The sequence below is a fragment of the bacterium genome (assembly GCA_037128595.1).
Taxonomy (GTDB): Bacteria; Verrucomicrobiota; Kiritimatiellia; order CAIKKV01; family CAITUY01; genus JAABPW01.
In genome coordinates, this window is record JBAXWB010000011.1 from 1 (window position 1) to 115,343 (window position 115,343).

The 115,343-nt window shown below is 57.2% G+C and carries 99 protein-coding genes, 1 tRNA gene and 2 pseudogenes (1 of these 102 running past the window's edge); 32 read left to right on the forward strand and 70 right to left on the reverse strand.

Annotated features, from left to right (window positions below):
- The 5 genes from WCS52_08365 to WCS52_08385 form a co-directional block, all read right to left on the reverse strand.
- Complete coding sequence (locus WCS52_08365) at positions 1–1,080, reverse strand: leucine-rich repeat domain-containing protein (protein MEI6167195.1); 1,080 nt, start codon at positions 1,078–1,080, stop codon at positions 1–3.
- Positions 1,081–1,398: 318 nt separating this feature from the next.
- On the reverse strand, positions 1,399–2,391 hold the full coding sequence (locus tag WCS52_08370; GenBank protein ID MEI6167196.1) for a Gfo/Idh/MocA family oxidoreductase: 993 nt from the start codon (positions 2,389–2,391) through the stop codon (positions 1,399–1,401).
- 29 nt (positions 2,392–2,420) lie between these two features.
- Positions 2,421–4,142 carry an arginine--tRNA ligase gene (gene argS / locus WCS52_08375; GenBank protein MEI6167197.1) on the reverse strand — a complete coding sequence of 574 codons (1,722 nt, stop codon included), beginning with the start codon at positions 4,140–4,142 and terminating at the stop codon, positions 2,421–2,423.
- Positions 4,143–4,150: 8 nt separating this feature from the next.
- Positions 4,151–5,473: a phosphomannomutase/phosphoglucomutase gene (locus WCS52_08380; protein MEI6167198.1), complete on the reverse strand. Its 1,323-nt coding sequence runs from the start codon at positions 5,471–5,473 to the stop codon at positions 4,151–4,153.
- Positions 5,474–5,558: 85 nt separating this feature from the next.
- Positions 5,559–6,005 carry a hypothetical protein gene (locus WCS52_08385; protein ID MEI6167199.1) on the reverse strand — a complete coding sequence of 149 codons (447 nt, stop codon included), beginning with the start codon at positions 6,003–6,005 and terminating at the stop codon, positions 5,559–5,561.
- 183 nt (positions 6,006–6,188) lie between these two features.
- Between WCS52_08385 and WCS52_08390 the strand changes: the two genes are divergently transcribed.
- The 6 genes from WCS52_08390 to WCS52_08415 all read left to right on the forward strand — a co-directional run bounded on the left by WCS52_08390 (position 6,189) and on the right by WCS52_08415 (position 12,479).
- Positions 6,189–7,346, forward strand: a complete 1,158-nt coding sequence (locus WCS52_08390) for a DUF1343 domain-containing protein (GenBank protein MEI6167200.1) — start codon at positions 6,189–6,191, stop codon at positions 7,344–7,346.
- Positions 7,347–7,395: 49 nt separating this feature from the next.
- Positions 7,396–9,276 (forward strand): sugar phosphate nucleotidyltransferase, encoded by a 1,881-nt coding sequence (locus WCS52_08395; protein ID MEI6167201.1) that lies wholly within the window; start codon positions 7,396–7,398, stop codon positions 9,274–9,276.
- A gap of 395 nt (positions 9,277–9,671) precedes the next feature.
- Entirely contained in the window at positions 9,672–9,959 is a 288-nt protein-coding gene (locus tag WCS52_08400; GenBank protein ID MEI6167202.1) for a type II toxin-antitoxin system RelE/ParE family toxin, read from the forward strand.
- 3 nt (positions 9,960–9,962) lie between these two features.
- On the forward strand, positions 9,963–10,259 hold the full coding sequence (locus WCS52_08405; protein ID MEI6167203.1) for a HigA family addiction module antitoxin: 297 nt from the start codon (positions 9,963–9,965) through the stop codon (positions 10,257–10,259).
- A gap of 162 nt (positions 10,260–10,421) precedes the next feature.
- The gene (locus WCS52_08410; protein ID MEI6167204.1) at positions 10,422–11,474 is read left to right on the forward strand and encodes a Gfo/Idh/MocA family oxidoreductase; all 1,053 of its coding nucleotides are present in this window, start codon (positions 10,422–10,424) and stop codon (positions 11,472–11,474) included.
- A gap of 69 nt (positions 11,475–11,543) precedes the next feature.
- Entirely contained in the window at positions 11,544–12,479 is a 936-nt protein-coding gene (locus WCS52_08415) for a PEGA domain-containing protein (protein MEI6167205.1), read from the forward strand.
- Between the two features lie 23 nt (positions 12,480–12,502).
- On the opposite strand, the gene WCS52_08420 is transcribed toward WCS52_08415, so the two are convergent.
- The 3 genes from WCS52_08420 to WCS52_08430 form a co-directional block, all read right to left on the reverse strand.
- The gene (locus WCS52_08420) at positions 12,503–13,321 is read right to left on the reverse strand and encodes a patatin-like phospholipase family protein (GenBank protein ID MEI6167206.1); all 819 of its coding nucleotides are present in this window, start codon (positions 13,319–13,321) and stop codon (positions 12,503–12,505) included.
- Positions 13,318–15,201, reverse strand: a complete 1,884-nt coding sequence (gene nadE, locus WCS52_08425) for an NAD(+) synthase (protein MEI6167207.1) — start codon at positions 15,199–15,201, stop codon at positions 13,318–13,320. Before nadE ends, WCS52_08420 begins: the two co-directional genes overlap by 4 nt.
- A 146-nt stretch (positions 15,202–15,347) precedes the next feature.
- Positions 15,348–16,916 (reverse strand): nitrite/sulfite reductase, encoded by a 1,569-nt coding sequence (locus WCS52_08430; GenBank protein MEI6167208.1) that lies wholly within the window; start codon positions 16,914–16,916, stop codon positions 15,348–15,350.
- Positions 16,917–17,355: 439 nt separating this feature from the next.
- Here WCS52_08430 and WCS52_08435 point away from each other — a divergent pair, with 439 nt between their 5' ends.
- The 3 genes from WCS52_08435 to WCS52_08445 all read left to right on the forward strand — a co-directional run bounded on the left by WCS52_08435 (position 17,356) and on the right by WCS52_08445 (position 20,959).
- Positions 17,356–18,147, forward strand: a complete 792-nt coding sequence (locus WCS52_08435) for a DUF3108 domain-containing protein (protein MEI6167209.1) — start codon at positions 17,356–17,358, stop codon at positions 18,145–18,147.
- Positions 18,148–18,230: 83 nt separating this feature from the next.
- On the forward strand, positions 18,231–19,664 hold the full coding sequence (locus WCS52_08440; GenBank protein MEI6167210.1) for a nitronate monooxygenase: 1,434 nt from the start codon (positions 18,231–18,233) through the stop codon (positions 19,662–19,664).
- Between the two features lie 11 nt (positions 19,665–19,675).
- Positions 19,676–20,959: a MiaB/RimO family radical SAM methylthiotransferase gene (locus tag WCS52_08445; protein ID MEI6167211.1), complete on the forward strand. Its 1,284-nt coding sequence runs from the start codon at positions 19,676–19,678 to the stop codon at positions 20,957–20,959.
- On the opposite strand, the gene infA is transcribed toward WCS52_08445, so the two are convergent.
- Entirely contained in the window at positions 20,937–21,167 is a 231-nt protein-coding gene (gene infA, locus WCS52_08450; protein MEI6167212.1) for a translation initiation factor IF-1, read from the reverse strand. The two genes, WCS52_08445 and infA, sit on opposite strands and share 23 nt — an antisense overlap.
- Before the next feature lie 168 nt (positions 21,168–21,335).
- Here infA and smc point away from each other — a divergent pair, with 168 nt between their 5' ends.
- From smc to WCS52_08480, 6 genes are all read left to right on the forward strand, one after another.
- Complete coding sequence (gene smc / locus WCS52_08455) at positions 21,336–24,950, forward strand: chromosome segregation protein SMC (GenBank protein ID MEI6167213.1); 3,615 nt, start codon at positions 21,336–21,338, stop codon at positions 24,948–24,950.
- Between the two features lie 12 nt (positions 24,951–24,962).
- Positions 24,963–25,787, forward strand: a complete 825-nt coding sequence (locus WCS52_08460) for an inositol monophosphatase family protein (GenBank protein ID MEI6167214.1) — start codon at positions 24,963–24,965, stop codon at positions 25,785–25,787.
- A 42-nt stretch (positions 25,788–25,829) separates the two neighbouring features.
- Positions 25,830–27,338 carry a trypsin-like peptidase domain-containing protein gene (locus WCS52_08465; GenBank protein MEI6167215.1) on the forward strand — a complete coding sequence of 503 codons (1,509 nt, stop codon included), beginning with the start codon at positions 25,830–25,832 and terminating at the stop codon, positions 27,336–27,338.
- Complete coding sequence (locus WCS52_08470; protein ID MEI6167216.1) at positions 27,338–28,858, forward strand: hypothetical protein; 1,521 nt, start codon at positions 27,338–27,340, stop codon at positions 28,856–28,858. The genes WCS52_08465 and WCS52_08470 overlap by 1 nt, the downstream gene beginning before the upstream one ends.
- Before the next feature lie 97 nt (positions 28,859–28,955).
- A complete protein-coding gene (gpmI, locus tag WCS52_08475; GenBank protein MEI6167217.1) occupies positions 28,956–30,608 on the forward strand; it encodes a 2,3-bisphosphoglycerate-independent phosphoglycerate mutase in 1,653 nt (550 codons plus the stop codon).
- A gap of 88 nt (positions 30,609–30,696) precedes the next feature.
- On the forward strand, positions 30,697–31,098 hold the full coding sequence (locus WCS52_08480; GenBank protein MEI6167218.1) for a YkgJ family cysteine cluster protein: 402 nt from the start codon (positions 30,697–30,699) through the stop codon (positions 31,096–31,098).
- On the opposite strand, the gene WCS52_08485 is transcribed toward WCS52_08480, so the two are convergent.
- The 21 genes from WCS52_08485 to WCS52_08585 all read right to left on the reverse strand — a co-directional run bounded on the left by WCS52_08485 (position 31,037) and on the right by WCS52_08585 (position 50,587).
- Positions 31,037–31,330, reverse strand: coding sequence for a GIY-YIG nuclease family protein (locus WCS52_08485; GenBank protein MEI6167219.1), 294 nt, complete (start codon positions 31,328–31,330; stop codon positions 31,037–31,039). The genes WCS52_08480 and WCS52_08485 overlap by 62 nt on opposite strands.
- A 16-nt stretch (positions 31,331–31,346) precedes the next feature.
- Positions 31,347–32,567, reverse strand: a complete 1,221-nt coding sequence (locus WCS52_08490; GenBank protein ID MEI6167220.1) for a type II secretion system F family protein — start codon at positions 32,565–32,567, stop codon at positions 31,347–31,349.
- Positions 32,568–34,148, reverse strand: coding sequence for an ATPase, T2SS/T4P/T4SS family (locus WCS52_08495; GenBank protein ID MEI6167221.1), 1,581 nt, complete (start codon positions 34,146–34,148; stop codon positions 32,568–32,570).
- On the reverse strand, positions 34,145–36,076 hold the full coding sequence (gene gspD, locus WCS52_08500; protein MEI6167222.1) for a type II secretion system secretin GspD: 1,932 nt from the start codon (positions 36,074–36,076) through the stop codon (positions 34,145–34,147). Before gspD ends, WCS52_08495 begins: the two co-directional genes overlap by 4 nt.
- Before the next feature lie 26 nt (positions 36,077–36,102).
- Positions 36,103–36,879 carry an acyl-ACP--UDP-N-acetylglucosamine O-acyltransferase gene (gene lpxA / locus WCS52_08505; protein ID MEI6167223.1) on the reverse strand — a complete coding sequence of 259 codons (777 nt, stop codon included), beginning with the start codon at positions 36,877–36,879 and terminating at the stop codon, positions 36,103–36,105.
- On the reverse strand, positions 36,876–37,322 hold the full coding sequence (gene fabZ, locus WCS52_08510; protein ID MEI6167224.1) for a 3-hydroxyacyl-ACP dehydratase FabZ: 447 nt from the start codon (positions 37,320–37,322) through the stop codon (positions 36,876–36,878). The genes lpxA and fabZ overlap by 4 nt, the downstream gene beginning before the upstream one ends.
- 18 nt (positions 37,323–37,340) lie before the next feature.
- Positions 37,341–38,504 carry a methionine adenosyltransferase gene (gene metK / locus WCS52_08515; GenBank protein ID MEI6167225.1) on the reverse strand — a complete coding sequence of 388 codons (1,164 nt, stop codon included), beginning with the start codon at positions 38,502–38,504 and terminating at the stop codon, positions 37,341–37,343.
- 66 nt (positions 38,505–38,570) lie between these two features.
- Positions 38,571–40,355 carry a phosphoenolpyruvate--protein phosphotransferase gene (gene ptsP, locus WCS52_08520; GenBank protein MEI6167226.1) on the reverse strand — a complete coding sequence of 595 codons (1,785 nt, stop codon included), beginning with the start codon at positions 40,353–40,355 and terminating at the stop codon, positions 38,571–38,573.
- Between the two features lie 5 nt (positions 40,356–40,360).
- The gene (locus WCS52_08525) at positions 40,361–40,666 is read right to left on the reverse strand and encodes an HPr family phosphocarrier protein (protein MEI6167227.1); all 306 of its coding nucleotides are present in this window, start codon (positions 40,664–40,666) and stop codon (positions 40,361–40,363) included.
- Complete coding sequence (gene hprK, locus WCS52_08530) at positions 40,659–41,633, reverse strand: HPr(Ser) kinase/phosphatase (GenBank protein MEI6167228.1); 975 nt, start codon at positions 41,631–41,633, stop codon at positions 40,659–40,661. The genes WCS52_08525 and hprK overlap by 8 nt, the downstream gene beginning before the upstream one ends.
- A complete protein-coding gene (gene raiA, locus WCS52_08535) occupies positions 41,630–41,968 on the reverse strand; it encodes a ribosome-associated translation inhibitor RaiA (GenBank protein MEI6167229.1) in 339 nt (112 codons plus the stop codon). The genes hprK and raiA overlap by 4 nt, the downstream gene beginning before the upstream one ends.
- A gap of 19 nt (positions 41,969–41,987) precedes the next feature.
- Complete coding sequence (gene lptB / locus WCS52_08540) at positions 41,988–42,713, reverse strand: LPS export ABC transporter ATP-binding protein (GenBank protein ID MEI6167230.1); 726 nt, start codon at positions 42,711–42,713, stop codon at positions 41,988–41,990.
- 7 nt (positions 42,714–42,720) lie between these two features.
- Entirely contained in the window at positions 42,721–43,317 is a 597-nt protein-coding gene (locus WCS52_08545) for an LptA/OstA family protein (GenBank protein ID MEI6167231.1), read from the reverse strand.
- A 1-nt stretch (position 43,318) separates the two neighbouring features.
- A complete protein-coding gene (gene lptC, locus WCS52_08550) occupies positions 43,319–43,807 on the reverse strand; it encodes an LPS export ABC transporter periplasmic protein LptC (GenBank protein ID MEI6167232.1) in 489 nt (162 codons plus the stop codon).
- Positions 43,785–44,609: a 3-deoxy-8-phosphooctulonate synthase gene (kdsA, locus tag WCS52_08555; GenBank protein ID MEI6167233.1), complete on the reverse strand. Its 825-nt coding sequence runs from the start codon at positions 44,607–44,609 to the stop codon at positions 43,785–43,787. The genes lptC and kdsA overlap by 23 nt, the downstream gene beginning before the upstream one ends.
- Before the next feature lie 16 nt (positions 44,610–44,625).
- A complete protein-coding gene (gene kdsB, locus WCS52_08560; GenBank protein MEI6167234.1) occupies positions 44,626–45,387 on the reverse strand; it encodes a 3-deoxy-manno-octulosonate cytidylyltransferase in 762 nt (253 codons plus the stop codon).
- Positions 45,377–46,387 carry a PfkB family carbohydrate kinase gene (locus WCS52_08565; GenBank protein MEI6167235.1) on the reverse strand — a complete coding sequence of 337 codons (1,011 nt, stop codon included), beginning with the start codon at positions 46,385–46,387 and terminating at the stop codon, positions 45,377–45,379. The genes kdsB and WCS52_08565 overlap by 11 nt, the downstream gene beginning before the upstream one ends.
- Complete coding sequence (locus tag WCS52_08570) at positions 46,384–47,181, reverse strand: hypothetical protein (protein MEI6167236.1); 798 nt, start codon at positions 47,179–47,181, stop codon at positions 46,384–46,386. The genes WCS52_08565 and WCS52_08570 overlap by 4 nt, the downstream gene beginning before the upstream one ends.
- The gene (locus tag WCS52_08575) at positions 47,162–47,878 is read right to left on the reverse strand and encodes a YggS family pyridoxal phosphate-dependent enzyme (GenBank protein MEI6167237.1); all 717 of its coding nucleotides are present in this window, start codon (positions 47,876–47,878) and stop codon (positions 47,162–47,164) included. The genes WCS52_08570 and WCS52_08575 overlap by 20 nt, the downstream gene beginning before the upstream one ends.
- 111 nt (positions 47,879–47,989) lie before the next feature.
- Positions 47,990–49,945, reverse strand: a complete 1,956-nt coding sequence (locus WCS52_08580; protein MEI6167238.1) for a glycoside hydrolase family 15 protein — start codon at positions 49,943–49,945, stop codon at positions 47,990–47,992.
- 9 nt (positions 49,946–49,954) lie between these two features.
- Positions 49,955–50,587, reverse strand: a complete 633-nt coding sequence (locus tag WCS52_08585; protein MEI6167239.1) for an NAD(P)H-dependent oxidoreductase — start codon at positions 50,585–50,587, stop codon at positions 49,955–49,957.
- 137 nt (positions 50,588–50,724) lie between these two features.
- Here WCS52_08585 and rpoN point away from each other — a divergent pair, with 137 nt between their 5' ends.
- Complete coding sequence (gene rpoN / locus WCS52_08590; GenBank protein ID MEI6167240.1) at positions 50,725–52,158, forward strand: RNA polymerase factor sigma-54; 1,434 nt, start codon at positions 50,725–50,727, stop codon at positions 52,156–52,158.
- A gap of 3 nt (positions 52,159–52,161) precedes the next feature.
- On the forward strand, positions 52,162–53,388 hold the full coding sequence (locus WCS52_08595) for a hypothetical protein (protein MEI6167241.1): 1,227 nt from the start codon (positions 52,162–52,164) through the stop codon (positions 53,386–53,388).
- A gap of 9 nt (positions 53,389–53,397) precedes the next feature.
- Here the strand turns inward: WCS52_08595 and trpD are convergent, their stop codons facing one another.
- The 18 genes from trpD to WCS52_08685 form a co-directional block, all read right to left on the reverse strand.
- A complete protein-coding gene (gene trpD, locus WCS52_08600) occupies positions 53,398–54,408 on the reverse strand; it encodes an anthranilate phosphoribosyltransferase (GenBank protein MEI6167242.1) in 1,011 nt (336 codons plus the stop codon).
- Positions 54,405–54,992 carry an aminodeoxychorismate/anthranilate synthase component II gene (locus WCS52_08605; GenBank protein ID MEI6167243.1) on the reverse strand — a complete coding sequence of 196 codons (588 nt, stop codon included), beginning with the start codon at positions 54,990–54,992 and terminating at the stop codon, positions 54,405–54,407. The genes trpD and WCS52_08605 overlap by 4 nt, the downstream gene beginning before the upstream one ends.
- Positions 54,989–56,443 (reverse strand): anthranilate synthase component I family protein, encoded by a 1,455-nt coding sequence (locus WCS52_08610; protein ID MEI6167244.1) that lies wholly within the window; start codon positions 56,441–56,443, stop codon positions 54,989–54,991. The genes WCS52_08605 and WCS52_08610 overlap by 4 nt, the downstream gene beginning before the upstream one ends.
- Before the next feature lie 132 nt (positions 56,444–56,575).
- Complete coding sequence (locus tag WCS52_08615; GenBank protein MEI6167245.1) at positions 56,576–56,995, reverse strand: hypothetical protein; 420 nt, start codon at positions 56,993–56,995, stop codon at positions 56,576–56,578.
- A 175-nt stretch (positions 56,996–57,170) separates the two neighbouring features.
- Positions 57,171–57,590, reverse strand: a complete 420-nt coding sequence (locus tag WCS52_08620; GenBank protein MEI6167246.1) for a hypothetical protein — start codon at positions 57,588–57,590, stop codon at positions 57,171–57,173.
- Between the two features lie 388 nt (positions 57,591–57,978).
- Entirely contained in the window at positions 57,979–59,628 is a 1,650-nt protein-coding gene (pgm, locus tag WCS52_08625; GenBank protein ID MEI6167247.1) for a phosphoglucomutase (alpha-D-glucose-1,6-bisphosphate-dependent), read from the reverse strand.
- Positions 59,629–59,662: 34 nt separating this feature from the next.
- Positions 59,663–60,499: a TatD family hydrolase gene (locus WCS52_08630; GenBank protein ID MEI6167248.1), complete on the reverse strand. Its 837-nt coding sequence runs from the start codon at positions 60,497–60,499 to the stop codon at positions 59,663–59,665.
- Positions 60,500–60,507: 8 nt separating this feature from the next.
- Positions 60,508–61,548 carry an ABC transporter permease subunit gene (locus WCS52_08635; GenBank protein ID MEI6167249.1) on the reverse strand — a complete coding sequence of 347 codons (1,041 nt, stop codon included), beginning with the start codon at positions 61,546–61,548 and terminating at the stop codon, positions 60,508–60,510.
- Between the two features lie 157 nt (positions 61,549–61,705).
- Positions 61,706–63,160 (reverse strand): decarboxylating NADP(+)-dependent phosphogluconate dehydrogenase, encoded by a 1,455-nt coding sequence (gnd, locus tag WCS52_08640; GenBank protein ID MEI6167250.1) that lies wholly within the window; start codon positions 63,158–63,160, stop codon positions 61,706–61,708.
- A gap of 22 nt (positions 63,161–63,182) precedes the next feature.
- Entirely contained in the window at positions 63,183–64,040 is an 858-nt protein-coding gene (locus WCS52_08645; protein ID MEI6167251.1) for an SDR family oxidoreductase, read from the reverse strand.
- 7 nt (positions 64,041–64,047) lie between these two features.
- A complete protein-coding gene (locus WCS52_08650; GenBank protein ID MEI6167252.1) occupies positions 64,048–65,334 on the reverse strand; it encodes a lactate racemase domain-containing protein in 1,287 nt (428 codons plus the stop codon).
- A gap of 51 nt (positions 65,335–65,385) precedes the next feature.
- A complete protein-coding gene (locus WCS52_08655; GenBank protein ID MEI6167253.1) occupies positions 65,386–66,303 on the reverse strand; it encodes an SDR family oxidoreductase in 918 nt (305 codons plus the stop codon).
- A gap of 52 nt (positions 66,304–66,355) precedes the next feature.
- Positions 66,356–67,435 carry a sugar kinase gene (locus tag WCS52_08660; protein ID MEI6167254.1) on the reverse strand — a complete coding sequence of 360 codons (1,080 nt, stop codon included), beginning with the start codon at positions 67,433–67,435 and terminating at the stop codon, positions 66,356–66,358.
- Positions 67,436–67,454: 19 nt separating this feature from the next.
- Complete coding sequence (locus WCS52_08665; protein MEI6167255.1) at positions 67,455–68,714, reverse strand: tagaturonate epimerase family protein; 1,260 nt, start codon at positions 68,712–68,714, stop codon at positions 67,455–67,457.
- Between the two features lie 88 nt (positions 68,715–68,802).
- Entirely contained in the window at positions 68,803–69,732 is a 930-nt protein-coding gene (locus WCS52_08670) for an N-acetylglucosamine-6-phosphate deacetylase (GenBank protein MEI6167256.1), read from the reverse strand.
- Entirely contained in the window at positions 69,729–71,105 is a 1,377-nt protein-coding gene (locus tag WCS52_08675; GenBank protein ID MEI6167257.1) for an aspartate aminotransferase family protein, read from the reverse strand. Before WCS52_08675 ends, WCS52_08670 begins: the two co-directional genes overlap by 4 nt.
- A 2-nt stretch (positions 71,106–71,107) precedes the next feature.
- Complete coding sequence (locus WCS52_08680) at positions 71,108–72,379, reverse strand: Gfo/Idh/MocA family oxidoreductase (GenBank protein ID MEI6167258.1); 1,272 nt, start codon at positions 72,377–72,379, stop codon at positions 71,108–71,110.
- A gap of 100 nt (positions 72,380–72,479) precedes the next feature.
- On the reverse strand, positions 72,480–73,358 hold the full coding sequence (locus WCS52_08685; GenBank protein ID MEI6167259.1) for an aldose 1-epimerase family protein: 879 nt from the start codon (positions 73,356–73,358) through the stop codon (positions 72,480–72,482).
- Positions 73,359–73,857: 499 nt separating this feature from the next.
- Between WCS52_08685 and WCS52_08690 the strand changes: the two genes are divergently transcribed.
- Positions 73,858–74,799 carry a 4Fe-4S double cluster binding domain-containing protein gene (locus WCS52_08690; protein ID MEI6167260.1) on the forward strand — a complete coding sequence of 314 codons (942 nt, stop codon included), beginning with the start codon at positions 73,858–73,860 and terminating at the stop codon, positions 74,797–74,799.
- Here WCS52_08690 and folD read toward each other — a convergent pair.
- The 3 genes from folD to WCS52_08705 are packed head-to-tail and all read right to left on the reverse strand — an operon-like array spanning position 74,773 to position 78,482.
- Positions 74,773–75,657 carry a bifunctional methylenetetrahydrofolate dehydrogenase/methenyltetrahydrofolate cyclohydrolase FolD gene (gene folD, locus WCS52_08695; GenBank protein MEI6167261.1) on the reverse strand — a complete coding sequence of 295 codons (885 nt, stop codon included), beginning with the start codon at positions 75,655–75,657 and terminating at the stop codon, positions 74,773–74,775. The two genes, WCS52_08690 and folD, sit on opposite strands and share 27 nt — an antisense overlap.
- 13 nt (positions 75,658–75,670) lie before the next feature.
- Entirely contained in the window at positions 75,671–77,443 is a 1,773-nt protein-coding gene (locus WCS52_08700; protein MEI6167262.1) for a formate--tetrahydrofolate ligase, read from the reverse strand.
- Between the two features lie 19 nt (positions 77,444–77,462).
- Positions 77,463–78,482 carry a dihydropteroate synthase gene (locus WCS52_08705; protein ID MEI6167263.1) on the reverse strand — a complete coding sequence of 340 codons (1,020 nt, stop codon included), beginning with the start codon at positions 78,480–78,482 and terminating at the stop codon, positions 77,463–77,465.
- Positions 78,483–78,581: 99 nt separating this feature from the next.
- On the opposite strand from WCS52_08705, the gene WCS52_08710 reads away from it, so the two are divergent.
- Positions 78,582–79,916 carry a helix-turn-helix domain-containing protein gene (locus WCS52_08710; GenBank protein ID MEI6167264.1) on the forward strand — a complete coding sequence of 445 codons (1,335 nt, stop codon included), beginning with the start codon at positions 78,582–78,584 and terminating at the stop codon, positions 79,914–79,916.
- A gap of 62 nt (positions 79,917–79,978) precedes the next feature.
- Here WCS52_08710 and WCS52_08715 read toward each other — a convergent pair whose 3' ends face one another.
- Complete coding sequence (locus WCS52_08715; protein ID MEI6167265.1) at positions 79,979–80,575, reverse strand: bifunctional nuclease family protein; 597 nt, start codon at positions 80,573–80,575, stop codon at positions 79,979–79,981.
- Between the two features lie 96 nt (positions 80,576–80,671).
- On the opposite strand from WCS52_08715, the gene WCS52_08720 reads away from it, so the two are divergent.
- From WCS52_08720 to WCS52_08745, 6 genes are all read left to right on the forward strand, one after another.
- The gene (locus tag WCS52_08720) at positions 80,672–81,190 is read left to right on the forward strand and encodes an N-acetyltransferase family protein (protein MEI6167266.1); all 519 of its coding nucleotides are present in this window, start codon (positions 80,672–80,674) and stop codon (positions 81,188–81,190) included.
- Between the two features lie 51 nt (positions 81,191–81,241).
- Positions 81,242–81,799, forward strand: coding sequence for a sigma-70 family RNA polymerase sigma factor (locus WCS52_08725; GenBank protein ID MEI6167267.1), 558 nt, complete (start codon positions 81,242–81,244; stop codon positions 81,797–81,799).
- On the forward strand, positions 81,796–83,601 hold the full coding sequence (locus WCS52_08730; protein MEI6167268.1) for a prenyltransferase/squalene oxidase repeat-containing protein: 1,806 nt from the start codon (positions 81,796–81,798) through the stop codon (positions 83,599–83,601). Before WCS52_08725 ends, WCS52_08730 begins: the two co-directional genes overlap by 4 nt.
- Before the next feature lie 69 nt (positions 83,602–83,670).
- Positions 83,671–85,248, forward strand: coding sequence for an ABC transporter permease subunit (locus tag WCS52_08735; protein MEI6167269.1), 1,578 nt, complete (start codon positions 83,671–83,673; stop codon positions 85,246–85,248).
- Positions 85,248–86,240 (forward strand): ABC transporter ATP-binding protein, encoded by a 993-nt coding sequence (locus WCS52_08740; GenBank protein MEI6167270.1) that lies wholly within the window; start codon positions 85,248–85,250, stop codon positions 86,238–86,240. Before WCS52_08735 ends, WCS52_08740 begins: the two co-directional genes overlap by 1 nt.
- Positions 86,241–86,243: 3 nt before the next feature.
- A complete protein-coding gene (locus tag WCS52_08745) occupies positions 86,244–87,221 on the forward strand; it encodes an oligopeptide/dipeptide ABC transporter ATP-binding protein (GenBank protein MEI6167271.1) in 978 nt (325 codons plus the stop codon).
- On the opposite strand, the gene WCS52_08750 is transcribed toward WCS52_08745, so the two are convergent.
- The 3 genes from WCS52_08750 to WCS52_08760 form a co-directional block, all read right to left on the reverse strand.
- A complete protein-coding gene (locus WCS52_08750) occupies positions 87,211–88,050 on the reverse strand; it encodes a pirin family protein (protein ID MEI6167272.1) in 840 nt (279 codons plus the stop codon). The genes WCS52_08745 and WCS52_08750 overlap by 11 nt on opposite strands.
- Positions 88,051–88,089: 39 nt before the next feature.
- Positions 88,090–88,587, reverse strand: coding sequence for a cupin domain-containing protein (locus WCS52_08755; GenBank protein ID MEI6167273.1), 498 nt, complete (start codon positions 88,585–88,587; stop codon positions 88,090–88,092).
- A gap of 366 nt (positions 88,588–88,953) precedes the next feature.
- Positions 88,954–91,971 carry a hypothetical protein gene (locus WCS52_08760; protein ID MEI6167274.1) on the reverse strand — a complete coding sequence of 1,006 codons (3,018 nt, stop codon included), beginning with the start codon at positions 91,969–91,971 and terminating at the stop codon, positions 88,954–88,956.
- Between the two features lie 268 nt (positions 91,972–92,239).
- On the opposite strand from WCS52_08760, the gene WCS52_08765 reads away from it, so the two are divergent.
- Positions 92,240–93,307, forward strand: a complete 1,068-nt coding sequence (locus WCS52_08765) for a uroporphyrinogen decarboxylase family protein (protein ID MEI6167275.1) — start codon at positions 92,240–92,242, stop codon at positions 93,305–93,307.
- A 298-nt stretch (positions 93,308–93,605) separates the two neighbouring features.
- On the forward strand, positions 93,606–94,418 hold the full coding sequence (locus WCS52_08770; protein ID MEI6167276.1) for a DNA/RNA non-specific endonuclease: 813 nt from the start codon (positions 93,606–93,608) through the stop codon (positions 94,416–94,418).
- Positions 94,419–94,420: 2 nt separating this feature from the next.
- On the opposite strand, the pseudogene WCS52_08775 reads toward WCS52_08770, so the two are convergent.
- The 6 genes and pseudogenes from WCS52_08775 to WCS52_08800 form a co-directional block, all read right to left on the reverse strand.
- Positions 94,421–94,710 (reverse strand): annotated as a pseudogene (locus WCS52_08775) (cation diffusion facilitator family transporter).
- A gap of 203 nt (positions 94,711–94,913) precedes the next feature.
- Complete coding sequence (locus tag WCS52_08780) at positions 94,914–95,765, reverse strand: hypothetical protein (protein ID MEI6167277.1); 852 nt, start codon at positions 95,763–95,765, stop codon at positions 94,914–94,916.
- Between the two features lie 30 nt (positions 95,766–95,795).
- Positions 95,796–96,818 carry a hypothetical protein gene (locus tag WCS52_08785; GenBank protein ID MEI6167278.1) on the reverse strand — a complete coding sequence of 341 codons (1,023 nt, stop codon included), beginning with the start codon at positions 96,816–96,818 and terminating at the stop codon, positions 95,796–95,798.
- Positions 96,772–97,968, reverse strand: a complete 1,197-nt coding sequence (locus tag WCS52_08790; GenBank protein MEI6167279.1) for a glycosyltransferase family 4 protein — start codon at positions 97,966–97,968, stop codon at positions 96,772–96,774. The genes WCS52_08785 and WCS52_08790 overlap by 47 nt, the downstream gene beginning before the upstream one ends.
- Positions 97,969–98,010: 42 nt before the next feature.
- Positions 98,011–98,802, reverse strand: coding sequence for a galactosyltransferase-related protein (locus WCS52_08795; protein MEI6167280.1), 792 nt, complete (start codon positions 98,800–98,802; stop codon positions 98,011–98,013).
- Between the two features lie 64 nt (positions 98,803–98,866).
- Positions 98,867–100,441 carry a hypothetical protein gene (locus WCS52_08800; GenBank protein MEI6167281.1) on the reverse strand — a complete coding sequence of 525 codons (1,575 nt, stop codon included), beginning with the start codon at positions 100,439–100,441 and terminating at the stop codon, positions 98,867–98,869.
- Positions 100,442–100,644: 203 nt separating this feature from the next.
- Between WCS52_08800 and WCS52_08805 the strand changes: the two genes are divergently transcribed.
- Positions 100,645–101,652 carry a glycosyltransferase gene (locus WCS52_08805; GenBank protein ID MEI6167282.1) on the forward strand — a complete coding sequence of 336 codons (1,008 nt, stop codon included), beginning with the start codon at positions 100,645–100,647 and terminating at the stop codon, positions 101,650–101,652.
- A complete protein-coding gene (locus tag WCS52_08810) occupies positions 101,636–102,349 on the forward strand; it encodes a hypothetical protein (GenBank protein MEI6167283.1) in 714 nt (237 codons plus the stop codon). The genes WCS52_08805 and WCS52_08810 overlap by 17 nt, the downstream gene beginning before the upstream one ends.
- A gap of 12 nt (positions 102,350–102,361) precedes the next feature.
- Here WCS52_08810 and tnpB read toward each other — a convergent pair whose 3' ends face one another.
- From tnpB to WCS52_08835, 5 genes and pseudogenes are all read right to left on the reverse strand, one after another.
- A complete protein-coding gene (tnpB, locus tag WCS52_08815) occupies positions 102,362–102,526 on the reverse strand; it encodes an IS66 family insertion sequence element accessory protein TnpB (protein ID MEI6167284.1) in 165 nt (54 codons plus the stop codon).
- Positions 102,527–103,212: 686 nt separating this feature from the next.
- Positions 103,213–104,331 carry an aldose epimerase family protein gene (locus WCS52_08820; GenBank protein MEI6167285.1) on the reverse strand — a complete coding sequence of 373 codons (1,119 nt, stop codon included), beginning with the start codon at positions 104,329–104,331 and terminating at the stop codon, positions 103,213–103,215.
- Between the two features lie 14 nt (positions 104,332–104,345).
- Positions 104,346–104,561 carry a hypothetical protein gene (locus tag WCS52_08825; GenBank protein MEI6167286.1) on the reverse strand — a complete coding sequence of 72 codons (216 nt, stop codon included), beginning with the start codon at positions 104,559–104,561 and terminating at the stop codon, positions 104,346–104,348.
- 19 nt (positions 104,562–104,580) lie between these two features.
- Positions 104,581–106,515: a sodium:solute symporter family protein gene (locus WCS52_08830; GenBank protein ID MEI6167287.1), complete on the reverse strand. Its 1,935-nt coding sequence runs from the start codon at positions 106,513–106,515 to the stop codon at positions 104,581–104,583.
- Positions 106,503–107,078 (reverse strand): annotated as a pseudogene (locus WCS52_08835) (MFS transporter). The gene WCS52_08830 and the pseudogene WCS52_08835 overlap by 13 nt, the downstream one beginning before the upstream one ends.
- A gap of 613 nt (positions 107,079–107,691) precedes the next feature.
- On the opposite strand from WCS52_08835, the gene WCS52_08840 reads away from it, so the two are divergent.
- Positions 107,692–108,750, forward strand: a complete 1,059-nt coding sequence (locus WCS52_08840; protein ID MEI6167288.1) for a LamG-like jellyroll fold domain-containing protein — start codon at positions 107,692–107,694, stop codon at positions 108,748–108,750.
- Positions 108,751–109,277: 527 nt separating this feature from the next.
- On the opposite strand, the gene WCS52_08845 is transcribed toward WCS52_08840, so the two are convergent.
- From WCS52_08845 to WCS52_08855, 3 genes are all read right to left on the reverse strand, one after another.
- A tRNA-Ala gene (locus tag WCS52_08845) sits at positions 109,278–109,354 on the reverse strand.
- A 71-nt stretch (positions 109,355–109,425) separates the two neighbouring features.
- The gene (locus WCS52_08850; protein ID MEI6167289.1) at positions 109,426–110,745 is read right to left on the reverse strand and encodes a Mur ligase domain-containing protein; all 1,320 of its coding nucleotides are present in this window, start codon (positions 110,743–110,745) and stop codon (positions 109,426–109,428) included.
- Position 110,746: 1 nt separating this feature from the next.
- Positions 110,747–111,670: a hypothetical protein gene (locus WCS52_08855; protein ID MEI6167290.1), complete on the reverse strand. Its 924-nt coding sequence runs from the start codon at positions 111,668–111,670 to the stop codon at positions 110,747–110,749.
- A 100-nt stretch (positions 111,671–111,770) separates the two neighbouring features.
- Between WCS52_08855 and WCS52_08860 the strand changes: the two genes are divergently transcribed.
- Positions 111,771–113,702 (forward strand): hypothetical protein, encoded by a 1,932-nt coding sequence (locus WCS52_08860; GenBank protein MEI6167291.1) that lies wholly within the window; start codon positions 111,771–111,773, stop codon positions 113,700–113,702.
- Positions 113,703–113,712: 10 nt separating this feature from the next.
- Positions 113,713–114,477: a lytic transglycosylase domain-containing protein gene (locus WCS52_08865; GenBank protein MEI6167292.1), complete on the forward strand. Its 765-nt coding sequence runs from the start codon at positions 113,713–113,715 to the stop codon at positions 114,475–114,477.
- On the opposite strand, the gene WCS52_08870 is transcribed toward WCS52_08865, so the two are convergent.
- Positions 114,458–115,343 carry the 3' portion of an ATP-dependent helicase gene (locus WCS52_08870; GenBank protein MEI6167293.1) on the reverse strand. 1,157 nt of this gene lie beyond the right edge of the window, so the window shows 886 of its 2,043 coding nt (coding positions 1,158–2,043); its start codon lies beyond the right edge, outside the window; the stop codon is at positions 114,458–114,460. The two genes, WCS52_08865 and WCS52_08870, sit on opposite strands and share 20 nt — an antisense overlap.

Genomic DNA, 115,343 nt, shown 5'->3' on the forward strand with positions numbered 1-115,343 from the left:
TTACCGCGTGACCTTTTTATACAACTGGTGTTGCATTAGCTGGTTGCGCGCGGGGTCATAAAAGGCATAATTAGCAATATTTGTGACGCCGTCGGGAATCGCGTAGTCACTTACATTCCCCTTAGCAGGACACTGAATCAACAAAGTCATTCCCTTATCAAACAAAATTCCATTCGTACTACTGTAGTAATGATTTTGCGGGTCAACCGATATGACCGCCAAGCTGTCGCACCTTTTAAAAGCACAATATCCAATATTTGTTACGCCCGATGGGATCGTAATGAAGATTAGGCTACTGCATTGATAAAACGCGGTGTCCCCAATGCTGTAAACATTTGTGCCGATCGAGATATTTGTCAGGCCACAGTAGTAAAAGGCATTAGCACCAATTGTGGTAGCGTTAGTGCCAATTATGACATTGGAAAGATTTTGGCAACTATAGAATGCTCCATCTTCAATTCTGGTTACACTGTTGGGGACCACATAGGTACCTCCTTTTCCGCCTGGATACTGAATGAGAGTAGTTTTGTTAGAATTAAACAAAACACCATTCGTGCTGCTATAACGGCTATTGACTGCATTGACCGTTATTGTGACAAGCTGCCCGCAATCTGCAAAAGCATATGGCCCAATATAATTAACATTGCTAGATATTTGGACAGAAGGACCAATGCCGTAGCAACTTTTAAAGGATCGATCCCCAATATTTGTGACACTATTTGGGATCTGCACTTGAGCTAAGCCGGGACAGTAATAGAACGCATCATTTCCGATCGTTGAAACGTTGCTACCAAATGTAACGTTTGTCAAATTGTAACAGGTAGAGAATGCACTATTACCAATTCTGACAACACTACTCGGGATCGTCACACTTGTAAGTGAGGTCTTGTATTGAAATGATGAATCCCCGATGCAAGAAACCGTCAATCCGTTGATCTTATTCGTGATAGTCACGGCAGTATTTGTACCAATGTACCCCGTGATCGTGATTGATCCATTATTGGTTATGTAAGTGTAGTCCGGGGTTATTGCCGATGATGTAACTGCACACAAGACCAGTACACACAACATCCAATTCATCCGGGCTCCTTTAAAGAATATTGATAACTTTTTCTGAGTCACGATGACAAAAAGGTATCGCTAAATCAAGTCGAAGAAGTCAAGCCATATAACGCGAAATTCAGGACATGTGAAAATCTAGGGCTGCAGCGCCACTCCCGGAACCGCTACCGGTGGTCGACGTCGTGCCTCCAGTCTCCGAGGTGGCAGAGCCTGTGTTTGAAAATCCGGTGCCACCGCCGGAAATACCCGTGCCCATTTACGCGCCAGCCAACTCGAATATAAACCAATAAACTGCGTATTGTGCACAATGTTCGGGATGGCAGTTTGAAGCCGGTCTTACAATTTAACCGCTTTGCCACTTTCGGCGGATTGGTTGGCCGCCACCGTGACCGCCAATGTCTTGAGGCCATCCTCATAGGATGACTTGATCCCGGACCGGTCGCCGGTCTTGACAGCATCAATAAATGCCCGGCTTTCCAGGGCGAGCGCTTTCTCACCTGAGGCGATCTCGATTTTCTTGTTTTCAGGCAGTTCTATGGTCACGTTGCACTCTGCCCCGGAGAACCGGGCACAAAGATCCACCCCGTAGGCGGTCAGGCCAACGCCGCCCCCGACATTGGGGATAACCGAGCAATAGATATTCCCGACCGCGCCGTTCTTAAAAACCAGCTGCACCATCATCGAATCGTCGATGGTGAAATAGGCGGGCCGCGCCGCCTTAACCCCCCGTTGCGCCACCGCATAAACACTCTGCACATCACCAAACAGATAGCGGGCCAGGTCCACCGCATGCGTGGCCTGCTCCAGGAACTGGCCACCGGATAAATGCTTCCTCACCCACCAACCGTCCGAACCGTCCCACATACCCAGCAGCCAGCCGCCTTGCAACAGCACCGGTTTCTGCACCTGGAACAGCTCCCGGACCGTATTGACCGAGGCACGATAGCGACTCATATATCCGACCGAGGTGAGGAGGTTCTTTTTCTCCACCCTTTTGGCGATCTTTTCGGCAAACCGGAGATCCAGGGCGACAGGCTTCTCCACAAAAAACGGAATATTATGTTTCAGCGCCGCGAGTTCTGCCGGGCCATGGGCGAAAGGCGGCAACAGGATGAATAGGGCATCGGGCCGCGCCTCCTTAATCATCGACTCGGCATCGGCATAGACTTTACCCTGCCCGCCGCAAAGATCCCGCAGCCCCGCCGCCGCTTTTTCGGACGGGTTGCACCAACCCGTAAATTCAACATCCGGGAAGTCCTTCAACCCTTGTTCAAGATGCGCTTTCGCGATTTTTCCCGCCCCGATAAATCCAAGTTTTACTTTCCCCATGATTCCCCCTCTCCTTGGCGGAAAGCCGCTTAAATCCGGTCGGGCGTCTCGATCCCAAGTAACTTCAAGCCCTGGCGCAGCAGCTTCGCCACGACTGAACACAGGCGCACCCGGCTCTCGCGCACCCCTTCCGGGGCCTTGAGGAACGGTACATTCTGGTAGAAGGTGCTATAGGCGGAGGCTAATTCATAGAGATAGTCGGCCAGAATGCTGGGCTTATAGCTGTCGGCCGCCCGCACCACGGCTTCGGGAAATCTCAGGATCATGATCGCCAGGACCCGCTCAATGGGTTCCCCCAGGAGAATCGGGAATTTCGTCAGATCATGGCCCGGATACAGATCACGATATTTGTCCTGAACACTGGCAATCCGCGCATAGGCATACTGGAGGTAGGGCGCGGAATTTCCATCCAAAGCCAACGCCTTCTCCCAGGTGAAGGTGACCAGACTCTGGGGATTCTGACTCAGGTCCGTATACTTGACCGCCCCGATCCCGGCAGCACGCGCAATGTTCGCCTGACGATCCTCCGGCATCTCGGGACTGGACTCCTTGACGACAGCCAGCGCACGGGCCTCCGCCTCGTCCAGATACTTCTCCAGCTTGATGACATTCCCCTGGCGGGTGGAGAAGGTCCCTTCGGGCAACCGCATCAGCCCGAACCAGACATGTTCCAGATGGGTCTTGCAGCCCAACTTGCGCGCCACCGCAAACACCTGCCGGAAGTGGTTCTGCTGACGCTCGTCCGTCACATAAATAATCTTATCGGGATGAAACTCTTCAATCCGGCTCTGGATGGTGGCCAGATCGGTCGTGGCATAATTAAATCCGCCATCGGTTTTTTTCACGATGCAGGGCGGTAATTTCTCATCATCCAGGAAGGCCACCAGGGCCCCGTCACTCTCGCGGGCCAAGCCCTGGTCCAACAAGGCCTGAACCACACCCGGCAGGCGGTCATTGTAATAGCTCTCGCCCCGCATGAGATCAAATTCGACATCCAGTCGCTTATAGATGTGGGCAAATTCCTTGAGGCTCAATTCCACGAATTGCTGCCAGAGCCGGCGGTTTTCAGGATCTCCCGCCTGAAGCTTGACCAGTTCCTGGCGGGCCTGGGCCATCCACGTCTCATCCTGCTTGGACTGCTCGTAACTCTTGACATAAACCCGTTCAAGCTCCTCGATAGGGGCCGCTTCAAGCGCGACAGGATCAGCGAAATGGCGATAGCCCATGATCATGATCCCGAACTGCGTCCCCCAATCCCCCAGATGATTATCCGAAATCACCTTATAGCCGAGAAACCGGTGCAGGCGATCCAGGGCATTTCCAATCACCGTGGAGCGGATGTGCCCGATATGCATCGGCTTCGCCACATTGGGGCTGGAGTAATCCAGAATCACCGTTTTACCCGAACCCAATTGCGGGGTCCCCAAGAGCGGATCGTTCCCGGCCACATCCACCTTGCGGGCCAGCCAATCCTGATTCAGCGTGATATTGATAAAGCCAGGCCCGGCGATCTCGAGTTTCGCCACGGCCTCGATCGGGGGAGCCAGTTTGACCACAGCATCGGCAATCTGGCGTGGATTCTTTTTCAGACGTTTGGCAAAACCCATCGAATGGTTGCACTGATAGTCGCCAAATTCAGCACTGGTCGTGGCGACCACCCCGATGGCCTCCCATCCCTCAGTAATTTCCGGCAGGGCCCGTTGAAAGGCGTCCCGCATCCAGTCCGAAAGCAATTGTTCAATCGTTGTCATAAGTCAATTCAAGCCCCACGGATCAATTTCAGGAGTTCGTCCCGGCGCACTTCCATCATGGCCTTCGTTTTGGACTCCAGATTCAACCGGACCAGCGGCTCGGTGTTGGAGCAACGCACATTGAACCACCAGTCCGCATACTCAACCGTAATGCCATCCAGCTCAAGAAGCTTGCCATCGGGGTACCTCTTGCGGATCGCGTCCAGCACCGCCTGGGCACTATGCACTTCCGAATTGATCTCACCACTGGCGAAGTAACGTTGGATCGGCTTGATCAGCTCCGACAGGGGCTTCCCGGTCTTGGTGATGACATTGGCGATATAAAGCACCGCCATGGCGGAACTTTCCGTCGTATAATTATCCCGGAAATAATAGTGACCGGACAACTCCCCGGCAAAGATCGCCTTGTTATCGCGCATCTGCTGCTTGATAAAGGCGTGCCCCACCCGGCTCATCATGGGCGTCCCCCCGCTGGCTTCGATGGTTTCCTTGACGGCCCAGCTGCTGCGCAGGTCATAGAAGATCACGCCTTTTTCCTTTTCCAGCACGCTGGTGGCGATCAGGGCCGTAATGATGTCCATGGGCACAATATCGCCCTTCTCATCAACAAATCCGGCGCGATCGGCGTCTCCGTCAAAGGCGACCCCGAAATCAAATTTTCCGTGCCGCACCGTTTCCTGAAGCACTTCCATCGTTTCCGTATTCAGGGGATTGGCCTCATGATTCGGGAAGGTCCCATCCAGGGTATCGAAAATCCGTTTGATCCCGACGATCCCTTCCAGACATCGGGCCTCCAGGATGCCCATGGAGTTGGCGAAGTCGACCGCGATCGTCACCGGACGCCGGAGGTCAGCGACCTTTTGAACATGCTTAATATAGGCTGGGACAATGTCATGCGAGGTGACCACACCGGGACGTGCGGCGGGTGCCGCAAAGCCCTTGCTGAGCACCAGTTGCTCAACCTCCTTGATGCCCGTGGCCCCGCTGATGGGAATCCCCTGTTCCCGGCACAGCTTGAATCCGTTCCATTCCCCGGGATTATGCGAGGCCGTGATCATGATGCTGGCATCAGCCCCGAGCGAGCCATTGGCGTAATACGACATCGGGGTCGAACACATGCCGATGTTAATCACATCCGCCCCCTGCATCGTGATGCCCTCGCAGAGCGCCTTGAAAAGCGGAATGGAATGCGGGCGCATGTCATACCCGATCACCACTTTTTTGCATTTCAGAAAGGTGACAAAGGCGCGCCCGATGTCCTTGGCCAGAGCCTCGGTCAATTGCGAACCATAGATGCCCCGGATATCATATGCCTTGAAAATGCCCGCCATATCCACCTCGCCTTACCTGCTTGCGTTTAAAATGAAAACGGGACGCTGTAAAGCGTCCCGTGTCTTAACCTTTACCAACCAATGCTCACGCGGCCTTTTTGGTCGTCGTCTTCTTGGCGGGGGCCTTCTTGGCCGGAACCGTGGATTTCTTGACGGCAGACGTGCTGCCCGCTTTGACGGCCGGCTTGACAGGGGCTTTGGCCGCATCGGCCTTGACTTGCGCCTGCTTGGCGGCGTCATCCGCTTTCTTGCGCATTTCTTCCTGCAAGCGAAGCTGGTGCTGACGGGTCCATTCCATAGCGGTCTGGCGAAGTTTTTCAACCTCATCCATTTTGCGCAGGGTGTCCTGCTTCAGCTGCTCGGACTCCTGGCGCATCTGGGCCATATCCGTCTTGAGAGTGTCGACTTCCTTGCGGCGGCTCGAGGCCATGACCGAGGCGATGATAGCCCAAATGGTAACAAATACGACCAACAGTGACAAAAGCATTACAGTGGTGTTTTTCGGCTCACGCAGTGATTCATTTTCCATCATACTTACTCCTCGTTTATTTACTTCCCCGTTATTCACGGATGTGGTTTCGCAAAAAAATCAGAAGCGAATATGCAGGATTACCCCGCGGAAAACAAGTAGTTTTTTAAAAAGGGAGGGAATTCAAACTTTGAATTAATTTTCACTCTATGCCAGATTGCCGACATGACCGTTACGGATACCTCTTTGAAATTGGGAATCGATGTACTTCTTGATCAGCATCAGGAGTGGCTGACAGGAAAACGCGTGGGTCTGGTGAGTCATACCGCCGCCATCGACCACGCGGGCACCACCTCGGCAGAAAAACTGCGCGGGAGCCCGGGGGTAAACCTGTCCGCCTTGTTTGGCCCTGAGCACGGCTTCAGGGGCCTCGCGGCTGCGGGGGATCACACGGAGGATGAGTCGCATTCCGAATGGCAGATCCCCATCTATTCGTTATACGGCAGCACCCGGAAACCGACGAGAGAGATGCTTGAGGGACTGGATATGCTGGTGGTGGAGTTCCAGGATCTAGGTGCCCGGCCCTACACCTACGTATCCACCTTGGCTCTGGTGTTGGAGGCTGCCAGTGAAGCCCATATCCCCGTGATCATCGCCGACCGCCCCGTCCCGCTCCCGCTCAGTGTAGATGGGCCTGTCACTGAAAGCCGATTCAGGAGTTTTGTCGCCGCACTCCCCCTGCCTATGCAGTACGGTATGACGCCCGCCGAGACCGCCTTATGGATCCAGCATCAGTCGAGCCCGGATCTGGACCTGATGATTGCCCCCATGCAGGGCTATGCCTGCGAAGGCGAGCGGCGCCCCTCTTGGCCCCCTTGGGCCCCCCCCTCCCCGCGCATCCAGTCATGGGAATCCGCCTGCCTGTTCACCTGCACCGTCTTCGGGGAGGCCCTGCCCGCATTGGACTATGGGTCAGGCACCGCACAGGCCTTTCAACTCATTGGTGCCCCCTGGCTGGACCGGAAACGGCTCCTCGCGCAACTTGAGGGAAGCGGCCTTCCGGGTATCCAGTTTGAGCCTGCGGATTATCAAGCCCAGTCCGGCCTTTATCAGGGGACGAAGATCGCCGGCTTGAAGCTGGTGATTACCGATCACGCCGCCTTCCGCCCGCTGGCCACTGGCGTCACGCTCCTGGACGCCATCATCAGGCTCTATGGTGCGGAACCTCTGTGGACCGCTCCCGGCACCAGGCCGGAATGGTTCGATAGCCTGTTTGGCACGGATCAGGTCCGACTGGCCCTGCAGGCCGGTATTTCCGCCACAGACATCATTGCCCAATGGCAACCCGCTCTCGCCGAATACAAACACACACGCGCGCCCCGGCTCCTGTATGGGGCGCGATAATAGGAATTATTCTGTAAATCCTGCCTATCCATGTTAAAACCCTGAAAAAATGAAAACACCTCAGAAAGCCATCATTCTCGCGGCCGGATTCGGCTCACGGCTCCTCCCCCTCACCCTGCTCAAGCCCAAGCCGTTATTTCCCTTGTGGGGAAAGCCCATACTGGGACACACCCTGGAATTATTGCACCGCTGGGGCGTGCGCGACGTGCTGGTCAATGCCCATCATCATGCCGATCAAATCCTGGCTTACCTCCAAACCAACCCGGTACCCGGCCTCAAATACCAGCTCTCGTATGAACCCGACATTCTGGGTACCGGCGGGGTCCTGGCAAAGGCGCGCTGGTTTCTGGATGACCAGCCGTTCTGGATGATCAATGCCGATGTCATGGCCGAGCTGGACGGACGTCCCTTGATCACGGCCTTTCAGAAACAGTCCGCGATTGCCTCCCTGTGGCTCCACCCTGAACGGGGGCCCCGGACGGTTGAGCACCGGAACGGCCTGATCAGTGTCTTTAAAAGCCCGCTCGCCAGAACCGAGGGCACCGCCACCTTCTGCGGCTTGCAACTCCTCTCGCCCCGCATCCTGAAATTTCTCCCCGAATCTGGGTTTGCCAGTATTGTCGACGCCTATGAAAACGCCCTGATTGCCGGCGAACCGATCGCCGGAGTGGTTGTCCCCCACGCCTACTGGGCCGACATCGGCTCCCCGGAGGCCTATCTGACCACCCATCGTGAAATGCTGGAGTTGCCACGTTGGAAGAAATGCCGGTCACCAGACGGCCGGATTGTGGCCGCCGGGACGGGCACCCGCATTCACCCAAAGGCAAACGTCGACCGGTCCGTTCTCTGGGATCACGTCACCCTCCTCCCTGGCGCCTGCGTTAAGGACGCCATTGTCACAGATGGCGTGACCCTGAACCGCCCGGCCTCCTATATGGCCCTCCCTGCCGCGGATTTACCCGATCCCGTCATCCGCCGGACCCTCACACAACTCAACTGGGACCCCGGACAGACCACCGTTCTCCCGCTCCCGCCACGGGGCTCCGCGCGCACCTTTACCCGGCTGATCTCAGGAACACCCGGCACCACCCAAAGCGCCATTCTGGTGCGCTACAGTCTTGAGCGTCCTGAAAACGGCTTATATACCCATCACGCCCAATTTCTGGCAAAACACGGCGTCAGCGTTCCTGCGGTGCTGATCGATTGGCCGGATCAAAAAATCTGTGTTCTGGAAGATGTTGGCGAAAACAGCCTGGACCAACTCATGCCCGGCCTGACGAGAGCGAAATGCCTCACCCTCTATAAGCAGACGTTGGACACCGTGGCCCGCCTGCATGATCAGGCCACACGCGCCGCCGTGCGTCATCCCATCACCTTATCCCCCCCCTTCACCCGGCATCTCTATGAATGGGAACAGGCCTTGTTCTGTGACCAATTCCTGCGGCGCCATCTACCGGTGAGCGAGGCCCAATGCCAGGAAATCCGCCGGGAGCTATCGAGTCTGATCCCCGCCCAGGTGCGGGCCCCGCGCGTCATTGTGCATCGCGACTTGCAGTCCAGCAACGTCCTGCTCAACAAGGGTAAGATTTTCCTGATCGATTTCCAGGGAATGCGCCTTGGGACGGCCGCCTACGACCTGGCCTCGCTCCTGTGCGATCCGTACGTCAATCTTCCCGACGAGGTCCGGGATGAACTTCTCGACTATTATCTGGGCCTGATCCCCAATGGAAAATCGGTGCAGGCTCTTTTCTGGATTGCCGCCGTGGAGCGCTTATCCCAGGCATTGGGCGCCTTCGGCCGGCTGGGGGCCGCCCCCGCCACCTCGTATTTCCTCAAACATATCCCCTCCGGAATCAACCAGCTCACAAACGCCCTGCGCCATGTCCCGGGCCTCCCCACCCTTAAAGCGTGTCTGCACGCCACAGGCTGATGTTGACAGGCGGGATCAGCATGGGCTATTTCGGCAGTCCAACCGGGCGGGCTTTCCAGATGGTTTACAGGGAGGGGAATTATAGCGGAGCAAAGGTGGCAGCCGACGTCCCCGGCGGCTGATTGACGGCCAGGACGCAGAATCGTTCGTCGGGACGTCGAACGCCACCTTGCTGAAGTCGAAATGGGGTGTAATTGGGGAAAATTATCGTTGGGTATCTCTTTCCCTCGCCGGGATCCTGCTGGTTCAGGCTGGCGAGAATGCCAGGGTCTTTTGTTTTGGCTTTCCGGGCACTGGTTTCGACAGAGCGAAACCCTCCATTCGGCTTCTTTACCTATTTTCCCGTCCCCAGGATTCATCTTGACGCATAACGTTATGCGTTATACCCTTGACGCATGCTAGAAAGTTTCGCGTGTAGGGAAACAGAGTCGATCTTCCATCGCGAGTATTCGCGAAGGTTGCCTACAGATATTCAAAAGACAGCCTTGCGGAAATTGCGGATGCTGAACCGCAGTATAAATATTGAAGATCTCCGTGTTCCACCGGGAAACCGACTGGAAGCCCTCTCCGGAAACCGTAAGGGACAACATAGCATAAGGATTAATGATCAATGGCGGATCTGTTTCGTCTGGCGCAATGGCAACGCATATGACGTTGAGGTCGTAGACTATCACAAGGGGTAAGACATGAAAAAAATTCCGACAATACATCCGGGCGAAATTCTGCAAGAGGAGTTCCTTAAGCCTTTGAACATCAGTCAAAATCGACTTGGCGCCGAACTCGGGGTTTCCCCCCGCCGGATCAATGAAATCGTTCACGGCAAGCGCTCTATTACGGCCGATACCGCTCTGCGGTTGTCCAGGTTCTTTGGTAACTCTGCCAGCTTCTGGCTGGGCCTCCAGATGGACTATGACCTCGATATTGCCGGCGATGCGCTCGCCTCACGGATTACCAGAGAAGTCCATCAACTGGCCGTTGCCTGAATGAATTGGGCCTTCGTGATCTTCGTGTGGTTCTGTTCAAAACTCTTTTCCGTTGCCCGGACGCCCCGAATGCCTTCACTCTTGCCATTGCGATCCTGTTTTGACATTATTTTTTCGCAATTTTTTTCTTCCACGTTTGTGATATCGACCTAAAGGAATTTTATGAGCAGTCATACGACAGGAGTAGTCATCGTTGGTTTCGGGGGCATGGGGACACAGCATTCGGAAATGATGGCCAGCGTCACCGGCCTCACCTTGCTGGGCACCTTTGATATCAAGGCCGAGCGACAGGCGGCCGCCGTTAAAAAAGGATTGAAGGCGTATCCCAGCCTGGCGGCCGTTCTGGCTGACCCGGCGGTGACCATTGTGTTGATCGCCACACCCAATCATGTGCATAAGGACATTGCGATTCAAGCGATGCGCGCGGGCAAGCATGTGATCTGCGAAAAGCCGGTCTGTCTCAACAGCCTCGAACTGGCTGAAATCCTGGCCGTGGCCGCCGAAACCGGCAAGGTCTTCCAAGTTCATCAGAACCGCCGGTGGGACGAGGATTTCCTGGTCGTTAAAAAAATCTATGATGAAAAGCTCATTGGCGAGGTCTTCCACATCGAAACCCGGGTGCAGGGTTCACGCGGCATACCGGGCGATTGGCGCCGGCTGGCCACACAGGGCGGCGGAATGATGCTCGACTGGGGCGTACACCTGCTCGACCGGATCTGCCTCATGATCCATGGCCGGATCACCCAGGTGTTCTGCAAGCTGAACTTTCCGACAGGCGAGGAGGTCGACGAAGGCTTTCATGTGTTTTTGACCTTTGAACACGGCAAAACCGTGATGGTGGAAGTCGGCACCCGCAATTTCCTGAGCCTGCCCCTCTGGTACGTCAGCGGGACCACCGGCACAGCGGTCATTGAGGATTGGTCACTCAAAGGCAAAATCATGAAACTCCAGAGTTTCGAGGACATGGACGCCAAGCCGATTGTGGCCGGTGCCGGATTGACGAAAACCATGGCGCCCCGGTTTGATACCACGACCACCGAAGAGCCTTTGCCCCGCGTCAAAGCGGATGTCCGTGATTTCTACCGCAATGTCATGGCGGTCATTGAGGGACGGGCCCAACCCGCGGTCAAGAATGCCGAAGTCATGCGGGTGATGAAGCTGATGGAGGCGTGCATGCTATCCAATAAATCTGGACAAGTGGTTCAATTTGAATAGCATGATGACGTGCTCTAGGTTGCATTAATGATTACATGTCAGTCAGCTTAATTGCAGGAGAACTACATCATGAAAACGCACCTGTTCATTCCAGCCCTGTTGGCCTTGTTCACGCTTACCAGTTCCGCCGCGCCCCTTCGGATCGCACTCTTGGAATTCAATGACGAAACGGGGGCGCGCCCCGAGTCCTCGATGATCGGGCCGATCAACACCGCCGCCCTGGCGGCGAAGGGAATCGACCTGACTGCCAGGCAGCTGATGGAGCAGAAGGGCTTCATTTTAATCGACCGCCGGGATTTCATTGAGAAGCTCCAGAAATCGACCCCGCGTGAATTGCTGGAAGGGCAACCTCGCCCGGCCTACATCCAGGCGGCGCAATTGCTGGGCGCGTCTTCCATGTTGCGCGGAAGCCTTTCAAGTTTCTCGACCCGCAAGGAACTGTACAACATGGAGGGCTCGAAAATCGAGCTCACCAAACTCTCCCTGCGCATCACGCTGCGGGCGTTGGACGTGGTGGACGGCGCGGTCATCAGCATTGCCGAGGGGGTTGCCGACCAATCATTCCGGCAAACCGCGTCCCAACAGACCCAACTGGGGGAAGAGGATCTGCTGAAGTTGATGGAAGTCGCCATTAACCAGGCCGTGCCCAAATTGACGGCCGCCTTAATCAAACACGGGGAAACGGAAGCCCGTCCGAAAACGCGGCTCACCATCGATAGCACTGACAACCCGGCCCTGGTTGAAGTGGATGGCATTTTAGTGGGCGTCACCCCCCTGACCGGACTCGAGGTCTATCAGGGAGACCATACGCTCACCGTCAGTCGCCCGGGTTACACCACGATGTCAAAACGCATTCTCATGAACAATAAACTCCAGATCAATGTCCCCATGCTCCGGACTGACATCACCGTGGAAGAGCGGGTGAAAATTTTGGACAAAGCCCAGCTCAAGGTGTATCTCACCGATGGCAAGCCCGACATTCTGGTTCAGGAAATAAAGGATTAATCCCTGCCGCCGGGCAACGGGGGTTACCTCAGTTGCTCAAGGGCGTGTTTCAACTTAAGGCAGGCGGGTTTGGCCTGCTCATAGATTTTCTCCGCCTTATAGAACTCCAGGATATCGATATCAATGAGTTCCGGCGTGATGTAGAGATCCGGTTGGACCTGCCTCAACTTCTCGGTGATGATCGATTTCTGCATGATGTCAAAGGTGCCAAGTACCACCCGGAACAAGCTGGGCATGTGGCGCCGGGGCGAATGCTGCTCACCCATCACATTGATAGCGACCACCAGGTCGCAGTCATCAAGCAGATCAAAAGGAACCGGATTGACGCTCCCCCCATCAATCAAAATCCGGCCATCGCGCCGAACGGGCGTAAAGACCCCGGGGATCGCCATGCTGGCCTTGACGGCATCCAGCAGTTCCCCGGATTTGATCACCACCTGCTCACTTGAATAAAAATCGGTTGCGACCACGTTGAGGGGAATGCGCAAGTCTTCGAACCGACTGACACGCATCGCCTCATAGAGGAAATCAATAAACTTGTCCCCTTTCAAAAGCCCCCCATGCCCGAATTCCACATCGAGAAACTGAAGCCATTTAAAGGAACCTTTTCGCTGCAAGACCTTGCGGAAGGATTCATCCGGGGATTTCAGCATACTATGCACCCCAGCGCGGATTTCAGCGCCGGAGATCCCCGAGGCATACAGGGCCCCCATCACGGCCCCGATGCTGGTTCCCGCAATGCGATGGGGCCGGATTCCCAGCTCGTCGAACACTTCCAACATGGGAATATGCGCCAACCCGCGCGCACCGCCCCCACCCAATGCCAAGCCGATTTTTTTCATAGGGCCAGCAGTTCCTGTTTCAGCGTTTCATAGCGGCGGGTCAGGCGGGTGCCCATCTGGGATTCACGGTGATCAAACCCGAAGGCACGGCGTTTGACCGCCAGAACGGGGGGGGCTTGAATACGTTTGGCAACCCCCAGCCCCTGATACTGGGTCCACCATCGCTCCAGGTCGGCGATAAATGCGGTGGCGGAGGGAAACAGGTCGCTCACTTTGCCGGGATAGGCAATACACGCTTCCAGGGTTCCTGCCTTGTACCATTCCAGGATCTCCTCAGGCGTCACGCGGTTCCACTCTTCCACCCACGCCCGGAACAGGCGGTCATGGTAAGGGTAGATCAGGGGATCCCCCTTCCCTTCGTCCACCGCCTGCGCGGGACTCAACTCGGCGGAAGGCATGACCGTAAAGGCCCCCTCAGGGATCACGGGGCGTCCATAGACTTCCGCATTCAGATAGCGACCGAGGGCATAGACCTCCCCTTTCCAGAGGTCGGCAATGTTGGCGAGATACCCGCCCAGATCGCCATAGAGCGTGGTATAGCCCACCGTCATCTCCGACTTGTTGGCATTGCAGGTAAACACCCCGCCGAACGCCGCCGCCACGGCGGCCAGAATCCGGCCGGACCGGTCGCGCGCCTGGACATTCTCCATCAGGAAATCAGTCACAGCCCATGCGCGGCGCCCCTCCGGCCATTGCACCTCGATCTCAGTCAACTGGGCCCGGGTAAGGCGGACACTTTCCTCAATGGGAATTTCCACATAGCCACACCCGAGATTCCCGGCCAGTTCGCGCGCCAGGGAAATGGTGGTGGGGGAATTGAACCGGCTGGGCATATTGACGAGCAACAGTCGCTCGGGCGGCAGAATGCGACCATACAGGGCGGCCACCACAGCGGAGTCGATCCCGCCCGAGGCGCCCACCACCACCCGCTCCACCCCGCAGGTCTTCATGAACCGCTCGGTCCCGTACCGGATGGCCTCATACAGCATGGCCACATCATCCTCACGGGGCACGATCGGAGTGCCAAAGGCCTGCTGCCCGCCCGTGGGAAGCGCGAAATCCATGACGCCCGCGGCAAAAGGGGCCAGCGGTTCAACACTGTTCCCCTGACCATCATAGATGCAGGAAGCCCCGTCAAACGTGAACACCGTCTTCCCGTTGTTCTGCAGTCCGGTAGTATTGACGTAGATCAGGGGCCGCTCCATCCTGGCCGCAGCAGCCGCAAAAACCCGGTTGCGTTTGTTATTCTTATTGAAGGTAAACGGCGAACAACTCGCGTTCACCACAAAATCCACGCCGTGCTCCGCCAGCAATCCCAAAGGGGATACCGCATAATCACTATCCCAGGCATCCTCACAAAGCACCGCGCCCATCCGGCCACACGCGGTGTTCACCGGGGCAATCAAGGCACTGAGCGGCTTTCCCAACTCACACGCCAGCTTCCGGGTATCATGGAAATAACGACTATCGTCGAACTCCCGGTAATTGGGCATCAGGGTTTTGATGACAAAAGGGTAAGGTCCATCCACCGGACCGATAAAGCGTCCCGACTCAGCAACAAACAACGCATTATACTTACGGGTCCGGCCGTCCTCATTCTTCAGGTGCCAGTCGAGTCCGACATTGCCGAACACCACCGTCAGTCCCGCGGAGGCCGCCGCCCGGATTTCATCGCCACAGGCCTCGCATTCCCGCAGGAACGCCGCCCGCTCCCATTCATCCCCAAGCAGATAACCGGGAATGGCCATTTCAGGAAAAACAAGAAGCTGACGACCGGCCTGCTTGGCCGCGGCAATCTCAGCCAGCATCGTGACCGTATTCTCCCGGGGCCGTCCGGGGAGAACTTCCATCTGGACCAATCTGACTTGGATGTTACGCATAGAGACCATCAATATCAAAATGACTCACCACTAGCCTGCCGCTGAATTATCTACAGCAACTCGCCACTCATGTCACGCCAGTTAAACGGTCAGACTCGAATGGCGCTAACTTAAAAGCCTTTTCTGACTCATAATCTTAATCGTACTCATAATCCTTTTAAGCCGATCGCCTGAGCCACAACTGCAGGAAAATGATCAAGCGAGATGGCCGGCGTCGCGGGGTCACAGGAAGAAAGCCGCAGGTCATCCGGGGCAAGGGAGCATCCGGTAAAAGGCATGACGACGTCTTCCACCTTGTCTCCAACCCGCTGTTTCGCCCCCTGAAATCCAAACCTGGCGGCCGGATGACCCGAGCACGAATTCAGGCAACCGGAAATCCGGATATCATCGGTGATCCTGCGCAGCCACGTCATCTTCTCCGGTGTATCCGCAGGCAGAAGCCGATCCAGATGTTCAGCCAGGGTGTCGGCCAGCGCAGGAGCCGGCAGAACCCCGATTTTACATACCGCGGAACCGACACAAGTGGCGATGTGCCCTTTGAATGAGCGCAGCGTCAAATCCACTCCCGGGAAATCACTGATGAGCCGGCGGTATAAATCCGGTAAGGCGGCGGCGCACACCGGCCCGATCAGCAGGTCCTGACTCGGCATCAGGCGCAGGAATCTGCCGCCGGAGTCCTCCGCCAGTTTAGCCAGACCCCGGCAGTGTTCCGGCGTCAGATTTCCATAAGGGACATAAAGCCGGACCGTAGACTGCCCGGGCCCGAAGCGGGTCAGTCCTACGGCATGATGCGTCCAGACCTCATAGCCGGCGTCCTGGACCTTTTGAACGGAAGCGGCCACCGGCCTGCCAGCCAATGCGGAATAGTCGGGAGCCGGCAATAACACGGGAGGGGCCCAGACCGTTTGCTCAAAATAGAAATGGAACAGGCGGGCGAACGTCTCGGCTCCCCTGCGTTTTAAGATAAAACGGATCCGGGCCTGATTCCGGTTCGTGCGATCACCGTGGTCGCTGAAGAAATGAAGCATTGCCAGGGTACACCGGATAAACTGGTCGTGTGGCAGAAAATCGAACAGTTTGATGCCCACGTCGCTTTCCCGCCCCATGCCCCCACCCCCATAGACCGCAAACCCGCGACGCCCGCCTGAGGTAACCGCCAGAAACCCCAGATCCTGAGCCGCGGCAGTGAAGGCCTCGGTCGGTTTGGTAAACATTCCGATTTTGAATTTTCGCGGGAGCAGAAAGGCCTCCGGCCGGGCGGCCAGGGCCAGATGAATGGCCTTGGCATAAGGCAGGACATCGAACCCCTCGTCGGGTGCCAGTCCGCTGTCCGCCGAAATGAGAATGTTCCGATAGGTATTACCGCCCCCACCCTTGAAAGGGAGTCCCAGTTCGTGGCATGCCCGAAGGGTGCTGATGATGTTCCCCACGGACACATCGTGGAGTTGGATGGCCTGTCGACTGGATAGGTGCGCCCGCGGGATCTGGTTACGCTCCATTACCCCGGCCAGTCCGGCCAGGGTGGCGGACTCAAGATGGCCGCCGGTCAATCTTACGCGCAGCATGAACAGGCCGTTTCGTTGTTCGTAGATCCCGGAAGGAGCCAGAACCGGTTTCAACTGATTACCAGTCAGAGCACCCGCCTGATAGGTAGCGATGGCCAGAGCGAGCCCGCCATAAGGATCCTCTTGTCCGTCACACGGAAATGTCTTCATGGGAATGGATTATGATAGGTATTCAGGGAAAAGCACATCAAATCTCGCCTTAACCGATGAGGCTCTATTTGATCAAGGCAGACGCATCTAACTATTCAGCAGAATCAAGATAATCAGACGGAATTTGCGGAATGGTTGAAATGGTCAAACAACCCTTTGCGGGTACATCCCTATGTTTTGGCTCCCGCTGTGGGGCGGATGTCCCCATCCGCCTTGTTGCTCGTTGGGCTCACAGACAGGCGGATGAGGACATCCGCCCCACAACTCAGTGAGGCACGCACCCCCTGCTTCAGTCTTCAAAACAATTTTGTTTGTTTTGTTCATTCCATCAAATTCCCATTACCCCCCATATTGTGATTCTAGATGCGGCCACCTTGGCTGTTTGATTGACATCGATGACCGTTCAGGCTTTTATCCACACATGCGGCAGAACGTTTTCATGGTTATGCTTATCCTGCTTCTGGGGCGAACGGCCTGGAGTGATACGAATACCAATTATCTGGCAGGCTTCAGCTGGCCGATTGGTGAAAAAATCACCTATCAACTCTACTGGGGGATCATCCCGGTCGGCACCGCCATCACCTGGACCGAATGGGCCGAATTTGAAGGACGTCGTTTGCTGGCGATCCGGATGCGCACGATCTCCAACAAGGTCGTCGAAAAATTATACCCTGTGGACGACACCATCGAAAGTCTCATTGATCCGGAGACCTTTCTTCCCGTGCGATTTTCCAAGAACATGAGCGAAGGAACTCATAAATACATCGAAACAACCGATTTTGACCGGAGCAATAAAGTGGCGCACTGGGAGTCGCAACTGACCGGAAAAAAGAAGGAATACCCCATTGAGGCTGAAACACGAGATATCCCCTCTTTAATGTATTACTTGAGAAACCAGACCTTTAATGTCGGGACCCAGCAGCATTTCCGGGTTCAGGCGGACGAAAAAGTCTACGACCTGTGGCTCAACGTCCAAAAGAAAGAAAAGATCGACACCCCGAACTATGGCAAAGTGGCCAGCATCAAGGTGGAACCGGAAGCCGCCTTTAATGGACTCTTTGTCCGCAAGGGGAAACTCTGGATCTGGATATCCGATGACCCGCGCGCCGTGGGTACCCGGATCGAGGCAAGCATCCCGGTCGCCAATGTGCGGGCGGTGGTCATGCAGGTGGAAGGTCCGGGTACTGATTTCTGGGTAAAACCCAAGGGAACCGACAAAAAAGACCCTTAAAAACAAGGGGCCGGACAGAATTATTACGTTCTTTGCTAAACGTAGTGGATTTCACCCGAAAAAAAGTTTACTCTTAGGTCGTTATGAATATTGCGATTCCAAAAATCATTCAAGGCGGGATGGGTACCGGTGTTTCAAACTGGCGTTTGGCGCAGACGGTCTCCAAACTCGGACAACTCGGCGTCGTTTCCGGCACCGGGCTTGATCACGTGATGGTCCGCCGCCTTCAGGATGGTGACCCGGAAGGACATATTCGTCGTGCCTTGAGCCATTTTCCTTTCCAGAAGATGGTCCAGACCATCCTGAATAATTATTTTATTCCCAACGGGAAGGCCCCCGACGCGCCCTATCGCAATTTCGGTCCGCACGCCGTGTCAGGCAAACGGGAACCCCAGGAGCTCTGTATCGCCGCCAATTTCGTGGAAGTCTTCCTCGCCCGCGAGGGACACACCAATCCTGTCGGCATCAATTATCTGGAGAAAATCCAGTTGCCACATCTCCCCTCGATTTACGGGGCCATGCTGGCCGGTGTCAGTGTTGTCATTATGGGCGCCGGCATCCCCATCGAAATTCCAGGCATTCTGGACGTTCTCGTCAACCACGAAGCCGTCTCCTACCCGATCCATGTAACGACGCAGAAGGCCGGCGGCGAAATGATCCGGCTCGAGTTTAACCCGCACGATTTCCAGGAAGATACCACCACCCCGTTGGCCGCCCTGCATCGCCCGGCCTTTCTGCCCATCGTGTCCTCCGATACTCTGGCCACCATGCTGATTCGGCGTTCCACCGGGAGCATCCAGGGCTTTATCATTGAGGGGCCCCTGGCTGGCGGTCACAATGCCCCTCCCCGCGGCAAACTCCAGTTATCCGCGCTTGGCGAACCGATCTATGGCCCGCGTGATACCGTTGATCTGGCGGCCTTCCGTGAGATGAAATTGCCCTTCTGGCTGGCCGGCAACTACGGGTCCGCCGCTAAACTCGCCGCCGCCCTGGCAGAAGGCGCCTCCGGGGTTCAAGTGGGAACCGCCTTTGCCTTGTGTGTTGAATCCGGAGTGACCCCGGAATTACGGCGGGCCCTGGTTCAAAAGGCACTGGATGGCAAGGCGAAAATTTTCACGGATCCCCTGGCTTCACCGACCGGGTTCCCCTTCAAAGTCGCCTGTCTGGAAGGAACGCTTTCAGAGCCTGAAATATACAATCAGCGAAAACGGGTCTGCGACCTGGGCTTCCTGCGCGAAGTGTATCGCAAGGATGACGGCACCATCGGCTATCGTTGCCCGGCGGAACCCGTCGCGTCCTATGTGGCCAAAGGCGGCAAAGTCGAGGATACGGTCAACCGGAAATGCCTCTGCAATGGACTGGTCTCGGACATCGGGTTCCCGCAGCATTTCAGGGGCGGCGGCCACGAATGGCCGATCCTCACCCTGGGCGATGACTACGTCAACATTAGCCAATTCTGCAAGCCCGGTAGCCTCGATTTCACCGCCGCTGATGTCATTAGAACCATCCTCGGGTAACCCCCCTCCGGATGAACCCGACCGTCTCATTCAAAACCATTGGGTGCCGGCTGAATCAGGCGGAAACCGCCGCCATGACGGCCAGCTTTACCCGGGCGGGCTACCAGCCTACCCCTTTTGGCACCCCGTGTGATGTCACCATCATTCACGGCTGCGCGATCACCGGAAAAGCCGAACACAGCTCCCTTTACGCGGCCCGGCAGGCCAAACGTACCAACCCCGGAACGCTGGTGATTCTCGCCGGATGCCCCGCCGAAACCCTGGGCCCAACCTTGGAGCATCATCCCAGCGTGGACCTGACGGTCGGCCAAACTGAGAAATTCTCTATTCCGGAGAGGCTCCACCGCCTCCAGCCGGAACGATTTCCCCGCCCCCCGGCGACATGCCCCGACCCGCCTGTCCCTCACTTCGAAACCCAGCGCGCGCTCATCAAGGTACAGGATGGCTGCGACTTCCATTGCGCCTATTGCATTGTTCCCACCGCACGGGGTAACCCTGTGAGCCGCCCGTTAGCGGAAATCAGGGATGAAGTTCATCGCGTCGTCGAGGCCGGGTTCACCGAAATCATCCTGACGGGCGCCAATCTGGGCCGCTATCAGGATGGGCCCCATCCCTTGGTCGACCTGATCCGCACGCTCGAAGCGCTTCCCGCCCTCAAGCGAATCCGGCTCAGTTCCGTCGAAATCACCACCACAGAAGCGTCCATCATTGATCACATGGCGGCCTCTTCCAAACTCTGTCACTTCCTGCACATCCCGCTCCAAAGCGGAGACGATCGCACCCTGGCCGCCATGGGGCGCCGGTATGATGCGACGGCCTTTCGCAAAACCATTGACTACGCCGTCAGCCGGATTCCCGACCTGGGCCTGGGCACGGATATCATTGTGGGGTTCCCGGGCGAAAATGACGGCGCGTTTGACAACACCGTTAAACTGGTGCGCGACCTGCCGTTCAGTAATCTCCATATTTTCCCGTATAGCCGGCGCTCAGGGACCCGAGCCGATACCATGACGGACCAGATCCCCGATGCCAAAAAGAAGGAGCGCCTGCAGGCCTTAACCGTCATCGGCGAGACCAAGCGCCAGCTCTACGCCGAAAGCTTTATCGGCAAGCAGGTCAGCGTCTTGATCGAACGGGTCGACAAGGAAGGAAACGGCCATGGCTGGACGGGGCAATATGTTCAAGCCAGAATCACGGGCGCAGGCTTTGAGCCTCGCCAGATCGTCACCGCCTGCGTTACCCGGGCCGAAGCCGGGGCAATCGAGGCCCACATCAGGTCTTGTGACGGTAGGTAATGCGACCTTTGGTCAGGTCGTAGGGGGAAATTTCCACGGTAACCTTGTCGCCGGAAGTGATACGGATGAAATGCTTGCGCATTTTCCCGGAGATATGAGCGAGGATTTCGTGCCCGTTCTCCAATTTCACCCGATACATGGTCGCGGGCAAAACCTTGGTCACGACTCCATCAACGCGGATCATATCATCTTTTGCTTCTTCGGCCATAGTCTCTCCTGAATATCCCAACCAATTAATTCGGTCGAATAGATACCATGCCCTCCCCCTTATTGTCAATATTGAGGAAAATATCTGATTGAATCCAACCCCTCTTGATGGTACTTTCTGCCGCTCATTTCCGGAGCCAGTAACGGGCTCTCAGCCAGGAGTATTCTCGTGTATTTGAAATCCATTCATATGGTCGGGTTCAAGAGTTTCGCGAATCCCACAACCTTAAATTTTGAACCGGGTATGACCGCGATTGTCGGTCCCAATGGCTGCGGCAAAAGCAATGTGTCGGACGCCGTGCGCTGGGTACTGGGTGAGACGAGCGCCAAGGCCCTCCGCGGATCCAAGATGGAAGATGTCATTTTTAACGGAACCGATACCCGCAAACCCGTGGGCATGGCCGAAGTCAGCATCACCTTTACAGATTGCGAACAAACTCTCGGCACCGACTACCATGAAGTCACGGTCACCCGCCGGGTCTTCCGCTCAGGCGAAGGCCAGTATTTCATGAATAAAACCGCCTGCCGACTCAAGGACATCCAGCGGTTGTTCATGGATACCGGGATCGGCACCTCCTCCTACTCGTTGATGGAACAGGGCCGCATCGACCAGGTCTTGAGCTCCCGTCCCGAGGATCGCCGTGAAATTTTCGAGGAAGCCAGCGGAATCACCCGCTTCAAGGCGGACAAAAAGGAAGCCCTGCGGAAACTGGAACAAACCGAGGCCAACCTGCTGCGTCTGGATGACGTGGTCCGCGAAGTGAAGCGGCAGATCGGATCGCTTCAACGCCAGGCCGGCAAAGCCCGCCGCTATAAGGAACTGCGCGATCAGCTCCGGATGTTCGATGTCTACTGGACGGCACGGAAACTGGAGAAAATGGATGGCGACCTTCAGATGCTCGACACCACCATCACCGAATTGGGTCAGAAAATCCAGGAATTGCACGAGACCCTGCAGCAGGGCGAAGCACGAGGCACCGAGTGGCGGGACGCCATCATGGAAATCGAGCAGCTGATTGGCGAGACCACCGAGGAACGCGCCACGGCCCAGACCCGGCTTGAACACAATAATGACCTGATCCGGATCAATCGTGACCGTATTGAGGAGCTCCGCAACCTGGCGGAACGCGACCGGCGCGACAGCGTGCTCGCCGCCTCCCAGGCCGAACAGCAACGGCTGACCCTGACCGCTCTCAAGGAAAACCTGCTGACCACCATTCAGGAACGGAACGACTCCGAGATCGAATGGAACAAGAAGAACGCGGATCTGGCCAGTCATGAAGTTCAGGTCGAAGCCGCCCGCAAGGAAATCCAGACGTTACGCGCCAGCGCCATGGCACTGGACCATACCCTCTCGCAACTCCAGAACCAGTTGACCCAGCTCGAAGCCAAGCAGCAGGCGACCATTGTCCAACGCGAGCGCATGGCCGCGGAACATGCCCAGATCGAACGGGGTGCCGCCGAAACGGAATCCCAGCTCGGCCAGATCGCGGAGCACCTTGGCTCCCTGCAGCAGGAACTTGAAACACGGGAAGGCCGCCTCGAATCGCTTCAATCGCTCCGGCACGAAAAAACCACGGAAATCGAGGCCTTACGCAAGGAATGCAGCGAGATTCAGGGGCAATTGGCCGTTAAGAAAGCCCAGATCGAGATTCTGGAGGCGGACGAACAGTCGGCCAAGGATTTCCCCGAGGGCGCCCGCCTTGTCATGGACGCCACCAATCCCCTCGGCGTCAACGCCAAGGCGGTGCTGGGTGCACTGGCCAGCCACATTCAAACGGAACCCGAATACCGGACGGCCCTGGAGTCTGTCCTGCGGGCCTGGCTGGATGCCGTGGTCATTGCCGATGCCCCGGATGCCCTAGCGATCCTCAAGGAATTGCAAACGCGCAAGGCCGGGGCGATCCGCCTGCTGGCGGCCAACGCCGCCGCCGCCACTCCCGCCGTGATTCCCGCCCCACCGGGAGCGCGCCGGTTATTTGACGTCATTACCTGTACCCCGTTCGCCAAACCGGCGGTGGCCCGCTTTCTCGCCAATATCTTTGTAGTGGACTCAACCGAAGCCATTCCCTCTGAAATTCCAGAAGGCAGCGCGGTCGTCACCCTCGGCGGAGTCGTCGCCCGGGCAGATGGCGCGTTCGAATACTGGGCCACCGATGCGCGCGCCAGCAACCCCCTGACCCGGCGCCACCAATTAACCGACCTGCATCAGGGGTTGGAAGGCCTTGATGAAGGCCTCGCCCGGCGCAGCCACGCGGTGGCCTCGCTGGCCGCCGAACTGACCGATCTGAACCGCAATATTGAGGAAGCCACCCAGCAGCTCACCGCCCAACGTCGTGCCGTGGCCCTGAAGGAAGGTGAATTCCAGATTGTCTCCAATGACGCCCGCCAATCGAAGCAAAAGCTGGAAGTCATGGCCTTTGAACTGGATAAACTCCGCCAGCAGTCCGGAAATGACACCGAGCGCCAGGGACTCAGCGGCCAGATCGCGGAAGGCCGCGCCAAACAGGCTGACATGCTCCGGCGTCTGGAGGAACTCACTCATTTGCTCCAGGACCTCGAGGGCCAGCGCAGTGCCTTGCAGGCGGCGGCCACCGAAGCCCGCCTCCGGTTCTCCGAAGCCCGCCAGAAAGCCGAGCACATGGACTCACAGCTGGAGCCCATCCAACACCGGCTAGCCGAACTGGATTCCGTTATCAAGTCGCGCTCCGAGGGGCTCGTCCAGTACGAAAAGACCATTGAACAGCTCACCCATGCGACCGCCGAGGCGGAAAGCCAGCTCTCCACCCTGCAGGCCAACGCCTCCGCCCTGGCAGAGAAACTGGAATTGATCAAGCGCCAGCGCACCGACAAGGTCAAGGAACTCTCCGTTCTGGAAGCCGAACTCATGGCCAAGCGGGAGCTCATGGACAAAATCCGGGATCAACGCTCCAAGCTGGAGGTCAATAACGCCGAGCACAAGATGCGCCGGCAGAACCTGATCGATCGCGTCACCTCGGAGTGGACGCTGACCCTGGAAGATGTGATGCGTGCGCCCGAACCCCGACCGGAGGGAGAAGACGCCCCACCGGTCACGGAAACACCGGCTTACGAGCAGGTCATCGCGGAGGTCCGCACCAAAATCGAGGCGATGGGCCCCGTCAATCTGGTGGCCATCGAGGAGTATCAGGAACATGAGGAACGCTATGCCTTCCTGACTGGCCAGCAACAGGATTTGATCAACGCCAAGGACCAGCTTATGGAAATGATCAAAAAGATCAATCTGACCACCTCCGAACTGTTCGCCACCACCTTCGCGAAAATCAACGAGAACTTCCAGGTCATGTACGAACGTCTATTCAATGGCGGTTCGGCCAAGCTGGTCATGGTCACGGAGGACGATGTCCTGGAGAGCGGAATTGACATCATCGCCCGCCCGCCCGGGAAGCGCCTCCAAAGCGTATCCCTCCTGTCGGGTGGCGAGCGCACCATGACCGCCGTGGCCCTGCTGTTCTCTATTTACCTGATCAAGCCGAGCCCGTTCTGCCTGCTGGACGAACTGGATGCCGCGCTGGATGAATCCAACATCGGCCGATTCGTGACCGTGCTGGGCGACTTCCTCAAGATGTCGCAGTTCATCGTGATCACGCACAACCGGCGTACCATTGCGGCGGCCAGTGTGATTTACGGGGTCACCATGCAGGAGTCCGGAATTTCCCGCACCGTTTCCATGAAGTTTGCTGAATACGAACAGAGCAAGGACATGCAGCCCAATTCCAAGCGCATCATCATTCCGGTCAAGTAAGCCGTTCAGATTATGAATACTCCGCACGAAATCGACCCGGCCCGACTCCTTGAAATCGTTGTTCTGGCTGTACGGACCGCAGGCGATCATGCCAACGCCAACCGGCATCGCAGGATGGACACAATGATGGTGGCGGCCCATGACGTGAAGCTACAGCTCGACCTGGAATGTCAGAACATCATCTGGAGCCTCGTCCGCAAACATTTCCCGCAGCATGCCATCCTGGCGGAAGAAAGCGCCGATAAAGGACAACCGGCGGATGACCCCCACCAGTCTCCCTATACCTGGATCATTGACCCGATCGACGGAACGGTGAATTTTTCACACGGCCTGCCCTGGTGGTGCTGTTCGGTGGCCGTAACCTATCAGGGCCAGACCGTGGCGGCGGCCGTCTATTCCCCCGCCACCCATGAGCTGTTCACGGCCGCCCGTGGCGGGACCGCCTGCTGCAACGGTCTTCCCCTCGCCGTCGCCGGGACCAAGGCACTCCGGGACTCCATGGTGCTGACCGGCCTGGATCAGAAGTCCACGGAACTCCCTCAGCGCTTGTCGCGTTTTCAGGCCATTTCAGACGCGGTTCAAAAAACACGCGTCATCGGGGCCGCCGCATTGGATATGTGCCGCGTGGCCGCCGGCCAGGCGGATGGCTATTTTGAAGCGGGCATCTACACCTGGGATGTGGCCGCGGCCGGCCTGATCGTTGAACTCGCAGGCGGGCGCGTTGAAATTCTGGACAACCCCTCCCCCCATCGCCTCGTCTATATGGCCACCAATGGCCACATCCACGACGAATTAAAAGCCCTGATTAACGGACTGGATTGCAAACGGAAAACCTGAAGTCCGGCCACCGGAGTCAGGAGACAGGATTCAGGAAACACCATGAGTTTTAGAACACCTTTGATTCATCACACGATCCGGGCCCTGGTGCTGAGCATCATGCTGGGGCTCCCTTTGACCAGCCTGGCAGGGATTGACCGTCAGCGCCAGTCCGTCGCCAAGATCTACGTCACTGTGCAGCAGGAGGATTTCCGCCAGCCCTGGCAGTCCAGCCCGCCGATGAGCGGCAATGGCTCGGGCTTCATTATCAAGGGAAAGCGCCTGATGACCAACGCCCACGTCGTCTCTGATGCCCGCTTCATTGAAGTCCAGCGCGAAGGCGACACCCGTAAATTTCCGGCGCACGTCCGGTTCATTGCCCACGACTGCGACATTGCCGTACTGGAAGTCAATGATGAAGCGTTCTTCGAAGGAACCAAACCCCTGACGTTCGGCACCACCCTCCCCAGCCTGAATGACGCCGTGATCGTGCTGGGCTACCCCATGGGGGGCGGCCGCCTGTCTCTCACCAAAGGCGTGGTTTCCCGCATTGACTACAACCTCTATGCGCACAGTTCCATCGACTCCCACCTGGTGATGCAGGTGGATGCGGCGATCAATCCCGGCAATAGCGGCGGACCGGTGCTCTTCGACAACAAAGTCATCGGGATCGCGTTCCAGGGCATCGAGGCCTCGCAAAACATCGGCTATACCATCCCGCTCCCGGTCATCGAGCACTTCCTCAAGGATATTGACGACGGGACCTACGATGGTTACCCGGAACTGGGCGTGGACCATCTCCGCACCGAAAACCCGGCCTTACGCGTGAACCTCGGGCTCCCTAACGGGAGCAGCGGGGTGGTCGTCGCCAATGTGGACCCTTATGGGGCGGCGGCGGGACTGCTTAAGCCCCGCGATGTACTGCTGGCCATTGACGGCCACCCCATTGCCAATGATGGTTCCGTCCGTCTGGATAACAACACGGTGGAATACACGGAGTTCGTGGAGCGCAAGCAATGCACCGAGAGCATCAATTTCACCATCTGGCGCGAGGATCAAACGCTCGCGATCGTGGTCCCCTTGAGGCGCAAGCCGGACCCGTTCATCTTCCGCCAAACCTATGACCAGAAGCCGGAGTACTTTATTGCCGGGGGCCTGATTTTCTCCCCCCTCAGCCGTGGCTATCTGGCCACACTGGGCACCGAACTCAATACCCCGCCGGCCCAGCACCTGCTTTACACCGCCCGCTACGCCAAACTCGACAACCTGATCAAGGATCGCAGTCAGTTCGTCCTGCTCACCGGACGCCTGCCCCACCCCGTCAACACCTATTGCACCAGTCACTTCAACCAGATTCTGGCCTCCGTCAATGGCCAGCTGATCCGTTCGATCGGTGACCTGCCTGAAGCCCTGAAAAAACCGGTTCAAGGCTTCCATGTCTTCCGCTTTGAAGGCCAGGATGACCCCCTGATCATGGATGCAGGGCAGGCCGCCAAAGCTGACTCTGAGATACTGACCCATTATAGCATCCCCTCCCTCTCCCGTATTCTCCCAGCCCAGGAGGCCAAATAATGAACTGCTCCACACGTTCTGCCCGATTCGCGACGGTGATGCTGCTGGCCGCGACCAGTCTGGGCGCCCTGATCAGTCAGGCAACCCTCGCTGACACCAATATCCTGTCCGGCTGCGTGGCCGAAGTGCTTGTGACCGCCCAGAAGTTCGACTCCCACTTCCCCTGGAAAAAAGGGCGGCCGGAATCACGCGCCGGGTACGGAATCGTCATGGAGAACGGCCGCTTGATCACCACGGAGGATCTCGTCCGGAATGCCATGCTCATTGAAATTCAGCACCCCGGTGGCGCCACCAAAACAACGGCACGGGTGATCGAGGCGGATCCCCGGATCAATGCGGCCCTGCTGGAGGCCGATACCGGTGGATATACCGCCGCACAATGGGGTGCGCCGGTCGGGACGGGGGCCAAAGTCCAGATTATCCAATTTGACGAGGCCGGTCAGTTGCAAAGCGGTGATGGCCGGATCACCGGCATCAAGGTATCCTCCCTCCCCAATGCCCCTCTCAGCATCCTGGCCTTTCAGGCCCTGACAGATCTCAAATTGGAACGGGTTGGCTCACCCGCCTTCCATGAGGGAAAACTGGCAGGCCTAATTATGGAATATGATGATGCCACGCAAACGAGTCTGGTCCTGCCGACGGCTATCCTCAAACGCTTTATCGAGGATATCAATGCCGCGCCCTACCGCGGCATTGCGGTGGCCGGAATGACCTGGGCACCCCTGATCGCTCCCGCCAACCGGAAATTTTACGGCCTGGCCGATGATGACCAGGGCATCTTGGTTCTGCGAACCATCCCCGGCAGCGGCGCCTCTGCGGTCCTGCAGTCTGGCGATGTCATTTTGAAGTGGGACGGGTATGCCATTGATTCCCAAGGATATTATACTGATCCGGACTTCGGGCGACTGGTTCTAATCCACCAGATTTCAGGCCGGCGCCATCCCGGTGATGTCATCACCATTACCCGCTGGCGCAATCAGAAAAGCGAAGACGTGCCTCTCAAACTGGATGCCTACAGCGATTCCCGCTCCCTGGTACCACTGAACATTGAGGGGAACCAGGCGGAATACCTGGTGGAGGGAGGCTTTATCTTCCGCGAATTATCCGCTGATTATCTGCTCGCCAACGGGGCCCAGTGGATGGTCCGCTCCAATCCACGCCTGGTTGACCTCTACCTGACGCGCGCCCAAGCCCCCGCCAAACCCGGCGAGCGGGTGATCATCCTCACCGGGGTCCTGCCGGACCCTATCAACGTGGGATATCAGGAAATTCGGGATGAATGGGTCACGCAACTCAACGGTAAACCTGTATCAAACATGCGGGAGGTCTTTGCGATTCGCGATCAGGATGGCGGCCTCACCCGCATCCGCCTGAAAACACTAGGCCTGGATCTCGTGATGGATAAGGCGCTGCTCCCGGATGCCAATCGCCGGATCGCCATGCTCTACGGCATTCCGAAACGGGAACACCGGAAGCCACTTCCCGCCCTGGGCCCACTCCGCAGCGGCACCGGAAAATAAGAAGGAACGATCAATTCCCGATGACCCGGAAGACAACCCTCTTTACCGTCCCTCTCCAATCAGGTATAGTTAAAGCCATTTTTAACGGAGGAATATAATTATGCAGGCATTGAAGAAATTAGCTTTCCCGGGACCCAAAGGCCCGGTGGTTCTGGTGATCATGGATGGCGTGGGCATCGGAAAATACGAAGAGGGCGATGCCGTCCGTTCCGCCCTGACCCCGAATCTCGACTGGCTGAAGGCGAATGCCCTCTCCAGCCAGCTCAAAGCGCACGGCATTGCCGTCGGCCTTCCCAGTGATGAGGATATGGGAAACAGCGAAGTGGGCCATAATGCCATCGGTTGTGGCCGCGTGTTTGCCCAGGGGGCCAGCTTGGTCAGCGACGCCATCAGCTCCGGCGCCATGTTCCGCGGCGAAGTCTGGAAAGCCCAGATTGCCAATTGCCTCAAATACAACACTCCGCTCCATTTTATCGGCCTGTTTTCCGATGGCAATGTCCATAGCCATGTGGATCATCTCAAGGCCATGCTCACCCGGGCCAAGGCCGAAGGCGTGAAGTGCGCCCGGATTCATATCCTGTTGGATGGCCGGGATGTCGGCGAGACGTCCGCCCTGGATTATGTCGACCCCTTTGAACAATTCCTGGCAGGTCTCAATGCGGAGGGGACCGTGGACTACCGGATTGCTTCCGGTGGCGGACGGATGAACATCACGATGGATCGGTATAACGCCAACTGGGATATGGTTAAGCGCGGCTGGGATACCCATGTGCGCGGTCTGGGGGCCCAGTTCCCCTCGGCACGCACCGCCATCGAATCCCTGCGCCAAGCGACCCCGGGCGTCATTGATCAGGATCTCCCGGCCTTCGTCATCGCGGACAAGGGGCACCCGATCGGCACGATTACCGACCACCACAGTGTGATCTTCTTCAACTTCCGCGGTGACCGGTCCATCGAAATCACCCGGGCATTCGAAGATGACGGCGTGACCGAGTTCGATCGGACCCCGCGTCCGAAGGTGCTGTTCGCCGGCATGATGCAATATGACGGGGATTTGAAGCTCCCGAAACACTATCTGGTTGAACCCCCGGCCATTGCCGAGACCATGGGCGAATATCTGGCCAAGGCCGGCATTAAGCAAATGGCCATCAGCGAAACGCAGAAATATGGACATGTCACCTATTTCTTCAATGGCAACCGCTCCGGGAAGTTTGATGCCACCCTGGAAGATTATTACGAAATCACGTCCGATATCCTCCCCTTTGAACAACGTCCCTGGATGAAGGCGGCGGAGATCACGGATGCCGTCCTGAAGGCCATTGCGGGAAACACGCACCGCTTCATCCGCCTGAACTTCCCCAATGGTGACATGGTCGGCCACACCGGGGTCTATCAGGCCACCCAGATCGCCGTGGAAACAGTGGATTTGTGCATTGGCCGCATGCTCCCCGCCATTCAGGCGGCGGGCGGAATCCTGGTAATTTCAGCGGACCATGGAAATGCCGATGACATGTATGAGCATGACAAGAAATCAGGCAAAACGAAAACGGAGAACGGCAAGATCAAAGTCAAGACCGCCCACTCACTGAATCCGGTCCCGGTGATCGTGTATGACCCGACCCACTGCGGAAAACTGAAACTCAGCACCCATCAGGGGCTCGGCATCAGCAGTCTGGCCGCCACCTGTCTCAACCTGCTCGGATTCGAGGCCCCGGCCAATTATGATCCCAGTGTGATTGAAGTCGGGTGAGGCTGGGGATCTCACGCGGAGGCGCGAAGAGCGCAAAAAACAAAAACATTTCCTTTCGTGCCTTCGCGGCTTCGCGTGAAAATCTGATATGACTGACCTTTTTCAATGTCTCCGCTGTGGCAATTGCTGTCGGCATGAGGGAGAAGTGCGCCTTGACGACGGTGAGGCGGAGACCATTGCCGCGGGATTGGGATTGGATATTGCCATCTTCACCGCTCAATTCACCCGGCTCAGGGATGACCGGCGCGGGTTATCCCTGAAGGATCAGCCGGACGGCGCCTGTATTTTTCTGGAAGGCACCCCACCCGCCTGCCACATTCAAGCGGATAAGCCCCGCCAATGCCGCGACTTCCCCATGCACTGGAAGTATAGGGATTTGGAGGCGATCTGCCCCGCCGCCCGCGGATGTGAAATTACGGGGAAACGCCTCACACCCCCGTCTTGGCAGTCCGCGCAAACGCCCGTTTCTCACGGGGCGTCAGCTGTTTGATCTGATACTCCGCCTGGGAGGCCACCGAGCGGCTGGCAAATTCAACCACCGCCAGGAGTTTCCGGGGAGGGTGGGAACGGGTATAACGGGCCCCCGTCCCCTTCTGGTGTGCCTCATAACGGGCGTCCACATCCACTGCAATGCCGGTGTAAATACTCCGGTCCACACATTCAATCAGGTAGAGAAACCAGGGCTTTCGCCCCTTCACCCCCACTTTTTTATCAACCTTCATTCTGACTCCTTCACCCTCACCCCAATGTCTGATTCAGGGAGATAATCGGGAGAAGAACCGACAAGGTGACCAGCAGGACAAAAATACCGATAGCGAGGATCAATATGGGCTCCAGCCAGCTCAAGGTCCGGCTGACATAGCGATTCCATTGATGCTGATAGGCATTGCCGGCCGTATCCAACAACCGCTCCAGGGCACCACTGGCCTCACCTGCTTGAATCCAGGCTGGCAGGGAGCGGGCCAGCGGCGGGATACGCCGCATGGCGTCAGCCAGACTGCTTCCATGCCGGATGGATTCCGCTTCCGCCTCCATCAAATGCGCCACCCAGACACTGCCGGTCGAACGGCCTGCCAACGCCATGGCATCCACCAACCCCACCCCGCCCTGGAGCAGAATGGATAATGTTCTGGCGCACCGGAGATTGACCGCAATGGTGTAGCCTCGGCCCACCAAGGGTACTTGAAATAGCCATTGATCCAACCGGTAACGCAACGCAGGCTCCGTGGCCATGCGCTGCATCAGATAGGACCGGCCAAACAAGCCGGCCAGCAGGGCGACCGGCAAACCGAACAGCAGTCCCCGTCCGAGCGCCATCATGAACCGGGTCAACAGGGGGAGTTGTAGCTTGTCGGACTGCTCAGAGATCACCGAAGCGGCGGCCGGCACAACAAACCCCAGTAACACCACGGCGACGATAATGGCAAAGGCCAGGATGATGGCCGGGTAAATCATCGCCGAGACAATTTTTTCGCGCAAGTGCTCCTGCTCTTCAAGGAATAACGCCAACCGCTCGAGCATGGCCTCTAAATTTCCCGACTTTTCGCCCACCTCGAGAATGGCTTTTTCGTATGGCTTGATATAGGGCGCCATTGTCATGAGAGCCCCCGCCAGGGAGGCCCCTTCGCGAATCCGATCGCGCACACCGGCCAGAAGCGAGGGCGACACACCCAATTCCGGGGACTCCATCAGGATTTCCATGGCGGCCACCAACGGGAGACCGGCCCCCAGTAGCACCCCCAGCTCGCGATAGAAGGCCACACGGCTTTCGGCCTTGAACGAAATACCGCGCCGGGCAGAAAGCCGGGAGCCGGCCACCGATTCGGAGGGGGAGACCTGCTGGGGAAGAACCCCGCGGGACATCAGCTTTTCGCGCGCCTCCTTGAGGTCCTGCGCCTCAATCAGGCCGCGTCTCACCGCGCCGGCACTATCAAAGCCTTTATAAGCAAAGGTGCGCATTTACGCTCCTGAAATTCCCAGGGCATACAAAATTTCGGCCAGACTGGTCCGGCCGGCCAGGACCTTGTCCAGTCCATCATCGAGCATGGTCAACCGGGTCTCACACCCGGGCAGATCGCGCATCTGGCGGGCGGCCGAGGCCCCGCTACGGATCAGGGCTTCAATTTCGCTATTCATCACCAGCATCTCAAAAATTCCGATTCGACCCCGATAGCCACCCAGACATTGGGGACATCCGGCCGGGGCATAGAGGGTGGCTCCCTGTAACCGCTCGCCTGCCGCCCCCAGGAGTGACAGCTCGCGAGGCGAGACCGTGACCGGCTTGCGGCAATGGGGACATAACTGCCGTACCAACCGTTGGGCCAATACACCGCGCAAGGCAGCGGCCAGCAAATACGGTTCTACCGACATATCCATCATGCGGATCACGGCGCTGGCCGCATCATTGGTGTGCAACGTGGTAAACACAAGATGTCCGGTCAAAGATGCCCGAACGGCAATTTCGGCCGTTTCGCTATCCCGGGTTTCCCCGACCAGCACCACATCGGGATCCTGCCGCAGGATATGTCGTAAACTACGGGCGAAGGTCAGTCCGATTTTGGGTTTCACCTGCATCTGCCCGATATCCTGCAATTGGTATTCAATGGGATCCTCAATAGTCATCACATTGCGGCCCCGGGTATCGAGTTTCTGGATGGCGGCATACAGGGTGGTCGTTTTACCGCTTCCCGTGGGACCACACACAATGATCAAGCCGTTCGCCTCATGAAGCAGGGCGTCAAACGAATGGATCATCCCTTCAGGCATTCCCAGATCACCCAGTGTCATGACGGAAGAATCCCGGTTCAATAAACGCAAGACGACCCGTTCGCCTTCGGCCACCGGCACCGTGGAAACGCGGATATCGATTTCACGTTCCCCTACCCGCACGCGTGCCATGCCATCCTGAGGCAGCCGTTTCTCTGAAATATCCAAATGAGCCATCACCTTGATGCGGGACACCAACGTCCGCTCCAGGTGCTTGGGAGGGCTGGCCTGCTCATAGAGCACGCCATCCACCCGGTACCGGACCCGCAGACGCGAATGGAACGGTTCAAAATGGATGTCCGAAGCACGGGCCTTGACTGCTTCCAGCAGGATCACGTTGACCAATTGGGTGACAGGGGCTTCTTCCGCCGTTTTCAGGAGATCATCCGAACGCGCCTCCCCCGCCTTTTCCCCGCCATCCACCGGCTGGTCCATGTCGCGCAAAAAGTCTTCAGTCGATTCCTTTCGACTGACGTAACACCGCTCGATGGCCTTGAGGATCACTTCGGCGGGCGCGACGACGGGTCGTAATTCATTCCCTACCAACAGGGCAATATCCTGATGCTTCCCCACCTCGGCGGGATCCGTGACCAGCAGGCACAATTCGCCATCCAGACGCACCGGGAGCAACCCATGCGTACGCGCCCATTCCACAGGAATGCCTCGCACGAGGACGGGGTCAAGCGACTCGTCACCAATCTCGGAAATGAAAACGAGACCGAATTCAAGGGCCCGTGCCCTCAACGCCTCGATGTTGTCTCTAGAATCGCTCATTGCGGACTAATGGCCGACGCTTCCGAATTGGTGATATTCAAACCGGTTTTCTGACTCCAGCGGTCAGTGGCCGCTTTGGCTGTCACTTCCGTTGACATCACATGCGGCGTCACAAAGATGATCAGATTTGTCCGTTGTTTGGCTTCCACCGTGCGGCGGAACAAAAACCCGATAAGCGGAATGGACCCCAACACCGGAATTTTACGGATGACATTCGACCGGTCTTCCCGGATCAGGCCGCTGATGACAATCGTGCGGCCATCCGGAACGGTCACCGTCGTTGACACTTCGCGCCTGGCAATCGTCGGGGCAAACTGAGTATCTGATGGCCCCGAATCAATGATGGCCTCTATACTGGGATTCAAGGTCATGCAGACCTCATTGGAGGGATTGATCCGCGGCGTCAGCTTGAGTTTGATGCCGACATCCAACCGGTCAATATTCTGAATGACATCACGTGACGTTCCGGAGCCGCCCTGGATGGTAGACTTGAGAATCGGGATGTTATTCACCACACTGACGCTGGCCTCCTTGTTATTCTGCGCCACCAGCGGGACACTCGAGAGGATTTTGACCTTCCCATTGGACTGCAAGGCATTGATGTTAATCATCCCCGGGAAGCTGGATACCATGTTGCCGCTACTGTCCAAGCGGGTCCCGCGCACCACCCCCATCATGATGCCCTTGGGAAAGATCCCATTCTGGACCACGTCGTTAATACTCTTCGAATTGTCACTCAACCGGGTACTCCCCTGAATCACGGAATCCCCCACCTTGGACGGCGCGTTCAGCGCTGTCAATTCAACGCCCACATCCAGCGAATCATCGGCGCTGACCTCGGCAATCACGACTTCAATCAGGACCTGATCCTGGAGCTGATCCAACTCGGACACGAGTGACTTCAACAACTCGAAATCCATCGGGGACGCATCCACCAACAAGGCGTTATTTGCCGTACTGGCCTCGACCGACAGTTTTTTCCGTTCACCGGCTTTGGGCGGGTCTTTGCCCATCGACCGCTCCAGCAAGGCATTCAGGCTTTTGGCCGCCTCATCGGCACTGATATATTTCAGAAAGATGGCATGCAAATTACCGCGCCCCGTCGCAGTCTCCACATCCACGAGCGCCAGCAGTTTTTTAACCTCGGCAATTTCAGAAGCCGGCCCGATCAGGATCAGACTATTGGACTGCGGCGTGGAGACCATGACCAGTTCATTCCCGCGCGGGGCAGCCACGCCATCCCGGATCATCGGGCGCGGCCCAATGGCTTGATTGTATTGCCGGACAAATTCCGCCGCATCCGCATTCTTGAGGAACACCACCTCACTCGTCGTTCCAACACCCGCCTTGTCAATCTCGGCAATGATTTGTTCAAAACGCCGCACGTTATTCGCCGTATCGGTCAGGATAATGTGATTCGAGGACTCCAGAATGGCCGCCGTAGCGCCCTTTTCCCGCCCCGTCAGGGTATCAAGAATCTTCCTCAGATCCGCCACATTCGTATGCTTGAGGCGAATCACACGGGTAATGACCCCGTTCCCCTCGATGCGGCCATCCTCCCCGATCACCGGAGCTGAGACAAGGGTCCGGGTCGGCATCACCACAATGCGGTTCAAATTGGGTTCCTCAATGACCGCACAGCCAACCGATTCCAGGATGCGCGTAAACAAGGGATAGGCCTCAGCCACGGGCACGCGGGGTGCCACCACGGTGATCTGGCCCTTCACGGCCTCATCCACAATGAACCGGCGCCCGGTCAGCTCCCCGATGATCTTCACAAAGGAGCGGATATCCACCTGACTGAAGGAGAAATTAACCGACGACTGCGGAGTGGTGATGGCTACCGGGCGTTCCTCGGCAGCAGGAAGGAAACTCCCTGACAGTGTCAGGGAGAGTCCCAGGCAAATCATTGGCAGTGATCGGTGCATAGTCCTCCCTGCCCCGGGACAGACGGTCACTTAAGGATGCCCCGCTCCGAGGTCTCAATAAACTTGATCAGATGCTCAATCTCAGGAACCTTCGGCAATTCAGCATGAATCCGCTCCATCGCCTGCCGGGTGGACAACCCCTCCCGATAGAGAAGCTTGAAAGCTTTCTTGACGAGCGCCACGGTCTCGACCGAAACGTTCAGTCGCTGTAACTTCACTGAATTGATGCCATGCACTCCGGACGGATTGCCGTCCACGAGCATGTAGGGAGGAACATCCTGGGTGATTTTCGCCAGACCGCCAATCATCGCACAGGTGCCAATGCGGGTGAATTGGTGGATCCCGGACATGCCGCCAATCACGACATCATCCTCCACCAAAACGTCGCCCGACAGCGAGGCGTTATTCGCCATGATCACGCGATTGCCGACCTTGCACCCATGCGCCACATGGCAATACGCCATAATGAGGGAGCCGGAACCGACCTTGGTGACTTCACCATCCATCGTGCCGGAATTGATGGTCACATACTCACGAACCGTCGTCCGATCCCCGATCTCGACGTAGGTCTTGTTCCCGACCTTGTACTTCAGGTCCTGGGTCTGACTGCCGATACTGGCAAATGGAAAGACAATGCATTCAGCGCCCATGCTGGTATGTCCATCAAGAAAGACCTGTGGCATCACCTTGGTCCGGTCCCCGAGTTTCACATTCGGGCCGATGATGCTATACGGGCCAATCTCAACGTCCACCCCGAGCAAAGCCCCTTCATGCACGATGGCTGAAGGATGAATCTTGGTCATGCCGGCACCTTCTGATCCGCCAGCATACACATCAATTCGGCTTCCGAGGCGAGTTCCCCGTCAACCAGAATCCGTCCAGCGAACCGGGCGATCTTGGTCTTATGCGTGATGATATCAATCTCAATGCGCAACTGGTCACCGGGCTTCACCACACGCCGGAACTTGGCTTTGTCAATGGACATAAAGAACGGAACCCGGTCGCCCGCCTTGGCCATCCGGTTGATCAGGATCCCACCCGTCTGCGCCATGGCCTCAATCTGCAAGACCCCTGGCATCACCGGCACGCCGGGAAAATGGCCCTGGAAATAGGGCTCATTCATGGTCACGTTTTTGATTCCCACGATGCGCTTCTGCTCATCGCACTCAATGATTTTATCCACCAGCAGGAAAGGATACCGGTGGGGTAACAACCTCATGATTTCCTGAATGTCCATCGTCGCCATAAAACTCAGCCCTTCCTGTTAAATTGCGGCCAACAACGCCTCAACCTTGTCCACACGCTCCCAGGTAAACGACTTCAGGTTCTCCGTACGCCCGAAGTGCCCGTAGGAAGAGGTCGCCTCATAAATCGGACGAAGCAGATCCAGCGTCCGGATGATCTCGGCCGGCTTCAGGCCAAACACGGCCTTGACGGCCTTGACAATCGCCGCATCACTGACCGTACCGGTGCCGAAGGTATCAATGTGAACCGAGACAGGATCGGGATACCCGATGGCATAAGCCAACTGGAGTTCGCAACGCTGCGCCAGTTTCGCCGCCACGACATTCTTGGCCACATAGCGGGCCATATACGCCGCGCTGCGGTCGACTTTGGACGGATCCTTGCCGGAGAACGCACCGCCCCCGTGGCGGCCCATGCCCCCGTAAGTGTCGACAATAATCTTACGTCCCGTCAACCCGCTGTCCCCGTGTGGGCCCCCAATGACAAAACGCCCGGTGGGATTGATCAGGAACTTTGTTTTTTTGAGAAGTTTCTCGGGGATTTGTTTACGGACAATCTCCTCGATGATCCCCTCCTTGAGCGCCTTGTAGGACACATCCGGGCTGTGCTGGGAGGACACCACCACGGTATCCACACTGACCGGGCGGCCGTTTTCGTACACCACCGTCACCTGGGATTTCCCATCCGGACGGAGGAAGGGAAGGGTTCCGTCGCGACGCGCTTTCGCCAGCGCCTTGGTCAGGCGATGGGCGAACATGATCGGCATGGGCATCAGTTCACGGGTCTCATCACAGGCATACCCGAACATCATCCCCTGGTCGCCGGCCCCCTGCTCCTTGAAAAGTCCCTGCCCCGAAGTCACCCCCTGGGAAATGTCCGGAGATTGGCGATCGATCGAAACCATGACCGCACAGCTGTCCGCAGAAAACCCGAGATCAGGATCCGTATAGCCGATCTTCCGGATCTTTTCGCGGGCAATGTCGGCAAAATTGACAATCGCCTTGGTAGTGATTTCACCCGCAACCACCACAAGACCGGTACTCACCAGCGTCTCGCAAGCGACACGGGCCTTGGGATCCTGCTTGAGATTGGCATCCAGAATAGCGTCGGAAATGCCGTCGGCAACTTTATCAGGATGGCCTTCGGAAACTGACTCTGATGTAAACAAGTAACGATCGCTCATATTATTCCCCTTGGTTTAGTATTGCTCCGGCCTTTTCCAGCCACGAAATGCTTATTGTTACCTGAATCACTTCACTAATTCAAGTATTTCAGGAGAGACTTTCGCAATCAACGCACGGCAATGCTTGAGGACTTCCGCCGCGGTCTCGCAGGAAAGGGCCGTCTGCGCCAGTTCGATGGCCTGGGCGCGGGTGACACTGCGAATGAGCTCCTTGACGGCCGGTACAGAGGCGGGCACCATGCTCAACTCATCGATCCCCAACCCCATCAGCAGCAGCGTCATCAGCGGGTCGCCCCCCATCTGGCCGCAGACCCCCACCCAGATCCCCCGGGCATGCCCCGCTTCCACGGTGTGCCGAATCAGCCGTAGCACCGCCGGATGCGTGGGCTCATAGAGATGGGCCACCCGGTCGTTCACGCGGTCCACGGCCAGGGTGTATTGCGCCAGGTCATTGGTCCCGATACTGAAAAACGAGACGTGCTTGGCGATAATGTCTGCCGTCAGCGCGGCCGAAGGGATCTCGATCATGACACCCACTTCAATCAGGGCATCAAAGGCGATATTTTCCTGCCGCAACTCCGCCTTGCACTCCTCCAGAATCGCATTGGCCCGGATGACCTCCCCGACGTTACTGATCATGGGGTACATGATCCTGACCTTTCCGAAAGCGCTCGCCCGCAAAATGGCCCGCAACTGGGTTTTAAACATTTCCGGCTGGGCCAGGCAGAACCGGATTGCCCGGAAACCAAGAAAGGGATTCATCTCGGGCGGCATCCTGACCGAGGAGGCGAACTTATCCCCGCCAAGGTCAACGGTCCGGATAATCACCGGCTCCGGCGCCAGTAATGAGGTCACCCCTTTATACGCGGCCAACTGCTCCGCCTCGGTCGGTAGCTCGTCGTGGGCGATATACAGGTACTCCGAACGCAACAGGCCCACGCCGTGGGCACCATATTTCCGGATTTCCCTGGCTTCCTCCAGAAACTCGATATTGGCCGAGAGGATCACGCGATGATGATCCAGCGTCTCGGCCGGCAGATCACACAGCTGCGTCAGCCGGGCTTCGATCATCTTGCGTTGCTGCGCCAGCTTATTATATTTCTTAAGGGTGGCCTCAGAAGGCCGCAGAATCACGACCCCTTCGGTGCCATCCATCAGGATCCAGTCACCCGGGGAAAGCTTGTGGGTCACATCGCCCAACCCGACCACCGCCGGTATTCCCATCGCCCGGGCCATAATGGCGGAATGCGAGGTCCGGCTCCCCATGTCGGTCGCAAACCCCAGCACCAGGCTCCGTCGCAGCGTGGCCGTTTCAGAAGGAGAAAGATCGGGGGAGACCACGACGCTTTTTTCTTTCAGGCCATCCAGCGCATGGGATTTTTCACCCGTGAGATTGCGCAACACCCGGCGGGCCACATCCTTGAAGTCAGAAACACGTTCCCGGAGGTATTCGTCTTCCACGGCCGAAAGCGCTTCCACATACCGGCTCGTCACGGCGCGCACCGCAGATTCGGCATTCAGATGATCGGATTCAATCAGCCGGATCGTTTCATCAAAAAACGCGGCATCGTCCAAAATCAATTTATGAACGTCAAAAATGGTGGCATCCTGATGGCCGATGGCACGTTTAACATTATTCTGGATGACGGTAATCTGACGCCGGGTCACCACGACGGCCGCTTTGAACCGCGCCAGTTCAGCGGCAATCTCTTCGGGCTTGAGGGTTCGTTCGGAGAATTCAGTTTCTTCGGGACTGACCTTGTAGACGGGACCGATGACCACACCTGGGGAGACCCCCACGCCATGCAGGATGATGTCTGCCAGCCCACTGGGCCCCTGCACATTCGTCATGGTGGTTATCCCTCGAAGAACTTGCTGTCCATCAGCGACTGGATTTCATCAAGGGCGGCCTCGGCGTCGACTCCGTCAGCAATGATCCGCAAGACGGTCCCGAAGCCAGCCTCAAGGGTCATGAGGCCCATGATGCTTTTACCGGACACCTTGTTGCAGCCCTTCTCAACGGTGACATCGGCCATGAAGCGGTTCGCGGCCTTTACAAAAAGAGCCGCCGGCCGTGCATGAAGCCCGAGCTTATTCTGGATCTTCAGTTCACGAACCAGAATCCGTTCGGACGCTTCGCGTTTTTGGCCCGCGTTACTCATCGTGTTTGTCATCCTTCGCCAACACGGATATCAATTTATCGTCCAATTCCTTGGCGGCATCGTGACCCAGCCGTTTCAGCATCTGATCCAAGGCCGCCACTTCCACGATGTTGGCGACATCCCGCCCGGGGGCAACCGGAATTTCAATGCTGGGGATATCCACCCCCAGAATGGTGCGCTTCTGGGTGATCTGGCCGCTCCGGTCCTCTGCGGAAATCATTTCCGGACTACACAAATTAATCACCAGGTCCAGTTGTTTTTCGTTGCGGACCGAAGCTACCCCGAAAAGACTGGGCACATGGATGATGCCCAGACCCCGAATCTCCATATGATAGCGGATCACCCCGACGGGCGAACCGATCACATCATTGGAACTATCGACCCGGAGCGACGTCACATCATCCGACACCAGGCAATGACCCTTCTTGATCAGCGCCAACGCCGTTTCGCTTTTTCCCACGCCGGGTTTCCCCACAAGCAGCACCCCCACGCCCAGGATCTCCACCATCGTGCCTTGCAGCACCATGTGGGGCGCCAGCAGATTCCCCATGATGACGGTGGCGCCATTGATAAAATTCTTGGTGATCGCAGGCGTACGCAGGAGGCACGTCTTGTACTCCTCGGACAATTCGATGAGTTCCGGCAGGATCCGATGGCGCCGGGTGACCACAATACAGGGAATGTGGCGCATGAACACCTGCTTCAACCGCTCACGACGATCCCCCTCGCTCAGGGAGGCCAGATACGCCATTTCAGCGTGCCCGAGCGTTTGAATACGGCGGGGAGCAAAATACTGGAAGAAACCCGTTAATGCCAGACCTGGCCGGTTGATGGCGGATTCTTCAATCCGCCGGTTCAAACCGGACGCGCCTGCCACCAGGTCAAGATCCAGACGGTCTTTCGCCGCCTTTAAAAAATCCTCGACCGTCGCGAAAGACTTCTCCACCGCCGCATCGCTCATACTCATTCCACTTCCACAACTGGCTCAAGGTCACGGAGCTTGCTATTCCCCTTGTGCTCATGACGCTTGTCCAACGTCTTCCGCAGCTGGGCCTCCACTTTATCTACGGCTTCGTCAATCGAGGCATACATATTCTCGGAGGTGGCCGTCCCTTCCAGTTGAATATGACGCGCCGCATGGACAATCACCTCGGCGAGATGGGTGAATTTCTGGATATCCAGAATCATATGGATTTTATCAATCCGCGGGAATTCAGCCACCAGCTTGTCAAGACGCTTGCCGGCGTAATCCCGCATGCTGTTACTCACATCCACATTTCTGCCTGTTATTTCGATTGTCATAATTTTGTCCTCCCGGTACTTACATACTGAATCGCGGCCCCAAATACAACTCCCGACTAACATCATCGTTAATCAGAAATTCACGAGGTCCCTCTCTTAATACCCGGCCTTCGCAAATCAGGTAGGCCCGATCCACAATCGCCAGTGTTTCCCTCACACTATGATCCGTAATCAGAATGCCCAGCCCCCGCTTGCGTAGACTTTTAATAATCTCCTGGACATCATAAACCGCCAGGGGATCAACGCCGCTGAAGGGCTCATCCAGCAGAATCATCGCCGGATCCGTGACCAACGCCCGGGCGATTTCCAGACGTCTCCGCTCCCCCCCACTCAACGTGAACGCCATCTGGTTGGCCAGGCCGGAGATCCCCAGGTCCTCCATGAGTTCCCCCATCCGTTGCTTCCGCTGCCGGGAGCTGAGATTCCGGGTTTCCAGAATGGCCATAATATTATCAGCAACGGTCAATTTGCGAAAAATAGAGGGTTCCTGGGCCAGGTACCCCATGCCCATGCGCGCCCGCTGAAACATGGGCTTGGCGGAGACATCTTTTCCCTTGAAAAAGATTTTACCCCGGGTTGGGCGAATCAGGCCCACAATCATATAAAACGTGGTGGTTTTTCCCGCCCCGTTCGGCCCCAGCAGCCCGACAATCTCGCCCGCATTGACGTTCACACTGACGCCATGTACCACGGTTTTTCCGCGATAGGCCTTGACCAGTTCCTCGGTTCTGATTAACGGATCCACAACATCCTCATTTCTGGGGCTTAGCCGCACTCTTGGACTTCATCATGTCGCCGAGATCGCTTTTCCCTTCACCGGGCATAAAGGAGCCTGATGAATTGTCAATATGAACCTTGTCCTCATCACGGCTGTAAATGATACGCGAGCCGCGCAAGGTCATACCCTCCTGGGTAATCACCGGCTTATCGGTCAACACCGTGATGCCCGAGCGGACACTATACACCGCACGGCCACAAGTGGCCCGGCGGAACCCCTTGACGGGAGTCGCCTTCTTGCTGGACACGGCCGCCGGACTCAAATCCTGCTCAATGTCAACCGAACCGACGGCGGTCACCATTTCCGGTTCCCGGTTGGTCGTCATCAACATGGTAATCTGATCCGCCTTGATCGTCACCCGGGGATCACTCACCACAACCGACCCATCCAACACCAGCACATTGCGTGAAATATCATAGTCCGCCCGTTTGGCCGAAATATGGGTTTCACTCGCGCCACTACCCATCGTCATCCCTGCTGCAGCCGAAGACTCACGCTCCTGAGCACGGGCCAGAATTGCCCCCGAAAAAATCAGGCAACCCGCCGCCATCGTTATCCATACCTTCTTCATGTCACTTTTTCTCCTTCAGCAGGGGCCACACCTTGACACGTCCTGACATCACCATATGAAAGTTATTCAGAATTTCAATCCGCTGCTTTTCGGCGGACCATCGAAATCCCTTCCCTGTAATCTCCACATTATCCCTCACAATTTTCATGTCGGCATTGGAGAAGGCATCCTTGGTCTTCTGATCCACCGTGCAGTGCTCAGAGGTCAGGACGGCATCCACCTCATTGGTGGTACTCGTCACCAGCCGCTTCTTGTACATGATAATCTGCAACCCGGTAATCCGGATCTTGCTGTCCGCAAGCATTTTGGCTTTTTTGCCGAAAATCTCGGATTTCAGCATTCCGTTTGCATCGAATTCAGGGATGCGGAAGTCATCGATCTCCCGGTCTTCCATGCCGGCCAGCTGCTGGGAATACGCCACCGTCCCGCAGGCGAGCCACGCCAGCAGCAGAAGTCCGGTCACCCGATTACGCAAGACGCACGACATCATCAATTTTCCTTAACGTCCGCCAGAGTTGCCCCATGGCTGAAAACGCGATTGTATTATCTTTATCGGACAGTGCCTCCTCGGGCTTGACATGGGTTTCAATAAACACCCCGTCACATCCCGTGGCCACCGCAGCCCGCGCCAACGCCGGCGCCCAGCAGCCATCTCCACCCGTCCGGTCCCCGGCTCCCCCGGGTCGCTGCACGCTGTGGGTGGCGTCAAATATGACCGGATAGCCGAACTCACGCATTACCAAAAGACTCCGCATGTCGGCTACTAAATTATTATAACCGAATGAGACCCCGCGTTCCGTCAGGATAATCTTCCGGTTCCCGGTCGACTCGATTTTCTGGATCACGTTGCGCATATCCCCGGGCGCCATGAACTGGGCTTTCTTCACATTGACCGGAATACCCGTATTTCCGGCCGCCACCACCAGGTCGGTCTGGCGGCAGAGAAAGGCGGGAATCTGGATGATGTCGACCACTTTGGCGGCCCGGGCCGCCTCTTCCGCCGTATGGATGTCTGTCAATACCGGGACGCCATACCGGGCCTTGACCTCAGCCAGAATCTCAAGCCCACGCTCAATTCCCGGTCCACGATACGAGCGCACGGACGACCGGTTGGCCTTGTCGTATGAGGCCTTGAAGATCAGTGAAATTTTCTGAGTCTTGGCCAGGCGCACCAGTTTGCCGGCAATCTCCAGACACCCCTCGCGACTCTCAATCACACAGGGACCTGCAATCAAGACCAACGGGCGTTTCGCCCCTACGCTCACATTCCCGACATCCACCGCTTTACTCATGGTTCCCGCTCTCATTCTATTTAAGTGTCAATCCCGCACGCCTCAAAGCCGCTTCCGCCAGCGCCACATCCTCAGGGGTATCCACCCCCAAGCCAATTTCCTGCGTCTCGACCACCTTCATCCGCGCCCCCAGATGCAACGCGCGCAGCTGCTCCAGTTTTTCCGACAACTCCAATACACAGGGAGGCGTCGCCACCAACCGATCCAGAAAGGCGCGCCGATAGGCATAAATCCCCACATGCCGCCAATGGATCAAGCCGGCCGGCGCCGCATCCCGCACAAAGGGAATCACTGATCTCGAAAAATATAAAGCCTGACCCTCTGCCCCAGATACCACTTTCACCACCGAGGGCTTGTTCAACTCCTCCGGCGAATGAATGGGCGTGGCGGCCGTGGCCATATCCCAGTCCCGAGCTTTCAGCATAACCTCCGCCAGTCCATTGATCAATCCCGGATCAATGAGCGGCTCATCCCCCTGAATATTGATCACAATCCCGGCGTCCCGGCCGGCCACCGCTTCGGCCACCCGGTCCGTACCTGAGGGGTGATCCACCCGCGTCATCACGGCCGTCCCGCCCAGTGACGCCACCACCGAGCGGATCCGCTCGTCATCGGTCGCGACCAACACCTCGTCCAACCGGTCCGCCTGGCGAACCCGCTCCAACACCCATTGGATCAGCGGTTTCCCGCAAATCGGGGCCAGTGCTTTGCCGGGCAACCGCGTAGAAGCCCACCGCGCAGGAATCACCCCCACCACTCGTTCGCGTTTAGAGTTCATTGGCCTCCACACTGGCGATGAGTTCTTCCGGCGAACAGGTGGCCGTCCCCAGCTTCCCCACCACCACGCCGGCGGCATTGTTGCCAAGCACCGCGGCTTCATCATAGGTCGCGCCAGCCGCCAGGGCCATCACGCAAGTGGCGATGACGGTATCCCCTGCCCCGCTGACGTCATACACTTCCCGTGCCCGGGTGGGGATCACGCGGGGAGCGCCGTGCCGGGCCATCATGTACATTCCATTGGAACCCAGCGTCACGAGCAGCTGCTCCGGCTCCCAGATCTTCATCAGGGCTTCGGCCGCTTTCCGCAATGCCACATCATCCATGGGATTCCCGGGCGGCGGGGCCTTGGCGGGCAGACCGGCGCAGACCTGCGCCTCCTTATAGTTCGGCGTGGCCAGCGTAATACCCTTGATGGTCAGATTCAAATTGTCTTTGGGATCGAGCCCGACCGGGATCCCCTTCTTTTTGGCCGCGCGCAACACCGTGTCCATCACTTCCTGACACACAATGCCCTTGCTGTAATCTTCGATCACCACCCCGTCGCAGGTCTCCATTTCGAGGGCAATCAGCTCACAGAAGGCGTGAATATCATCCGCAGGCAGCTGGGGATCACTCTCCCAGTCCACCCGGACCACCTGCTGGCGGTCTGCCAGCACGCGCATCTTCACGGTGGTCTGCAGGCCGGCCACGGCACGCACCGCATGGGTGCAGATTCCCTGGCCGCTCATCAGCGCCAGCAGCTCATGCCCGGCCATGTCATTCCCGACAATCCCGGCAATGACCGCCTGTCCGCCGAACGCGCAAATATTACTGGCCACATTGGCTGCGCCCCCCGGCACCTGCCGTTCCCGGCCCACCCGCACCACCGGAACCGGGGCCTCGGGGGAAATGCGATCCACCGAACCGTGAATATATTTGTCCAGCATCAAATCCCCGACGACCAGTATCCGCTGCCGTCCGAGCCTCTTTGCCAACTGCTTTACGCGTGCGATATTCATTTTGTTTTTCCTTGCTTGCCGGGCTCGGCGGGAATCGACCACCAATCCCTGACCGTGGAGTCGTCCCCTTCCCACACCCCGCGGTAGTCGACCTCCAGATAAGGGCTTTCCTGCGTCGTCACCCACATCCGGCGCAACAGTCGCCCCTTGACGCCGCCAGTCCGGAAAACACTTCGCGCGGACACCTCAAACAGCCTCACCTGCCGCTCACCCAACGATACCGGCCGCATGCTCAGGCTCAATCCGTCGACCGCCGAAAGCCGCTCCCCATCAGGAGTGCTCCACACCACCCCGCTGTCCGTAATATCCAGGCTCACCAACTTAGGGTCCTCGGCCAACAGGGCCACCGTATCGCGAACATCCGCCAGCACCGCCAGCCGGGCGAACGGGGCGGGTACCCAACCGTCCGCAATCTTGACTAATTCCAGACGCAGACCGCGAAGCACCAGATGCCACTCCCCACCCCAGCGCCACCCTATCTGGATTTCCCGGACCTTGAAATTGCCAAGGGGCGTGGTACTCGGCTTGGTCTGCACATCGGTCAGAACCAGATCCAACGGTGCGACCAGTTGTGCCCCGCCCACGGATAAATCCAGGCCGGTCTGTTTTTTCAGGGAGTTGGCCACCAGATCGCTTCCCACTTTGGTCTGGATCCCGAAGACCGCCAGGGCAATCACAATGGCCGCACTCAACCCGGTCACGATCAGGCATCCGGCCGCCCGCGGGGGAGGGCGGTCGTTATGCGGCGATGCGGGCTTGGCTACCTCATCCCAATCAGTCGTTGCCGGACTCATCGATTTCCTTTCGTTTACGGGGGCCGAACAGCAGGCTGCCCACCCGGATCCAGGTCGCCCCTTCCTCAATCGCCACTTCGAAATCCTGCGACATCCCCATGGAAAGCTCGGGCATCATCACGCCAGACTCCCCCTGCATCCGGTCCCTGAGCTCCCGCAGCGCCCGGAAAAACGGACGCGCTTCCTGCGGATCTTCGGCGGCGGGAGGAATGGTCATCAGCCCGACGACCTTCACCCGGAACAACCGGTTGGCGGCCTCCAGAGCCCCAGCCACGTGCTCCGGCGCCATGCCGAATTTGCTGCGCTCCCCCGACACGTTGACCTCAAGACAGACCGGCAGTGAACGCCCCTCCTCCCCGGCCACCCGGTCGAGCGTCTCCAGCATACGAACCGAATCCACGGAATGGATCATCTCGAACAGGCGGGCCGCCTCCCTCGCCTTATTCGATTGCAAATGACCGATTAAATGCCAGTGCAGGCGACCGGGGCACAAGGAAATCTTGCCGTGAGCCTCCTGGACCCGGTTCTCACCAAACGTCTCCACCCCCAGCGCCGCCACCGCCGCGATATCATCGGGGTGCTGCGTCTTCGACACCGCCATCAATTGCACCGAAGCCGGATCCCGCCCTGCCCTGCCGCAAGCCGCCTGCATCCGCCTCACAATATCGTCATACCGGTTTTTCAGTTCCGAACTCATAGGGGGGTTATCCTTACTATTTTCAGCCGCTCATCACAAGGTGATTCAGAGGCCGGAACGACTCGGAATTCAAACGCCATGCCCCCTCATCCAGGGGTTTCCCGGAAATGTTCATTTTGCCAGCTGGCGGACCTTGTCCCGATAGTCACACACGGCCGTAACATAGGCCGCGTGGCTCCAGGTCAGGGGTGAGACCGACAGCGGGGTCCCCGTCCGGGGATCAAGCTGTTCCGCAAGAACCCCGCTGGGTAGCGCATGGGCCGCCGTCCATTCAAGCAAGCTCAACGCCGGCGCCAGATCAGCCGTACCCTTTGCCCGGGCAATAAGGTACTGGGCGTACCAGAGGGTGGTGACAAACCATGGATTCCCTGGAAAATGAGGTTGAGTCCGGTAGTAAGGATCATGCTCATAGCGCGCCAATCCTCCCACCGGTGTTCCGCACCACAATTTCTGATGGAGGGAATTGAGGGTGCTGGCGACAACAGGATCGTCTGCCGGAAGCATGCCGTACGCAAATATCCCGCAAATACTGGCGTCCATAATCCGGTCCATTTCAGGAGGCCCACCCGGCGGGAACACCATGCCACGGGCAAAACAGCGGGATTCCGGCAGAACCAGATGGCGCAAGGCCGCCTCACGCATGAGTTCGGCGCCCTTCTTATAATCCCGGGCCAGCTCATGTTCACCGAAGGACGCCACAAACTGCGCCGCCGCCATCAACCCACCATATACGGCCGACACCGTGAACGTCTGCACCGACTGTCGCTCCTCCCACAGGTCATAACTGGCCAGCGGCAGTCCCGTGGATACGTCGCGGTAGTTCATCAGGAAATTGGCCCCGTTCTTGATCAATGGCCGGTACAACGGGGTGATGAATTCAATATCCCGGCAGCGGCGATAATGCTCCCAAAGTGCCCAGATCACCAAGGCAGTCTCATCCTCCTGGATCGGCAGTTGCCCGCGGCTGTTTTTGACCCAGGGATGCCAGCTGCTGGCGGGCATGCCGGACGGGGTGTACTTATGCAGGAAATACCCCTCAGGTTCGACCACCGAGGCGCAAAACTGAAAAAAGGCCCTGCTGGTCTCGGGATAACCGGCCCGATCCATCGCATGGGCCACTATGGCCCCGTCACGGGGCCATACATAGCTGTAGGTATCCCGATTATATTGGACGTTATCGGAATCATTCGCCGCCAGAATCGCCCCGTTCCGGTCGGTCTGGGTCCGGATAATCAGGAGACTCCGGCGATACAGGCGCATGACGGCTTCAGGTAACCCCACCCCATCGTCCGGCTCTTTGCGCACCCACAAACGCCAGTAGTCGTGAGTTCTCCGGAACAGCCGGACGGGGCCACGCTTAAGCACCATCCGGTTCAGGTCACGGACCTCACTCAAGTCGGTCCCCATCGCAATCCACACCCACGCCGTCTCTGTCGCCCCTGGCTCCACCGTCAGATGCAGCGCGACCACTGAATCCACGGAGCCCTGGGCAATGGCATTGCCGCTCAACTCACCATCTTCCGCATCTTTCCAGGTCCCCTCAAACTCATTCCGCCGCTTGTTGCCGGTGGCGACCTGATCAAAGCCATGCCGCCCGCATAGCAGGGCGTTCACCATGAAATAGCGGTCATTTTTATAATGAAGCAGGCCTTCAAGCTCCGGACGAAGGGCCGCCGTATCGCCGATGTCGTTGCCCGCGATGCTGAAATCAAATCCCAGAAAAAGCCTTAGATGGCGGACGGTGGCCCCGGAATTAATGAGGGTGATCCGCCGGAGGAAAAGAGGATCATGAAAATCCACCAGATCATTGAAGGTGAGGCTGAGCCCGCGGGCGGTACTCGACCAGGTCAGTTCGGTAACCAGCGTATCAGGCAGGTAGTCAAGACGACGCTCCCAGCCAGCGGGCAACCATTCAAAAACCCCATCCTCCCAAAGACCGACCCGGAAGCAAGCCCCGTTCACGTGATTCTCCTGCCCGATGTGGGGGTAATAGAGATCACGAACCAGCCCCTCCTGATCGTACGCCACCAGAATCTGTCCATTTGCTACGGGGATATCGCGTGCCATGGCGCCTCCTTACCTGCTAATCCATTCTGCCGCCTCACGTGCCTTGCCCCGGGCGGCCTCAATGGTGTCTTCGACGGCCTTTGCGGAAACCCCATCCAGCGGCTCGACTTTAACGAACCGAACGTCTGTGATTCCCACAAATCCGAAAACGGCCCTCAGATGGGGTTCCACATGATCAAACAGGAGATCGGCGGGCGAGGTATACTCCCCGCCGCGGGAGGAGATCACCACCATACGCCGTCCCGTGAGAAGTCCCTCCGGGCGGCCCTTCACATAACGGAATAAGTACCGGGGCTGGATCAGGATGTCGATGTATTGCTTCAAGATGTATGGCACACCGAAATTCCACATGGGAGTACTGATCAGGTAAGCTTCAGCCGCCTTGAACCGCTCGATCTGGTGCTCGATCTCTTCCCATGTTTCACGCAACTCCCCATAGAGCTCCCGGCCGCCCAGAAGCACATATTTTCCATCCACCTGACGGGCAGTAAGGGGCGGAAGCGGTTCGTGGAACAAGTTGATCTCGTCGACCAGCCAGTCGGGATGGATCTCCCGGAACTGCCGGAGAAAAGCGGTGGCGACCTGAAGGGTTCTGGACGTCTCGCCACGTGGACTCGCGATCACATGCAGAAGCTTTTTCATACACCTCCCTTTCTGGGTGGCAGTTTACTCCCGCGCCCTTCTTCATCCAAGAGGTTTTTGCCCCACACGTAACTGACATTCTCCTTGAGAAGGGAGCGAATGGAGGGTATATTCGCGCCTGACACAGAGAGCATAAAATGGCGGAACAAGGTTTACATTTAAGTCAGGAAATGCGCCTGCATATGGTGCTGGCGCCCCAATTGCGCCAATCCCTTGAGATGCTCCAGGCGCCCGTACTTGAGCTACGTGCCATGATCCAGGCCGAGCTGAACAGTAACCCCACGCTCGAGGAATTGCCCGCCGATGCCCCCCAAATCGAAGTGGAGAAAATCAATACGGAGCTGGAAGACCATAAGTCCATGGATTTCCGGAAAGAGTTCGAAATCCTGACGCGGCTGGACGATGAGTGGAAAGATTACTTTTTCCAGGAGCGGGAACGGAATTCCTATTCCGCCCACAGCGAGGAAAAGCGCGATTACCTCTACGAGTCCATCACCCAGACCCAGTCGCTTCAGGAGCACCTGCTCCATCAGCTGGCCCTGGCCGAATTCGGCGAGACCGACCGGGCCCTGGGGGAACTCATTATCGGCAGTATCAGTGATGATGGCTATCTCGCCTCATCCATTGAGGAACTGGCCGCCACGTGTAACGCCGATTTAGGCCACATGCAGGATATCCTCGCCATCATCCAGGACTTTGACCCGCTGGGCGTCGGCTCCCGCGACCTGCGTGAATGCCTGCTGTTCCAGTTGGAACGTCTAGGCAAGGCGGAAAGCACGGCCGGACGAATCGTCTCCGGCCATCTGGAACGGCTCGCCTCGCATAAATTGCAGGAGATTGCCAAGGCGCTGAAGCTCCCGATCGAAGAGATTCAGGCAGCCGCCAATTTCATTGCCACCCTGGAACCCAAGCCCGGCCGCGCCTATGGCTCTGAGTCTTCCCCCTACGTCACGCCGGAAGTGGTGGTTCAAAAGGTGGAAGGCGTTTATGTCGTCCTGATGAATGACGATGACCTCCCCCGGTTGCGGATCAGCAAGCATTACCGTTCACTGATGAATAACGAAGGCACGGGCGCCGAGGTGCGGGACTACATCCAGGACCGCGTCCGGTCCAGCGCGTTTCTCATCAAAAGCATCCACCAGCGCCAGCAGACGATCTTCAAGATCGCGACCGAAATCGTGAAGGTGCAGCAGGACTTTTTTGATCAGGGCATCGCCCATCTCAAACCCCTGACCATGTCCGAGGTGGCCACGGTGGTCGGTCTGCACGAGACCACGGTCAGCCGCGCCGTGGCGGGCAAACATATCCAGACCCCGCAGGGGATTTTCGAGATGAAGTATTTCTTTACGCCCGGCCTCAAAACCGATGCCGGCGGCGTCGTCTCCAATAAGACGGTCAAGGACAGCCTGGCCTCACTCGTCGCCTCGGAAGACCCGGAACACCCCCTGTCCGACCAGGAACTCCTTGAAATCCTGAATGAGCGGGGTATCCAGATCGCGCGCCGCACTGTCGCGAAATACCGGATTGCCTTGAAAATCGCCCCGTCGCATATGCGGAAGAAATACGGATAAATCATGTGGGCGCGCCTATCGCTGGCGGTACTGGTATGGGGATTCCCGCTGATGGCCAAGGCGGTTCTGTTCGATGCCACGGGCGATCCCGGTTACAACACCAATGCACCTGCCGGCCCGCTGGAGGGAAGCGGCTGGCAGTTCGAGGGGCAGTTCGGCGGCTTTCTGGGCACCGCGGTCGACCCGCATTTCTTCCTGACCGCCAAGCACATTAATGGCGACACTAACACCCCGTTTGTTTTTGAAGGGTCCAACTACTACCCGATCGCTTCGTTCGTAGATCCCAATCCGGACGTTGACCTCCGTCTCTGGCAGGTCGCAGACCGGCTTCCCCGTTATGCCCCCTGCTATACCGGGTCAAATGAAGTTGGGAGGGCCCTGATGGTGATTGGGCGGGGCACCCAACGCGGCAGTGAGATCATCACCGAGGGGGTGACCAATGGGTGGCACTGGGGCCCAGTCGACAGCGTCATGCGGTGGGGAGTGAATCAGGTCGACGCCATCCGGCTTGCCGGCGACGCTCCCTATTTATACGCCACCTTCACTCATGGGGCCGGTTCCAATGAATGCCACCTGTCAAGCGGTGACTCCGGCGGCGCCGCCTTCATTCAGGAAAATGGCGTCTGGCAATTAGCCGGCATCCATTACTCCGTGGATGGCTCGTTCAACACCACCAACATCAGTGACGGAAAGTTCGACGCCAGTCTCTATGATGAGTACGGGCTCTACGTCGAAGACGGGGCTCAGTGGACAGCGGTTACCAATCATGTCGCCAGCGGATTCTACTCATCACAGGTCTCGGCTCACTATGCCTGGATGGCCAGCGTCATACCCGACTTCGACAGCGACGCCGACGGACTTCCTGACTGGTGGGAACAACGGTATACCGGCCAGATCCATGGATTATCTGCCACCAACGATAACGACAACGATGGTCTCAGCAACTACCAGGAATGGGTGGCCCGTACCGATCCCACCAATGCCGCCTCGGTGTTTCGTGTTGATGCCTTGCAGTGGTCAAACGGCGTAGCGGTACTGACCTTTCAAGGCTGGTCAAACCGCCTGTATGGCGTCGAGGCCCGTGAAATTCCGCTCAACACGACTGATATCTGGACCAACATGACCCCCTCCCCATTTGCAGGCGCCGAGGGGCCCACCTCATGGAGCGACCCCCATTCCCCCACTTCCCTCACAGGCCGATGCTACAGGTTATGGGTGATTGGGTATTAGGGATGGGGATTATGAACCCTGCGTCTTGCGGATCAACCCTTCAAGCACATGCCAGGCCGCCCCGCTGTCAATCGTCTTCTGAGCCAAGCGGAAGCCCTCTGCGAAGTCCCGAGCTTTCCCGCCGGCGATCAGCCCGGCCGCGGCATTCAGGCAGACAATATCCCGCCGGGGGCCCTTCTCACCCTTCAGAATCGCACTCGTGATCACCGCATTCTGTTTAGGATCCCCGCCGGCCAGGGTTGAAAGATCGGCATAGTCCTCCATCACCGTCAGGGGGTCGAAATTATAGGTCCGGACAGCCCCATCGCGTAGCTCACTGATCCGGGTCGTACCGGTCACCGTGATTTCATCCATCCCATCCTGCCCATGCACCACAAACACACGCTGACTTCCGAGATGTTTTAGGACTTCGGCAAACATCTCGGTCAATTGCGGCGCGAACACCCCCAGCACCTGACAACGAGCACCCGCTGGATTGGCCAGCGGCCCCAACAGGTTGAAAATCGTCCTGAAGCCCAGCTCCCTGCGCGGACCCATGGCATGCTTCATGGCTGGATGCAGTTTCGGCGCAAACAGGAATCCGATCCCCACCTCATGGATACATTCCTCCATGACATCGGGCGATACCTCCAGATTCACGCCCAACTCCGCCAACACATCCGCCGAACCGCATTTGCTGGTGATGGAGCGGTTCCCGTGCTTGGCCACGGGCACCCCGGCCCCGGCGACCACAAAGGCGGCGGTGGTTGAAATATTGAAGGTGCCCAAAGCGTCTCCGCCCGTCCCGCAGGTATCCACCACCGTCTTGCCGCGGGGATCAATAAAGACCGCATGCCGTCGCATGGAGGCGCAGGCCCCCGTCAATTCCTCAATGGTTTCGCCCTTGATCCGCAAAGCAGTGAGAAAGGCTCCCAATTGGGCCGGGGTCGCGTCCCCATCCATGATCCGGTCAAAGGCCGCCACCGTTTCCGGGGTGCTCAGGTTCTGGCCTGCGATCAACTTCTGCAGGACCTCTTTCACGACACGGCTTTCTTTTCGGCCACAATATCCAGAAAATTCCGCAACAACCGTTTCCCGGTCGGCGTCAAAACGGACTCAGGATGGAACTGGACCCCGTAGGTCGGGTGCGTCACATGCTGCATCCCCATGATCTCATCGTCCTCACTGAAGGCATTGGCAATCAGTTCAGGCGGCAGCGTCTCTTTCAGAACCGCCAGCGAGTGGTACCGCCCCGCCTGAAAGGGGTTGCTCATCCCTTTGAACAGACCCTGTCCATCGTGACGCACTTGCGATACCTTGCCGTGCATAATGCGCTTGGCATTGGAAACGGTCGCCCCGAAGGCGACCCCCAGCGACTGGTGGCCCAGGCAGACCCCCAGGACCGGGATCCGTCCACTCATCCGCTTGATCAACTCCACGGAAATTCCGGCCTCTTTGGGCGTACAGGGTCCGGGCGAGACGACCACGGCCTCCGGCTTCAGCGCTTCCACGGCATCCACCGTGATGGCATCGTTCCGGAACACCCGGATATCCGCACCAATGGCCGCCATCATCTGGACCAGGTTGTAGGTAAAGGAATCGTAATTATCGATTAATATAATCATACCACCTCTCCCTCCAGCTCAAGCGCCCGGGCCGCCAGTTGCACGGCCTTCTGCATGCCCCGCGCCTTGTGGCAGGTTTCCTGATATTCCTTCACCGGGTCAGAATCATGGACAATGCCGGCACCCGACTGAATCGCGACGGTCCCTCCCTCCAGCTCCAAGGTCCGGATGGTGATCGCCAGGTCCATATTGCCATCATACCCCACATACCCCACGGCCCCACCATACGCCCCGCGCGGCCCGGGCTCCAACTCATGGATGATCTCCATGGCGCGGATCTTCGGGGCACCGGACAGGGTCCCCGCCGGGAACGTGGCTCGAATCACATCGTAGGCGTCGAATTCCTTCCGCAATACTCCCTGGACGTGCGACACCAGATGCATCACATGGCTGTAACGCTCGATGACCATATAATCCGTCACCTGCACGCTGCCCATCTCCGAAAGCCGGCCGATATCATTACGCCCGAGATCCACCAGCATGACATGTTCCGCCCGTTCTTTCTCGTCCGAGAGCAATTCATCCGCCAGGGCCCGATCCTCGGCATCGTCCTTCCCGCGGGGACGCGTTCCGGCAATGGGTCGCAACTCCACGCGACTGCCGGTCAGGCGTACCATGACTTCAGGAGATGACCCCACCAGGGTCTGGCTTCCCAGTTTCAGGAAAAACGTATAGGGCGAAGGATTCAACAGCCGCAGAGCGCGATACAGATCCAGGGGCGGCAGGTCGACCGTGGCGCAGAACCGCTGGCTTAGGACGACCTGAATGATGTCGCCGGCCGTGATATACTCCTTTGCCCGCTTGACCATCCCGCAAAACTGATCCTGCGTCAGGTTCGATTCAAAGGCCACTTCGCCCGCACTCCGCCGGCTCACCGGCCGTGCCATCGGCTGGTTCAGGGTATGTTCAATCCCTTCAATTTCCGAAACGGCACGCCGATAGGCCGCCTCCGGCGTAGGAGATTCGGACGGTCGGGTGCAGACAACGATCTTGATCGTGTGGCGGATATTATCGAATACAATCATCCGGTCCGCCTGAACGAACCGGCTGCGCAGCCGCATTCCCGGCCGGCCTTCCTTGGGCGCGGGCATGCGTTCAAACTCCCCCATCGCCTCGTAGCCGATGAATCCCACGGCCCCCCCGATAAAGCGGGGAAGCCCCGGAACCGCCGCCACCCGGACCCCCTTGAAGATCCGCCGGATCTCCTCCAGCCCTTTTCCCGGTTGCCGGTGGTCCACTTCCAGGAACGGACGCGGATCAATCCCGACAAAGGAATACCGTCCCCATTTTTCGCCGCCCTCCATACTTTCCAGGAGAAAGACGTTCTCCCGGTTCATGAAACGCTGCAGCACGGAGACCGGAGTCTCCGTGTCAGCGAGGACTTCCTTGTACACCGGCACGATGTCATAGGCCCGCGCCAGTCCGGCATAATCTTTTTCATTGGGATACATAATGTTTCTATGTATAGAAACAACCGCGAGGAAAGTCAAAGAAAAAATCAGCACCCCCTGCCCACCCTGGCCTCCATAGCCTTGGCGACGGAGGCTGCTCACTGCCTACTGCCCACTGCCCACTGGCTTCCCTCACGGCTCCTTCATGGAGGCCACCCGGCCGGGGAAATTCTGGGACAACGCGTCAACCAAAGCGCGATGGAACTGCTGGTAATATTCCCGGCTGTCCAGACCGCGGGTTAACGGCATCAAATGCACCGCGATTCTGCCGCTGGTCCGCTTGGCATAAAAGGCGATGGTCAAACTCGGGGTCGGCTGATAATAGCGGATGATATCCAGATCGCTCGGCTTGGTTTTGGACATTTGGTAGGTGGTGGCCACCCGATCCAGCACCTCCTTGAGGCGCGTCTCATCCGCATCCGTCACCTTGGGCTCGCCCGCCGCAGGATAGATGAGATAATAGGCGATTTTCGGCCTTTCGCCGCATCCGGCAAGCAGCGCCAACGCGCACACCACCACACTCAGTCTAGCCAGTTTAGAAAAAAGACGCATGCTCAGCCTCCTCTGCATCCCGGATTCAGTCCACCACCCTTCGCGGTGATCCATCCGGTATTACGGGCCCGATGCTAACAACCCACCGGAAAGAAAGAAATGCCATTTATTGACAACAACCGATTCCGCAATAGAGCGAAGCACAGGTGGCGGCCGACGTCCCGGCGGCTGCAGGCTAATAAGCAGCCTTTTGGGCGCTTTTCTCATCCGGTGAGTTGGCTTCAATTTTATGAAAGCATTCAGGACACATCGCGTGGCTGGCCTTAAGCATATGCTCTTGTAACAAGTATTCTTCAAAGGGAACCCAACGGTCGCCCACCCACACTTTTCTGCACCATGCACATACTCGCAGGTACTTCTCCAACCGGTCTATGCGCCGTAATATCATGACAGTGCCTATGATGATCACAACCCCAACCACCGCGCACGAAGCCGTTTCAATAATGTACTCCGCCAATCGATATGGAGTCGGCGGCGCCCCAAACAGGCGATAGGGTATATCCATGAACTCGTCCAACCAGATGACGGCCATCATTGCCGCGAATATCAATATTTCCGCCATGACGATACTTGGGGTTCGGAAAAATCGTTTCATGAGACAACTCCAATTATTTATTAGATCTTGTTCCGCGGGGTGGCATTAGCCCCCCGGCGGAAAACATCCGCTCGATTTCCGGATTCGCCGCATTAAAATCATCTAACACTACAAATTTTTCCTTGGCAATTCCGATGCGCTTAGCCATGGCTTTCGGGCGATTAGCGGGTGTATTTGAAAGTGACATTCGGAGCAATGTACCGAAGATGAACCGGAGGGGAAAGCGGAAAGAAAGCGAAGTTATTGGTAATGGGTAATGGGTGATTTGCAACAGGGAGATGAGTTTTATCAAGAACTGAAAAGGCCCACGTACGTATGCGCGCGGGGTTTCCGGTGTCGGCAGTGGTGGCGCGGGCTCGATGACGGCTGAGGGGGCGGTTCAGTAAATTCAACCTTCACGGCAGGCATCGGCACAAAGAATCCGGGCGTCGTGCTGGATCTGATGGAGATGCTCGAGGCCTTTGAAACTCTCGGCGTACAGTTTGCACACGTCCTCCGTGCCGGACGGGCGGGAGGCGAACCAGCCACTGGCCGTGGTGACCTTGAGCCCGCCAATGGGAGCACCATTTCCGGGGGCGGTAGTGAAGACACCTGTGATCGCTTCGCCCGCGAGCGTTTTCGCTGTGACGGCGGCCGGGGTCAATTTCAACAAGGCCGCTTTCTCGACGGCATTGGCCGGCGCATCAATCCGTTCATAGGCAGGTGCCCCGTATTTCTTTGTCAGATCCTGATAATGGAGCCCAGGATCGCGCCCCGTAACGGCCGTGATCTCGGCGGCCAGCAGGGCCAGGATGATGCCATCCTTGTCGGTCGTCCAGACGGAGCCGTCATGGCGGAGGAAGGAGGCACCCGCACTCTCTTCACCACCGAATCCGAACGAGCCGTCGACCAGCCCTGAGACAAACCACTTAAACCCGACCGGCACCTCACAGAGCTTTCGTCCAAGCCCGGCCGCCACCCGATCAATCATGGAACTGCTCACCAGGGTCTTGCCCACGGCGGCATCACTCCGCCATCCCGGTCGGTTCCGATAGAGGTAATCAATGGCCACAGCCAGATAGTGATTGGGGTTCATCAGGCCGGCAGACGGCGTGACAATCCCATGCCGGTCGAAATCGGGGTCATTGGCAAAGGCGATATCAAACCGATCCTTCAAGGCAATCAACCCGGCCATGGCGTAAGGGGATGAACAATCCATCCGGATCTTGCCATCCCAGTCCAGGGTCATGAATCCAAAGGTGAAATCAGGAATCGTGTTGAAGGTTTCGATGTTCAATTTATACAGGTCGGCAATCACCTCCCAATAGGCGGCGCCCGCCCCCCCTAGCCCGTCAGCCCCCAACTTCAGTTTGGCCCCGGCAACGGCCTCCAAGTTCACGACATTCGCGAGATCCTGCACATACGGGGTGACATAGTCGTACATCACCGTGCTAGCGGCCTTCAACGCGCGTTCATAGGAGATGCGCTTGACGCCGTTCAACCCGTTCAGCAGGTAGTCATTGGCCCCCTTGGCGATAACCCCGGTAATCGTGGTGTCAGCCGGGCCGCCATCAGGGGGATTGTACTTGATCCCGCCATTGTCGGGTGGATTGTGCGACGGGGTGATCACCAGCCCATCGGCCACCCCGCCGGTCCCGGCCCGGTTATGGGTAAGGATCGCATGGGAGATCACGGGCGTAGGCGTATACTGGAGCCCCTTGTGCACCATGACCGTCACCCCATTGGCCGCCAGCACCTCGATGGCGGTGATGTGGGCAGGCTCGGAAAGCGCATGGGTGTCCATGCCTAAAAAGAGCGGCCCCTGGATCCCCTTGGCTTTACGGAAATCACAGACGGCCTGAACAATCGCCAGGATATGGTCTTCGTTGAAACTCACCTTCAACGAATTACCGCGGTGCCCGGACGTCCCGAAGCTGACCTCCTGCCCGGGTATACGGACATCCGGTTTGGTTGAATAGTAGGCGGAGACAAGACGGGGGATGTTGGCAAGAAGGGTGCGGGGAACCGGTTTCCCGGCGAGAGGATGAATGTTACTCATAGTGATTGACTCCTTAGCTTCTTAATCATTCAGTTTATCTCTGGAATTCGCGCGGATCGAGCGGCTGGATCGTGAAGTCCGGCTTCCAGTTGGGCGATTGACTGTAAAAGGCCATCGCATTGTCACAGGTCAGCCGCCGGATATCCGCATCGGGAAAACCATCCAGGCGGAGCCGCTCCACCACCTTGACCAGACTCAAGGGATCGGAGACGCCCCAATCGGCGGACCCGTTCACGATCATCCGTTCGCTGCCATACTCGCCGATAATCGCCGCGACACGCTCCGGATTGAGTTTGGAAATGGGATAGACCGTCATCCCGCAATAGCAGCCGCTCTCGCGGGCCAGCAGGATTGTCTCCTCGGTGTTGTGATCAATCACCACCCAGTCCGGATTGATCCGTTCCGCCCTGATGATTTCAATGGTCCGCTTGGTTCCCCTCAGTTTATCCACATGCGGCAGATGCACAATCACCGGCATGTGATGCTCATTCGCCAGATGAAGCTGACGGACAAAGGCGACTTCCTCATTGGGCGTGATGGCGTTGAACCCGATTTCCCCGATGGCCACACAACGCGGATGCATGAGATACGGCTCCAGGCCATCCATCACCTCTTTGGCCAAAACCATATCCTCGGCCTCTTTGGGATTGAGCGACACGGCGGCATAATGATCGATGCCAAACCGCCGCGCCCGGACCGTTTCAAACTCGAGAATCAGATCAAAGTAATCGAAGAACGTTCCTGCATACCGGCGATTGCGCCCCATCCAGAAGGAGGGCTCCACACAAGCCCTGATACCGGCCAGGTACATGTTGATGTAATCATCGGTCGTCCGCGAATACATGTGAATATGCGGTTCAATAATGGTCATAGCAGCCCCTATTTGGAAAAAGTTATCCTTGGATCAATCAACGTATAACAAAAATCCGAAATAATGTTACCGAGAAGTCCCAGAATGGAGGTCAGGGCCAGGATGCCCATGAACACCGGATAGTCACGTCCGACAATCGCCTCCAGACTCAGCCGGCCCATCCCGGGTATCTCGAAAATCTGTTCAATGATGACGGAGCCGGCAAACATGACGCCCAGAATGCCGCCGATCCCAGTCGCAATTGGAATCAACGCATTGCGCAAAGCGTGGCCCCACACCGCCCGCCGGGCTGACCCGCCCTTGGCCAGGACCGTTCGCAGATAATCCTTACCGATCTGATCCAGGAGTGAATTTTTCATCAGCAGGGTCAACACCGCAAATCCCCCGATGACATAGCAGAGCACCGGCAGCACCATATGCCAGATCGCATCACCCACCTGCCCCAGCCAGGAGAGGGATTGATAGGACTCCGAATGAACCCCGGAGAGCGGAAAGAGATCCCATAGATTTTCCGCCGTACCGCAGAGCAGCATCTTCAGCACCATTCCAAAAGCCACGGTGGGAATCGCATAGCCGGTCAGCACGATCACACTGGACCCCAGGTCAAAGGCGCTGCCATTCTTCAGTGCCTTGCTGATTCCCAGCGGGATACAGATCAAGTAACTCAGGACCACGCCGGTCAGCCCGAAAACCAGCGACACCGGCATCCGCTCCCGGATCAATTGCCAGGCGGTCTTATTGGGATACTTGAAGGAGTCCTGCTGCATCCCCAGCCGGTCGTGGACCAGCCACTTCCAATATTGGGTAAGAAACGGCTTATCGAAGCCAAAATGCTTTTCCAGCGCCTTGCGCTGTTCCGCCGTAATGGTCCCCGAGGCGCCCGCCGCCATCTTCCCTTCCCCGGCGTTGATGCCTTTCATCTGCATGATGATCTGCTCCACCGGCCCGCCGGGCACCACCTGAACCAGGCCATAGCACATGAGGGTAATTCCCAGAAACGTGGGAATCACCAGCAACAACCGCCTGATAAAATAAGTGGTCCGCTCCATAAAAAAACTCCGTGCCTCCCAAAAACCGGAGACACGGAGAATACTACACGCGATTAGCCCCAAGAAGAAAAATTTAACCGCGAAACACGCTAAAAACGCGAAAAAGTATTAATCCCCCTTTCGCGTGTTTCGTAGTCGACCCCCTCCTGAATCTGATTTAGACCACGTAGGTGGTCGCCACGGTCGAGCCACCGGATCCTGTCCAATTGGTATGGAAGGCTTCCCCGCGCGGCTTGTCCACGCGCTCATACGTATGGGCGCCGAAGTAGTCGCGCTGCGCCTGCAGCAGGTTCGCCGGCAACCGCTCACAGCGGTACCCGTCATAATAATTCAGGGCCGCACTCATCGAAGGCATCGGGATTCCCAGCTTGATCGCCATGGAAAGCGTTTTCCGCCAGGAAGTCTGGGACCGCGCCGTCGCCTTCTGGAAGAAGGGATCCATCAGCAGATTATCGAGACCCGGGTTCTTGGTGAACGCCGTCTTGATCTTGCCCAGGAAGGCGGAGCGGATGATACAGCCACCGCGCCACATCAAGGCGATCCCGCCATAGTTCAGATCCCAGCCATTTTCCTTGGCCGCCGCCCGCATTACCTGATAGCCCTGGGCATAGGACACAATCTTCGAGGCATACAACGCCTTGCGCAGATCCTTGATCATGGCCGCCTTGTTCCCCTTGAACACGGCCTTGGGGCCCACCAGCACCTTCGAGGCGGCAACGCGCTCGGACTTGATGGCTGAAATGCAGCGAGCAAACACGGCCTCGGCAATCAAGGTCAGCGGCATTCCGGAATCCAGGGCCGCAATCACGGTCCACTTACCGGTTCCCTTCTGGCCGGCTGCATCGAGGATCAGATCCACCACTTCCTGGCCCTGTTCATTCTTGTAGCCCAGGATGTCACGGGTGATCTCGATCAGATAGCTATCCAGTTCGCCCTGATTCCATTCGGTAAACACCTGATGCATTTCGGCATTGGTCATGCCCAGACCATTTTTCATCATGTGGTAGGTTTCGCAGATCATCTGCATATCACCATACTCAATCCCGTTGTGAACCATCTTCACAAAATGGCCGGCACCGTCCTGACCCACCCAGTCGCAACAGGGTTCGCCTTTGTCCGTCATGGCGCAGATCTTCTGGAAAATGGGCTTCACATGGGGCCAGGCCGCAGGCGAGCCGCCGGGCATGATGGACGGGCCCAGCAGGGCGCCTTCTTCACCGCCGCTGACGCCGGTGCCGATGTAGAGCAAGCCCTTGCTTTCAACATATTTCGTCCGGCGCGTGGTGTCCGGGAAATGGCTGTTTCCGCCATCAATGATGATATCGCCCGCTGACAGATGAGGAATCAACTGCTCGATGAACTCATCCACCGGCTTGCCAGCCTTGACCATCAACATGATTTTCCGGGGACTCTTGAGCTGGCTGACCAACTCGGGGATACTGTGGGCGCCGAGAAGATTCTTTCCCTTACCGCGGCCGGCGATAAATTCATCCACCTTGCTGGTGGTCCGGTTATAACACGCCACGGTGAAACCCTTGCTCTCCATATTGAGCACCAGGTTTTCGCCCATTACCGCCAACCCGATCAATCCGATATCTGCTTTTTGCATCATTATTTCTCCATTTAGTAATTATTTATACGCCACTGAATGCGCTGAACCCGCCATCCACGGGAATCACCGTCCCTGTCACAAATCCCGCGGCTTCCGCACTCACCAGCCACAAGAGGACCCCGACCAGATCTTCGGACGAGCCGAATTTTCCCATGGGGGTGTGGGCAATGATCGTGTTCCCGCGCGCCGTTAAACTTCCATCCGGCTTGGTCAGCAACGCCCGGTTCTGATCCGTCAGGAAAAAGCCGGGGGCAATCGCGTTGACCCGGACCCCGACCTTCGAGAAATGAACGGCCAGCCATTGCGTGAAATTGCTCACCGCCGCCTTCGCGCCGCTATACGCCGGAATCTTCGTCAGGGGGGTAAAGGCATTCATCGAGGAAATGTTGATGACCACCCCTGCCCCGGCTTTCGCCATGGACTTGGTGAACACCTGGGTCGGCAGAAGCGTGCCCAGGAAATTCAGATTGAACACAAACTCGATGCCCTTGGGATCGAGATCATAAAACGTGGTGATCCCCTCGACCGCCTGGTTCAGATCCTCAGGCATCAGGTACTCGCGTGAGGTCGTGCCTTTGGGATGATTGCCGCCAGCGCCATTGACCAGGATCGATACCGCGCCCAGCTCTTTTTCGACGAGAACATTCGCCTGCTCCAGGCTGGCCTTGTCGAGGACATTGCACGCCACGCCGATGGCCTGGCCGCCGGCGGCCTTGATCTCGGCCGCAACCCGGTCCGCATTCTCCTGCTTGAGGTCGGCCACCGCCACCTTAGCGCCACATTGGGCCAATGCCTTGGCCATCGTACTGCACAACACTCCGCCGCCGCCGGTCACCAGCGCGACTTGTCCCTTAAGATTCACGGTCATCGGTACTTTCACACACACCTCATTTAGTTGTTTCCAAGCCACCCAGTTCCGCCGGCGCATGTTTCAGCCGGTACAGAATTTCGCCCGCTTTGGGCACATACAGAATTCCCTCATCCTCACGTCCGACATAATCTGCAGGGTTGATGGTCCGGTAATCCATCCAGCCCATATTGATCTTCCGGCAAATGGCTTCCGGGATCCCCGTCGCCAGCACCACGTTCACACGCCCTTTTTCCACGCCATTTTCATACGTGCCAATCCCACGCACATGGGTCGAATGGGCCAGCACGCCCCAAGGGTAATTTTTAAACTTATCCCACTGTTTCAGGAAATAATCACGGGTATGATAACCCAACTCCTCAATCAACCGGCCGTGGGAGACCGATACCTCGGTGATGTGCGGGGCATAAATAATCAGGGTCCCGCCATCCGCGACGACGGGTTCCAGTTTATACATGCACTTGGCGCCCACCCACAGGTCGTCATACATCTTCGGCGCACAGGAGAGCACCGTATGGAACGGCTTATCCTTGAATTCAATGTGGATCTTCCGGGAGAGATCGGAAGCCTCTTCCCAGGCGCCTTCAGGCGTGCCGGCATACAGCCCGGCCAGATCATGCCCCTTCACCACCATGCATAACGCCTTGCGTTCCACCTTCAGCAGGGACGCCGCCCGGTCCACGACCTTGCGCACCGGGGTCCATTTGCTGCCAATGATCATCGGATTGGTGATCACCGCGCCCAGCCAGTGGAAGAAATTCAGGATTTCCTCACCCGCAATGCCGGGGAACAAATATTTGTTTCCGCCGGAGAAACCGACGACTTCATGGGGGAACACCGGCCCCAGAATCACCAGCAGGTCGTAATTCTGCACCATCCGGTTGATCGAGACGCCCACGTCCATTTCAAACAGGCCCCCCGTTAACTCCCGGACATCGGCCTTGGACAGGCGGCCGACCTCGAACAGCGCCTCCGGATTGTTCCACTCATGATTGAAAAAGCGGGTGCGGGCATATTTCGAGCGGTGCTCTTCCTCGGTGATCTCCACGCGGGCATAGATCTGATCCATCGGCATAGGCGGATGCGTTCCCAGGGCGACCATGAAATCCAATTGCGCCGCATCCCCGGCCGCCTCCTGGACCAGCCGGAACATCATGCCCAGCGGACAGGACCGCGTGGCATCCGGAATAACAACCAGTACTTTGCGGCCGCGCACCTTCCAGGAGGCAAACGCCTCCTGACAAATCCGCCTGGCCTCCACCTCAGTGACCGCCTTATCCGAAAATCCTAATCCGATGGTTTTCATGGGAGAAATCCTATCCATTCACCTGCAAATCATGCAAGTCATATCACGATCTCATACGTTTGAGGTGGCTCTGAGGCCCTCTTCCAACCCGAACTTGGGGACATACCCCAGGGCCTCACGAATCTTGGAGATATCCGCGAGGGAATGTTTGATGTCCCCGGCACGTGCCTCCTTGAATTGGGGGGTGACCTGAACGCCTATGATGGTTTTCAGGGCATCCAGCAGTTGCAGCAATGACACCGTCTTGCCGGTCGCCACATTGAATACCTCACCGTGCCCCACTTTCGCCGACCGCATAGCCAGGAGATTGGCCTGCACCACATCTTTGACATACACAAAGTCACGGGTCTGCTGGCCATCGCCGAAGATGGTGGGAATCCGGCCACTCCGGAGGTCATCCGTAAACCGCGAGATCACCCCTGAGTACATCGACTTCCCGTCCTGCCGGGGGCCAAACACATTGAAATAGCGCAAGGCCACGGTTTCGACCCCATACAGGCTGCTGTACAGTTTCAGGTAATACTCACCTGTCAATTTTCCCAGGGCATAGGGGGATTCCGGTTCAGGCAACATATCCTCGCGCTTGGGGAGCACGGGATTATTGCCATACACCGCCGCCGAGGTGGCGAACACCACGCGTTTGACCTTGGCCTCACGGGCAGCCTGCAGCACATTCAACGTGCCGCGAATGTTGATCGAGTCATTGTCGATGGGCTTTTCAACGGAAACGCCTACGGACACCAGGGCCGCCTCATGAAACACCCGCGACACGCCCTTCATGGCGGCACGCAACGCCTCAGGATCACAGACATCGCCGCGGATGACCTCAATCCCCTCACCAAAGCCCTTGAGGTTTTCCAGTTTTCCGCTGGAGAAATTATCAAAGACCCGGACCTTCGTTCCCTCTGCCACTAACGCTTCAGCGATGTGCGAGCCAATAAATCCACAACCACCTGTAATTAATATCATGGCCGTACTGTTCCATTTAGAACGTTTATGCGCAAATACAATGTCATCCAGGTCAGCGTTTAACGCGCGCGTTACCCTGCCAGATACTCCAGATCTGTTCTTCATCCGCCGGTTGCCCGTAGTCCGTCAGAACCGTCGTGGCAAAGGCCCCGCTAGCCCAGCCGAACTCGATCCACTTCTGCGGCGCCCACCCCTTGAGGATGGCATACAGCATTCCGCCCACAAAGCCATCACCGCCGCCAATCCGGTCCAATACCCCGATTTCACGCGGCTCGACGACATGCCAGTCATCCCCGGCCAGCATGACGGCCCCCCACAGATGCTGCTGGGCACTGATGACCTCACGCAACGTCGTGGCAAAAACGGAGGCATTCGGGTAGGCCACTCTGACGCGTTCGATCATCCCCTTAAATCCCGCCATCTTGGCGGCCAGCCCTTTACCCCCGGCTTCCGGGCCCTCAATCCCCAAGCAAAGCTGGAAGTCCTCTTCGTTCCCGACCAGGATATCGGAAACACTGGCGATTTCGCTGAAGATCCCGCGGAGTTCCTTCTCCCGGTTCTTCCAGAACGAGGCGCGGTAGTTCAAGTCAAAGGAGATGCGGGTGCCATGCTTTTTCGCGGCACGGGCCAGCGCCAGACAGAAGGCACCGGTTTCCGGCGACAAGGCTCCGACCAATCCGGACAAATGCACGATCTGCACCCCCTCTTTACCGAAGATCCGGTCCAGATCGAAATCTTTCACATTCAGCGTGCGACCGACTTCACCCGCGCGATCATTGTACACGCGCGGTCCACGGGACCCGTACCCGCTATCGGCGATGTTGATCTGGTGCCGGTAGCCCCAGGGTCCGTCCTGCACCACTTCTTTGCCTTCGTAAAGCATATGCCGGCTGGCCAGGTTGTCCTTGATGATCTGGGCCATCGGGCTGTCCTTGACAAAGGTCGTCAGGATTTTGACCGGAAGCCCGAGATAGGAGGCCACGCTGGCCACATTGGTCTCGGCACTGGTGGCCTGAAGGGTGAAGGTGTTACTGCAATGCACCGGCTGGCCGTTGATCGGGGTCAGGCGGAGCCCCATGCTGGTGGGGACAAGAAGTGAATACTTGAACTCTTTTTTCAACTCGATCTTCATGATGGGAACCTTTCTCTAATTACTTCGTTACCGGGAAAACAAGTTTAATATGCCGTCCGTAAAAGTTGGCTTCCACATTGCGTGCCACACTGCCCCGGTGCGTCTCCAACGCATTCAGGAACCGGTCGCCCATTTCCGCCGCCACCTTATAACCGACATGCAACAGCTGCCTGAGATTGGGGTTATAGCCGGGCACCATCTTGTTGTGACGCAACGCCGCCACAAACGCGGCACTGTTCCATTGCGCCACCTGTTCAGCCGAAGGCAGTGCCTTACGGTCAATATCAATCACTTCGGCATAAGGCCCGCACAGTTCATCAAACCGGCCGAGCGCCGCCGTGTAGACCTCCTTGGCAATCACCAGCCCATCGCCGCCCGCCTCCGCCAGCCCGATCACTTCCTCAAGCCAGGTCGTACCGGCCGTCTTCAGGTGCAGTCCGGCGCCGGTTTTCTGCAAGATTTCCCGGATCGGGCCATAAATCTCGAATTTATCACTTCCCGAATGGACACTCAGCTTCAGGTTGGCCGGCAGGTTGAACCGCTGACAGGCGAGCCGGATCACGGCCACATCCGCCTCAAACTCACGGGCGAACTGCGTCACGTCCCCGACATAGTCCACCCCCTTGTTAAAACGACCGGAGAAACGCGGCGCGATCGTCTGGGCCGGAATCCCCTCATCCGCGATGGCCGCGAGAATCAGAAGCAACTCGGGCGGCGTCTGCGGCGTCATGGTTTCATCCATGGACACTTCCGTCACAAATTTGCCAGCCCCTTTCTGCGCCTCGATTTTACGGTAAATCCGGCCGGCCTCCTGGATGGCAAACAGATATTTCCCGGCCACCCGTTCGAGCAGGTCACGGGTAATGACCAGCGGCTCGGCGAGCCCTTCGACCGGCAACTCCCCGCACCAGCTGCTGTATTTTTCCACGAACGCCTTGACTGCGGCGGGCTCGGCGGCCGTCCCGATCGCGCTGGCGACGTCAAGGGTGAAAAAATCGCTGGAGGAGATAAACCCGTCCACCGTTTTAAAGTTGATGTGGTCGGCATCGACAAAGTAAGGGAAAGACCAGCCCATGGCCGCCACGGCCGCATCGGCCGCCTTGCGCACACTCGGAGGCTCGGTATGGATGATGGAGTGTTCGCGGAATGACTTGTTCCAGACCGGCGAGACTTCAATCCCCTCTTCCCGGGCGCGGAGTAAGGCCGTCAACTGGGCATTCCCCTCCCGCGCGAAACGATCGCCCACACCCATGGTAAATTTCGGTAGTTTCATCTGCATTGCGCTCTCCCTTTTAATCGCATCTGTTAGAAATTAAAAACTGTTTCTGAATATTTTTTGCGCCCTTCGCCGTCTTTCGCACAAAATCCTATCTCCCGAGAAACCGAAGCGGGTTGTCCCGCCCAAGCCGGAGCATGTTTGCCTCAGACAAATCGCTCCATGATCGTAACCAGGCGATACAGTCCGCCATAGTGGCAGAGGAGCCGGCCAGGGAAGACCCATTTGCCAAAGCGATCCGGCCTGATGGTTCACTGACAAGCTCAGTCCCCATCCAGTTATAGCGGCCGGGCGGAAGTCCCGCAATCGGCGCCGCATCGCTGGTCACAATGCACCGGTCAAGCCCTTTGGCGCGCAACGCCACGGACACAAACTCCTTGGGCAAGTGGTGGCCATCCGTGATCAACAGTGCGGATAACCGGTCCTCGGCCAACTGGCACCAGATCGGGTTCGGATGCCGGGGCAACGTGTTCGGGATACCGTTCCCCAGATGGGTACAACCGCGGGCGCCCGCCCGGACCGCCCGGTCAATACTCGCCCCATCTGCAACATGATGTCCAAGCAGAACCACCACGCCACGGGTCACCGCGTGCCTGATCAGCGTTTCGGCCCCTTCAATTTCCGGGGCCACCGTCAGTAAGGCAATGTGCCCCTTTGCCAGCGTCAGCCAATGGTCCAGCAGCTGCACATCGGGCTTCTTCAGCAGTGCCGCCTGATGGGCACCCCGGCCGTCGAGCGATAAAAAAGGCCCTTCCAGATGAACCCCGAGCAGGTGGGGCTGGAGATCCGGCTCCTCCATCGCAGCGGCCAGAACGGGCAGATTTTCCTCATACCGCGCCAGCTCGGCGGTCACGATCGTAGGGCAATACGCGGCCGTCCCACGCTTCACCAGATCCACGGTCGCCCGGCGAACATCCGCCACCGTCAGGCCGGGGGAGGAAAAATCCACCCCGACATGACCGTTAACCTGGAGGTCAACCCAGCCATCCGGCACCACACGGTTCATCGGCAGGTTGCTCATGAGTGACTTTTCATCACCTCGTCAACCGCCGCTTCAAACACCACCAGGGACTCACGCAAGGCCTCTTCATCAATGCTGAGCGGAGGCGCAATCTTGATGCACTCCCCTGCAATTCCCACCGGGGCGAACATCATCAGCCCGCGGTACAGACAGGCGAGGTTGATCTTCAGTGCCAGAGCCGGATCCGGCGTCCGGGTTCCCGCCTTGACCGCCTGGATACCGGCGACCATGCCCTTGCCCTGACAGCAGCCCAACACGGACGGATAGCGCCCCTGGATGCGGCGCAGTTCGGCCACAAACCAGGTGCCCAACCGCTCCGCACGCTCCACCAGTTTCTCGTCCTTGAGCACCTTCAGGTTGGCAATGGCCGCAGCGACGGCCAGCGGCGACGCGGAATGGGTGGAGGTCATGGAGCCCGGAGGATAGAGGGACATGATGTCCTTGCGCCCGATCACCGCCGAGATCGCCAGCGAAGAGGAGATGCCCTTACCGCAGGCAATCAGGTCGGGGGTGATCCCGTAATGCTGGAAGCAGAATAGTTTGCCCGTCCGGCCAAACCCGGCCTGAACCTCATCCATCGTGAGGACGATATCGTGTTCGCGACAGAAGGCGGCCATTTTCTGGGCATACTCCACCGGCAGGAAATCAGGGCCAATCCCCTGATAACTCTCCACCATCACGCCGGCGATCTCTTTCGGGGTGACGCCCTTCTCTTTCAACGTCTTCAGGAACAGGTCAAAGGAGACATCCTGGTTCTTATACCCATCCGGGAAAGGCACCTGCACAAACGACGCATCCGGCTCGCCCATCCAGATTTTCAACTTCGCCATGCCGCCCGCCAACTGGGCGCCCATCGTGCGGCCATGGAAGGCATTGTTGAAGGTAACCATGTACTTCTTGCCCGGCCCGTGCTTCTCGAGGGCATAGGTCTTGGACAGCTTGATGCAGTTTTCCGTGGCTTCGCTACCCGTGCTGAGCAGGAAGGCCAGGTAATTATCCGGATCCGGGGCCAGATCGCTCAGCATCTTGACCAGGGTGGCCCGCCCTTCATGAGGAAACACGTAGGTGGCCAGCAGGGGGCGGTCCAGCACTTCACGGATGGCCTTACAGATCGCGGGATGCCCATGCCCCGCGTTGGTGATCAAGACCCCTGACGACCAGTCAATCCACCGGTTCCCCCAGCGGTCCGAGATGGTGGCGCCTTCGGCCTTGTGCCAGACAATCGGCGGTTGACCGGCCATCGATCGCGGCTCGGAGATGCGCAACGCCTCGAAGACCGGTAACGATTCCGGCACCGGAATCGCCGTGCAAATCGTGCGGAACTTTGTGTTTACATGCGGAACAACAACTGGAGTCAGACTATATTCAGCCATAATTACTTCCTTCTTGCTTCAACGTGCGGTTGATCACCATAGACAATATTTACCCATTCCCCATCGGCCACAATCGATAGACGTGCCGCCTCAACGACCAGTTCATTGATGTAACTGTTGGCCGGAGTGGCGAGCAACCCGGCCGCATCGACCTCACGAATGAGCTCGCGGCGTTTCGGCAAGGCGGTTTTTTCAGGGAGACTCACGGTCTCATTTTCAATCCGGCTCATGGTCTCGATGCTGGCGGCCACCGACGCATATCCGTAACCGACCGGCTTGTATCCCGCCCCTTCCCAGGGCACCAGCCGATAGAAGTCCGGGCTGACATAGTTGTAGCGTGTCCCTGCGCATCCGATCTCCTCAAGGTAATTGTGGCGCACCCCGCGATCCTGGTCATTATGCTGGATCATGCCCGTCCGGTCTTTCCCTTCGCAGTACATCAGCAGCCCCTGATCATTGCTGCCCGCGGCGGAATCCGGATAACCCAGCCCGTCACTCACCGTCAGGAGGGCCCCATTCTCATACCGGATCCGGCCATTGGCCCAGAGATAGCCCTCTTTCCCGTTGGGGAACAGGCCCTTGACACCCGAGACGGACACCGAGACCGGCTTGAGCCCGGTGATGAAATAGACCAGGTCAACATAGTGGCAGCCCACATAAACAAAGGGATCGGTCTTGTCGCAGGTGAACCAGTTCTGGAAATTGGAATGCCGGTAATAGTAGGGCTCATACAATTTGGCATCGCCCATTTTGAACTCGCCGAACTGCCCCAACGCATACTGGCGCTTGGCCATCAGCGAGCGGACATCGAACCGCTTGTGATACTCAACGCCTACAAACAATCCCCGCTCCAGGGCCAGCTTCTCAATCTCCACCGCCTGAATATAGGACAGGACCAGCGGCTTGACGCAGAGCACATGCTGACCTTTCAGGATGGCCGCCTTCACAATCTCATAATGGAACTGGTCCGGCACCGCCACAATGACGGCCTGGCGGGGCGCCAGCGCGGCCAACCGCTCATTAAAGAGCGCAGGGAACATCCGGTCCGGCGGCTCGGTCAGGGGTGGATACGCCTCAAAATCCTGACCCGGAAACGCCTCCTTGAGTTCGCGACTGTCTTTGAGCGCCTTCAGCGGAGCGCTGTTCAACGCACAAACCTCGATCCGTCCAACGACCCCCACCCGTTGCAGATGGTACACCGAAGGGAGGATCAGATCATTGGTGATCATGCCCCCGCCCACAATCATGACATCCAACTTCACGCGCTCACTCATTCATTAACTCCTTTTTTCAAACTGATGGCCGCACTACATCAAATCGCCGCCAACACGTCAACCTCATTCGTATGAGATATGCAAAAGGATTAAATCAACCTCATCCAGCCGAGGTGATGACCACCCGCCAGTCACAGGCAAACGAGGTCCCTGGCTCCAGCATGATCAGGCCGGGTTTATTCATCAGTTCGCCATCGTGGCTGGCCGGATCGGCATGGCCATACCAGGGCTCAATGCACACAAACGGGGCGCCGGGCTTGGCCCAGATGCCCAGATCGGGATAACCGGAAAATTCAACCGTCACCCGGCGCGGGTGCCGGCGCGAGCACAAGCTGACCTTCCGGGATTTGATTTTCAGAAAAATCAAGGCATCGCGGTCAAACAGGTCGCGCCGGAGCGGCAGCACGCTCTTATTCGACAACACCCGCTCCGTTTTACCGGATAGCAGGCCATTGGCATCGAGCAAATGGGTATCCAGCCGTTCCGCCTTTTCAAACTTCAAGGCGTAGTCCTCCACCTTGTCCCCGGCCCCCCAGGTCAACGCAAACCCCGGATGCTCGCCAATGGAAAACGGCATGACGGTGGTCCCGGTATTGGTCACCTCCGTGGTGACCTCCACCGTGCCCCCCGACAGGCGATAGTGGCGGACGAGCGAGAAATCGAAGGGATACTGCTTCCGGGTGGCAGGCGATGCCTGGAGCCGGTACGACAGGGAACTATCCGAGGCGTCCAACAACTCGAAGTCCGTATCCCGGGCAAAGCCGTGCGGGGCCATCTCGTAGTCACGCCCCTCGAAACGATAACGCCCGCCGGCGAGTTTGCCGACAATGGGGAACAGCAGCGGGGCATGCCGGGGCCAGATGGCCGGATCCGCCTGCCACAGGTATTCCGTGCCATCCGCCGCTTTCAACCCGCACAACTCCGCGCCATGACGTTTGACCGTCACCGACAACAGTGAATTTTTAATCGTATTCTGCATATTTCACTCCTCAGCTCCGTTTTGAAACCAAAGGGGTTAATTGACTCTATTTTGAAACCAACGTCGAGCCAGAACCTAGGACAGGCGAATCCAAATACTGTAAAAGTGGAATTTCGCTTATTCGCACTGACGGGAAAAGAAGGAACTTTACCACGGAGGAGCGGAGATTTAGAGAGAGAGCAGGAAATGCAAATGTGGCGTTTATTTCGCCCCCATGAGTACATGTGGCCGAAATAAACGCCACGGTTTCCTTGAGGAATACAGGAGTGCCTTTCGATACCTCAAATAACTCACTGCAGGTAAACTCGCGGCACAGCACGTCATCTTTAGCTCCACTCACTTGGTATTACTCCAGAAAAACCGGTGCGGGATTTGTAATTCGGGTACTCCGGAATTACAAATCCCGCACCATTATATTTGTATTCTCTCCCTAAATCTCCGCTCCTCCGTGGTAAACGTTCTCTTTATTTTGTGCGTTTTATTGGCCCGGTTTTGCGCTATGCTTTGCGCCCTCATGACCATGAAGGCTCAAATCAAGGCGCTGGCCACGGATCTCGGATACCATGCCTGCGGAATCACCGGGATGCAGCCGTTTGATGACTATCAGACGGCGCTCACCCAGCTATCCGCCCGCTTCCCGGATGCCGCCGCCCTCTATCAGGGAATGGAGCGCCGCATCAATCCCTCCACCTTTGCGCCCTGGGCAAAATCGATTGTCGTCGCCATCCGGCGCTACGGGAAATATGATGTCCCCAATGCCATCACCCGCCATATCGGCCGCAACTATCTCTGTGACCGCCGCATCAAGGCCTGTCCGGACACTACCCTGCCCAAACGCATGAAGCAGGGACTCAGCGCACTGGGCCATCGCGTCAAAGTCGGAGGGATTCCCTGCCGCGAAGCCGCGGTGCGGGCAGGGCTGGTTCAGATTGGCCGTAACGGGTTCGCCTATGCCGAAGGGTGCGGCTCATGGTTGAATATCGAGGCGTGGTTGATAGATGCCGAAATTGAGCCCGACGCCCCTTCCGCACTGGCGGCCCCCTGCCCGCCCGGTTGCCGGGCCTGTCTGGACGCCTGCCGGACCTGCGCCCTGAGTGAACCCTATGTGGTGGACATGAAGCGCTGCATCGCTTACCTGACCTATGAGGAAGACCAGCCGATCCCCGATGAATTGTGGAATAAAATGGGGCCCTGGGTCTATGGCTGTGATGACTGCCAGAATGCCTGCCCGATGAACCGGGGGAAATGGGAGCGCCTTGAGCCGGCCTCCTGGATTGAGTCCGTCGCCAACCAGCTGACGCCGGAATCGCTCGCCAGCATGGATGCGGAGACCTACCAGAAGCTCGTCTATCCGCTCTTCTGGTACATTTCCGAAACTGACCTGGAACGATGGCACCGCAATGCCCGCCGGGCGTTACAGGCCGTTCGCGCGCCGGGCTGATTCGACGGTGTTATAGAGCAGCATGGTAATCGTCATGGGCCCCACCCCGCCGGGCACCGGCGTGATCATGCTCGCCTTGGCCATGCAGCCTTCAAAGTCGGCATCGCCAACCAACCGGAAGCCCGCCTTCTTGGTGGCGTCTTCAATGCGGTTCACCCCGACATCAATCACCACGGCGCCCTCACGGATCATATCCGCAGTCACCGTATTCGGACGCCCCGCCGCCGCAATGACGATATCCGCCTGCCGCGTATAGTGCGCGATGTTCCTGGTCTTGGTATGACAGACCGTCACCGTCGCATTGCCCAACGGCCCCTTGGCCATCAGCATATTGGCCAACGGCTTGCCAACGATATTGCTGCGCCCGACAATGACCGCATGCGCGCCCTCGACCTTTACGCCGCTCCGGAGCAGCATCTGTAACACCCCATGCGGGGTGCAGGGCAAAAAGGCTTTTTCGCCCACGACCATCCGCCCGACATTGGTGGGGTGGAACCCGTCCACATCCTTATCCGGATCGATGGTGACCAGGACTTCACTCTCATTTAACTGCTTGGGCAGCGGCAACTGCACCAGGATGCCATTGATTTTCGGGTCGGCATTCATCTTCCGGATCAAGGCCAGCAGTTCGGCCTGGGTGGCATCAGCCGGGAGCCGATTGTCATCCGAGAAGATCCCGATCTCATGGCAGGCTTTTTCCTTGGCTGTCACATAGGACCGCGAGGCAGGATCATCGCCGACCAGAATCACGCCCAACCCGGGCACAATCCCTTTTTCCTTCAGCTGCCTGATCTCAACCGCCAGTTCTTCACGAATCTGCCGGGCAATCTCTTTTCCATCGATAATTTTTGCGGTCATGGTTTCCTTGGACTTAAAACAGGCCCTTTACCCGGCCGGACTCCACATCGATATCAATATTATTGAAGGCTGGCTCCGATGCCGTTCCCGGCATCAGCTTGATCTCGCCCGCCACCGGCACCACAAAGCCGGCGCCCCGATAGACCAGCATGTCGCGGATCGGCAGGGTCCAGCCCTTGGGCCGTCCCTTGAGGTTGGGATCATGCGAGAGGCTGAGATGCGTCTTCACCATGCAGGTGCCCATCGCCGCCGTGGCGGGATCTGCCTCGAACTTCAACACCTTCTCCATCGCCACATCGCTGAACGTCACGCCATCAGCCCCGTAGATTTCCTTGGCGATCAACTCAATCCGCTGACGGTGCGGGGTGGTGAGATCGTACAGGAATTTGAAGTCATTCTTTTCATTGGCCGCCGTCACCACCACTTCCGCCAGCTCGCGGGCCCCTTCGCCCCCCTTGAGCCAATGCTGGGAAAGCGCCGCATAGGCCCCATGCTGCTGAGCGATCTTCTTCACTAACGCCACTTCGGCCGGCGTGTCCGTGTAAAAGCCATTGATGCAGACCACCGGACGGACCCCGGACTTTTTAATGATTTCAATGTGGGCAATGAGGTTCTCGCACCCCTTCTCAAGCAGCCCGAGATTCTCCCGGGTATAGGCCTCATCGAGCTTGGCGCCGGGTTTGACGGCGGGTCCCCCGCCATGCATCTTGAGCGCGCGGATCGTCGCCACCAACACCACCGCACTCGGCTTCAGGCCGGAGAACCGGCATTTCAGGTTCCAGAATTTCTCATACCCGATGTCCGCCGCAAACCCGCTTTCGGTGACATGATAGTCCGCCAGCCGGGTCCCGATTTCATCGGCGATAATGGAGCTCTGCCCGATGGCGATATTCGCGAATGGACCGGCATGCACAAAGATCGGCTGCCCCTCAACGGTTTGCACCAGCGTGGGATGAATGGCCTCGACCATCCAGGCCGCCATCGCCCCGTCCACCTTGAGGTCAGCGGTGGTGATTTCATTGCCATCCTTATCGCAGGCCAGGACCATCTTCGCCAGGCGCTGCCTCAAATCCTTGAGATCCTTGGAGACCGCCAGAATGGCCATGACTTCGCTGCCCACGGAAATCTGGAAGCCGGACTCCATCTCAAAGCCGTCCATCTTACTGCCCCGGCCGATGGTGATGTTGCGCAGACTCTGGGCACAGAAGTCCATACACCACTTCACGCTCACCCGCGCGGGGTCCACGTTCAGGCGGCGGATGCCGGTCCTGGCCAGACGGGCATCATCATAGTTCTGCTCGTGCTGCATGCGGGAGGTCAAGGCCACCAGCGCCAGATTGTGCGCGTTGGTGATGGAGTCGATATCCCCCGTCATGCGAATCGAAAAAGGAGCCAATGGAATACACTGAGCCAGGCCACCGCCCGCCGCAGAGCCCTTGATATTGAACGTCGGGCCCCCGCTGGGCTGGCGGATGGCGCCCGTCACACTCTTGCCCAGCACCGACAACCCCTCAATCAGCCCGATGGTGGTGGTGGTCTTGCCCTCGCCGAGCGGCGTGGGGGTAATGGCCGTGACATCGATATACTTGCCCACGGGCCTGGAGCCGATGCGCTCCATCACCGCGCGCTGGTCCACTTTGGCCAGTTGCCGGCCCATCATGATCACTTCGCTTTCGTGAAGTCCCAACTCCGAGGCCAACTGCATGACCGGCTTCATGGTCTGCTCGGCGGCTTCGGCAATCTGCCAGTCCTTCATCTTTGTCGGATCCAAAATCGGTCGTGTCATAAATAGTCCTTTATTCCGCTCACTCCACTAATTTGCCTTCGCGATGCGCCATGATGAATTCCACCCCGAACATATCCTCGCCCGTCAACAGCGCCCGTGCCAACGTGAACGACTCGGAGGTGGTATCCACGGCCGACAGGATTTTTGCATTCATTTGCAGGGGGTCCAAAATCCCGCTGTCACCACCCGCCTCCACCACCATCCAGGTGAACACCTGATTGATGAGCTTACGGGCCGGCATCCCGAACGACACATTGCTCAAGCCGCCGGAGATGTGAATCTCAGGGCCATAGGCCTTCCGGATGGCGGCCACGGATTCCAGAAAGGACTGGGCGTTGTTCGAGTCCGTCGCCACCGGAAAGACCAGGGGATCCACGTACACATCCGAACCGCGAATGCCCACGGCATCGAGGAGCGGCATGAGGCGGCTGATGTTCGCCAGCCTCTGCTCCGTGTTGCCGGGCAGGTCCTTCTCTCCTGCCGCCGAGGCAATGACCACCGCCTTGAATTCGGCCGCAACCGGAATGGACTCCTGCCGCTCGAGCGACACCGAGTTCACCATGGGCCGGCCCCGCCGGGAATCACAGGCCTGCAGACCCGCACGCAGAATCGCGGGATTGGAGGAATCAATACTCAGTGGAATCGACGCCGTGGCCTGCACCACCTCCGCCACCCACTGGATCGCACGGCACCGCTCGGCAATATCAGTGCTGAACTCGTCCACATTCACATCCAGGAATGAGGCATCGGCCCGCTCCTGCCGCATGGCCAGGTAACGGAGATAATCCACGGCCGCCGCCTTGCCGGCCGCATCCCCATACAACCCCTGCCAGACCGCCACGGCACAATGCTTGATTTTGCCGGCCTCCCAATCCGCCGTCTTTAAAAAATGCTCAGGAATGGGCAACGCGCGCGCGTCCGCCTTGCCCCCGTAGACCACCGCGAACCGGCCGTCGTCCAACTGCTTTACAAAATTACCACCCACTTTATAAATACGGGTACAATGGATATTCTCACCCACCACAATTAATGTTTTCAAATGCCCCTCCTGACTCGTTCTTCAAAACGTGCCTAATATGGCATGCACCTCCCCGATATTCTTGGACAAACAGGCGTGATTATTGCACAATCTGGCATTGTGAAATTAAGACCCGAGACCTCTGAGCTCACCCATCTGCTGCAGGAAATCGAAGAGATTGCCGGACAAGGGGCCGTTTATCACGCCCTTTACGAGCGGCAGGTGCTTCTGAACAAAAAAGTCTGCACCTTCTGCCGACAGGCACTGGCCCATCCGGTCGCCGCCTCGTTATGCCGGGTGGCCTGCTGTAATGGGACCTTGCAATCAATGAGCGCGGGGGAGCCGTATTATTTCCGATGCTGGGCCAATCTGCTGGTGATCGCCATTCCGGTGGCGCCCCATGGCAAGTGCATCGGCGGCATTACGCTGGGCGGCTTCTGTGTGAGTGGCGAAAAACCGGACATCCGGGAGGCCGTTACCCAGTTGGCCCGGTCATGGCCTGACGCCCATCCCGCCACCTTCCTGAAGCAATTGGAGTCGGTGAAACTCATCACTCCCGCCGCCTTGAGAGGCCTGGGGGCCCTGGCGATGGAGACCACCTTTTCCAATGGCATTAATTCGAGTGAGTTTTTCCGCAGGCAAAATGGGAAATATCTCCAGCAACGCCGGATCGCCGAGGCGGCCGCCGAGATCCGGGAGAACCCTGAGGCCACGCCGGACATCCCGGGCAATACCTATCAGCTCATTACATTTCTGAATAAGGGCAATAAGCCTGAGGCCCACACCTTCATTTCGCAATATCTCGCAAAACTCCTGCTGGCGAGTAATTGGGACCCGCTAAAATTGAAGGCCCATCTTCGCGTCCTGCTGGCCGTCATGACGAGTCAGGATATTCTGCGGGGCACCCCCTGGGCGGTCGCCACCAGCCGGGAACTGCGCAACATGGTCCGGCTGGAGCAGGCCCGCACGACGGAGGAAAGCTGTTACGAGGTGACGGAATGGATCCAGCAGTTTTTTGTCGGACAGAACACCCTGACTCACGACGGGCGCAGCCTGGCCGAGCGGGTCACCCACTGGCTTCAATCCCATTATCCGGAGAGCGTCACGCTTGACCTGGCATCAAAGGCCGTGGGGGTGAGTTCCTCAACGCTCGTGCACCGCTTACGGCAGGAAGTGGGAAAAACCTTCAAGGAAATCCTCACCGAGATCCGTATTTCAGAGGCCAAGAAATTCCTCGCCACCACCTCGCTGGACATCAGCGGTATCGGGGACGCCTGCGGTTTCTTCGACCAGAGCCATTTTACGCGGGAATTCAAGAAAGCCATCAATCTCACCCCGGGCGCATTCCGGAAACTGCTCCGCGTGCCCGACGAAGCCCTGAACCGGCCCGGCAGCGGAAATCTCGATGAAACCGCGCCTTTGAGAAAACGGAAGACAGTTAGCAGTAAGCAGTAGGCAGATACCAAATTCTACCCACTGTCTACTGCCCACTGCTTACTGCCCACTGCTCACTGGCTTCAATTCTTCCCGTGCGCCTGCTCATAACGCTTGATCTCATCCCGGAGTTTGGCGGCCTCTTCGTAGTCTTCTTTGGCGATCGCCTTTTCCTGTTTGGCCTTCAACTGCTCGAGCGGAGAGCCCTTCGATTTGGCGGATTTGGCGGGTTCGCCGGCCTGCGCCTTGCCGGACGCTTCCGCCTTCGCGTCGGCCTCCTTCTCTTCCGCAATCACGACCCCCGCCTTATTCATCACCTGCGCGGTCACATAGAGCGGGGAGGAGCACCGCAACCCAAGGGCGATCGCATCACTCGGCCGGGCGTCAATCTCGGTTTCAACCCCGTCATGTTCCAACACCAGTACCGCAAAAAAAGTATTATCCACCACATCCTTGATCACCACCCGCATTAAGCGACACTCCATGCAATCCAGTACGTTTTTGAACAGATCATGGGTCAGGGGACGGGGAATTTGAACCTTTTCAAGCCACAAGGCAATCGACTGGGCTTCCGCCCCGCCAATGAATATGGGCAGCGTCCGGGGATCGGGATCCCCCTTGAGCAGAACCACAAATCCCAGATTGGACAACGATAACCCGGCTACTTTGACATGAATCATAAATTACCTCGTATGGCTGCACTCTATCACCCTTTCGCGTGCCGTGAAAAGGTTCTATTGAAGAGATCCACCGTAACGACTATATATAAGCCCCTGATGAAACTCATTTCATGTGACGCACGCCACCTGCCGGCCATCATGGCTATTTTTAATGAGGCCATTCTCCATTCCACCGCCCTCTGGGACGACACTACCAGATCCCTTGAAACAGTGTCAGCCTGGTTTGAGGCCAAAGCCAAGGACGGCTTTCCCGTCGTTGTAATTGAAAATGACGCCCGTGAGCTCATGGGCTTTGCCACCTACGGAGTCTTTCGCAACAAGCCGGGATACAAATATACCGTTGAGCATTCCATCTATGTTGACGCCCGGTTCCGGGGGAAGGGCATTGGCACCCACCTGATGCAGGAGTTGATCCGCCTCGCCCAAGCCCAGCAGTTCCACACCCTGGTCGGGGCCATCGATACGACCAACGAAGCCAGCATGGCCCTCCATCGCCGCCTCGGGTTTGAGTACTGCGGCACCATCAAACAGGCGGGCTTCAAGTTCGGCCGCTGGCTTGACATGGCCTTCTATCAGCTCCTCCTCCCCACCCCCACCGCGCCGGTCAGCAGATAATTTGTAATATCTCATCTTTTCCGCGTAATACGGACTAGAGGGTAAGATCCAGTGAACGAAACCGAACTCGACCAACTCATAGAACGGATCCAAAACGGGGATCGGGATGCCTTTGGCGACGTGGTGTTCGCCATCCGCAAGGAGTTACGGATCTTCCTCTCCGCCCACGCCTGTTCCATTGATATGGTCGAAGAAGTGCTCCAGCACACGCTCGTGGTCTGTTACGAAAACATCGCGAAATATGAACGACGCGGCACCTTCCTCTCCTGGACCAAGGGCATTGCCCGGAATCTGATGCTCAAAGAGTTGAAGGCACGCTCCCGATACGTTGCCCCCGGCGAAGATGAACTCGACCGGATCGTACTGGATGCCGCCGTGCATTCCGTGCAGGCCCAAGACCGCGAAGAGGAGTATGTGGAACGCCTCCGCCATTGTCTCACCAAACTGCCCGAAGACTCCCGCAAGCTGGTCGAACAACGTTATTTCAACCGCTTGTCCATCCGGGAACTGGCCGCCCTCACCCACCGGACGGAAACCTGGGTGGCCGTCGCCTTGTTCCGTGTGAGGGATATTCTCAAAGACTGCATGATGAAAGAGGTGGTCTCATGAATGAACAGGAATTCATCCTGCTGATGGAGGAATACCTTGAAGGGAGCCTCACCCCGCAAGGCCGGGCCGCACTCAAGGCCGAGGTGCTTAAAAACCCCGTTCGCCGGAAACTGTTCGAAAACCAGGCCCGCCAGCATATCCGGCTCCATGCGCAATCCAGCCGCATCGATTTCACGGAAACCCAGCGGATCGCCGTCATGGTCATGGATATTGTGGAAAAGCAGAAAGAGCCCAGCGTATTCATGGAATTGATCCGGCAGAAAACCTTCCGCGAACGCGCCTCCCTGATTCTCCAGGGCCTGAAGGCCGCCCCCGGTACCCTCGCCCATAGAACCGCAAAGGCTGAACTGGTCCGCATCTTCGGCCCCGTCAGCCTTTCGGTGGCCGTGAATGTCGCCGCCCTGCTCCTCCTGCTCTTCTGGGTCCCTTATGTCCTCCCGCCTCCCCCCGATCAGGAGGGTTCTGAGGAAAAGGGCGCGGTCATCATCAACCTCGGGGAGCCAGACCTCAACCAGCCTGACCCCTCTGACAGCACCCCGCCCCCGGAAATCACCACGCCGTCTGGCCGATCATCGGAGCCACCCATGGCCCCAACCGACTTGACGCTTCCGCCTCTTGGCGGGGGTGCCCCGGGACCCGGCGACGACTCTCCCCGCCCCCCTCTGGAACGCCCCGGGGACGGGACCTCCTCAGGGGAACCGCTCTCCGCGCCCCTTTCCCTCCGGCACGTCCCAGGCGGCTTCCTTCCCAGCTCACACGGGAATCGCGAGACGACTCTTCGCGCGGCCATTCTGACTGAGCAGAAGGCGCAGAAGACGGAAGCCGCGGTGGGCAAATCCCTGCAGTGGCTCAAAGCGCACCAGGCGGCGGATGGCAGCTGGCCGGGACAGGAGCCGACCGCCATGACCGGCCTGGCCCTGCTGGCCTATCTGGCCCACGGTGAGACCCCCTCCTCCCCGGAATTCGGCGACACCGTCACACGCGGGCTGAGAAGCCTGCTGAAACGCCAGGAGAGCACCGGTGCCTTCTCGAAAAATGTTTATGCCCATGCCATCGCGACCTATGCTCTGGCCGAAGCCTATACGATGACGCGTATCATGGATCTGAAACCCCCGCTTGAAAAAGCGGCACGGGTCATCATCAATGGCCAGCAAAGTGCCGGTGGATTCGACTACAACTACCTGAAAGGTCAGCGGTTCGACACCTCGGTCACAGGCTGGCAGATTCAAGCACTCAAGGCGGCCAGAACCGCCATTCCTGATCTGGACGGACTGGAGGAGGCCCTCACCCGCTCCACCCGCTTCCTGCTCTCCGACGCCCTCGCCAGGGATGGCAGCGGGTTTGTCTATGAAGGGAAAGACGGGGTGGCCCCTGTGGGCGGGGGCCGGCTCAGCATGACTGGCGTGGGGACCCTCTGCCTGCAAATGCTGGGCAAGAACACCTCGCCTCCTGTCAAATCCGGCCTCAAAATATTACAAAACGCTGAGCTTGAATGGCCGGCCGCAGGCAAGGCCAATGTCTATGCCGGCTATTATGTGTCTCAAGCCAAATTCCAAAGCGGCAACCAGGCCGACTGGATGCACTGGAACCTCCACATGCAGCGCGTGCTGCTCTCGAAACAAAAACAGGACGGGCATTGGGAGCAGGGCGATTACGACAATGGCTCGCATGTCTATACCACCACCCTGTGCGCATTGATGTTGGAAGTCTATTACCGCTACCTCCCCTCCTATGCCCAACGCCCGGAACCGGAACCCGTAAAGAAAATCGCTTCGGGCGATGTCTCCATTGATATCAAATAAGCAGACGGTTCAGCCTTTCTTTTCAAGCGAAGGCCGTTACAATCGGCCGTCATGATTGAATGGAATCCAGTGACAGTAAAGCGATGGCGGCGGTTTCAGAAATTACGCCGCGCCTGGTGGTCGCTCTGGATCCTCCTGTCATTGTACCTGATCAGCCTCGCCGCCGAGGTGCTCTGCAATAACACGCCGCTCGTGGTCCGGTTCGACGGCCATTACTATGTCCCCCTGGTCCAATTCCATCCAGAAGACACCTTTTTGCATAACGGCCGCCAAACCCGGCCGGACTACAAGCAGATCCAAGCCCTCCTGCTCTTCACCGTTCCGCCTGGCAATTTCATGCTCTTCCCTCCTGTCCCCTATGGGCCCTATGAAAATGTCCCGCCCACCTCCATCGCCCTGCCCGAGGCGGTCACCCTGACCTTCCGCCCTGAACCGCAGGTGGCCTCCGTTACCGTCTCAACCAATCTCTGCATCACCCGGTCGGCCAATCCGGAGTTTTTTTTCGAACTCGGTCCGGACGCCCTGAGGGGACACGCCTTTACCAATACCTGGCTGATTTCACCCGCGCTGCAGGCGGCCATTTCCCTACGGCTTCAGAATAAAGAAGCCCCATCGATCAGCGTCACAACCGTCCATTCAAGAAATCCCCACCGGGTGGCCGAACTCTCCCTGCCGGAATTCACCCCGCGCGATCTCCCCCCTTCCACCATCCGACTGACCCTCCGCGAAAAACCGGACGCATCCCCGCTCCCGCGCGGCAGGATGGCATGGAACAGCGATATGCAACTGACCTCCTCCTCATTTTCACCCTGGGCCACCCTTTCGCCCGAGACCCAGACAGCGCTGACCGCCTTTGCCGCCGGGAGTCTGAGTAATGCCGCGTTACCCCGGATCATCGAAATCAAGGGAACCCCTTATGCGGTAACGGCCACCAAGTCAGAAGTGCGCTGGCCCTATCCCCCGACCCGGGGCCACTGGCTGGGCATCGACAGTTCCGGCCGCGATGTGCTGGCCCGCATCCTGTATGGGCTGCGAACCTCGCTGACCTTCGGCTTTCTCCTGGTCATCCTTGCCATGCTGCTGGGCACCGCCCTGGGTGCCATTCAAGGCTATTTCGGCAGTCATATGGATATGCTCGGACAACGCTTCACGGAGATCTGGAGCGCCCTGCCCTTTCTCTACGTGATGATTCTGTTGGGAGCGGTCTACGGGCGAGGATTCCTGTTGCTGTTGATCTGTTACGCCATCTTCAACTGGATCGGGATCTCCTACTACATCCGGGCCGAATTTTTGCGGCTGCGTCATCTGCCGTTTGTTGAGGCCGCCCGGTCGCTAGGATTGCCGCACCGGGCCATTATCTTCCGGCACATCCTGCCCAACGCACTCACGCCGCTTATCACCTTTTTTCCCTTTAATCTGGTCGGGGCCATCGGCTCGCTGGCGGCCCTCGATTACCTGGGCTTCGGCCTGCCCCCCCCAACCCCCAGTTGGGGGGAACTCCTGCAACAGGCACAGCAATTCCGCTGGGCCTGGTGGCTGATTCTCTATCCGGCGCTGGCGCTGTTCACCGTTATGTTACTGGGCGTCTTTGTGGGTGAAGGCATCCGGAATGTCTATGATCCCAGACCTAAAACGAAATTTGAATAATGAACCCCCTGCTGGACATACAAAATCTGAGCGTGTCATTCGACACGGATGAAGGCCCGCTGACGGCGGCGGAAAATGTCTCGTTTTCCATCGGCCAGGGCGAAGTCGTCGGCCTGGTCGGCGAATCCGGCTGCGGGAAATCCGTAACCGCCCTGAGCCTGCTCCGCTTGATTCCCATGCCGCCGGGCCGGATCCTGTCGGGCCGGGCCGTCTTCGAGGGGCACGATCTGCTCTCCCTGCCGGCCGCCACATTGCGCTCCATCCGGGGCCGCCGGATCAGTGTGATCTTCCAGGAACCCCAGGCGGCGCTTTCCCCGCTCCACACGGTCGGCGCCCAGCTGATTGAAACCCTGCAACTCCATCTGGATATTGATCATCAGACCGCAAAATCCCGCTCGTTGGACTGGCTGAAGAAAGTCGGCATTCCCGATCCCGGGGAGCGGATGCGGGCCTATCCCCACCAGCTGTCCGGCGGCATGCTCCAGCGCGTCATGATCGCCATGGCTTTGATGCTGGAGCCGGCATTGATTATTGCCGACGAACCGACGACCGCGCTGGATGTCACCATCCAGGCCCAGATTCTCGACCTGCTGCTGGAAATGAAAAGCAGGGACACCTCCCTGTTGATCATCACCCATGATCTAGGCGTGGTCTGGGAAATGTGTGACCGGATCCTGGTCATGTATGCCGCCCGGATCGTTGAAGAAGGACCGCGTCAGGAGCTTTTCAGGCATCCCGCCCATCCCTACACCCGGGCCCTCCTTGAATCGGTCATCAGCCTGACCAGCCGCTCCGAAAGGTTGTCATCCATTGAGGGACAAGTCCCCTCCCCGCTCGCCTATCCCGCCGGCTGCCGCTTTGCCGACCGCTGCAAATTGGCCTTTCCCCGCTGCCGCCAGGAACTCCCCCCTCTCTTTGACGTTGCCCCCGGCCACCAGTCCGCCTGTTTCCTGTCTGAAATTTCAGATTTCAAATCTCATATTTCAAAATAACCCATGCCCCTCCTCCACATTCAAGATCTCAAGACCTGGTTCCCCATCAAGCGCGGGGTCTTCGCCCGCACGGTGGGCCACATCCATGCCGTGGATGGCGTGTCACTCACAATTGAGCCGGGCGAAACCGTCGGGCTGGTGGGCGAATCCGGTTGCGGCAAAACCACCCTGGGCCGCACGGTAATGGGGTTGGAGCCAAGAAAGTCAGGCACCATCCATCTGGACGGCACCCCGCTCTGGCCCGCCCGGCACAAGGACAGCATGCCCCTGCGCCGCCGGATTCAAATGGTATTTCAGGATCCCTACTCGTCTCTCAATCCCCGCATGACCATCCAGGAAATTGTGACGGAAGGCATGCTCCATCAGAAGCTGATCCGTCCGCGCGACCGGGAAGCGACCGCCCGCCGCCTGCTCCTTGAGGTGGGGATGGAGGCCAGCGGGCTCCATCGATACCCCCATGAGTTTTCAGGGGGACAGCGGCAGCGCATCAGTATTGCCCGCGCCATTGCCGTGCGGCCTGAGCTTGTCATCTGTGATGAAGCCGTCAGCGCCCTGGATGTTTCTGTCCGCGCCCAGGTGTTGAATCTGCTGAAAGACCTGCGTGCCTCACATAATCTAGCCTACCTGTTCATTTCCCATGACCTCGGGGTGATCCGGCATATTGCCGACCGGGTGGTGGTCATGTATCTGGGGGTGGTGGTGGAGACGGGACCGGCTTCCGAAGTTCTGGATCATCCGGCGCATCCCTACTCCCGCGCGCTCATTTCCGCCGTACCGGTTCCGCTGGGAGAGAAGAAACGCAGGACGGTTCTCCGGGGTGATATCCCCTCATCCGCCAACCCTCCCTCCGGCTGTCGCTTCCATACCCGCTGTCCCCATGCCATTGAGGCCTGCAAGGTTCAGCCTCCCCTGCTTGAGCCCCTTTCTCCGGGCTCACCCCGAATGGTGGCCTGCATCCGGAAACACGAAATTAGCGAATGAAGGTGCCGGCATCCAATTCGGCAAAAGCCTGATCCAGTTCCTCCTGGGTGTTCATCACGATGGGCCCGCCCCAGGCAATGGGTTCCTGCAACGGGTGACCGGCAAATAGCAAGAAGCGCATCCCGTCGGAACCGGCCTGGACGGCGAACTGGTCCCCTTCGCCAAATAAAACGGCCCGATGGCTTTCCACCCGCACCACGGGGTCCCCGAACAATCCTGCGCCTTGCACAATGTAAATGAAGAGCGTGGATTGACTGTCAACCGGCAAAGACCAGGCCGCCTCCGGTTTCAAGGAAACATCCATAACCAGGGCCTGAACATAGTCGCCCTGAGTCGCGCCCTTGACCTTGCCATAGGCTCCTGAAATCACCCCCACGGTACCCGCCTTCTCCTGAAGCCGGGGAATCATCTCCGCCTTGATATCGCGGTATTGCGGGTGGACCCACTTGTCCTTGCGCGGCAGGTTGATCCAGAGTTGAAGCCCGAGCATGTGGGGGGACGCGTGGGGCATTTCCTGGTGAATAATGCCGCTGCCGGCCGTCATCCACTGGCAGCCGCCATCCAGGATGTGTCCCTGGTTACCCAGGCTGTCCCCATGCTCAATATCGCCGGCCATCAGATAGGTTACCGTTTCAATCCCGCGATGAGGATGCCAGGGGAATCCTTTAATATAATCGGCGGGATTTCTCGAATCAAAGGCATCCAGCATCAAGAAGGGATCGAATGCCTTGGTCTGTGCGGGGCCCAACACCCGCACCAGATGGACCCCTGCACCGTCCACCTGGTTGGAGCCGGTTACCGTTTGCGAAATTTTCCTGACTGTATTCATCGCAAAATCCTTTCTTGTGAGACCCATATGGGAACATTATTAAGTCAAACGCTGAATCAAGGCGGCTTTCCCAGGGCAGCGGCGCACCAGAATGTCGCGATCAGCCAGTTCAAAATCCGCAAAGTCAAATCCGGGGGCCACCGTACAGCCCATCAGGGTGTACTCACGGGGATTATCCACGGTAGCCGCAAACCAATGATGGCGCTTAATGACGAGTTGTGGCTGTTGCCGGCGGTGCCCCTCGACACCAAGAGATACCGACTGGTAGATCCCCTTGGGATCAATAATATGCAAGGTCAACGGACTGCCGGCATGAAAATGCCAGATTTCATCAGAGGCAAGCCGGTGGAATCTGGAGACATCCCCGCCACGCAACAAAAAATAGATGGAGGTTGAAACCGCCCGTGAACCGGTGTAGCGCCCTGGCAATGCCTTGCGTGAAATGGCCTCGGGACACCGATAGACCTCGCGATAGAAGCCCCCCTCGGGATGGGGGGCCAATTGCAGGCTTCTAATCCAATAAGCGGCTGTTTTCATTACTTTGGCCCCATCGATTCCATTCAATAATACCCATTCCTGGTTTTCATGATTGCGCTGAATGCTCCGCCTGTCGAGTCTTGAGTTGATATTGAAGCCCTCCTGCCATATCGTCCTGACATCTCATAACCGCTTTTATGGCAGGAAAGAAAGAATCCCATGACGAATCAATCTAAAGAATCAGCCTCGAAACAGATGCGCAATATAAAAACACCCCCGAAAAGATGGTTTAAGATTTTGGACCAGAAGCATCGGGCCAGAGCGACGAAACCGGTGATTCAGGAACCAAAAAAAGACGGAGCGGTCAAGGAGTAATCTGGCAGGGTGACGCCATTGAAAATTGAGGCCCTCGTTCTGTGAGCACGGTCAGGCACCGTGCTTCAGCTCGAGAACCTTTATTACAACCGGCAGTTCAACACCCTTTTTCCTGACATTCAGGCGGGTGTCTGGCGTCAACCGTTCTTTGGTGACGCGATTCACTATCCCTATAACAACCCTATACTCACCCGGTGAGGCCGAAAACGGTACCTTAATGCGTCGAGTATAGGAGAACACTTCGCTGAACGGTTGATACTCAATGTTTTCGGCGGGCAGGTCACCCAATAGCACATGATCATCCTGGAAACGATCCTTCCCCTTTTGAAAGTTCACGAAAGCGTTATACAAGGGCGTCTTGACAGAAGCCGAGCATGTCCAATAGTAGGTGACATCAAGGCCTTGTCCCGGAGCAACTTCATTGGTGGAAAGCGTCAAGCCCAGAAACCGGATTCCGCCTGGATAAACAACCTCTGAGGGAACCACCGGCTGGGTCTGCCTGAAAAGGATGGCCTCCTGAATCCCCGCTTCCTCCTGCCTCCCGGAAGCCTTCAGCGCATCCACCAGCGCACGCATAGCAGGCTGATGGCATGGATAGAGCGCTATCGCCCTGCCTAGCGTTCCCATCATCTCCCCAACATCCCCTTTAGCTCTTTTGGCCATCGCCTGCTGAAACACCCACTCCGATCTTTTCTTTAGCGTCCGAACTGGCTCCTCGGCAAAACATCCCTGCTCTGTCCAGAAAACAGGGGTATGCTGAATCCAGTCATCCTCATCCGTGGCCTGCGACACAACCATCAAAGTCATGGCCCCCAGTTGTGTCTCCGCCCATTGCAGGCCGCATTTCCCCAAAACCAACCGACAGCGGGGGGCATCACGTGAATCCATCAGCAATCCTGTCTTCTCTTTAAAAAGCACCTTGGTGGCCCGGCTTGAATCCATCATCGGTAAGTCCAGTAAAGAGCGTTTGATTAACGATGGGCTATCAACCATGATGACGTCTGTATCCCGACAAGCGAGCCGCTCCGTAATCCAGCGTGGTCCATGGAATTGTCGCACTTTATGCTCCCGTAATAGTGATAGACACGCGTCCACTGACGGTACAATCCCAGCTGACGGTGTGGCCTGCTCCAAAAACATGATTTCATCTAAACTGATAGTCCGGGGACGGCTGTCCGCCAACCCGAACTTCATTCGCAATCGCGCCACACCACCGCTCGGGCAGACAAAACGGATCTCCTCAAATGTTTGAATCCCTTCCAGTTTGAGATGGGAACCGGACCAGAAATAGCCGCCGGGTGCAGTCCAAGGAAGCACCTCGCACCAGTTTGTACTGCCTGCAGATTGGACATCAATCTTAAGGAAGCCTGGCGGCGCACCCTCCATACTCACAAAGCGTACCCCGCACAAAATATGCGGCCTGTCAAATTCCACATTCAATTCGCCCTTCTCATCCCGTTTTAGCGATATTGACCATGAGGTGTGCATCGTATTATCGGTAAGCGCATTCAGGAAGGAGGTACCCGTGTCGTCCCGAACATACCGGAGAGCTGCCGCATCGAGATAGCGCCAGTCATTCGGCGGCGGAGTCAGAGCATAATCCACATGAACCCCGGCCACCTCCCTTTCCAGGCATCGTCCGCCGGAATAGGATAGAAAAGAATGTAGCTGGCAATAATCATTCAGAATAGCGGGATGATCGGCCAGTTCGACACGCCGGGCATATGGGGCGTACCGTTCCAATGGCATAGTCGCGACACATAATTTTTCATCGGATGCATAATTGAGCCAATGGAGACCATAATCGCCATAACAGGAGCCATCACACAGAAGGGGGATTGTACGGGTCAATTCGCCGGCATTGGCCCAAGCCTGACGTCCGTAATCCTGATCGGCAATCATTTTCGGCAGGGAATACAAGTGCGCAGGAATCAGAATAACCACCAGAATCCAACCCAACCACGCCAGCCTGTGTTTCATAAGCCAATCGGCACTCCACGCCATCATAACGGCCACAGCGGGGAACAGAGGTAGCAGGTACCGACAGTTTCCATCTGCCTCGATGTATTTTGATGTCACACTCACGGCGGCCAATGCAAGACACAACACCGGTGCCGCCAGTCTGAAAAAGAACCGATCCCCATCCTTCCGGCGGATCCAATCATGAAGGAGAAGGATCAGAAACAACAGCACCATGGCCCCTGTCAGCAACAAAACCGCTACGCTCCAAAGATTCAGTGGTACCTGGAGGTCCATGGCTTTCACTAACGTCACACAAAATGCCGGAACTCCTCTAGCGAGCGGCGTTCTGCCCAGTGCTTCCTTGAACTCAAACGTACCCCAGTGGTGCGTCGCATTCCAAATCCACCAAGGGGCGCTTCCAGCAAAAAAAGACAAAAGCGCCGGAAGTGCTCCCTCCCTTACCAGGCGCCAGGAAAACCCTGAGAGCAAAATTACGAGAGCGGTCAAGAGAAACGCTACCATCAATTGGTTTGACCACCACCCCATGCCTGCCAGCAATCCGAGCATCACAAAGGAAAATGCCCGCACCCGCTGCCCTTCGCGCATCTGAGTGACAATTCTACAGGCAAGATAGACGGCACCAACGCCACACACCATCATGACCATATAGCCTCCACGAGGGGCAACGGAGTAATGGAAGTTGGTATTGGATCCCACAAGCGCCAGCAGAAGGGCCACAAACCCAGCACGACGACCACCAGCATTAAGGCCCCAGAGGTAGATTAGAGGCAGGAGGGTGATACCGGCTAGCACGGTGCCAAGACACACATGGAACGCGGATAAACCCAAAATCCGGCATACCAAAACGCTGACTGCAGGCTCCAGACTCCCCATGTATGGCTGGCCATAGAAAAAAACAGGGAAATCAACTCCTGATGCCATGTGCTTCGTCATGAGAAACACAATGCCATGATCGGAATCCGGAGAGAACTGGATGGTCCAAGCCTTAAAAATCCGCAATCCCAGCCCGAGCAGTACCATCCCTCCGACCAGCAACATCCACAACGCCTGCCCATCTTCCTTGTAATGTCGACTTTCCTTATCCATGCCGATCCGCCCTCATAGTTGATATTTCAGCCGAAACCTGGGTTCTGAGCCCGAATGTCCCTTCGTTTTCACGCAAAGCATGAACATAACATGGGACGTTTCATTTCAGAAGCGCGAACGCTCGCCGCGGTCGATGGAGAGTGCCATTTCAAACATATCGATATTTGAAAAACATCATCGATACAGTCAATTGAATATATTAATAATATAAACGATATTGCTATCGCTTCGATGCCACTAAAAGAAATTTAACAAAGAGGAGCCTGACATGAAACCGATGACCACCCATGAGCGCTTTACCCGCATGTATCAGCATCGCGATGCGGATCGCATCCCTGTAATTGATCTCCCTTGGAGCAGCACTATTGAGCGCTGGAACGCGGAAGGCATGCCCAAGGAGGTAAGCTATGAGGATTTCTTTGATCTGGACCACCTCTCCGGATTCACCCCAGACAACTCCCCCCGCTACGAGGAGAAGGTGATCGAGGAGACGGCCGACCATAAGATCTACACCAGCAAGTGGGGCGTCACTATGAAGCAGTGGAAGCACGCGAACTCCACGCCTGAGTTCCTTGACTTCACCATTGTGGATCCGGTCAGCTGGAAACACGCTAGGGAGCGGATGACGCCAACCCGGGACCGCGTCCCCTGGGATTACCTGAGCCAGAACTACCGGACCTGGCGTGAAAAAGGCCATTGGCTATCGGGCGGACTCTGGTTCGGATTTGATGTCACCCACTCCTGGATGGTGGGAACTGAACGGTTGTTGATGGCTCTGGCGGAAGATCCCGAATGGTGCATGGACATGTTCTCGCATCACTTGGACATGAGCCTTGCGTTGCTGGATATGGCGTGGGAGGCGGGCTACACCCTTGACGAAATCAGCTGGCCGGACGACATGGGCTATAAATTCAGCCAGTTCTTTTCCGTGGGAACTTATCGGGAGATGCTCAAGCCCTATCATCAACGGGCCGTGGAGTGGGCGCACGCCAAGGGAATCAAGGCGCGACTGCACTCCTGCGGCGACGTCAATCCCTTCGTCCCGGAGCTATTGGACATTGGAATGGATGCGCTGAACCCCCTGGAGGTCAAGGCGGGGATGAATCCCGTGGAGCTCAAGAAGAAATTCGGCGACAAACTGCTCTTCCATGGTGGCATCAACGCCCTGCTGTGGGACAAGCCGGATGCGATTTACGCCGAGATGGAGAGCGTGATTCCGCGCATGAAAGAATCCGGCGGCTACATCTTCTCCTCGGATCACTCCGTGCCCTCCAGCGTGAGCCTGGAGGATTTTCGCCGGATTGTGGCGCACGCGAAGAAACTGGGCCAGTACTAGTCAGTAGCGTTTCCTTTTTCCGGTCGCCACGATATCCATCCGCCATTGTCACAGACCCAGCCAGCATGATCGACAGCACCACCCCGAATACTTTCATTATATTGTTCATTGTTTTGCTCTTTTTCCCAAAAATTGACTGAACTCTCACCCTAGTAATTAGATGATCAAGCCTCGGATTTTATTCAGACTAGAGTGCGGGCGTACGGCGGATCATGGAAAAACATCGGATTCACCGGCGCCCCATCATCCACCAAAAGTGCGATCTTGATCGTCATAAGATGAGTGAAGCACCTGCACCTTGCCGCCGCAAAAGTTTATTAGCCAGCTTTTCAGAAGCTACGCTTATCTGCTGATCCCCACTACTGAACGCCCCAGTCAACCCACCCCTACCCCGCCCGAAGCCGTCTCGGGTCATTGGGGCGACCGCTACAGTTACGCGGGCCTTCCCAGACAAACTGCAAGCTACCCGATCACCGTACTGACCAATACCGGTTACCTGGTCGGCTACAGCGAAAGCCGCAAGGACCCCTTGTGGGTATGTTACCGGCTATTCCGTCCGGATAGCTACCAAGCCCCACCCCGGCCACAGGGGTTTCAGACGGACTCCCGGACATCAGCCCGCGCTAACCCCCATGATTACAGCGCAAGCGGCTATGACCGGGGCCACATGGCACCTAATTATGCGATTGCGGTCTGTTATGGCCCAAAAGCGCAACTTGAGACCTTCCTGATGTCCAATATCCTCCCGCAACGACCTGCCCTGAACCGGCAGATCTGGGAACGACTGGAGCAGACCGAAATCAAGGAGTACGCTCCTCGTTTTCGACAGATTTGGGTCATTGATGGGCCCATATTCCATACCCGCAATCGGCTGAGTGGTGGCGAGGACGTCCCTGATGCCTGCTTCAAGATCATCGTCAGGGAGGAAGGCGGACAGCCGTGCGTACTGGCGTTCATCATGCCACAAACCGTCACGGGGACTGAGTCAGCGCAACAGTACCTCTCCAGTATTGATGAAATTGAAAAAGAAACCGGCCTCGATTTCTTCTCCATGATGCCTGTGGACCTTCAGCAACGATTCGAAGCTGAGGCTGCGAGGGCAATGTGGTGAACTGCGGCGAGAAAGATCAGCAGGGCTTCAATGGCGCCCGAAGAATTTCATATTTTCCATGTCCAAAAGGATGGCGGGCATCGACCGGTTTAGCCGAGGTCCGGACGGACAGGAAGGCGATGATGGAGGCAACGAGATCGACGGCCGAATGAATGGCTTCGGACAGGACGGAAACAGAACCGATCAGGAGTCCGACCAGGAGTTTAATCCCAACGAGCGTGGCGTTGGAAAGAATGGATAGCGCGGCAACCCCTGCCTTGCGTTTATGAATATCGTTAGAACCGGTTTCCATATTACCTCCTGAACAAAACGCCCCGCAAAACTTCATAGTCCCGCGGGGTGTGAATCCCACTGCCGTTCAGGCCCAGCCGCACCTGTTCACAGGTCGCTTGATCCGGTCTCTCATGAGGTCGTTAACCGCAGAATGTAAAGATGAAGGCCGGAGGTTGTCAATGGCGCAAGCGTGGGGGCGAGGAAGTTAGGCCGCAACAGTCATTACCCGTCAAATTCGGTGACGAGAACTTTAATTAAAGCCTCGCGCCTTTGAGCTTGCCCCGTCGGCATAAGTTGCCCTGATGCGGATTGCAGAAAAACACGATGATGTAATCTCGACGCCCACGGAGCAATGCATGCCAACATACTGGCCCCTTGGACGAAAAACGAGATTCCGTTCAGTTGAACGGCCTGTCGCTCAATAAAGAGGGATCCCGGAATCACAAACAGATCAGGAAACTGAAATCGATGAACCTTCCCTCCTTCTCCAGAATGCCAGACCAAAATATCAACCACAACGTCGCCCTTCCGGCGAGCCGTAATCTGGTGAGGATGTCGCATTGAAAGGACAAAGCCCGCACGTGTGAGGGCATCCCAAATGGCAGGTGCGTCTTGACTGAGACAAATAACATCCAAGTCATCGGGAATATGCGACAAATATCCCGTCATCAGGGCGTCATAAGCCATCCCCCCACCGATCAAACAGTTCAGTTTATCCCGCTCGATGATGTCCACGATCTCCTTGAGGAGTCTGATATGTTTGGCCGTTAGTAACCTGACTACACATGGTATGCGGCCACACCAGGTTATCGCCACTTCACAAATAGCAGAATATATCTGAACAAAGGCCACGACCCCCAGTCCGAGCAGAGCAAGACCGATCAAGTCGAGTGTTCTGGCGGAACTGGCCAAACGCATCAACCCCACGGCAATGGCAATCACGCCTAAACTTGCCGTGGCTAAGAGGCGAATCCGATAATACCGTCCCTCTCGGATTTTCAAGTACCCGACCACGCCAAGCGCCATCATCAAGAAGGAGGCCCATAGCCCGGTTATTATTTCACAATTCATCATGTTTCAATCTCCATCTTCCTGCAGTAAAATCTACCCGGCACCGTGACTGATGTCATCGAAGTGAGGATAGCGCCCCTTTCCTGATCTCCTAACCCGGCTTCGGGCAAGGCGCCAGGCTTCATGGAGCCCATTCGAACGAGTGACGCGCACAAACCGAAGCAAATCGGCGATGACACGGGAAAGATCAACATACCTCGCAACTGCTGTTTTCAACGACGAGTGCATCGACCGCGGCTTTACCGGATGGACCAGCTTGTTTGCAGGATAGCCGGACAAGGAGTTGTGCGGCGGGCGATAGCGCATGGTCTTTCCATCCAGAAGTTCACAGCTGGATGAGTCCAGATAGAATCGGTTTATGTCCTGAGGCAAAACAAAATCACCTGTTCCCCCGAAATCCCGCAAAGTGAAGTTTCCTTGAAACAACAATGTGGGGATGAGCGCCTCATAGATCCCCGTCCATCCTTTCAAGTATATCTGGTAGACATAATCCAGGGCTGGATAGGAAATCCTGAATATGGGATTAAAGGAGCGAAGGGCTTGCGCCAAATCCACTTTCTCGTCAAAACGGCCCAGACCCCAAAAGTACCAATCGGGCTCTTGTTGATATCGACGGATATGAGAAGTCAGGAAATCCTCATGGCTCTCAGAGAAATAGCGGAAAAAATACTCCCAGTTCCCGGAAAATCGAACGTCATATTCAATCAACCAATAGTAGCCATATCTGTGTTTCCGGGAGAAGGCGATCAAGGATCTGTCGGGTTTGAAGCATGCCGGTGAATCGGCAAAATACGGTGCGTCCGACAGCTTCACCAGATCCATGTCGGTCTGGATGTAATGAGGAAACCTCAAGAACCTGCGATCCATGGGTCTGCCGGATTTCTGCTGATAAAGGAGGATGCACGTCCCCAGGGCCTTAGTAGCATCCTGCAGCTTTTCAAATTCCCCCGCAATCTCTTCTGAGTAGAGGTGAGTCAGAAATAAAAATACCTGATCGTTGTTCATACGGTTAATTGCTGCGGGGTTTGAAATTGCAAATGGCTTGCCTATACGCATCAAGTGTCTGGCGGGCGATTCGGTTTATGTCGAAACCACATCGAACAGCTTCAAGGGCCTGCTGTGAGAGGTGATGCCTCAGGAGGGGATTTTGAAGCAATTCAACCGATGCCCCGGCAAGGGCTTTGCTCTCAGCCGGTTGGATCAGCAGTCCTGTTTGCCGGTCCTGTATGACCTCACCGAGGCCGCCCACCTTGCTGGCTATCACGGGGCAGCCACAAGCCATGGCCTCAAACATCACGGTCCCTCCGGGCTCATACAAGGAAGGCACCACACAGAAGCTCGCCAATCGATAATAGTGGACGAGCTCTTGTGTGGGTAGAGAACCCAAGTAGACAATTCGATCCTTCCCATAAACGTCGATCAAATGCTGCGACCATGTCTGTTGGCTGTCCTTATAGCGATAATCCTGGCCCGCCAAATAGAGTTTGGCGCGGGGCATTTCGCGTAGCACCAGGGGAAATGCGTGTGCGAGCACCTCGATGCCCTTGGACTTTTCCAGCCGGCCCACAAAGAGAATGGCCTGGTCTTCCCGGGGAGTGTCTGCTGGATGAAAGATATCGAGGTTGACGCTGATGGGGATGCGCTGAATATCTCGATCTTTCAATTCCCAGGCATTCCGGGCAAAGCGGATATAGTCTTCAGATACCCCCGTCACAAGATCAGCGCCTAGAAGATGATTCCTGAAGAGAGACCAAAGAAGACGGTTCCTGGGCCATTGTTTCAGTTTCCCCCGGTCGGCATCATCTTTAAAGCCCGGGTAGCCGTGGAGTCTCACACAAACAGGGACTTTGCGTCTGCCCAGATAGGCCCATGCATCGAGCCCCCAGTCTGTGGCTTCAATGATGTCAATCGCATGCCTTCTGATCAAGGCGGGGAGGATGCCACTAATTAATTGCCCGTAACGCCAGACAGATAAGGGGATGACACGATCCAGTAGCCCACAACCCCTGAATGCATCTTCCCTGAAGTCCAAGTGGTGGACAAATATTTGATCTTCAAGTCCTTCAAAGTGACGTCGCCCTCTTCCCGTTGAGGACACGATATGCACCGTATGTCCCAACCTGGCCAGCGCCATTGACATACAGTGAACATGACTCTCCGTCCCTGCCTGAGTGCTGAATGAGCGGACTAGATAGCAGATATTCATATTATCCCTGATGGAAACGGCCAGTAAAGTTCTTGGGCATTCTCAAAGCCGCACGATATGTTTCATGAACCCATCCCCCCGGATCGTATCGAGGAGCTCGAATTTCAAATCGGACAGTCCTTCAGTTCTTGAATCATAGGGGAGGCGTTTTCCCGACCCCAATCGCTTGCAGTTTGCCTGATAGTCTGGATTCCCACGACGCTTGACGTCTTCATGAGCGCGGGGATGACCGGAAGCCACCTGCTCAATAGACTGATATCGGCCCATCCTCCAGGTCAAGGGGATGGCCCAGGTTTGGCCGAACCTCTTTCTTAGGTCATCGTCTTCCGCTCCCCACCCCCAGTATTGATTGCTGAACCCGTTAACCTGCCAAAAGTCCTCTTTGTTCACCAAGAGAACGCCACCGAAATAAAAAGGGCTGAACTGGTACTCATACTGCGAACAATGGGCGGCAAGATGAGTCGGCATGACGGGATAGGCGTAATTACATGATGCCGATTCCGGCAGCAAGTCGACATCATGAAAGCAGAAATAAACACTTTGGTCCTGGTAAAGGCTGAACCCCGCATTCATCAGTTTGGCCCGATTAAACAGGTCACCCCCCGCCTGCTCGATGACGACAACACGGTACTTGATTCCTTTCAGGAAACTGGCCATGTGCGGAACAAACTGTCTGAGATTCTCTTCGCGGTTACGAAAGGGGACCACAATAATCAGCTCTTCCGGTCTCTTCGCCGCACGCCTTGCCCTGACGAGCCGAAGAATGGCGGCAAACGCTTTTACGGGAGTTTTGATATCCAGCAACGCCACAAAGAACCGCGCGATGGTTTTCACGTCAGGGGGTCGCGATCTAGTACACATGATTTTCATAGATATGGCATTGCCCTATGCGTGTCAATCAGTCAACCGGTTGACCACTGACATCATAAATCCTGAGCCCGTCAATCGTCCCGCCTGTCATCTCCGGCAAGTTCCTGAAACGCGCATGCTCTTCTGCGGTTTCATCCCAGACAAAGTAGGCGTTCACGCCCAAACGGGCCAGAGCGGGAAGAATCTCGTGGTCGGGCGTCGCTCCTTTGATATCGAAGAAACGCAGTCCAAGATGGTAGGCAATGAAAAGAGTCTGGTGCCAGTTCTTGTTGGAGGCAATATTGCCAACCAGCCTGGTTTGGCTCGCCAGCCGCTTACTCAACTCATATACCGCCACCCCTTCCGCCTTCCCGTAGAGGACGCGGGTCTGCAGTGCCGCCGGCCCACCCATCGACAAGGCAAGGATAACACAGGCGACGATCCGCCACCTTCCGGCAAGAACACCCCGGGCTTCCTGATTCCAGATCATTCCGGCCCCCAACAGGGCCAGCAGAACCAGGCTGATAAACAGATAGCGGAATTCAACGATTAGCAGCAAGTAACCGCCCAAATACAGCATCAGGGTGGCGAGAAGTAACGCTGTTCCTCCCGGCTGCAGGCAAGCCCGACGCCTGCGTACACAACACACAATCGACCCGGCAATGATGACAACGGTCAATGGAGAGTACTGCTGAATCATACCCGCCATGAGTTTCAGGTTCTGCAAAACCGCATGCCCGCGATGGCGAATCACGACCGAGGGGGGAAAGGACGTGCCGCTTGATACGATAACCATCACGGACGGATCATCCCACATGCTGATCGCGGCAGCATCAGAAGGCGCCCTGAAACTGCGGCAGGATAACGATAGGGGATCAGCGTTACCAAGCGTCAATAACGTGCTGTTGTTCCGACCTGAAGTAGATACAGTGAAATGTCCGTACTTAACCGACAGGGCCGCAATCCATCCGCTGCTGAGCAGGACCAAAACAAAAAGGGCCACCCCATAGGCGCGCAAGACCGCAAGGCGACGCCCCGCCGCTGCCCCCGCCCCGAGCCAGAGCAGAACCGTCATCAGGGAAAGGTGGGCAATGAAGAAGTAGAATCCGTAGCCCTTGCTGAAATAGGCCAGCACACCCAGTATGCCGACCCAAACCGCCGTCCGGATTCCGTTCAGGTACCCGGGCCCGAAAAGGACGCCTAAATACCAGACCAGGACGCAAACCATTAAAAAATCAGGCGTCAGTTTCTGGAAGGTGAACAGCCACAGCGCGGGCAATAACGACGCCATGACGACCAGGCGCAGGCGTTCGGATAAGTGGCATCGTGCGGCCAGGACATACATCCCGGGAATCGTCGCCAGGCCGATGGCGATCGAAAGCAGTTTGCCCGCCAGAAGCGCATCGAGCCCTAGCGCCAGAAACGGAACGAGCAACCATGAGAGCAGCGGACCCCAGTAGGCGTTGATAGCGCCATGCCAGTCGCCTGCGAGATAGCGGCGGGCAATGGAGATGTAGGAAATTCCATCAGCATTAATCGCATGGAGGAATCCGGGCAACAAGGCCAGCGATACCAGGAGGTAAACCAAAGCAACGCCAACCACGCAGATTCGACCCCGCTTCATGACCTGCTGCCGCCGGCCTGCCGGAGCCCCGGGAATTGCCGGACCCGTTCCTCCTGATTGCTTTTCTCGCGATCCCTCATGTCCGGGTTATACCAACTCGCGGAAACCCTATCAAGAATCATGTCGGGATTGACGACCTAACGGGCAGGTGATATTTTTCACGGAACTGTGAATGTCCCATTTATCTATAGCGTGCCTTTTTCATGAAGGCCACGTGCGACCCCGAAAAATCCGTGTCCGTCATTATCCCCGTCTTCAACAGCCAGGAAACGATTGCCGCCTGCCTGCAGGCGGTCTTTCGATCCTCGCTCACGCCGTTTGATGTCATCGTTGTGGACGACGGGTCCACGGACGACTCGGCCGCCATCGCTCGTCGTTTTCCCTGCCGCGTGATCCAGCTAGAAAAGCAGTCCGGCCCGGGGACCGCCCGGAACGCCGGGGCACGCCTCGCCTCCTCCAACATCATGTTCTTCCTCGATTCGGACATCCTCATCGAGCCCGATACGCTGTCGCTCATCAGCGATTGCTTACGGGATCGGCCGGAACTCAGCGGCCTGTTCTGTTCGTACCAGAAAGACACGATTCCCTCTAATTTCTGCTCAACCTACAAGAACCTCCTGCACCACTTCATCCACCAGACCTCACGGGAGGAGGCGTCCACCTTTTGCGGCGGGTTCGGGGCCCTCACCAAGAATGCCTTTCTGTCGGTTGGCGGTTTTGATGAATCCTACACGGCGCTTGAGGATGTTGAACTGGGGTATCGGCTGATGCTGGCCGGCCACAAGATCTTCCTCAACAAACGCATTCAGGTGACGCACTGCAAGACCTACTCGCTCCTTGGCCTGATCAAGTCGGACGTCCTTAACCGGGCGATTCCATGGACCCGGATCATGGTCTCAAAATCGGTCTTCAAGAACGATTTGAACACGCGTATTCACCATGTCATCAGCGTGCCGGTCGCCTTTTTGATTCTCATCCTGCTCCCCTTATCGTTCCAGTTTCCGATGGGGCTCCTCATCCTGGCGCTCCTGACGGCGTCGCTCCTGGCGCTGAACCATTCCTTCCTGATATTCGTGTTCCGTGAAAAAGGCCCCGCCTTCACCCTGCAAACGGTGATCATGAACTGGGTCGGGTACTTGTACAGCGGCGCCGGGCTTGTTTTTGGGCTCCTTCCCTACGCCAGAGGGCGGTTCGTTGAAGAAAAGATGTGAGGTGAATCGCACCATGCTGTTAAGCATTCTCATCCCAACACTGACGGAACGGCGGATGCAATTCCTGGCCCTGAAGGGGCGATTGCAGCGTCAGGCCGCTGACCATGGCCTCGGAACCTGCGTGGAGATCCTGGCGGAAGAGGACAATCGGGAGCAATCCATCGGAATGAAGCGCAATCTTCTGCTCCAGAAAGCCACAGGTCACTTCGTGGTGTTCGTTGACGACGACGACGACGTGCATGACGCCTATGTGCCACTGATCTGCCACGCCATCAAGTCGCACCCGGATCTGGATTGCATCGGGATCCAGGGCACGATCCTGTTCCGCGGCAAACATCAACGGCCGTTCGTACATTCCCTCCAATACTCCGATTATGCCACCCTCGATGGAATTTACTGTCGTCCACCGTACCACCTGAACCCCATCCGCAGAGCCATCGCGGTGCAATACCGCTTTGCCGATACAAGCTACTCGGAGGATATCGACTGGTCGATCCGCATGAGGAATGACCGGGCGCTGACACGCGAGTACTTCATCAGGGAATCCCTCTATTGCTACCGGTCGCGCCGCTACTGGTTTTATCAAAGCATTCTGGATCGAACAGAGGGAATTCGCCATTTGCTGGGGCTGCGCCTGGTGAACCGGCTGCGCCCCTGGCGGAGAGAACCGGCGGGATTATGTGTGACTAGAGACTAGCAGGTGCCCCAGTTAATGTCCGAGAGCCTGGGAACTCAACGATAACTTTCCGTCCTTCGTCTCCATTCCCTCAGGCCAACTAAACGTCCCTTTCTCAAGTCGCTTCGTCATCACCCACAGTCCTGTGCCGTCCCAGTACAAAACCTTCACCCGGTTATGCCGCCGATTGGTGAACACGAACAAGCCGCCTCGTCATCACGGATACGAATCCCTGCTGTATCACGCAGGTATCAGGCTGGGAATGAGGTCAACGACGTATTAAGCCAGGATCGCATCCTTGCAAGCCTTGGCGACACGGAACTTCTTATGAGCTCCACGTGCCGTCATCTTGGTCGCACATGTATAGTGCCTTTGCAGGCCACGCAGAAGATGCGACCAGGAAAAGTGTACCACCCTTCTTTGGGATCAACAGGTTTCTCACAGACAGAACACTTCAGCGCTGCATCTCTGCTCATTGGTTCAGCGCAAGCTTTTGCAGGATCGTCATTATATTCATCCATGCATAACCTCCAAACTGATCAGTGCTTAGAGACTCGCGCCCAGGTGTCGGCGATTGATTTGTGCTGCGGTTTGGGAATCCTGCCAGACCGGAACTCGATGACGCCGTCGCCCGGGAAATTGTCACTGTAAAGCCTGAACCGGTCGGTCCCGTTTGGTTTGTAGGCCATCCAGATGAACCAGTCGGTCCCAACGCCGAACAACTCGGTGCCGTTATAATCACCGTGCTCCACCCCCAGGCAGAAACGTGATGGGTGCGGCGGATGGTGCCGCCAGTGATATCCAAGTGGTTTTGTTTTGCAATTCGGGTCAAGTCGGACCCAATTGCCAAATCAATCGATAAAGTCTTCATTGATTGCATTCTTTCAGGGGTGATCCACTGAGAAACGGTATATAATCGTGTTGTGATAGGTCTGGCCGGACCTCAGAACCACTGACGGGAATTGCGGCTTATTGGGTGAATCGGGATAATGCTGAGGCTCCATACAGAACCCGGTCCTATATTGATACGCGACCCCACCCTTGCCCACGTTGCTACCATCAAGGAAATTGCCGGAGTAGAATTGTAACCCGGGTTCCGTTGAAAATACATCCATGATCCTCCCCGTCACCGGCTCATGCACGGACGCAAGGTGCGCCAGATTGCCTGCAGGCTTGTTTATGACCCAGTTGTGATCATACCCCCCGCCAAACTTCAATTGCTCATCATCCACCGTGATGCGAGCGCCTATCGCCGCCGCTTTCCGAAAATCGAACGGGGTTCCCATAACCGGTTTCAACTCACCGGTGGGAATCAAGGTGCTATCCACAGGTGTAAAGGCATCCGCAAAGATTACTACCTCATGTCCTAGAATATCCCCTTTCCCCACCAAGTTGAAATACGAGTGATGGGTCAGATTGCACACCGTCGGCTTGTCCGTGGTCGCGGTGAGGTCAAGGCGCAGTTCGTTCTTTTCCGTTATCGAGTAGACCGCCGTCACGGACAACGCTCCAGGATAGCCCTCCTCGCCATCCGGGCTCACATACTTCAGTTCCAGCGTCGCCTCCGGCTTATCCTTCAGGATCTTTGCATCCCATACCACTTTATCAAAGCCCTTGATCCCACCATGTAGATGGTTGCCAATGTTATTGGTAGCCAGATTGTGCTCCGTACCGTTCAATGTGAACTTGCCTTTGGCAATACGATTTCCGCAACGTCCGATGAGCGCGCCGAAATAGGGTGTGGCCTTGATATATTCGTCAAGATTATCGTACCCGAGAACCACATCGCCTAGGGCGCCCTTCCGATCCGGCACCTTCAACGACACCACAATGCCGCCGTAGTTCATGATGCGGGCCTCAATGCCCTGGCTGTTCTTCAGGGTGAAGATCGCGACCTCCCGACCATCCGCCGTCTTTCCAAAGGGCACCGAAGTCACACTTCCTGCACCCAAAACCGAACCTGTTATCAGCCCCGCGACCAGTCCTGTCTGTATTATCTTCATAATATTGCATCTTCCTATTTTGACGTTGTTTTCCCTGATTTTTTCCATGCGCTGAATAGCATGAGTCCGCCAAACACGAGCAGAATCAGCCCCCACCAGAGATTGATGTTAATATCAAGGGAGCGCTTGTACATATCCCCGGAAGCCCGGGTGATGAATCCGAAAACAGCCAACATCGCACCCACGAGGGAGAACATGATTCCAATCGGCCAACAGATATCGAGAGTCATAATTTAAGTTCCTTTCGGTTTAGAAGAAAATGATGTTGAGGACCAGGCAGCCTGCCAGAAGAACCACCGCCTGAATGCCGGGCCGCATATACCAGGATTCATCGGCCGACTGGATTCTCGGCGTCAAGGAATACACCAGGCCCGTCAGCTCCGCATCGGTCTTATTCTGTTTCGTGGCCAGTGAGAGCCCGGTGGTCAACACCAGGCAGGTCAGGAAAGCAAAGGAGGCCAGCCAGAAATTCTGTGCCATCTCGCTTGGGAAGGACTGAACGACAGCAAGGTAACCACCCTTGACGCCGGGGGCATTCCCTGTCGCAAGGGTCAGGGAGTGGAAGATTGCCGAGGTGGTGGTACCCAGCAACAGGCCCCAGAAGGCACCCGTGGCCGTGATCCGCTTCCAGAACATACCCAGCAGGAAGGTGGCGAAGAGCGGCGCATTGACAAAGCCGAATACCAGCTGGATCACGTCCATGGCGTTGTTGTACATGGCGGCAAAGTAGGCGCAGGCAATACTGATCAGGATACCCGCCACCGTGGCGGCCCTTCCCATCCACATGTAGTGGGCGTCTCCCTTGTTCTTCCCGATATAGGCCTGATAGAGGTCGTAGGTCCAGATGGTGTTGAACGCAGTGACGTTACCCGCCATACCGGACATAAAGGAAGCCAGCAGTGCCGTTAGAGCCAGACCGAGCAGGCCGGTGGGACAGTACCGTTTGATCAGCGACAGGATTACGCCGTCATAGTCGTTTTCCGCCACGGCATTCTGCACGCGGCTCTTGATATCGGCGTCGCTCAGGGTCGAGGCGTCCTTAATGATGGCTGTCACATTGGCCGGGCGCATCTTCAACCCCGCCGCCTTGGCGACTTCCTGGACTGCAGCGTCACCCGTCAGTCCGGTAGCAGCCGCATTTTTGACGACCGGGATGATCTTCTCATAGGCGGATTCGGCAATCACCCGGGGGGGTAGCCGATAGCCGTCCTTTCCGGAGAATGCCAGACCCGCAGCGATCATGCCGGGCAGGATCACCAGGGCGGGAATGAGCATCTTGGGGATGGCCCCGATCAGTGGCGTGCGACGGGCGGCACTCATATCTTTGGCCGCCATAGCCCGCTGGACAACGAGAAAGTTGGTACACCAGTACCCGAAGGCCAGCACGAAGCCGAGCCCGAAAATCATAGCGAAGAGATCCACCCCCATCGGGTTGGCATCGGCCCCCCGCAACATCGGACTCCAGGCACCAGTCCAGGCGTCAGGCTGGAAGCTCTTATCGCCGACACCGATCGAGGCCGGGTTCATGGCGACCCCTGCCAACTTCTCCTTCAGCGCGCTCCACCCGCCCACATCCTTGAGGCCCAGATAGACCACAGGCGAGAAGCCCAACACGATCATGAAGAACTGCAACACTTCCGTATAGATCGCCGAGGTCAGCCCGCCTTTAAGCACGTAGAGCAACACCACGCCCGAACAGATCCACAGGCTCATGTGATAGTTCCATCCCAGAAGTGCGTTCAGCAGCTTGGCCAATGCATTCATCGAAATGCCAGAGGCAAAGACGGTCATCACGGCAAACGTGATGGAGTTCAGACACCGAACCCGTCCGTCAAACCTCATATTCAGGTATTCGGGCACTGATCGCGCCTTGGAGCCATAATAGAACGGCATCATGAACACCGCCAGGAAGGTCATGGCAAGGATCGCGCCGATCCAATAGAAATGGCAGGTCATCATGCCGTATTTGGCACCGCTGGCCGCCATGCCAACCAGTTCCAGCGCGCCCAGGTTGGCGGAAATGAACGCTAGCCCCGTCACCCAGGCGGGTATCGACCGACCTGAGAGAAAGAAGTCATTGCTCGACTTCATATACTTGCGAAGCGCCTGGCCAATACCCAGCACCGCCCCGACATAGATCAACATGATCGTGTAATCCATCCACCCCAATATCACATTCGGCATTTGCTTCCCCCTTTTCCTTTGCGAGATGACTCAAAATATTCCTCGATCTCCTCCAGCGACTTACCCTTGGTTTCCGGCAGGAAGAAAAAGGCCGTGATGAAATAGATCACCGTAACACCTGCGAACATGAAGAACATCGTAGAGTAGCCGTACCTCCCCACAGTCGGCAAAAAGACAGCAGCGATGGTCGTTGAGACCGCCTGGTTAATGAGCAGGGCAATGCTCATCCCGTTGGAGCGGATCCTCGTGGGCATCAGCTCGGACAACGCCAGCCAGACACAGACTCCGGGCCCGATGGCAAAGAAGGCGATGAAGACAAAGATGAAAATGGCCGTGAGCCACCCGTTGCCCGAAGACGGGATCGGCGTCAGCAGGGCGTTCTCGATCTTCAGCGGGGCCGTTTTCGCGGCCTTCAGATCCGCGAAGGGATTCTTGAAAAATGCTTCGACCGCACTGGAGGGAACACAACTGCCCCGATCAATCGTCAGGGCCGCACCCAGATCAGTGGAGCGAACCACCTTCGTCGCCGCCCGAAAATCACCATAGGAGTAAATGACAATCAGAGTCGACAACGCGGTCTCCAATTCCGGCGTCTATGAGTACCGGGTCCGCGCGGGGCTGGTCAACACTTCGTCGGCCCCCTCGTCCGTTGCCCGGGCGGTGCTGGGAACAGGGCCGGCCAACAGGGTTCCGATTGTCGAGGCGGGGGGCGGACAGACCGTGATCCTGCCAATGGGGGTGACCCGGGGAACACTTGCGTTGAACGGCAGTGCGAGTGACCCCGATGACGGTCCCAGCCCACTCGCGACAACATGGGTACTCCTGAATGGTCCCGCAGGTGTGGTGATTGCCAACAGCAATGCATTCAATACCACTGTGACCATTACCAATAATGGATCCTATACGCTCGGCCTCCTGGCTTGTGATGGAGCGGCAACGTCGACGGATACGGTGACCGAAACGGTTCAGTTGACCACCTCCAGTACCAATGCCTCGGAGTTCATGTTGGACTCAAACACCATTGCGCTGTGGCATCTGAAGGGGGACGGGACGGATGCCAGCGGGAATGGACATACGCTGGTGTTCATGAACGGTCCATCATTTGTCAGTAACAACACGGCCCTAGCCTGGATGGGCAGCACGTCCGGCGCGGCATTGCGTGTCACCTATCCCCAAATGGCGCTGGGCATCATTCCGAATTCCGTGTTTTCCGCCGCGCATACTCCCATCACAATCGAGGAGCGGCTTTTCATGAATGCCTGGGGGCCCAATAACGCCAACTACATCTACTGCGGGTTCTCGCAGAACTGGGACCTCGTCTTTCAATTTCAGCAACAAAGCTGGGGACTTCCTGCAATCAAAGCCTGGAATGGGAGTGTGGTGGTGGCGACCAACCAGGTCGTATCGGCGCTGACGACGGGGGTTTGGCATCATCTGATGATGACCTTCGACGGCACCAATCAATATAAGGCTTTTATCGATGGCGTCTTGCTTGGAAGCTATGCTACCAATGCGCCAAACTGGGCACGCACGACCTATTTCACAAATCAGTTCGGCAATTTCGACGGGTATCTGGATGAAATCCGCATCAGTCGCGTGGTTCGATCCTACCAGGGTGCTCCGCAAGCGGTTACCGTTCAGGGAGTGGCTATTGGGAATGGTGTTGTCAGCCCCGCCCTGACCAACATCATCCAGGGCGGTGCCTTGGCCATCACGGCCTTTCCGACCAACTTCTTCCATGTGGCCGAGATCGACACGAACAACGTGATCGTGGCCGCCTCATGGCCAACCGGAGTCGTAACATATATCTGGAGCAACGTCACCGCATCCGGAACAGCTCAGGTGACTTTCGCCCAGAATATCGCGCCCCGGGGGACGCCGGAGATTTGGCTTAACCAGTATGGATTCATCCAATCCTTCCCTGCCGCCGAAACATCCCTTGCGGTGAACGGCTACAGTTACGGGGATAGTTACATTGCCGGTTTGGATCCAACGAATCCATCCTCGGTATTCCGGATTGTGACCGTTACAAACCGACTTTCAGTCCGGGACTTCTATTTTCCCTCGCTGACGGACCGCACCTACACCCTCAAATGGAGCACCAATCTATTTGACCACTCCTGGTATGCGGTGGCAGGGCAGTCGAACATCTGGGGCGCCAGCGGGATCATGTCGCTGCATGATTTTACCATCTTCCCGTCTCGCTTCTATAGACTCGAAGTCCAGAAGCCCTGAACGAAACCTGTTCTTGGGGCGCTCTATTACCGCGGATATGACTGCGCGAGTGTAGACAACAGGAGCACGGCATGGCTATACCGCGGTGTGCACCAGTGATCGACACGGTTTACCCCACCCATAGCAGCGTCGTACCCCAGCGCTAACGGTTGATCGTTGATTCTCCGGTGTGCGCCGGAGGCGCCGCATGGACGGTCATGCTTCAAACGGGGGGTTAGGTGTAAGGGGCTATACTCATGCACTTCGAGCCGGTAAATCCTTCATCAGGTACAGAATTATGAACCTTCTAAGCCGGCTTCCTGCGGATGTGATTATTCTGCTACTTGGCGCCATAATCCGACGTCACTATGATAACAAGGGTGCTTTAATGATCTGACAACCGGTTCTTGGTGTCAATTTGGTGTCAATATCGATCGAGCTTTTTGGGTGTTTCGGGGTCCCGATGGAGCCTCATGGAACCAACGAATGAAAGAGCCGTAAAACGGCCTTTTATTAGGTTTTTATTGGGATTTGCAGGTGTTTTCTGATGGTGGAGGATGCGGGGGTCGAACCCGCGACCTCTTGAATGCCATTCAAGCGCTCTACCAAACTGAGCTAATCCCCCATCAGAAAACTTCCGTAGCAAAACGGGCCGCAATACTGCCGACTTGTGCCCGCATTGTCAACCTTTCGCCATTATTTTTTTAGGTTGGCTACCAACTCACGGGCGAACCGGGGAATACCGGGGTCACGCGCCCCCATGCCAAGCACCACATCCCCCGCCTTGGCCTGAGTCATTACTTCAGCCATCAGCACATCGTAATCCGTCATCCAGCTGGCCGGCACGCCGCGTTCACGCAATGCGGCCACCAGCTCATCAGCGTCCCGTTGCTTGCTGACAGTCCCCCCCGCATAATAGACCGGCATCAGATACAAGCGATCCTGCGGGCGACACAACCCGGCAAAGGTATCGACCAGATCATCGAACATCAGCGACAAGGGCCGGTAGCCGTGTGGCCGCCAAAACGCGAGCACACGCCCATAATGAGGGGCCACCGCCCGCCAGGCCGCGGCAATTTTCGCAGGATTATGCGCGTATTCATCGAGCACCGTCACCCCCGCCGCCTCCCCGATTTTCTCCAGACGTCGCTGGATTCCCTGAAACTGGCTCAAGGCATCCCGTATGGGTTTGAGTTCAAACCCCATTCGCTGACACAGGATCGCCGCCTGAAGGGCGTTTTCCGCATTATGGGCTCCCAGCATGGGAAGCTCAAAGTCCAACCCCTCATACTTGAACCGGGCCCCCTGTTTCCCCAATTGCGGCTTCATCCCCTGCCAGGGCATTCCGGGAGCCCACCCGACCAGGCATTCCCGCCGCACCTGGCTCTTGAATTGGGCGAACAGGCGTTCGGTCTCCTCGAGGCTGAAATGATCGGCGGACATATTGGTGATCAGTGCCCAATCGGGGGAGAACCGCAGGAGGGAACGATCACTCTCGTCCGCCTCAATTACGCACAACCGCGATTGGCCGGTGCGGACATTTCCGATACGCCGGGCATCGGCCCAATTCACCAGCGCACCGCCATTGACCACCGTGGGATCAGCCCCCAACTGTTCCAGCAACCACCCCACCATGCCGGTCACCGTGGTTTTCCCGGAGGTTCCCGCAATGGCCACGACCTCTTTGCCCGCCACCAGTTCGGCCAACATTTCGGCGCGATGACGGACCGGTACCTTCAGGCGCTGAGCCGCCACGATGTCGGCATTATCCGGTTCGATGGCGGTACTGACCACTACGGCCCCGGTATCCGCCTGCACGCCACGGCCATCCTGGGCATAAAATTGAATGCCAGCCTCCTTGAGCTTTCGAATGACCTCAAGATCCTGGCCTTGGTCCTGATACCGGTCCGAGCCACTCACGCGCCGCCCCCCCCCGCTGAGGGCCTGGGCCAGGGCATTCATCCCCACCCCTGCCACGCCCACCAGATGGCATGATTTCGAACGTTCTATGGTCATATCAAAGCCCCTTTGTTTCCGGGAACAGATAGTCGATGAAATGGCGAACCACGATGTCCCCTTCAGGCGGTGAAATGGCGAGATCCGGGCTCAACTCAATCAGCCAGAATCGTCCCGTCTTTTCATTGACCAGAAAATCAATCCCGATCACCGGTACGCCCAGTTTTCTGGCCGCCCGGGCCGCCAGCTTCACGAGCTTTGGTTCAACGGACCGGGTGACGATATCCACGCTCCCGCCGGTGTGATAATTCGAGGTGAGCCGCACCTGGATACTGCGCCCTACGGCGGGCACGGTCGTCCAGCTCAAGCCCAGAGCCGCCAGATTACGCCCCGTCTCCGCATCGACCGGGATCACGTGACTGGGATCCAGCGCCCGTTCCACCCGGTTCTGGGCGAGAATGAGTTTCCGGATAGAGTCCCGCCCATTGCCTGTAACCCGGGCGGCTCGCCGGCGGATCGCTGCCACATACCGGTAATCTACAAAAATAAGCCGGTAATCCTCGCCACCGACATACTCTTCCAGAACCACCTCTTCCTCAAACGTCCTGGCAAAATTGATGGCACGGGTGAGTTCCTTGAGGGTCCGCACCGCCACCGAGACTCCGCGTCCGCCCCATTGCGTACAGGGCTTGACCACAATCGTTTTGAATTTTTTCAGAAATGCCTGGGCGGCGGGCACATCGGTAAACGCCGCCTGGGCCGGCACCGGAAACCCCTGGGCGCTGAGAAAACAGTTAGCCAGACGCTTGTTTTGCGTCATATGAAACGTCACAGCCCCCACCTGGTCGGTCAGGGCGTTATAGCAACGGATCTTCCTGGTTTTATGCTTCAGCACAAACACCGGCGTCACGGGGTCGATGACCTCGATTCCGATCCCGCGCCGTTGCGCCTCACGGGTGATGGTCGTGGTATAAATGGAATTCATAGGGCGTCATGGTAAGCCATCCCTCAGGCCGGATAAAGAAAAGAAAATCGCGCAAAGAACTGTTGTTTCCCTGCGGGAAACCTTGGTAGTGTCTGGGTACATGAGTATACGGATTTTAGGCGAACATCCTCTGGCGACTTACCCTGACGGGCGACTGCGCTCCGGCATCGGCACCATCTTCCCGCGCAGCAGGACCCTGGTGACACTCCCGGGCATCCACGCCTTGCAGCGGATCGCCTATATCGCCGACCTCAATGCCACGCGACTTGCCGCAGGCCTGCCGGCCCTGGAGGAAGAGGATGAGATGAGCGAGTGGCAGCATTCAGTCGACTTGATCATGGATGCCGGCTGTGTCCTGATCCGGCCCGATCCTGAAAATATGGCGCTGGCCTATGAAGCCGATGAATTGCTTCAGGAACTGCTATCCAAACAGAAAATCAAATTCCTCAACCTGATGAATGAAAACGTCCGCGTCGCCATCAAGAAACGAGGCGAAAACTGGCGGATCGCCGCCCTCCCCCAGACCCCTGATGAAATGAAGCAGATGATTCTCGCCTCCATTACCCCCATTGAAGGTAAGTCGATTTATTATTACAGCCGCGACACGGGCACCCGCTTTGTCAGCTTTCAGCAATTCTGCAATTTGGGAGCCCTGCCGGACGAGGAGCTGAAGCGCCACCTGATCGAGATCCGGGACTATTCGTGCAAATACAACCGGATGGCCCATCCCGAGGTCACTTTTTTCGCCGCCGACAAAACCTTTACCCACACCCGGTTCGCCCATGCCATTCAGGACCCCATCCGCCCCTGTTACGAAGCCCTCAAGAATGCATTCCGCGAGGCGGTCCCGCCGGAACTGCGCGAAGATAACGCGGAAGACACCGAGTGGCGGAACTCCATGTTTTCCGCCCTCCTCGGCCAGCACGACCAAACGATTCCCGAGGAAGTGCTGCTGGGGTTGAGTCCGGAGTTCTTCATGCAGATTGAATGGTTGCCCGGCGGAAAAATCGAGGAGGGCGAACTGATCTTCGACTCCATCTTCGACGAACTGGATCGCAACCCGTCCTCCCCTGAATTGCAACTGTTATGCGATGAGAAAGCCCGCGGCTTTATCTTCAATTATGTCAGGGAATTCGGCGACATCGAATACGTGAACATCGGGCGGGTCATCGGGTCCCTTTCCCGCCGTCCGACCACTGCAGGCCGCCGTGAAGTCTATGTGTCGGAAGTGAAGCAGACCAATATCACCCGCCCCATTGTACGCATCAGCCGCATGCAGAAATGGGGAATCCGGGAACACCTCAATGAGGGGAAAGACCTCCTCCCGTCCATCATGGAGGCGGAAGAATACACGGAATACATCCTCGACCGGCGATTGGGATGCCAGCAACTGGGGATGAACCTGCCGCCCCGGGTGGCCACAAGGAAAATCAGCGAGCATTACCGCGGCGGGCGTTATGATGGACAACTCATCTGGTCGACCTATTTCGAACGCGATTACCTGCCCGGCCTGGCCAGCGACAAGATTCCTCGCTCCCGCTACCAGAATCCCGCCTATGCCCTAAAATTTGCCGGACTCCTGGGAAAAGCCGCCGCCTCCAACCTGATTGTCGGACGCATGAACCTGCAGAACACCGTGCTGTTCGATGACGGGGATGAAGTCATTCTGGAAAACAGCAGCGGGATGCCGGCCGAACTGATTGTCTCGGATCACACCGGCGCCTTTACGGACTATTTTTCGCCATTAGACGCCTTCGCCAATGCCTACGCCATGCCCCTCCTCCGCCGGATCCCCTTCTTCCCGGAACCCCAGGCCGCAGTGGACGCCTATCTGGCCGCTTTTGTCGAGAGGCTCACGCATACTCAACAGGAGTATCGATTGCGGAAACGGGCGTTCGACATGCTCTTTAAGCACCGGCCCCGGGATGAACGCGGGAGTTTCGCGTATCGCTGGGAGCGCATTCTCGACCGGCTGAATCACACCAATCCAGTCCATTTGGAAAAGGCCATCCGGAAAGAGTTTGCAACCTGATCCCCCCTCTATGCGGCACTTAACCCCCTATGGTTTCAACCGCTTCGTGAGTCTTCTGGCCGGACTGCTCCTGCCGGCGTTGTCCCAGGCAACCCCTAGCCTTGAATATGGCCCCGTTGCCCCCGTGCCAGCCAATACGCTCATGCCGGAAGCCGGTCCCCGCCTGACCGAACGTCTGAGTGCCCCCGCCCCGCTCCTCGATCCGCGCTTCGGGGAGACCCGCTGGCCCTGCATTATCAAGGGCGGCCAATGGGCGAAACGACAATCCCAAACCCCGCTTCCGGCGCATGCACAGGGGCTGATTCCCGAATTGAAAAAACAGTTCATCACCGAGGGCCTCCCCCAGGAACTAGCCTGGGTGGCCGAGGTGGAATCCACGTTGAATACCCATGCGGTCAGCCGGTCGGGTGCACGGGGCCTGTTCCAATTCAAAACAGAAGCCGCCCGCCGGTTTGGCCTCCTGAAAGCAGAGGAGGATTTCCGGACCACGCCTGATAAAAGTGCCAAAGCCGCCGCGCAATACCTGGCGCAACTGTATGCCCGCTTCAGCGACTGGACCCTGTCCGTCGCCGCCTACAATGCCGGAGAGGGCTGTGTGGGACGGCTGCTGAAGCAGCACGGGGCACGTGACTATGCGGCGATTGCGGCGGAACTCCCGCCCCAGACACAGGTCTATGTGATCAAAATCATGACCACCCTGGCGCTGCGCGAAAACACGCAGCTCAGCGCCCTGCCCCCGCCCAGCAGCCCCCCGGTCAGTCCCACTGCGAATTGATCTGCTGGCGCACGCGACCGATGATGTCGCGCTGATCATAGGAATGCTCATCGGAATAGCCGCCACTGTGCCCGAATGACATCAGGGTGCAGGAGGCGCGAACCTCATCGGTGATAAACCGCGAGATCTGGCCATAGGCATGTTTGTCACCCATCCCGCCCCAGCGTTGATACACCCGCATCGGCCAGGTGATATACAGGACGTCGCGGGCACGGGTCATGGCGACATAGGCCAAGCGCCGCTCCTCTTCGAGCTCCTTTTCACTGCCGGTGGACTTCTCGGAAGGCAACGAGCCATCCGACGCATGTATCACATAGACCACATCCCACTCGCACCCCTTCGCCGAATGAATCGTGGACAACACCAGCCGGTCATCATCCTGCGCGGCATGCGCCGCAATATCACGGGTGGAGTTAGGCGGATCCAACGTCAGATCCGTCAGCAATTGCCGACGCGATTTATAGCGCGACGCGACCTGTTCAATGTGGTCCAGGTCACGGACCCGGGCCTGGGCATTCTCATAGCGGAGATTCATGAGGGGTTCATAGAAGGCCCGGATGCGCTGAATCTGGGCCACCGGGTCGCTCTCCCCGGCCTTCACCAAATCCACCATTAACTGGCCCAGCATTTTCCAACCCGCCTGGGCGGCGGCCGGCACGGGGAAGGTCAGCATCGCCAGGGGATCCTGAGCCCGGCTGATATGCGTCACGATCTTGGCCGCCGTGGCCGGCCCGATCTTGTCGATCATCTGCAGGACCCGATACCAGGCGATTTCATCGGATGCATTTTCCGAGACCCGCAGGAAACTGATCAGGTCCTTGACATGCGCCGCATCCAGAAAGCGCAGGCCGCCATATTTGTGGTAG

Bases quoted from the DNA above. Each gene is read 5' to 3' on its own strand.
- WCS52_08365 (MEI6167195.1), bottom strand. From the start codon at position 1,080: ATGAATTGGATGTTGTGTGTACTGGTCTTGTGTGCAGTTACATCATCG.
- WCS52_08370 (MEI6167196.1), bottom strand. From the start codon at position 2,391: ATGGGGAAAGTAAAACTTGGATTTATCGGGGCGGGAAAAATCGCGAAA.
- argS (MEI6167197.1), bottom strand. From the start codon at position 4,142: ATGACAACGATTGAACAATTGCTTTCGGACTGGATGCGGGACGCCTTT.
- WCS52_08380 (MEI6167198.1), bottom strand. From the start codon at position 5,473: ATGGCGGGCATTTTCAAGGCATATGATATCCGGGGCATCTATGGTTCG.
- WCS52_08385 (MEI6167199.1), bottom strand. From the start codon at position 6,005: ATGATGGAAAATGAATCACTGCGTGAGCCGAAAAACACCACTGTAATG.
- WCS52_08395 (MEI6167201.1), top strand. From the start codon at position 7,396: ATGAAAACACCTCAGAAAGCCATCATTCTCGCGGCCGGATTCGGCTCA.
- WCS52_08400 (MEI6167202.1), top strand. From the start codon at position 9,672: ATGCTAGAAAGTTTCGCGTGTAGGGAAACAGAGTCGATCTTCCATCGC.
- WCS52_08405 (MEI6167203.1), top strand. From the start codon at position 9,963: ATGAAAAAAATTCCGACAATACATCCGGGCGAAATTCTGCAAGAGGAG.
- WCS52_08410 (MEI6167204.1), top strand. From the start codon at position 10,422: ATGAGCAGTCATACGACAGGAGTAGTCATCGTTGGTTTCGGGGGCATG.
- WCS52_08415 (MEI6167205.1), top strand. From the start codon at position 11,544: ATGAAAACGCACCTGTTCATTCCAGCCCTGTTGGCCTTGTTCACGCTT.
- WCS52_08420 (MEI6167206.1), bottom strand. From the start codon at position 13,321: ATGAAAAAAATCGGCTTGGCATTGGGTGGGGGCGGTGCGCGCGGGTTG.
- nadE (MEI6167207.1), bottom strand. From the start codon at position 15,201: ATGCGTAACATCCAAGTCAGATTGGTCCAGATGGAAGTTCTCCCCGGA.
- WCS52_08430 (MEI6167208.1), bottom strand. From the start codon at position 16,916: ATGAAGACATTTCCGTGTGACGGACAAGAGGATCCTTATGGCGGGCTC.
- WCS52_08435 (MEI6167209.1), top strand. From the start codon at position 17,356: ATGGTTATGCTTATCCTGCTTCTGGGGCGAACGGCCTGGAGTGATACG.
- WCS52_08440 (MEI6167210.1), top strand. From the start codon at position 18,231: ATGAATATTGCGATTCCAAAAATCATTCAAGGCGGGATGGGTACCGGT.
- WCS52_08445 (MEI6167211.1), top strand. From the start codon at position 19,676: ATGAACCCGACCGTCTCATTCAAAACCATTGGGTGCCGGCTGAATCAG.
- infA (MEI6167212.1), bottom strand. From the start codon at position 21,167: ATGGCCGAAGAAGCAAAAGATGATATGATCCGCGTTGATGGAGTCGTG.
- WCS52_08460 (MEI6167214.1), top strand. From the start codon at position 24,963: ATGAATACTCCGCACGAAATCGACCCGGCCCGACTCCTTGAAATCGTT.
- WCS52_08465 (MEI6167215.1), top strand. From the start codon at position 25,830: ATGAGTTTTAGAACACCTTTGATTCATCACACGATCCGGGCCCTGGTG.
- WCS52_08470 (MEI6167216.1), top strand. From the start codon at position 27,338: ATGAACTGCTCCACACGTTCTGCCCGATTCGCGACGGTGATGCTGCTG.
- WCS52_08480 (MEI6167218.1), top strand. From the start codon at position 30,697: ATGACTGACCTTTTTCAATGTCTCCGCTGTGGCAATTGCTGTCGGCAT.
- WCS52_08485 (MEI6167219.1), bottom strand. From the start codon at position 31,330: ATGAAGGTTGATAAAAAAGTGGGGGTGAAGGGGCGAAAGCCCTGGTTT.
- WCS52_08490 (MEI6167220.1), bottom strand. From the start codon at position 32,567: ATGCGCACCTTTGCTTATAAAGGCTTTGATAGTGCCGGCGCGGTGAGA.
- WCS52_08495 (MEI6167221.1), bottom strand. From the start codon at position 34,148: ATGAGCGATTCTAGAGACAACATCGAGGCGTTGAGGGCACGGGCCCTT.
- gspD (MEI6167222.1), bottom strand. From the start codon at position 36,076: ATGCACCGATCACTGCCAATGATTTGCCTGGGACTCTCCCTGACACTG.
- lpxA (MEI6167223.1), bottom strand. From the start codon at position 36,879: ATGACCAAGATTCATCCTTCAGCCATCGTGCATGAAGGGGCTTTGCTC.
- fabZ (MEI6167224.1), bottom strand. From the start codon at position 37,322: ATGGCGACGATGGACATTCAGGAAATCATGAGGTTGTTACCCCACCGG.
- metK (MEI6167225.1), bottom strand. From the start codon at position 38,504: ATGAGCGATCGTTACTTGTTTACATCAGAGTCAGTTTCCGAAGGCCAT.
- ptsP (MEI6167226.1), bottom strand. From the start codon at position 40,355: ATGACGAATGTGCAGGGGCCCAGTGGGCTGGCAGACATCATCCTGCAT.
- WCS52_08525 (MEI6167227.1), bottom strand. From the start codon at position 40,666: ATGAGTAACGCGGGCCAAAAACGCGAAGCGTCCGAACGGATTCTGGTT.
- hprK (MEI6167228.1), bottom strand. From the start codon at position 41,633: ATGAGTATGAGCGATGCGGCGGTGGAGAAGTCTTTCGCGACGGTCGAG.
- raiA (MEI6167229.1), bottom strand. From the start codon at position 41,968: ATGACAATCGAAATAACAGGCAGAAATGTGGATGTGAGTAACAGCATG.
- WCS52_08545 (MEI6167231.1), bottom strand. From the start codon at position 43,317: ATGAAGAAGGTATGGATAACGATGGCGGCGGGTTGCCTGATTTTTTCG.
- lptC (MEI6167232.1), bottom strand. From the start codon at position 43,807: ATGATGTCGTGCGTCTTGCGTAATCGGGTGACCGGACTTCTGCTGCTG.
- kdsA (MEI6167233.1), bottom strand. From the start codon at position 44,609: ATGAGTAAAGCGGTGGATGTCGGGAATGTGAGCGTAGGGGCGAAACGC.
- kdsB (MEI6167234.1), bottom strand. From the start codon at position 45,387: ATGAACTCTAAACGCGAACGAGTGGTGGGGGTGATTCCTGCGCGGTGG.
- WCS52_08565 (MEI6167235.1), bottom strand. From the start codon at position 46,387: ATGAATATCGCACGCGTAAAGCAGTTGGCAAAGAGGCTCGGACGGCAG.
- WCS52_08570 (MEI6167236.1), bottom strand. From the start codon at position 47,181: ATGAGTCCGGCAACGACTGATTGGGATGAGGTAGCCAAGCCCGCATCG.
- WCS52_08575 (MEI6167237.1), bottom strand. From the start codon at position 47,878: ATGAGTTCGGAACTGAAAAACCGGTATGACGATATTGTGAGGCGGATG.
- WCS52_08580 (MEI6167238.1), bottom strand. From the start codon at position 49,945: ATGGCACGCGATATCCCCGTAGCAAATGGACAGATTCTGGTGGCGTAC.
- WCS52_08585 (MEI6167239.1), bottom strand. From the start codon at position 50,587: ATGAAAAAGCTTCTGCATGTGATCGCGAGTCCACGTGGCGAGACGTCC.
- rpoN (MEI6167240.1), top strand. From the start codon at position 50,725: ATGGCGGAACAAGGTTTACATTTAAGTCAGGAAATGCGCCTGCATATG.
- WCS52_08595 (MEI6167241.1), top strand. From the start codon at position 52,162: ATGTGGGCGCGCCTATCGCTGGCGGTACTGGTATGGGGATTCCCGCTG.
- WCS52_08605 (MEI6167243.1), bottom strand. From the start codon at position 54,992: ATGATTATATTAATCGATAATTACGATTCCTTTACCTACAACCTGGTC.
- WCS52_08610 (MEI6167244.1), bottom strand. From the start codon at position 56,443: ATGTATCCCAATGAAAAAGATTATGCCGGACTGGCGCGGGCCTATGAC.
- WCS52_08615 (MEI6167245.1), bottom strand. From the start codon at position 56,995: ATGCGTCTTTTTTCTAAACTGGCTAGACTGAGTGTGGTGGTGTGCGCG.
- WCS52_08620 (MEI6167246.1), bottom strand. From the start codon at position 57,590: ATGAAACGATTTTTCCGAACCCCAAGTATCGTCATGGCGGAAATATTG.
- pgm (MEI6167247.1), bottom strand. From the start codon at position 59,628: ATGAGTAACATTCATCCTCTCGCCGGGAAACCGGTTCCCCGCACCCTT.
- WCS52_08630 (MEI6167248.1), bottom strand. From the start codon at position 60,499: ATGACCATTATTGAACCGCATATTCACATGTATTCGCGGACGACCGAT.
- WCS52_08635 (MEI6167249.1), bottom strand. From the start codon at position 61,548: ATGGAGCGGACCACTTATTTTATCAGGCGGTTGTTGCTGGTGATTCCC.
- gnd (MEI6167250.1), bottom strand. From the start codon at position 63,160: ATGATGCAAAAAGCAGATATCGGATTGATCGGGTTGGCGGTAATGGGC.
- WCS52_08650 (MEI6167252.1), bottom strand. From the start codon at position 65,334: ATGAAAACCATCGGATTAGGATTTTCGGATAAGGCGGTCACTGAGGTG.
- WCS52_08655 (MEI6167253.1), bottom strand. From the start codon at position 66,303: ATGATATTAATTACAGGTGGTTGTGGATTTATTGGCTCGCACATCGCT.
- WCS52_08660 (MEI6167254.1), bottom strand. From the start codon at position 67,435: ATGAAGATCGAGTTGAAAAAAGAGTTCAAGTATTCACTTCTTGTCCCC.
- WCS52_08665 (MEI6167255.1), bottom strand. From the start codon at position 68,714: ATGCAGATGAAACTACCGAAATTTACCATGGGTGTGGGCGATCGTTTC.
- WCS52_08670 (MEI6167256.1), bottom strand. From the start codon at position 69,732: ATGAGCAACCTGCCGATGAACCGTGTGGTGCCGGATGGCTGGGTTGAC.
- WCS52_08675 (MEI6167257.1), bottom strand. From the start codon at position 71,105: ATGGCTGAATATAGTCTGACTCCAGTTGTTGTTCCGCATGTAAACACA.
- WCS52_08680 (MEI6167258.1), bottom strand. From the start codon at position 72,379: ATGAGTGAGCGCGTGAAGTTGGATGTCATGATTGTGGGCGGGGGCATG.
- WCS52_08685 (MEI6167259.1), bottom strand. From the start codon at position 73,358: ATGCAGAATACGATTAAAAATTCACTGTTGTCGGTGACGGTCAAACGT.
- WCS52_08690 (MEI6167260.1), top strand. From the start codon at position 73,858: ATGCTTTGCGCCCTCATGACCATGAAGGCTCAAATCAAGGCGCTGGCC.
- folD (MEI6167261.1), bottom strand. From the start codon at position 75,657: ATGACCGCAAAAATTATCGATGGAAAAGAGATTGCCCGGCAGATTCGT.
- WCS52_08700 (MEI6167262.1), bottom strand. From the start codon at position 77,443: ATGACACGACCGATTTTGGATCCGACAAAGATGAAGGACTGGCAGATT.
- WCS52_08715 (MEI6167265.1), bottom strand. From the start codon at position 80,575: ATGATTCATGTCAAAGTAGCCGGGTTATCGTTGTCCAATCTGGGATTT.
- WCS52_08720 (MEI6167266.1), top strand. From the start codon at position 80,672: ATGAAACTCATTTCATGTGACGCACGCCACCTGCCGGCCATCATGGCT.
- WCS52_08730 (MEI6167268.1), top strand. From the start codon at position 81,796: ATGAATGAACAGGAATTCATCCTGCTGATGGAGGAATACCTTGAAGGG.
- WCS52_08740 (MEI6167270.1), top strand. From the start codon at position 85,248: ATGAACCCCCTGCTGGACATACAAAATCTGAGCGTGTCATTCGACACG.
- WCS52_08745 (MEI6167271.1), top strand. From the start codon at position 86,244: ATGCCCCTCCTCCACATTCAAGATCTCAAGACCTGGTTCCCCATCAAG.
- WCS52_08750 (MEI6167272.1), bottom strand. From the start codon at position 88,050: ATGAATACAGTCAGGAAAATTTCGCAAACGGTAACCGGCTCCAACCAG.
- WCS52_08755 (MEI6167273.1), bottom strand. From the start codon at position 88,587: ATGAAAACAGCCGCTTATTGGATTAGAAGCCTGCAATTGGCCCCCCAT.
- WCS52_08760 (MEI6167274.1), bottom strand. From the start codon at position 91,971: ATGGATAAGGAAAGTCGACATTACAAGGAAGATGGGCAGGCGTTGTGG.
- WCS52_08765 (MEI6167275.1), top strand. From the start codon at position 92,240: ATGAAACCGATGACCACCCATGAGCGCTTTACCCGCATGTATCAGCAT.
- WCS52_08780 (MEI6167277.1), bottom strand. From the start codon at position 95,765: ATGATGAATTGTGAAATAATAACCGGGCTATGGGCCTCCTTCTTGATG.
- WCS52_08785 (MEI6167278.1), bottom strand. From the start codon at position 96,818: ATGCGTATAGGCAAGCCATTTGCAATTTCAAACCCCGCAGCAATTAAC.
- WCS52_08790 (MEI6167279.1), bottom strand. From the start codon at position 97,968: ATGAATATCTGCTATCTAGTCCGCTCATTCAGCACTCAGGCAGGGACG.
- WCS52_08800 (MEI6167281.1), bottom strand. From the start codon at position 100,441: ATGAAGCGGGGTCGAATCTGCGTGGTTGGCGTTGCTTTGGTTTACCTC.
- WCS52_08805 (MEI6167282.1), top strand. From the start codon at position 100,645: ATGAAGGCCACGTGCGACCCCGAAAAATCCGTGTCCGTCATTATCCCC.
- WCS52_08820 (MEI6167285.1), bottom strand. From the start codon at position 104,331: ATGAAGATAATACAGACAGGACTGGTCGCGGGGCTGATAACAGGTTCG.
- WCS52_08825 (MEI6167286.1), bottom strand. From the start codon at position 104,561: ATGACTCTCGATATCTGTTGGCCGATTGGAATCATGTTCTCCCTCGTG.
- WCS52_08830 (MEI6167287.1), bottom strand. From the start codon at position 106,515: ATGCCGAATGTGATATTGGGGTGGATGGATTACACGATCATGTTGATC.
- WCS52_08840 (MEI6167288.1), top strand. From the start codon at position 107,692: ATGGCGCTGGGCATCATTCCGAATTCCGTGTTTTCCGCCGCGCATACT.
- WCS52_08850 (MEI6167289.1), bottom strand. From the start codon at position 110,745: ATGACCATAGAACGTTCGAAATCATGCCATCTGGTGGGCGTGGCAGGG.
- WCS52_08855 (MEI6167290.1), bottom strand. From the start codon at position 111,670: ATGAATTCCATTTATACCACGACCATCACCCGTGAGGCGCAACGGCGC.
- WCS52_08860 (MEI6167291.1), top strand. From the start codon at position 111,771: ATGAGTATACGGATTTTAGGCGAACATCCTCTGGCGACTTACCCTGAC.
- WCS52_08865 (MEI6167292.1), top strand. From the start codon at position 113,713: ATGCGGCACTTAACCCCCTATGGTTTCAACCGCTTCGTGAGTCTTCTG.